Origin of the sequence: Mesorhizobium sp. M1163, from assembly GCF_040318415.1 — a bacterium.
Lineage (GTDB): Bacteria > Pseudomonadota > Alphaproteobacteria > Rhizobiales > Rhizobiaceae > Mesorhizobium.
Window position 1 is genome coordinate 112378 of the sequence record NZ_JAMYMF010000007.1, and the last position, 86859, is coordinate 199236.

The window sequence follows — 86859 nt, forward strand, 5'->3', positions numbered from 1 at the left end:
ATTGCCCGCAAGAAATAGGCGGGCTTCCTCCTGTGCCTCAGGAACGCGACCGGCAAGCGCAAGCGCGGGAACCAGGTGCTCCCTCGAACCCGTCCCGTACGTTTCCTCCCGGCTCAATGACGCAACGGCTTCTTCGTAGTGACCGGCGGAAATCTGCGCCATGCCCATGATCCAGAAATACCAACCGGGTGGACGAGGATTTATACGGAGCGCAGCGCCACAAGCTATCAGCGCCGCTTGCGGATCGCCTAAGTAGATTTGCAGCTCCCCCATCCACGCAACCGCATCTGCATTGTTGGGATTAAGCCGAACGGCAGCATCGAATTGGGATTTTGCTTCATACCAGTTGCGCTCATAAAGCTGAACGCAGCCCAGGATCCTGCGAGCGGGGAATCGTCGGGATCGATTTCAACGGCTCGTTGCGCGTGTATCAGAGCCTTTGCGCGGCTGGGCTCCTGTGGCTCTCCCCATATAATCCAGCCAAATAGCAGTGAGATGGCAAGATTGCTGTGCCCCTCGCAGTAGTTTGGATCGATCTGAACGGCACGTTCCAAGTCAGCACATGCCTCACGGTTGTCTGATCTAGAATTGTTGCACTTGCCTCGCGACCTAACACAAAGATCATAGGCTTCGAGATTTGACGGTCGGGAACGGGCAACAAGTTTCTTTTCACCAAGCTTGCCAGAAATCGCTTCAACAACACGTCGCGTGACCTCGTCCTGAACGTCGAAGATGTCGGCGATTTCGCGGTCGAAGCGCTCGGCCCACACGTGATTGCCGCCTTCTTCCGCATTGATAAGCTGCACATTGACGCGCAACCGCTTGTTGGACCGCCGGGCGCTGCCCTCGAGAACATATTTGACGCCAAGATCGCGAGCGATCTGACGGACGTCGGCGGGCTTGCCTTTATCGGCAAAGGTGGAGTTGCGGGCGATCACGAAGAAGCCGGACACATTCGACAGATCGGTGATGATGTCCTCCGTCAGCCCGTCGGTGAAAAATTCCTGTTCGGAATCGCCACTCATGTTGATGAAGGGCAGCACAGCAATTGAAGGCTTGTCGGGCGGTGCGAGCGGCTGCGAAAGCTTATCTAGAACAAGGGGCGCAGTTGGTGCCGCAGGCTTTGCCTTAGTTGGGACGCCGACCTGCAGCGAATAAACCCGGATCGGATAGGCAATGTTCCTGAGTTGCACCTCACCGCGATCGTTGATCGCGATATCGAGCCTTGACTTAACCTGCCAATAGGCTTGTTCGGAAAGACAGATATTGCCAGGTTCGCAGATTCCTTCCAGGCGCGCGGCGATATTGACCCCATCGCCCATAAGGTCGCCATCGCGTTCTTGCACGACGTCGCCCAGGTGAATGCCGATGCGGAACTCGATGCGGCGATCATCCGGCACCCCGGCATTGCGCTCAACCATGGCATTCTGCACTTCGATCGCGCAGCGCACTGCTTCTACCACGCTGCTGAACTCGACGAGGCTCCCGTCGCCTGTGCGCTTGACGACGCGACCACGATGAACAGCAATGGTGGGGTCGATGAGATCGCTGCGCAGAGCCCGCAGTCGTGCCAGGATGCGATCCTCGTCCGCGCCCGCTAGCCGACTGTAGCCGACTACATCCGAGACCAGGATCGCTGCTATTTTGCGGGTCTCACTCATGTCGTGCTCCCTCCGTCCAGTCTGGCACTACTGCGGAGCCAAAGGAAGATAGCTCCGAGCCATTGGTCGGATGGTCCGCGTAGGATCGACACCAGTCGTTCGAGATGGATGTCGGGCGCACAACTTGCCTGTGGCCTGCAAATTAGCGATGTCCGCTTTTGGTGGATGGACGGCGTCGTGGGAATGACTGGCATGGGCGCATTGCCGTCCGGCAGCCTGTGGGCCGGAAGCGGCCAATCGCTAAGTATAGAAATGACCCAACACCGGCCGCCCTTGGCGAGTGTGCTCCACCCATTGCCCTAGCGAATAGCGGCCTGACCGCCGCAGCCACGACCCGCGCAAGCCCTCCTGAACCCCAGCTGAACGCCGCCTTCAGCCTTAGTTCGAACGGCATCTCCTAAAAAGAAGCCGTTCAACCGCGGTCCCGTCCGCCAAAGGAGACGCTCTCATGATCCGCAATTCTTTCATCGCAACCGCGCTTGCCGCTGTTGTCGGTATCACTGCCGCCGCTCCGGCCATGGCCAATGACGTGCGCATCGAGCAATATGGCTGGTCGAACTCGGCCGGCGGCGCCCAGAACCGCTTCAACAACCGTATCCGGGTGTATCAGAACGGCCGCTTCAACAAGGTGATCGGCCAGCAGCGCGGCCGCCACAACCTTTCGGCTATCGGCCAGGACGGGGCCGGCAACTACGGCGCCACCTACCAGAACGGCAACCGCAACGTGGCCGGCGTCGGCCAGTTCGGCTCCAACCACACCACCATTCTGACCCAGGACGGTAACGGCAACATTGCTGCCGGCGTACAGGTGGGCCACGGCTGCGATGCCAATGTCAGCCAGGGCGGCAGCGGCAATGTCGCAGCTTTCGTCCAGGCCTGCCCATAAACACGGCAACGGCCAGGCGGCCGCCGAAAAATTCCGGGGCCGCCGCTAGCCAAGCCAAGGAGACGAACCATGCCCCGCATCGTCAAGCATTCCCGCCGCGTCATGGCGGCACTCGCCCTGGTCCTGGTCCCGGCCGGCGCGCTGGCGACCATGGCCACCGCCGACCAGTCCGTTGGGCCGGTGCGCTGCGAGATCCGCGCCACGCCGGAAGGGGGCATGGTCTCGCTTGAGGCGCTTGCCTATGCCGACAGAAACGTGAGTGGCACCTATTCCTTCCATGTCGAAAGCACCGGTCGCACCGGCGGCACCAGTATCGAGCAGGGCGGCGCCTTCAGCGCCGCGCCCGGCAAGCCAGCTACGCTCGGCGCTGTCACGCTCGACGCGAAGGGCGCCGTTTACGACGCCAAGCTCGAAGTTGCGGTCGATGGCAAGAGCATCGGCTGCGCCGCGCGGGTCGGCGGCGCGACCTGATTGCACCGGCCAGTTTACGAAAAAGGGCGTCGGCGTTCGGCGCCCTTTTCTATGTGTGCCGAGCAGGGAAAAATGACTGAACGACAGCTGAACGACGGGTTCCGGGATGGTTCAGCCGCAATATGGGAAGGTTGGCCATAGGCTGGAGGCAGCCGGAAATGAAGACCAAGATGACCCGCAATATGTTCATAACCCTTACTGCCGCTCTCGTTGCCGGCAGCATCGGCCAGGTGGCGCTGTCCGCACCGGCCTACGCAGGAGGCTGGGTGTCGGTGACATTTGCTCCTGCCAACGCCCGCGACGCCGGCGCCCTGGCGACCGGCCTGCGCGTCTATTCGAAGTATCGCGGCCTGCACGGCGCCAGAATCCGCCAGTCCGGACGCGGCAATCTGGGCATCATCCATCAGGAGGGCAACGGCCATTCCGCCATCCTGAGGCAGAACGGCAACGACAACGCCTACGGTATTTTCCAGTTCGGAAGGAACACCGAGGCCAATGTCGTGCAGAACGGCGACGGTGGTGGCGGCGCCATCTTCAGCTACGGCTGGTAACGGCCTATAATCGGGGCGCGAGCGGGACTCGATCCCCTTGCGCGCGACCCAATCATGCGGGCCGAACATCTCGGCAGAGCCGAAGATGTCGGCGCTGCGCAAGCCTACCTCGACGCCGCATATCGCGAGGCCAGCGCCTACCACTACGACGGGGCCCTGGAATTGATCGGGCAGGGACTGGCTGTGAAAAGCAACGCAGGAACGGAACCCGGTCTTTATTGTGCCAGCGGCGACATTCAGCACAATCCAGGTCTTATCGCCGACGCGCGTGCGGCCTATGAGGAGGCCTTGGCACTGGCCATTGAGGAGAAAGACCACTGCCGCGCCCGCATCGGTCTTGCCGCGGTCAACCGCGTCACGGACGACCTCGATGGCGCATTTGCCGATCCGAGAGCAGCGGAAGAGATTGCGGAGATCACGCGATCTGGCCTTCTTCGGGGATCTGGCCGGGCTTGCACACGCCGACACCTTCGCCGCCTGGCTCGCGCCCGCCACGCAAATCCGAATGGGTCGTCTACGCCAAGCCCCCATTCGGCGGTCCCGAGGCTGTGCTGGCCTATCTCAGCCGCTACACCCATCGCGTGGCGATCTCGAACAGCCGCCTGATCAGCGCGGATGCCGAGACTGTCACCTTCCGCTGGAAGGATTACCGGGTCAAGAACGGCGACCGCCAGAAGGTCATGCGGCTGGCCACGGGAGAGTTCATCCGTCGCTTCCTGATCCACGTGCTGCCTGATGGATTCCATCGTATCCGCCATTACGGCCTGCTGGCCAGCGCGGACCGCAAGGCCAATGTCGTGAAGATCAGGAAACTGCTCGGGGCGGAGGCCCCCTCACAGGATGAAGCGCCAAGCGTCGAGATCACCCCGCTCACTCTCAGGGAGCCATGCCCGGACTGCGGCGGCCCGATGCGCATCGTCGAGATATTCCGCCGCGGCCAGCAGCCCAGATCCCGTGCGCCACCGAGGCAGCAGCTCGCAGGACGAGATCCCCGTCACATTGCCCAAAGCTGAGCCCGATCTGCCCTGCATTCCGGGATAGTGTCGGTTTGCGCCAAGCTTTACCGAACACGGCAAAATCGCCGAGACACAACGGCAGGCGGCCTTAAGAACCAACCCTCATCACATCATCGGCAGCTTTTGGGCCAACCCGATTGCTGCTGTCGTGCCCGCCGGTCACCGCCAGCCCCGCGCTTTCCCCATAGGCCCACCCTGCACCCCGCGGCTTCCTCCTTGGGAGGGTTTTCAACGCGGGCCGATGTCGACCCAGCCCGCACCCTCGCGCTGCGGCCCACATCGAAAAACCTTCACCGATGCGGACCTTCTGCAGCGGCTTTTCCACGCTCGATAGCAGACGTTCGACGGAACGGGTGATCCCGCCCCCGCATACACCGATGATGTCCGATAAAGTGCGGCAGACAATGTCATGAGGAAGCGAGGCGACATTTCACGCTCCGCGACAGCCGGAAGTGATCGACAACCTTTCCAACGTTTTCCTTCGCGATGACCCATCCTGGTCAAACACCCCAAACCAGTGCGGCTGCATCACCGTTCCTCCGGCGGCTTGAGGTGCCGAAACTGCATCAGCAGCAGCAGATCGTAAGCGATCTTCAGTGCACCGCAGATGAGGAGGGGCCAAGCCCGGAACGAGGCAGCGAACAGAGCGCCCGCCAGCGCGGGACTGGCTGCGGCGGCCAGGCTGCGCGGGACCGATGTGAAGCTCGCGGCGGCTGCCCGCTCCACCTCGGTGACAACCGCCATCACGTAGGAAGAGCGCGTGGGCACATCCATCTGCGAAAGTGCGGCGCGAATCAGCAGCAAAGCGAGCGCGAGAGGGAGCGTCGGCGCAAGCGCCGCCAGCATCAGGGCCGGCTGGACGGAATATGTGTGAACACCATCGTGTTGATGAGTCCGATGTGCCGAGACAGCCAAGCTGCAACGGGGAATGAGAACGCCGAAAGTACGCCCGACCAGAAGAAGAAAAAGCCCGCTTCCGAGAGCGACAGGTCGAATTTTTCGAAAAGCCATAGGGCAAGCAGCGACTGGACGACAAAGCCGCCGGCGAAAGCATCAAGGCTAAAAAGTGCCGCAAGCTTGAAAACAATATTGCGCGAGGGGCCAAGCGCGGACGTGCTGCCGGAGTCCGACGTTGGACGGCGCTGCGGGATCTGCGCGTAAAGGAGACCGCCGAGCAGGCCCAGCAATGCATAGAGCACGAACATCGCCTTGATACCGGTGAGTTGGTCGAGGCCGGCTGGAGCCAGAAGATCAGGTGTCGCCGAAGCGAGCGCGCCAACCGCGCCTGCGAGCGCACCCACAAGGCTGTAACGCGCGAACATCTTGGTCCGCGCGGCGTCAGTGACTTCGCGTGTGAGCACGGCATGCTCCAAGGGCACGAAGACGCTGACGCTGCCGGCCGATGGGTTGATTGTGCCTGCGAAGGCGATCACCAAAAGCAGCGCGTAGTCGTGGACCACAGCAAAGGCCGCACCCGTGGCGACCATCAGACTTGCGGCGGCAAGCAGGAGTTGGCGGTGATCGTACCGGGCGCCAAGGAGTCCGACACCGATGGTCAAGAGCGCGGAACCGAGCAGCGATCCGGTCGCGATGACGCCGACCCGCAGAGGTGCAAAGCCTAATGCGAGGAGATAGACCGGCAACAGAACGGCCACGAAGCCGTCACCCATGTCGCGCAAGGCTCGAGCCGCAAAAAGGAAAGTCGCCGGGTGGATCCGCTGCACTGATCTAGCCTGCCCTCATCACCTGCGTCGGCACCACGGGCTTGGGGCAGCGTCGCTCGACAGGGCTGGGAGATCATGACGGAGTCGCGTTAGACATTCCAGCGAGACGAAGGCCATGAAGTTCGGGAAGTGGGTCAGAATTCCCCGTGGTCTTGCTTTGGTAATGTCCAGGAAGGGGCGCATTGCCGCCCGCCAGCCTTGGGGCCGGAAGCGGTCTGTCGGCTTTTGGCGTCTAAAGAAAGATGGCGGACGTTTAGCCCGGTGGGACCAAGGGCTGGAGCTGACCCCAAATCGGACGTTCTGGCTAGTTGCGGATAGACGCGAGTGCTACGCTCGCGGCAAACCGATGTGAACTCTTTGCCGTCCAGGAGGCATCGTGGCGCGCCCGGAACGAAAGCTCGTAGCGGTTTTGGCAGCGGACGTAGTCGGCTACTCGCGTCTTATGGGGGCCGACGAGGCTGGAACCCTTTTACATCTAAAGACGTTGCGCGCCGAAGTGATCGATCCCAAGATTACGCAATTCAAGGGCCGGCTGGTCGGCACGGCAGGCGACAGCCTGCTGATCGAGTTCCCGAGTGCCGTCGATGCGTTGCAGTGCGCAGTCGAGACCCAAGACCGCATAACGGCACGCGATACTAACCTCCCCGAAGGGCGGCGCATGGCCTTCAGAATGGGTCTCAACTCCGGTGAGGTTATCCTGGATGGAACGACGATCTACGGCGACTGCGTAAACGTGGCGGCCAGGCTCGAGAAGGTCAGCAAGCCCGGGGGCGTCGTGATTGGGCGCAGTGTCTATGATCAGGTAAAGGGAAAGGTTCCCTATACGTTCGTCGACTTGGGCGAGCATGCGATGAAGAACATTGCCGGGCCGGTGCATGCCTACCGGGTTCAAACAGAAGAGCGGGATTATCCAGAAATTGCTTCCGCAGAAGATTTACCGCTCCCTTTCAAGCCATCGGTGGCGGTGCTTCCCTTCACAAACATGTCGGTGGACCCGGAGCAGGATTATTTCTCGGATGGAATAGCCGAGGACCTCATCACCGAACTCAGTCGCAGTCAGAGTCTGTTCGTGATCGCACGCAATTCCTCGTTCGTTTTCAAGGGTCAAACCGTAAACATCACCGAGGTCGGAAGGAAGCTCGGTGTACGGTACCTCGTCGAGGGAAGCGTTCGAAAGGCGGGTGCGCGCGTCAGGATCACTGCACAGTTGATAGAAGCGGCAACTGGCAATCACGTCTGGGCCGAGCGCTACGATCGAGACCTCAAGGACCTTTTCGCGGTTCAAGACGAGGTGACCGAGAGGATCGCCTGGGCACTGGTCGGCAAGGTAGGCGCTGCTGAAATCGTTCGGACCAGGCAAACGCAAACGAGCCTCAGCGCATATGACGCGTTCTTGCGCGGCATCGATTCTATGCATCGATTCACCGAGAAGGACACCGTCTCTGGTGTCGAGTTCTTAAAGCTTGCGCTTGGCTTGGAGCCCGATTCGGCGCGGGCGCATGCATGGCTCGCGGACGCCTACGCGACCCTTTCGGTTTTCAGAGCGGACGGAGATATGAAGGTGTTGGCCATGCAGTCGGCCTTGCGGGCTATCGAACTCGGCGACGCCAGCGGACTGGCAGAGGCGGTCGTCGCCGCTCTGCATGGATGGAAAGGGGAGTTCGAGGCTGCCGAGACTCATTGGCAACGCGCGCTCGCGATGGGCCCGACAAACCCGATCGTACTCGTCTGGGTCGGGTTCATCTGCCTTTGGAGTGGTCAACTCACGAAGGCCCGCGAGATCGGCGAGCGGCTCAGACGGCTGAGTCCGCTCGAACACCGCGATGTCCACGAGCTACTCGCATTCGCTTACTATCTGCTCGGTGGTTATGAGGCTTCGCTGGATTCGTTCCGCCGATGGGACAACGACAACTATGATCGCGGGTTCGCCAATCTGGCTGCGTGTTTGGGACAGCTCGGACGCATCAACGAGGCAAAATTGGCTTGGGGCAGGTGCCTCGAGCGCAAGCCTGGTTTCACTCTAGGTGACTACAAGCGCGGCTCTCCATATCGCCGTCAGGAGGACGTGGAGCACTGGCTAGATGGCCTGCGGAAAGCAGGCATTGCGGATTGACGGATGACCGATCAACAATCAGGCGGTTCGTCGGAAGCGCAACTGCCGTCAATTACTGACCCGTGACGATTTTGGTCCAGGTGCGCGTCGCTACGCGCTGCGCCTTCGGGTCGTACGGAAGGACGGCGAAAAGCTTCTTTAGCGTGGTATCGTCAGATAGATCGACTGGTCGCCGAGAATGCTTCTTTCAACGAATTTTTGTGAGGCTTTTTGTTACCATTGGCAAAAAATACATAATTTGTGTTCTTGGCGGCGACTTCAGGCTTCATGAGGTAGTTGATGAAGGCATTCGCTTCGTCCAAATGCGGTGCATCTGCGGGGATTGCCAGTTGATCGAACCACATCACAGTGCCTTCCCGAGGGATCGAGTAGGCGATTGTGACGCCGTTACCGGCTTGAGCGGCACGGTCGCTGCCTTCAGGACGTCGCCCGACCAGCCGATCGCCAGGCAGATGTCGCCGTCCGCCAAGTGTTGATGTACTCGGATGACTCGATTTTGCGGACGTCGGGACGGATACGCATCAATGCCTCTTCGGCCTTGCCGAAGTCTTCCGGCGAGGTGCTCTCGGGGTTCAGTCCAAGATAATTCATCGTGATGGGCAGGATTTCGGTGGGCGAGTCGACCACGTAGACTCCGCAATTGGCATTGGCTACGCTTCGACGGTCTCGAAGACTTCATCGACCTCGCCGCGGGCCGGATAGTCATTTTTCACGACGTAGTCGATCGCACCCAGAATGTCGGCGAAATGCGGTCGCGCGAACGGCATGGTCTGGACGCTGCCGAAATAGAGGGTGCCGTCGGGGCGCACCAGGTAGATCGCGGGCTCGGAGAAGCGGCCGGGTTCCTCTACACCGGTGGATGTCTTTCCGCGGCTGCTCGAAATGTAAAGGCCCCTGGTAAACTGCCAGCGCCTCGGATTGCCGGATCTGACTTCCGCGATCGGATCAGCGACCGCGCAGCAGTTGAGATCTTCTCAGCTTTCCTCTGGCGCCCTGAGGTTTCGAATCACCCCGACTTCGGAGAGCGACAGATCGAATCGCTCAAACAGCCATAGACAGAGGTGCACCCTTTCGGTTGGCAGCGGCAAAGGCACGGCGCGGAGCTGATCATCATTGATCGTCGCGCCCAGTTAACCAGGGCCCTGAGCAAGGCGGCGTCATGCACGCCGTTTTGGTACAGCCGGATCGAGTCACCTGTGCAGAGCGCTTTGTCGACAGAGTGGCATCTTTTCCGGCGAGCCACATCGTTCCGGTTAAGATACAGGAAAAGAGGTCCTTCTACACTCCGACTATGGACGTCGGGGGGCGGGCTGAGGTTATCGGATCGGCATGACGGAGGACAATCTTCCACGCGCCCTCCTCCCGCCGGAATATGGTGGTGACCCGAAGTGCAATCGGCACCAGCTTGTCGCCACCCCCGACCTTGGATCGGAACCGCTCGACCTCGATAATGTAACCCAAGTCCGCGGTCGCGTACTCGGAGATGCGCTCAAAACCGGTGGCCTCGCCGTCCTGGTAGTTGGTGGCCGCCCGGTCCATGGTCGCGGCGACTTTTTCCCACCCCTTGGCCGCCGGCCCGAATGGATTAGCAATGACGACGTCATTCCGTCGCGAGTAGAGATCTTTCAACGGTTCAGGATCGCCCTTCACGAAGGCATCCGCAGCCAAATGATCCTGCTCGATAAATTTCTCTAGGTCAGAGGCTAACATCTTAGCGCCCCCCAGATAATCGGAAAGGGAACTATATCCGATAAGTCATCTCCCTGCACGCGCTATCTAGCTACTTGATACTTCTGCCAGCCGTCATCGTGGAGCAAGGCGGCGTCACCCAGGCCGGCGATTTCGACGGCTGGTTCCTTATCTTTTTTGCCGAGGTAACCTTGCACCGTAGTGACCGCTTTGGGTGGGGACAGCAGAAAATTCACTGCGAACGCCCGGGACGACCGCTTAGGGTCGACTCCAAGCCGAAGCGCGTGTCGCTTGGCACTTAACCGTAAGAATGCGGCCGTTACGATCGGCTTTGGCATTTAATGTGCGAATGCAATCGCTCTGATTCTCAAATTATCTGCAACTGCGCGGGCGGTCGCTGCCGGCTGGTTTGGGCCATTATCCTGTCGGCAAGATTGCTGAAGCGGGTTCTGTTCTCCCGACGGTATGGCTACGCAGCATCTGGAGCATTTCGGGTCCGGCGCGCTCGACGATGGCGACCCCGGCCAGCAGAGCTGGTCGCAGGTGAAGCGGCAGGCGGAACGGCTATCCCGACAAGCTGCCTACATCAGCATTCCCCGTAACCATCGTCCCATACAGAGTCGCGGCGCGGGAGTCGCTCCAAGCGCTTTCGCCAACAAATGCGGGCGCGCCATCATCCTGACCGCTCACTGTAAAAATTTTCCACATCGAAAGCGGCGATCTTCGACCGCGAAAGATGTTAATCGAGGCACTTCCGATATATCTAAATGGGATGGGAAGGAAAGTGAATCCTACTGAGAATGCCGATGATGAACTGCGATTGGGTATAACCCCCTCGCAATTCATGCGACAACTCCGACCGGAATATTACTCGGACACCAGCGACCGCTCGTCATATGTGCTTGATGGCCCGACGCTTAGCTTCCAACTCGACACGATCACAGATCGCAATCAGACTCAGGACTTTGAACTCTTCTGCCGCAAGCTATGCGAGCGTGTCATCTGTCCAAACCTGCGGCCACAGACAGGTCCAGAAGGTGGCGGAGACAGCAAGGTCGATAGCGAGACCTATCCGGTCAGTGACCAGATCAGTCAGACCTACATCGGTGATTTGAAGGCCGCGCGCGAGCGTTGGGCGTTTGCGTTCAGTGCCAAGAAGGCGTGGGCCGAAAAGGTGCGCAAAGATGTGCAGGGCATAATCGGCACTGGCCGAAAGTACGATCGCATCGTCTGTGTTACCAGCCGACCAGCTCGGTCGAAGGCGCGCGCGCAGCTGGAAGACGAATTTCTTGGATCACCAAGGAGATTATTGAGGGTGACCGAAAAAGACATCGCGTACAATTATCTTGGGGTCGGACAGGAAAACACAGACAGGCTGCGGCTAGGTCCGACGGACTACTCGAGAACTCAACAGCTCGCGGATGCCGAAGCCGCGCTTTCAGACCCCGAGGCTTTTGCTGGGCTGGAAATTCAGCGGGCATCGGAGGCACTGATCGCCGCGAAACTGTCACGCGGGCTGGAGCGACCGCGGACAGAGATAGACGGACAGTTTCTCCGTGCCATCCGGTTTGCAAAAGACGGGGGCACCTTCAGACAGCAGCTCGAAGCTCGGTATGAGTACCTTTGGACTGCTATCTGGTGGTTTGACGATCTCTCGCTTGCCAACGAGTCCTATGACGACTTTGCGGCCCTCGCGCTGAAATCTGACTCTGCAAAGAATCTCGAATTCCCCTGCAATCTAAATGCAAGCGTTCACGAGTGCCGTCATTCACGGCCACCTGAACGCGGGAAGAGGTCAAATTCGACGAGAGAACGAGCGCTCTCGTCGCAGCGCTTGAAGAAATGTCGGCAAATCGGGATCGTCCGAACAACCGCGTTGAAGCGCGCATCTCCGTTCTGATGCTCAAAATGAACATTGAGCTAATGAATCAAAATCCCTCCGCGCTCGCCGATATATGGAAGTCGTTTTCCGAGGTTCTCGTCGACGCGCGGGGATTGGGCGAGTTTGATGCCGAACGTTTCATCAAGCTAGTCGATGTCACAGGCATGGCTGCTGGCACTGACCCTTCGTACGGCCAGTTGGTTGAAGATCTCGCTGCATTCGTGTCCGAACGCAAGAGCGAGGGCGAAGGCGCTCTCATCCTCCTGTCTCGCGCCCGACGTCTGGATCCATCCAAACACTTTGAAATCATTCGGCTGGTCGGCAAGGCCGTAGTTCAACTTACCAAGCGAGAGTACGTCGACAGCTTGATCGAAGGTCTTCATCTCCTGACGATCGCCTATCGAAGTGCGGGCTTGCTGTGGGCAGCTCGCGCCAGTTGTATCTTCGTAGCTGCGTCGCTTGCGATAGAGGGCGAGGAAGAAAGCGAGCTTCCCATCACCTTCATTCCTACGATGAACGTGTTCGCATGGATCGCACTGGAACTCAGGTGCATTCCAGATTTTCTAAACGCCATTCTTCTGTTGAAGGGCGCGCTACGGGCGATGCCCCTTGCGGATGAATCAAAAGAGAAACTCTACAATGAAATCCGTGAACTGGAGTATGCGTTCGCCTGCCAAATTCTGAATTTGGACGATCGGCAATTGGCTAGACTCAACGTACTTCCGGACGCGTTGGAAGGATTGGGGCTTATGATGGCGAGGACAGCTTTGCTAGACTCGCTGGGACATCGCGACCTATTACGCACTGACGGCAGCCTTCCTCCCGAAGAGACCGACGAAGATGTCGACCGGATGTTGTCGATCTTGATGAGTCAGCCGGTTGCGCGATCAATCGCTGGCCCTCTGACCCTAAACGACGATTCATTAGAAGTCATATCGACCTCCATCATGGGCATGCGCATCGAAGTCGAGACTCTCGGCAGCGAAACGAGTTCGCTGATTGCCCAGACGCTTGTCGGGTCGCTGGAGGCATTCTTTGCAACTGCACTTGATGCTGACCTCGTACCACATACCGAGAGATTGGATATCTCCCTCCAGTTTGTTGAGAACGCAAACCTCCCTGCCTTTACGATCGACCCTTCGACGATGAAGGGCAAACTTCTGTGGCCGTATCAGTTTTCGCTGACAAGTTTCGATAGCCAGCGCGCGGTTCAGGACCTTCTTGTGGATGTCGCGTCACGAATTCTCGCTGTGGCGTTCTTAATCCGGAGGCCAAAGGAATTCGTCGAGCAGCTATTAGTTGGCGAAGCCGTGATTAACCGTGCAACGATGATAGCTGTAAGTCCGAATAGTTATCATCGTGCACTTAGTGAATACATCGGATCGCTAAAGAGCTGGGACAGAGAAGGGCATCAAACGTATCAGGCCCGCAAAAGACCTCAGCTTACACGTATTGAGTTTCCTGACTATGACGCGCCGGAGACGCTACATGAAAAGGAACATGGGGAAACTGGCGGAGCACCGCAGCGTCCGGAAATCAAAGATCACCGCAAGTTGGGGATCAAATCCATTATAGATGTACACTCCTGGGATGCCGCCGGGTGGAGAGGAGCGGCCTATGCGGAATTCGATCCGAGGGTTCCGCCTGCCATGGCATTGATGTTCGAAAACCGCGAGGCTGCCAGGAGCATTTTTGAACGCTGGATCGAACGTGTTGGTGACGAGGACAAAGATGAATTGGTGCGGATTTCGATCATCAGGAACCTGCCTGAGCAGCCGCCATCGCACTACACGGTTATGATTACGGCAAAATCCGAAAAGCAGGACTTCCAACTTCAGGACACCGTGATCCTAGCGGCCCGCATGATGACAATGCAGCCGAACAACGATGTGAACCTAGAGCGATTTCTGAAATCGTTCGGAAGGCTCAAAGCATACTTTCTAATGCCCGCTATCTTAGCCGGGCCCGGTCCGCCTGACATGCTGACGGATCTTCGCATTCTAAAGCGAGAGCTTGTTGTGAGGAACGCCGACGAAGTCGGCGAACATGACGTGGATCGAATGGCATTGAGAGCTCACCTCGCACCTCCGCGCAGAGATAAGGGCTAGAGCTTCAGGAACGGCGCTGGGCATTCGATTAGCCTCACTCTCGTTGTCGAGAATTGCGGGCGAATTGCGAGCCCCTCTTTGCCCCAAGGTGGCTGACCCCTCAACTTTGGGGATTCACCTTTTCCATAGTCCTCCAGGGCATCCATGCTGCGTACATGGCGGCTGCAGGCGTTCAGGCGGACTAGGATTAACAGCAGCTTTCAGGAATTTGCCGGGGCGGTCTGAACGACTGAAATTGGGCGCAAAGCGGACTATTTCGCCGAACCATGATTCCCTTCGCATAAGCCACCGAAATGGATGGCCAGGCTAGCAAGAGATACTTCTCCTAACCTATCAAGCAGCATTCTTTCCGCGCGTTCCATCGCCTCCGAGAGTGCCGCATTGACGGCCCGCTCTACTGCGCAGACCGGATTCGGATTGTCGATCCCGATCACAAATAGGTTCGGACCGCCGACCGCTTTTTGGATGTCGAGAAGAGTGGTCTTTTCGAGATCACAGGCGATGGTCCAGCCGCCGCCTGGCCCCGTGACCGACGTAACATATCCGGCATCGCGGAGGCCCGCCATGGTCCGGCGGACCACGACAGGGTTTGTCTTGAGCATCTCGCCGATCTGCTCGGACGTGAACGGCTTGGCCTGCCGGGCCATGTGAAGCAGGACATGCAGCATTCGTGAAAGACGGCTGTCGTTTCGCATGACTACGCGGCCCGCCGAGCAGCTATATGCTGCTCAAGCAAGTATAGCGTCACGACCGGACCGACATTCGTACCCGCAGCCGACGCGTGGGCGAGATGTGCCAACGGATCACTGGCGTTGCCGATGGCGAATACGCCCGGCCGACTGGTCCTGCCGTGTTTGTCGGTTTTCGCAAGCCCGATCTCGTCGACCTCGCAAAGTGATGCTGCCAAGTCAGATGCCGCCGTCATAGGTGCGGCGATCCATGCGGCATCGCATTCGACTTCTGCTCCGCTCGCCGTTTCAATGGCCACTAGCCTGTCCGCGCGATGGAGCAGCCCGGTCACCGTTCCGGGTACGACCTTGATGTCCAGAAGCCGGAGCCGTTCGCTGTCAGTTTCGTTGAACACGTGATCCGTGACCACTGTCACATCTTGGGACCACATCCAAACCCAGGAGGCCATTTGCGCGAGCCGTTCGGGCAACCCGAATACCATAAAGCGCTTCCCCCGCACTTCGTGCCCATCGAAACAGGGGCAAACGCGAACATCGCGGCCCCATACTTCCGGAAGTCCCGATAATGGCGGAAGGACATCTTTCAATCCCGTGGCCAGCACGACCGTTCTGGCGGTAATTGCCCCGTCCCCGTATTCAATGTCAAACACGCCGTCGGACCTCGGAACGACAGAACACACTGATGCCTGCCTGATTTCGACGCCGTACTGCAGGACCTCATCGCGCGCTCGCTTCAGGTATTCATCCGTCGACCGACCGTCGAATCCCAGATGCTCTCGAATTTCTTCCACCGCGTGGATGCGAGATTTGCCGCCGTCGAAGACAACGGTCGATCGTCCCGCCCGCCCCAGGAACAGAGCGGCACTGAGACCTGCGGCTCCCGCACCAACGACGACGGCGTCAATAATTGGTTCCATAAAGTCACCTGCCAATCGGGCCAGTGGCGGCCCGTCCCGCGGTGCAATATAGCGATCTTGATTTCTCGATACAACAAATGTTACGAATTATGTTGCGACGCAGGCTTAATCGCGGTGCCGTACTCAACCTTGCGGGCGGGAGAATATCTCACTTCCCAAGCCCCGAAACGATGCCCTTATGTCAGCGATCAAAAGCTCGGGCTGCTCCAAGGCTGCGAAATGCCCACCCTTCGGCATTTCAGTCCAACGGCGAACGTTGAAACTGCGCTCGACCCAGGACCGGGGCGGTGTCGGCAACTCCTTCGGGAATTGTGCGAAGCACATCGGTACGGATATCGACGTGACTTCAGGATATGCAAAAGGCTGGAGCCTGTTCTCCTTGTACATTCGTAGCGACGACGCAATCGTGTTGCCGAACCAATAAATCGACACGTTGGTCAGCAGGGTTTCCGCCGATATTACCTTTGTAAGATCGCCGCCGGAGTCCGACCGGCTCGCGAATTTCTCGGTCATCCATGCCAACAGACCGATCGGGCTGTCTGACAGTGCATAGGCCAGGGTTTGAGGCTTCGTGGACTGGAGAAGAGAGTAAGCCCCTTCTTCGGCCGCGAACTTCGCCGCTCTGTCGAGGAAAGCTTGCTCCTCGAGGCTGACGGCCGCGTAGTCGTTTCCAAGGGGAGGCCGGAAGCTGCCGGGAATATAGTTGAGGTGCATGCCGACGACGGACTCGGGATATTTGGCACCCAGCCATGAAGATACGCCTGCGCCGATATCGCCGCCTTGGGCGAGGTATCTGGGATAGCCCAGTCGGTGCATGAGCGTATTCCAGATATCTGCGGTACGTCGCGCACCAAACCCCTGTTCCTGCGGAGCCGACGAGAATCCGTAGCCGGGCAACGAAGGAATGACGACATCGAACGCGTCATCCGGATTGCCGCCATGAGCGCCTGGATCGGTCAGAAGCGGGATGGTTGATACGAACTCGAGGAACGAGCCAGGCCAACCATGGTCAACAGGAGTGGCCTGGAATTGGAACCGACACCCTTCTTGTGAATGTCGAGGCCATCGATGTTCGTCGTGAAGTGAGGCAGTTCATTCAGCAGCGCCTCCACCGCCCGCCAATCGAAATCGTTGCGCCAAATCCGTGCGAGCTCTTGGACCAGCGGCAAGCTCGTCCCGTCTTCATCATCGGGTTGAAATATTCCCTTCGGGCAAACGGGTGTTTCGAAGTCGCTGCGTCAGGTCCTCGATCTGCGCATCAGGGATGTCGATGGTGAACGATTGCATTCTGCGACCTCGGTTGATTGGAGAGGATCAGCGATGGGTACGAACATGATCAATCAACACTCTGAGCTTCAGAGGTTGGCGGTGCCGCTTCGGATAGTACAGGTAAAAGCCATCGAACGGTGGGCAGAAGTCTTCCAGCAACGGCACGAGCTTGCCATTTGTCAGGTATGGCTGGAACGTCTCGACCATGCCGAAGGTGATGCCCGCTCCCGCGCAGGCCGTCCGGATCATCAAACCCAGATCGTTGGTCGACAATGCGGGGTCGACCGCGACATCGAAGTCGCGGCCGTTCTCGGTGAATTCCCAGCGGTAAGGAGCGGCATCCGGTCTCGGCCGCCAACCAATGCAGACATGGCCTATTAAGTCCTGTGGATGCCGGGGAGCGGCTCGCGTGGCCAGATATTTTGGCGACGCGACCGCGCAATGCCGCTGGGCGAACGACACGGGCACCGCCAGCATGTCCTGTTCCAGGACTTCTCCAAGCCGGACCCCGGCATCGAAGCCGGCCTCGACGATATCGAACTCTACGTCCGTCATCGTGATGTCGAGATGCAGATCGGGATAGGCTTCCATGAAGCTCGCCAGCAGCGGGCCTGATATGAACCGTTCCGCGATCGCCGACACCGCGATCTTCAGTAGGCCAGACGGCCGGGTCTGCACCTCCCGAACGAGCTGGATCGCTTCCTGCACTTGCCTGGCCGAGCCGCTGACCATCTCGGCGGCCGAATGGCGGTATGCTGACCACTCAGCTCTATTTCCCCGATCATCCGCGTAACAGGAGCGATCGCCTGTTCGATCCCCGGCTCGTCCTGCATATGGGGAGCGATCGCGGCCTCCGTATCGGGCGCTTCGACTTCGTCGTATAGGGATGGACCGAACGGCGTCGCGCGGCGCAATGTCGCGCGTTCTTATTTGGCGGATACGGGACGGTAGTCGCATTCTCTGAGGTCGGCGAGAAGACTCGGACCGGTCGGCTGCCAGCCGAGATGCTCACATGTCCATGTGCTGGACGCCGGCATATCGAGCCCGGCGAACATCGCCAGCCAGCCGAAGTGGTCCGTCGCCGCCTCCTGCGGCAGCGACACGACCGGCCCACCGAGTCCTGCGCCGATAACTTCGGCAATTTCACGCATCGGCACACCTTCCTCGGCAACCGCGTGATAGCGCGCGCCAGCTTCGTGTTTCTCCAATGCCAGGCGATAGAGGCGGGCCACGTCACTGATGTGCGCTGCCGGCCAGCGGTTAGCGCCAACGCCATCGACGACATCCGCGGGGAACTGCGCGGCCGACCCTATGACCTGGTCGCGGTCGCCGGCGGTTTTCGGCATCTGACGCGGCCGGCCTATGCCGACGCCATCCGCACCGCTGTCGGCGCCAGCGAGCGCACGATAGACCTCTCGCAGTCGGAGGTGCTCGTCCTGATGACGATCGCTTACTTCCAGCCGATCACGCGGGCGGAGCTGTCCTCCTTCCTTGGCAAGGAAATCAGCCGCGACCTGATCGGCTACCTGCGCGGTGCCGGCGTGATCGCCTCCGGGCCGCGCAGCCCGACGCCAGGTGCGCCCTACACCTATGTCACCACCAAGGCGTTCCTGCTGCAGTTCGGGTTCGACACACTGCGCGATCTTCCCGACATCGAAGCGCTCGAGGACGCAGGTCTGCTCTCGAAAGAAAAGCTGCTGGCGGGCGACATCATGCCGGCCTTCTCCAGCGACGCGGAAGAGAATGTTGGCCAGACCAGTGATGAACAGGACGCCGCTGTCGAATTCACACCTGTCGTATAGCGACACAACCCGAGGCAGCTGCTCGGGCGCCTAGCAGGCTGTTGAAAAAGTGGCTCGCAGCGAGGTTGTGAGCGTGATTCAGTGTCTCCGGAGAGATTCGGAGAACGAGGCATGCGCGGCGGAGACGAACGGTCTGGCGAACTGTTCAGTTACGTTGATCTCGAGGCTCGGGTGCGGCGCGATCATCCATTGCGCCGCATTCGGGCGATTGTGAACGAGGCGCTGGCGGCGTTAGAGGGGGATTTGGCGGCGCTGTATTCGCCGATGGGGCGGCCTTCGATCCCCAACCGAAATCAGCCCTTGATGCTGGCCGTTACCTCGTCATAGGCCTTGCAGGCCTCGCCCAGTGTCGTGCCGAAGCCGAGCGTCCATAGCCGCCGATTGCGGCAAAACGCAACGCGAGAACTGCATAAAGCTTGTGTAACGCGGCTGCGACATCGCGGCGGCCGGATTTGAGGCCGCCGGCGTCAACTGCGGCAAAACTCAGCTGCGAGGCTGCAGCAGCGCCAGCACAGCCGTCGTGGCGGCAAGGACGGCGGTAAGCGTCAAGGGCGCCGTGGCCCCATATGTGTCCACGACATAGCCGCCGACAACCGCGCCGACAGTAATGGCCACCTGGAAAGAGACGACCATCAGGCTGCCCGCCGCTTCCAGCGCATCAGGTGCCGCACGGGACAGATTGGTCGGCAGCACCACCGGCCCCATGCCGAAGGCGAAGCCCCAAAGCGTAACGAACCCGAAGGCAACGCCAATGTGCGCCCCCCAAAGCACCAATGCCAGCGCCGCAAACGCCATCAGCGCGGCGGTGACCACGAGAGCCATGCGGATATTGGCATCGGCCATGCGGCCGCCGGCAATATTGCCGATCACAGCGGCGCTGCCAAATCCGAGCAACGCCAAGGCAATTGGCCCGGTGCCAAGGAGCGTCACCTGTTCGAGGAACGGGCGCACATAGACAGAGCCGGCAAAATGCCCCGTCATCAGCAAAACAATGGCAAGCATGCCGAGTTGAATGCCACGCCGCCGTGTCAGCCGAAACACGTCGGCAAGACTGTTGCTTGCTGCCGCAGGCAAGGTCGGCAGGCTAAGCAACTGCAGCAGCATGGCAATCACGGCCAGCCCCGCTGTCATGGCCATGGCGCTGCGCCATCCCAGCCAGTCGCTTATCAATGCACCCATCGACGGCGCGGCTATGGTGGCGAGTGAGACGCCGAGGGTGACGATAGCCATGCCCCGACCCGTCGCATTGGCGCCAACCAGCCTCGCTACGACGGCAACCGAAAGTGCCCAGAAAGCGCTAAGCGCGATCCCCAGCCCGGCCCGGCCCAACAACAACAGCCAGAAATTGGGCGCCAACGCCGCAAGAATATTGGACGCGACCGCCAAGGCCATGAGGCCAACCAGCACCGTCTTGCGGTTCAACCGGCCGATGAGAACATTGCTCAACATGGCCGTCACGGCGCCGACGGAAGCGGTGGCAGTGACGACCTGGCCGGCCGTTCCCTCGCTGATGCCGAGGTCGCGCGCCATCGGCGTCAACAGACCTGCCGGAAGGAATTCGGCTGACACCAGGGCAAAGCTGGTGGCCGCCAATGAAATGACCGCGAACCAGGTGGCCACGCTCCATGTGGCTGGCGCATCGGCATCAAGGCCAATCGCGGCATCTTCAAGCTGTAATGTTGTGTCAGTCACGGGAAGATCTCCAAAGTTTAGAGGTCTTCATAGACGAGTCCGCCCGGATGATATGTGTCTCAGAATCCGAAATTCATATCTATTCGTCCGGGAATTGTGCGGCGCACAACACCCGGCGAGACATTGGTGATGCGCTTGAATGCGCGCGCGAAGGATGCTTCCGAATCGTAGCCCAAACGGGTAGCGACTTCGGCAACCGACAAGCCGTTTTGGCCCAGCAACTCGCGGGCAAGCTGCATGCGCAGGCGGGCGAGATAATGTGCAGCACCCTCCCCCAGGACAGCGCTGAAGCGCTCGGCGAAAATCGATCGCGATTGGCCTGCCACGCTAGCGAGGCTTCCCAGCGTCCAGTTGTGGCCGGGATCTCGGTGCATGGCTGCCAGAGCCCGGCCAATATGGGGGTCGCGGATGGCTGCGAGCCAACCGGTGGTCGAGGCTCCGTTGCAATTGACCCAGCAGCGGATGAGCCTGGCTGTCAGCAAATCCGCCATACGCGACAAGATGGTGGCGCTGCCCATCTGCGGTTGCGCGGCCTCCACCGTCATAGCCGCCAGCAAAGGACCTACGACAGGGTCATTGCCAGCCACGTCGCAACCTTTGATGACAGACGGCATCAACGTGATCAATGGGTTGAGCGCACAAGAGCCCAAGGCCATGGAGCCGCAGAAAAGGGTGCTTGTGGCGCCCGTTCCTTCCCGCACCACTTCGCATACGTTGCCCCCCAACTTGATCACCTGGCAACCCTCGAGCGAGTCGCCTACCACGTCCGGCGCACTCGCCAGCCGGTGGCCGATGCCTTGCGGCAGCAGCACCAGATCGCCATCGCGCAACTCCTGCCAGCCTTGGCTTTCGGTATGAATCCAGCATGGACCCTGGCCGACAAAATGAAACCGAAGCAGCTTTTGTTGCGGAAATTCTATGCTCCATGGATGTCGGAGTTCGCAGCGGCCATAGTTGACACCACTCAAGCGAAAGTCTTGCAGAACTTCGCTGAGCGCATCCATCGGGATATTTGGCAGCGAAGACGGTCGAGACGAATGGTCAAGCATTTGGCAGATATAAATGCCGAACGTCCGGCAAGCAAGTGGGGACCGTCGTTTCACCAGAGGAATCGCTGCAACGGCACGTACCCTTCCTGGCAGGCTTCTCGCCCTTGCCTCCCGCTCCCAGTGCATGCAAGGAGTGCTGCAAGACACTGGGACAAGAGGCATGGCGGCGGAAGCATCGGGCAGCGATCTCGTTCAGGTGGTGGCGCTGCTTGCCGCAGGGGTCGTCGCCGTTCCGATCTTCAGAACGCATGGGGCTTGGCTCGATCCTGGGCTACCTCGTCGCCGGCGTCGTGATCGGCCCGTTCGGATTTCGTATTTTTTCCGAGTCGGAAGTAGTTAATAACGGTCCTCCGGTAATCTTGGTTTCATTATACGGCGTGCTGCACCAAACCAGTCCAGCGCCCATGGCGAGTAGCACAAGGGCGAGCGGTCCCTTCGAAGACGGCTTAGTTTGAGAAGCAACTAATTGCGACGGCACGCTAGGCCCTGGCTGTCGCTTCGACGAAACAACCTTTGAATAAGAAAGTCCGGTGCCCGGGATGCTCGCACTGAGGCGCTTTTTGCCTGTTGTGCTAACTGTATATCCAAGCCCTTTCGGTCCAACCCGCACGCTGGCACTTTTCGCGTTGAGATTTATCCGGACTCCCGGCGCAATCCTTACAGATTTTCGAAATCGGAATACCATCCCCCAAGCGCCCCCCGTGAACATGATGTGGCGAAAGCGAAAGCGAGTCGGGCCGCAAAGAGCCGCCCGGCGGGCAGGCTGGGCTCTGCCTCTGGCACTGGACGTGACCAACCGCGGTCAGATCACCGATGTCGTCGCAAAGGCGCACGCGCATTTCGGCCGTCTGGACATCGTCATGAACAACGCCGGGTATCGCCGGCAGCGGACTGATCACACTTCGGGAGCTGGGCAGGTGTAAAGCATGCATAGCGTCAGCGGTATACCATTCCGGCCCTCAAAATCGCGAACCCGCTTAGCGGGAAGCCGGACGTCCTCTGAGTCCGCAAGGGAGTAAGGTCGAACTTTCGGCAATGTCTGCTCTCGGCAATGTCGCAATGTCCGCAAGTGGCGCTTCTTGTCCTGCTGGTGCAAGCGCTTCCCCACCTCCGCACCGTACTGCAGTCGGATTCAGGCATCTTGCCGGAACTCACGATAATCGTCATCCTTGCCAGCCCGACGGCCAGCGTTCCGACCGGTCGTCACGGAGTGCCCGCCCTTGCAAGAAGACGACGCCGGAAACGCATTCCAAGAGGCGATCCTCGCTTCGGTGGTTCGCTCATCGCTCGACTGCGTGATCGTCACGGACGAAGCCGGATTGGTTGTGGAATTCAACCCGGCGGCCGAGGCGACCTTCGGCTATTCGCGCGCTGAAGCGGTCGGCAGACAGATCTCGGAGCTCATCGTCCCGCCGCATCTGCGCAAGGCGCACGCAGACGGGCTTGCGGCCTATCTTGCGGGTGGCGTCCCGCTGTTGCTCGGGCGTCGCACAGAGCAGACTGCCATGCGAGCGAACGGCACCGAGTTTCCGGTGGAACTCACGATCACCGAAGCCCGGAGCGGCAAACGTCGTTTCTTCACGGCGAGCTTGCGCGACCTGTCGCAGCGCCACGCTGCCGACGCCGCTCTGCGTGCCAGCGAAGCCCGGTTGGCGGCGTTTATGAAGCATGCTCCCGTAGGCATGTACCTGAAGGATACCGACGGGCGCTATCTGGTCGCCAATCCGGAAATGGGAAAGGTCTTCGGCCGGCCGGCCGAGAGCGCAATCGGATTAAGCGCGGCCGACATTTTCGGGCCCCAGGAAGCCGCGATGATCGCGGAAAACGATCGCCGCGTCCTGGAATCGGGACAGGCGATTGCAATCGAGGAATTCCTAAGCAACGCGGCCGACTATGCCTGGAGCCTTGTCGTCCGCTTTCCCGTTCTTGGGGCCGATCAGCAACAGGCGCGCATCGGCGGCTTCGATATCGACATTACCGAGCAGAAGCGCGCAGCCGAGCGCCTGCAGCAAAGCGAGCGGCGCTTCCGAGACCTCACTCACCATCATCCGGTTCCGGTCGTGTTCATAGACTCGCGAACGAGGCAGCTGATTAACGCCAATCCCGCCTTCCGCGAGATCATGGGTATAGGCCCGCGTGACGAGGACCGCTTCCGCCAGCACCGCTGGTTCGCCACACGGGAAGACTATCGGCGCCTCAAGGCCCTGTCACGTCAGCAGCCGCGCGCCGACGGCGTGGAGGCTCAACTTCGGCGTCTGGACGGCTCCGTGTTTCCCGTGTCGCTGAGTTGGCGCCACATCGAGATGGACGACCGACCGGTGATCGTCGGCAGCATTCTTGATCTCACCGCAACCAAGGCGGCTGAAGCCGAACTGGCGCGGTCGCGCGAGGCATTGGCGCAGAGCGAGCGGCTCAACGCACTTGGTTCGCTGCTTGCCGGCGTTTCGCACGAACTCAACAACCCCTTGGCGGTCGTCGTCGCGCAGGCCCAGTTGCTGGAAGAATTTCTAGCCGGAACTGCCCACGCACAGCGGGCCGGCAAGATCAGACTCGCCGCCGAGCGCTGCGCGCGTATCGTGAAGACCTTCCTGGCAATGGCGCGACAACGCCAGCCGGAGCGCCGCACTATCGACGTCAACGATCTGATCCGCGCAGTTCTCGACATCGCCGGCTACGGTTTGCGCACGGCAGGCGTCGAGGTGCAATGCCGGCTCGCCGAGGGCCTGCCGCCTCTGGAAGTCGACCCTGACCAGATGCATCAGGTGTTCTACAACCTGATCGTCAACGCGCAACACGCCCTGCAGGAGATACCGGCACCGCGGCGGATCGAGATCGAAACGTCGCTTGAAGGCAATGACCTCCAGATCGTGATCGCCGACAATGGCCCCGGTGTACCCGCCGAGATCCGGAATCGCATTTTCGATCCGTTTTTTACCACCAAGGCTCAGGGTGCGGGCACCGGGATCGGGCTCGCTTTCTCGCTCAGCGTGGTGCAGTCGCACAATGGGCGGCTGGCCTTGCTTGACCGTGCGGACGGCGCGCATTTCCGGTTGCTGTTGCCGGTGGAGGCCTGCACTTCGTCAGATTCAGTCGAAGGTGTTGCGGCGCACTCGGTCGCGGGCATCGGTTGTACCGCCCTTGTGGTCGATGACGAGCCGGAGGTTGGAGAAACGATGGCAGAATTACTAGAGGCTGAAGGTTTTGCCGTCAGGATCGTCGAGGACGGCGCCGACGCCAAGGCAGCGCTGATGAGTGCTGTTTTCGATGTGATCTTTTGCGATCTGCGGATGCCGAACATCGACGGTCCCGCCTTGTTCGACTGGGCCTGTCAGGCAACCCCGGGCATGGCGGAGCGATTCGTTTTCGTTACCGGCGACACGCTCGGCGGCGCTGCGGCGCGCTTCCTTGAACGGGCCGGTCGACCAGTTCTCGAGAAGCCGTTTTCGCGCGATTCCATCCGTCAGGCACTAAGCTCGTTGGCAGACGTTCCGCGCTAGCCAACGACCCTCTTTGCGCGCTGGCGCCAACACCGCACCTTCAGCGAACACGCATCGCAGTCCAGCTTGCTCAGGCGATACCGCATGAGGCCTTCATCATCGACACTGCGTTGGAATACGTGTGTTTCACGAAACTCGGCCCGCAATTTGATCAACCGGTTAGCGACCAGAAGCTTCCGTTCAGGGGAAGCGTGAAGGGCTGCTATCCCATCGGTAAGCTGCTGATCGCAGTCATCTCTCCAAAAGTCAGGTCATGGCGCGACTGCGCCCATTGCGTGGTCTACTTCATCGGACGCGGCGCAAGTCGTAACCTTTCGAACAGAATCCTCGGAGGCGGCTCCAGGTTAGACGTTACAATTTCGCAGGCCCGCATCGGGCGCTGCGGCTGTGGAGGGCGGCATGGGAGAAGGACCATGCCCAGTTGGAACAGGGGCCACATCGTCGGCCAGAAGCTTCCGCTCAAGCCACGAGAGGTCTGGAGCATCCGAACGCGACTGCAAGTATCAGGTGCGGAACGCGATCTTGCGCTGTTCAATCTCGCGATCGATAGCAAGTTGCGGGGTTGCGACCTCGTCACCATCACTGTTGGAGACGTTGCCCTTTCCGGCAGCGTGCGTGATCGGGCGGTGATCGTGCAGAAGAAAACAGGACGGCCAGTGCAGTTCGAGATCACGGAACAGACACGCGCGGCCGTCGGCGCATGGATAGCACGCCGCCGCCTCACCGAAAGGGATTTCCTTTTCCCGAGCCGGGTTCGCGCTAAGCCGCACATGTCTACGAGGCAGTATGGGAGGATCGTAGGTAGATGGGTGACCAGCATCGGCCTCGACCCGAAACGATACGGTACGCACTCAATGAGGCGAACAAAGGCGTCGCAGATCTGTAAGAAGACCGGCAATATCCGAGCTGTGCAACTGCTTCTCGGTCACAGGAAGCTGGAGAGCACCGTCCGCTACCTCGGCATCGAAGTCGATGACGCATTGGCAATCTCTGAACAGGTTGAACTCTGAAGCATGGGGAGCGGCGCTTTCGCAAAGCGTCGCTCCGTGACCCGAAGCTGACTTACGCACGGCGCGACGTGAGGGACCGCTTTGCGCCCAATCTCTGCCGTAGGGACCAGCTTTGCCGTTTCCTGAAAGCTGACGTCGCAGGCGACCCCGCTGGAGGTCGTGGTGGCGCCACCTGCTGACGTTTGCGCCGGACGCAGCAAATGTCACGAGTGGACGCTGAAGCGGTCTATAGATCACGGCGCTGGGAAACGGCAACTTGGAAGCCTTGTTGCGTCTCAGGTCCATAAAGCGTCAGAAGATGAAAGCGCGTGGAGCCTGCAACTTTCTGATACGTAGCGAACAAAGTTCCGTTCTATCCTTTGACCTCGACCGGCGATCGGCAAGAAGGTTCTGAACGGGTCGATCAGGTGGTCCTCTCCTTCCGCTAGTCTGCTCCGTCCTTTCTCGCCCGCTCGACGAATTTCTCCGCGACCGCCTTGCCGAGTGCGGCACCGGCCTTGTTGTCCATCTCGTAGTGGATGCCGGCCCAGATACGGGAATCTCCGGCCTCTTTGCCAACCTTGCGGATGAATTCCGCATGGCTGGGAAACAGGTACGCCAGGATCTCGCATCGGGCAGTTGAAAGAGTGGAATGGTTGGACGGATAGCTGGGAAACGGCGGCACCGCGAACAAGGGAGTGATGCTCGGGTCAAGCATGTTGGGGCGCGGGTACCAATATGCGAACTTACCGTCGTTGCTTGCAATGAACGCATCGAAATGGATCGTTGCGAGCATCGCGTATGCCCGCGCGGCGCGCGGCGCATTCGAATCTGTCTTGTCCTCAAACATCCACTTGCTGGCATAGTCATACCAGCTGGTGAACAGGCCGGCTGGACTTTGCCAATAGAACGCTTTGGAGCTGTTGGGAAATTTTCGCTCAAATTGTCGGACAGCATCCGTCTCAGCCTTCACGGCCGCGGACTGACAGTCGGGTGGGGCCGGCGGCCTGAATTCATCGGGTGATGCCAACACGATCGGTTTCCAGTTGGGCATGGTTGCATTGCCTGGTTTATCCCCGACCCACTTGCACGGCCCGATCGGGACCTTGCCGGCCCAGACAGCGTCGGAGCCATCGGCTTTTGCCCGCGCAATCACCTGCTCTGCCACTCGTCGGCCCAGTTCAAGCCCGGCGGAAGAGTCACTCGGAAACTGGACACCGGCAAGGACACGCGACTGCGCCGCTTCTTCGGCCATTGCTTGGAGCGACGACGCCTCGTCCGGAAAGAAATAAGAAAGAACCGTCGCGGCGACTCCTGCGGCTGCCGCGTGTTCAGATGGATAGGAGGGACTCCGAGGCGTAGGCAGCGCAGTCGGTAATGTCGCATCCGCCTCGCTTGGGCGGGGGCGATTGTAGAAGTACTTCGATTCCCATGCCGCAATGATGGCGTCGTAGATCGCAATCGTCAAATAGGTATATATGCGGTGCGCATTGGGCGGGACCTTTTCGCCTGCAAGAAGGCGATTGTTGACCAGGTCGATCCATCGGTAACCGGGCGAGCCGGCATCCCAGAACGTGATCTTCGCGGCGACCTGCGCATCGTTCTTTGCGATGATGTCTCGGAGCTGCTCCAGCTCGGCTGTGGAAGTATCCGGTGGGGGCGGGACTCGGAAGTCCTTGCCCGACGTGATCACCCACGTCTTCCACGTTCCAGCCTTTGGCTCTATCAGATCCGATTGGGCGAAAGCGCAGTTCACTGATAAAAGGATCACTGCGCAGGCCTTGCAAAAAGCGCTGAGCATGTGTGGCCTCCATGGTTGGTCCCCGGCCCAAAGACGGACGCTTTTCTGGCTTTACAGCTGCTCCGTCCTAATTTTAGCAATCGCTGATTATAGCGCCGGACACTGCCGGGCAAAAGGATCAATTATGCGAATAGCGCAGCGTTGCTGGTGTCGCATCCGAAGACCGCTGGTCTTCCTGACTTGCGGCCCGATTGCCGCTGTGACAGCGGCATGAAAATCCCCCGCAAAGTCGATGTTTGACAACCGGCTTCTTCCGCAGGGCAACGTCAGCTTCCCTGCCAATTGCTGCCTAGCGGCAAAGCGCCCAATGTCGGCCGTAGAAGTAGATCTTGCCATTGCCCGGAAGCAGACGTCGCCCGAAGCGGAGCGATCGTGGTTGCGCGACATCTCGACCATTTATCATGGAGCGTTACGGCGACCCAGCAGCAGGAGCGATGCCCAACGCCGGAAGCGTCGCCATCGCGACGGCGAAGAAGACGAATTGCAGCCCGGCCGATGCGGCGACCAAGCCGAGCGCCGGACTGCCGAAGCCGAGCGCCACGTCGAGGAAGACGGTGTAGAGTCCCATGGCCAGGCCGCGGCTGCGTGGCGGAAGATGGCTTACGGCCTCGGCACCGAAACCGGGATAGACCAGCGAGTAGCCGAGGCCAGTCAGGCCCGCTCCGATGGCGGCGAGAACGGGTCCGGGCGCAAGCCAGATCAGCATCAGCCCTGCCGCCTCGACCGCCACGAAGATCACGGCGACGCGCGCGCCCCCTAGCCTGTCAGGCAGGTGGCCGAAGCACAGCCTTGCCGCGATCAGCGACGCGGCATAAGCGGTGAAGGGAAGCCACACCGGCTGCCAGCCGCGTTCGGCAAAGAGCAGCGCGCCAAAGGACAGGATCGCGCCATAGCCAAGGCTGCTGAAAGCAGCTCCGACGCCTGGAAGCCAGACCGCTTGCGCCACGCTCGTCCATGACTGTCGCGCGGCGCTCGCGGCGAGACTGGTGCCACGCATAGGCAGGATGGCAAGCAGCGTCGCAAGCGGCAGGCCGACCGTCGCAAGTGCGATCGCGGCGAAGCCGCTCGTCCCGTAAAGCGCGGATCCGATCGGCGCGCCTAGCGCGAGCGCCGCGAACATCGCCGTGCCCACCCAGGCTATGACCTTTCCGGAGTTCTGTCCGCCCGCAAGGGAGAGGCCCCAGGCGACGCCGCCGGTGATGATGAAGCTCTCAGACGCGCCCAGTACCGCCCGGCCGGCGAAGAGCGCCGATGCGGACGCTACCGGCCGGTCGAGCAATGCCAGCGAGCCGAGGTAAATGAACCCCGCCAGGGCAGCGGCAATGAGGCCGACGATGACGGCCCGCTTGCCGCCGTGCCCATCGGCATAGTTTCCAGCCCCAATGCGCGACAGCATCGAGGCGACGAACTGGCTGCCGGTCACCAGCCCGACTGCGAAGGGGCCGAAGCCGAGCTGCTGGTGAAGATGCAGCGGCAGGACAGGTAGCGCCAAGCCGATCAGAAGGAAGCCGGCGAAGACAGCCGCCATGATTGGCACCAGTTCCGCCATCGCGCCATTTCGGTCTGAAGTCCGCGCCATTGTCGCCACCGATAACACTTTGACAGCCGGGCTGTTCAGATCAGTAACGTTCGTAGGTCACGCGCCAGCCTTCGGCCGGATTGTCCGGCGTGAGGACCAGTTTGTTGTCCGAGACTTCGAATTTGCGCTTCATGCTTTGCCCGACAAGGTTACGGACCAGGGAAGACTCGACGGTGATGACGAAGGTCTTGTCCTGGTCGTTGATGGCGACCGGCCCGTAATAGGCCTCGTAGCCATTCTTTGTGTAAGGCGTGTCCGGCGCCTTGGCGTCGGGGTTCTGGGCCTGCACCGAGAGAGTGCCGGCCTCGGTGAAAATGACCTGACCGGAATACGGTACGGGCTTGAGACTTCCGCCTGCGCTGACCTCGAGCGACGTCAAAGCAGGCAAACCCCACGGGAACGCTCCGCATCAATTCCTATGCCACTGCCGCGCGAGAAATCCTTTCACCCCTGCTCCTGGAGTTCATCAGGCGTTACCCGCAGGTCCATATCGATCTGGTCACCGAGGGACGGCTCTTGGACATCGTCGCGGAAGGCTTCGACCTGGGCGTGCGTCGCGCCACCCTCATGCCGAGTGACATGATTGCGATCTCGCTGGGTCGGCCGCAGAGAAATGTGGTCATAGGCTCGCCCGACTATTTCAAAAGCTATGGTACGCCTTCCACACCGACTGACCTCCTTCAACATCGGTGTATCCGTATCCAGCTGCCGAATGGCGCGCTCTTTCGCTGGCGCTTCGAGAAGGATGGGGAACCGCTATTGATCGATGTGAACGGACCGATGACTTTGGATGAGGCAAGCCTGTCCCGCGGCACAGTGCTCGAAGGCGTGGCGCTGGGCTACGTAATGGAGCGTGACGTGCGCCAGGATATTGAGGCAGGGCGGTTGATCAGCGTTCTGAAGGAATGGATGCGGCCTTCCGACGAACTCTGCATCTATTACCCGGGACGACGCAATCCATCCGCAGCGCACAGAGCATTCGTTGAGCTAGACTAGCACGGGAACTCGGCTCAAAAGGCCGAAACACGGCTGTATAGGCGCCGTTCCGCTTTGCGCCCAATGTCGGCTGTTGAGATCATGCACGAACCCGCTTCGCGGGAGTGTCGCCTGGTTCTGAGATGGCGCGGTATTCATAGGCCTTGAGCGGGTAGAGCCCGCGATCCGACCATGGAGTTCCCTTCAACGAGAGGAACTTGCCATGGCTACCTTGTCGACCGATGCTCCGACTACGCCGCTTCGCCAGCGCATGCAGCAAGATATGCTGATGCGGGGTCTGGGACCGCATACGCAGCAGGACTACGTTCGTCATGTCCGGCGCTTCGCCGCGTTCCTTGGTCGCCCCCGACACCGCGACGACCGAGGACATCCGACGCTTCCAGCTGCGCCAGCATGAGAACGGCCTGGCCCGGCGACGATCAACGGTGCGGTCTCGGCGTTGCGATTCCTGTTCACGGTGACGCTGAGGCGGCGCGATCTGGCGCGCGCGCTGGTGGTCACGCGATATGCGCGCAAGCTGCCCGATGTGCTGAGCGTTGAGGAAGCGGCGCGGCTGCTCGAAGCGGCGCCAGGCATCAAGTACAAGGCCGCGCTCGGTGTCGCCTATGGCGCGGGCCTGCGCGTATCCGAGGTCGCGCATCTGAAGGTCGACGACATCGATTCGACACGCATGCTGATCCGCGTCGAACAGGGCAAGGGACGCAGGGACCGCAACGCCATGCTCTCGCCGCAACTGCTGGAACTGCTGCGGCTGTGGTGGCGCGAAGGCAAGCGGCGCGGGGTGATGCTCCCCCATGGCTGGCTGTTCCCGGGGCGCGGCTGCACAGCGCCGATCTCGTCGCGGCAGCTGCATCGCGCGGTCCAGGAAGCAGCTGAAGTCGCCGGCATCCGCAAGCGCGTCAGCCCGCACACGCTGCGTCACAGCTTCGCCACCCACTTGCTTGAGCAGGATGTCGACATCCGCGTCATCCAGGTCCTGCTCGGGCACAGCAAGCTCGATACCACCGCGCTCCACACCAAGGTCTCGACCCGGACGATCCACGCGATCGCAGGGCCGCTCGACCGGCTGATGGCGCTGATGGAAGGCAAGACGCCTCCCGGCTGAACCGGTGCGCGCGGACCTGGAGGTCGCCGATATCTTCCGTGCTGCCGGCCCCGGATACCGGGTCGCCCACGCCGGGCATCTGAGCCTGCAGCAGCTCAAGGTCATGTCGGCGATCGAACACTGCCGCACCGCTGCATTGGGTGGTCATGTCGAAGCCTGCGCGGACTGCGGTCAATGGCGGATCGCTTATAACAGCTGCCGCAACCGGCACTGTCCCAGGTGCCAGGGCGCCGCCGCGCGTACATGGCTCGCCGAGCGCGAAGCCGACCTGCTGCCAGTCGGTTACTTCCACGTCGTGTTCACGCTGCCCGCCGAGGTCGCCGTCATCGCCTTCCACAACAAGGCGCTGGTCTATGACCTGCTGTTCAAGGCGGCATCGGAGACGATGCTGACGATCGCGGCGGATCCCAAGCACCTCGGCGCGCGCATCGGCATCACTGCCGTGCTCCACACATGGGGCTCGGCAATGACACACCATCCTCATGTCCACATGATCGTGCCGGGCGGCGGCATCGCGCCGGACGGGTCACGCTGGATATCGTCGCGGCCGGCCTTCCTTCTCCCAGTCAAAGTACTGGGCAAGCTGTTCCGCCGTCTGTTCCTGACCCGGCTGGTCGCGCTGCACGACGCCGGTCGGCTCGCCTTCTTCGGATCGGCGGCACACCTGGCCGACCGTCGCGCCTTCCTGCGTCATCTGAAGCCTGTTCGCAGCAAGCGCTGGGTGGTCTATGCCAAGCCGCCCTTCGCCGGCGCCCAAGCGGTGCTCGCCTACCTGTCGCGCTACACTCACCGGGTCGCCATCTCGAACCGCCGCCTGATCGCCTTCGACGAGGCTGGAGTCACCTTCCGCTACAAGGACTATCGCCGCGACGGTGCCGAGCGCCAGCGCGCCATGACGCTTGCCGCCGACGAGTTCATCCGCCGCGTCCTGCTCCATGTCCTGCCGTGTGGGTTCCACCGCATCCGTCACTATGGGCTGCTCGCCAGCTCCGCCCGCAAAGCCAGCCTCGCACTCGCGCGCGAACTGCTGAACGTCGCTCCGCCGCCCCAAGACGACACTCCGGAAGAACCGGCTGACGTCCGCCCGCCTTGCCCCTGCTGCGGCGGACGCATGGTCGTCATCGAGAGGTTCGAACGGTGGTGCCAGCCTCGTGCACCGCCTGCCTCAAGAGCGCCGAACCGGGAGAACGCCCCATGACCCGGCATGGCCAAGTTGCTCGTACGACCGCGCCACGCCGACGCCGGTCAACGGGATGTTATGTGCACGTTGCCGTGGCGCCGGTCGTCACGCACACCAATCCCGTCGGAATCAACAATACACGCTCTGCGACCTGGCCCAGAAGCCGCTTCCACGACATGCCCACCGCATCCTATGCGGAAGTTCGCCCCAGGCGCTGGCACACCCCGAAACACAAATCCCCATAGCTCACCGCGTGCGGCACGCGGGTTCCTGCATGAGAGACTTTCGTACGCCTGACGGCACCCGAAACCCTTCAGCATCTCGGTCATCACGCTGACCACCTCCGCATCCTGTAAGCGGCCATCGTTTACTACCGCCCTTGGAGGACATGGACCGGTGCGTCGGACACATTGCCCCAAGACCAAACCTTTCGCCATTTGCGGTGGAAGAATTCGGCTAACCGATCTGTGTCGAAGATCTGGTGCAGTCCATATCGCCGTGGACGCCGAGTGCTCCGCGGGACGAAGTTAGACCGCCGATGGATGTCGGCATTCAGTTCAGACAGACACTTTAGGAGTTTGCTGATCTCTCGCCAACCTAAGAAAACTGGTCTTTTCACCTCCCTGAACATCGGGCTCGCCGACAATGCGCGACACCGCACCCGTGGGCGCCTAAGTCATTCCGAAACTAGACGAACATCATGACGATGATCGCGCCGATGACGATCAGCACAAGGCCGCCGACCAGCATCGGCAACAGACTGCTGTCCGGCTCGATACCAGACTCAAACTGCTTTGTTATCGCCTTATCGTTCTTCTTTGGTTCAACCATGGCTCGTCTCCGTGCGAGAAAAAATTGGCATGCGTCCGGTAAAAGGGGCAACGCCTGCGTAGGTGACTGTGGCGGCTGTCTGCTCCGTCCTCCAATCGATCCGCGACGAGATGGTGCGGCTCTTGATCCTTCGCGGCGCAACATTTTGTCTCCGATCGTAAAGAGATGTCGACTTACTCGCCGCTTTGCGCCACGCCGGAAACTTGGAGTGGTGACGGCTTGCCGAGGAAATCCTGAGGCCTCAGCGTGACGTCGGCCAGCGTGTAGCGGTCAAGGGTGCTCTGGAAGGAGGCGATCGCTTCGCCAAACATGCTTGAAAGCTTGCAGGAGCCGGTGAGCACACATTGGTTTCCCGTGGCGAAGCACTCCACAACCGCGAAATCCGGCTCGGTCAGCCGTATGACATCGCCGATTCGGATCATCTCGGGCCGGAGCCCCAGAACAAGACCGCCGGAACGGCCGCGGACCGCCTTCAGGTAACCGCCGCGTGTCAGGGTATTGGCGACTTTGTTGAGGTGTGTCTTCGACACCTTGAAGGTGCGAGCAGTCTCCTCGATCGTGATCAGGCGATCGCCGGCGGAGGCCGCGTACATCAGCATCCTCAAAGCATAGTCCGAGAAGTTGGTCAGCCTCACCGGTGGTTCCTCTCTTGGGTTGACGAGCTGTTACGGGAACCACTAACAAACCAACTCGGCATCACAGGTCTTTCTCGGCAATAGGTTCGATGCCAATCGTAGTCTCGCCACGGCTGAAGGCGACCGCGAGACGGAAACTGTGAGCGATGCGCAACGCGCGCTCCATAAAGAGCGCTGCCACCTCGGGCGGGCAAATGCGGCGTACCGTTGCGCGAAATAACTTTAACCAGCGACGGAAATGCGCCTCGCCGAGACCGGCTATGGCCAGGTGTGGCGGTAGTGGCCGGCCTTCATATCGCGAAGTCCGAAGTAGCGTCGCAGACCAGAAGTCGCACATCTTCGCCAGATGCTGCGGCCACTTGTCGGGCTCAATCCGGTCGTGGAAAATGGGGCCGAGAATGTCATCACGACGAATTTCGTCATAAAAACCGTGGACCACGCCGCGGATCATTGTCTCGTCGAGCACGTCCGGCAAGAGGACGCCGTCGACGACGATAGTTCTCCTACTCCGACCTTTCTCACTCATCTGGACGCTCCGGTTTTTTCCCAATGCGAGCGGGCTCAAGCCTTGGGTTCGCTCCTTGATGGATGCGACATAAAAGATATATTGTCAATCTATGTTATGGCGCGACAAAGCACACGTGAAGTGGGAATCCGAAGCTGAAGCGGATCTGCCTGGCCCAATCCGCTGGTGACGAGCCTCTTAGTTGACCGTGGTTCGTGCCGCGCCACTGGATTCTAAGGCATTGCTGAACTGCTTAGGTATCACGATGCCAGGCCCGACGCGGCAAGTATGCGCCCGATGCGGCTCAGTTTCGAGAATCGCCAACGCCTCATCGGACGACTGTGCCTGTCGGAGTCGCTCCCGAACTTGAGATGTCCGAAGCACCCGGCATATTTGCGAAAGGGCAGGGAGGAAGGCGGAAGTGGCAGAGCGCGGCCAGAGTACAGTGTAAATGAGATCGACGGGGTCGTCGTCGGGGCCGTCGAAATCGATAGGCTGGGCCAAGCGTGTCAAAGAATGGGCGAAGAGATCATACCCAGTAGAACGTGGGGGATTGCGACGCCACGACCTATGCCCGTCGAGCCGAAATCCTCGCGGTCGAAGAGACCACGGAGAACCACCTGCTCGTCAAGCCCGGCTCTTCGCGCAATCCTGATCGCGATTTTTGATAAGGCTGATTGCTTTCCCTTTGTCGCAAGGTCAAGCGAAATGTCTTCCTCTGACAAGACGGGGGAGATCATCCGGGTCAACTCCAAGTCGATCCAAACGCGATCACAAATCAGCGTTCAGCCGCATTGGTTAAGCAGGGCAGATGAGGTGTGGAGATGCTGGCTGTCCCGGACGCGGAGCCAAGGCTTTCTCGCGTCCGGGCTAATGACCCGTTTTGAGGAGTCTCGGCTGCCGGAAATCGAGGTGGAAAATATTCATAGCCATTCAGAGGTAGTGAAAGATTTTCCTAAATCAAGCAAACAGGTGCGCACCTGCATAGCAGAAATAATGCACTGAAATGTCAGTTAATTTCGTTTGACGATCAGAACAGTCTCCTGCTTGCTGGCTTGAGGCGAACAGGCCGCGCCAGCAAGTGAAAATCGGATTCTTTGACCTCGTTCAGATCTTCGGCCATCGCGTTTTTTAGTTCAACAAGGAGATACCGTGATGAAAAAACTCGTCCTCGCAGTTGCCCTGACAGTAGGCAGTTCGCTTTGCGCCATGGCGGCGGATGAGGTCACCAAAGCTCCGCCAGCCGCTCCGTACGAACAGGTCAGCAAGCTTGTGAAGCTGCCGGACTTCCTGCCGGGCATGGGCCAACTTTTCGTTGATCCGACGACATTGCCTGCCGGACCATTCCTTGCCTATGACCACGATGGCAAGCTTGTCAGCACGATTTATATGCTGCCGACCAAGGACCTCAATCCAGACAAGCGTTTTGACGATCTCGCTTCACCCGGCGGCAATGTCGACCATGTCGATGTCTACTACAATGCCGGCCATCCGGGAGTCGAAGAGCCGCATGTCCATGTCGTTCTGTGGCATGTCTCGGCCGCTGACGAGGCCCAGGTCGCCAAATGACACTCACGCGTCGTGAGATACTAGACGCGGGCGGGGGCCTTGCCGCCGCCCTCTCGCTCTCTTCTGTGGCAGTATGGGCCGGCGAGGCGATCGAAATCCGGATGCAAGGGCGCGACGACGGTTCGCAAGTCTGGTTCGACCCGATCGGCATTCTGATCAAGCCAGGGCAGACGATCCGATGGACCAACCTCAATCCTGGCAATTCGCACACGACGACGGCGTACAATCCGGCAAACTTCGGGCGACCGCTTCGCATGCCCAAGACGGCGAAATCGTGGGATTCCGACTACCTCCTGCCCAAGGAAAGCTTTTTGGTTAGCTTCACCGAGCAGGGGGTCTACGACTATTACTGTATCCCGCATGAGCATGCTGGAATGGTCGGCCGTATTATCGTCGGCGAACAAGAGGCACATGGCTGGGCTGAAATGGTTGGAGCAAATGGCGACCTACCGGAGGCGGCCCTCAAGGCATTCCCGACTGTCGAAGACATCATGACGAAAAGGGTCGTCCGGCGCGCTTAGATCATGCGCATGAAAGGCACGGCCCTCGGCAACAAGTGGAACCTAATACGACGATACCAATGGGAGCGCGAGTTTTCTTGGGTGTCGTCAGTGACCTATAGGGGCGACTTTCATGACAGGCTGCGTGTTTGCGTGTGAAACTCAACCATCATCTCAGGCAGGACGCGACGCGCGCACCCAAGTGCCGGACGCACCTCTCGATGCCCGAACTGCTGCCGAGCAACGCGAGCGTGCAACGCACCGGCTTGCTGAGCTGGGCGAGATGACGGGCGGTATTGCCCATGACTTCAGAAACCTCCTGGCAGTAATAGAATCTGGGCTCGGGCTCGCTGAACGAAGAGCCGACGAGCCCGAAAGGGTTCGTGCCTACATCGCGGCCGCGCGGGAAGGAATCGATCGAGGGATCGAGCTGACGTCACTGCTATTGGCCTTCGCAAAGCATCAGGAAGTGGATATCCACGCTGGCAATTTGAATGAGTTCCTCACGTCTTTCGAGCCTTTCCTAAGGTATGGCGCAGGGCCCGATGTCCGGGTCAAGCTGGAACTTGGTCCCGATGTCCCGGACTGCTTGATCGATCCCGCGCTGTTCGACACCGCAGTGCTTAATCTCGTCATGAACTCACGAGATGCGATGCCAAGTGGCGGGGAGATCCGCATCATCACTGAACGACTGGTGCAGACGACCGCGAAACCTGACCCGCCCGGACCTGGAACCTACGCACGCGTTCGCGTCAACGACCACGGTTGCGGCATGGCTCCTGAAGTCTTGCGGAAGGTGTTCGATCCATTCTTCACGACGAAGGGTGAGAAGGGTACCGGGATAGGGATGCCACAAGTGCAGGCACTGACCCAGATGGTTGGTGGTCGGATCCGGATAAGCAGTGAACGAGGAATTGGAACAACGGTCGACCTTCTGTTCCCGTCAGTCCAGGCGGATATTTAGACGCTCCACTAGAACTCTCAGAATTTGATGTCGCCGCTTGCGACGGAATGCAATCCCATCAGCGCTGGACCAACTACACTCTCGTCCGCACTTGCGGATTGCACCGCATAGACCGGATAGGAGAACTGCGGCATTTCAGGCATAAGGTGCAGCCGGCCGGCCTCTAAGTGAGGTTGCACAGAACTCATCCTGAAATATCCGGAGCCGCCAGTCGCAAGAACATAGCTCAGTGCGAGCGGACCGAGATCGAAAGAAAGATCCGGCGCGGCACTCGGGAAATTCATCCCGTGGTGAAGTCCAAAATCCGGCCCCCAATCCATATAAACATAATCGGATTCGTCCAGCAGGCGCGCTCCGGAATTGGTAGTCACAAGGACGAGCTTTTCCTCCAAAAGCAGATCGATCTTCAAACCCGGTCTGTGCGGGGGCGCGTACATGATAGCTAGGTCGACCATCCCCGACGCGACCTGATTGATCAAATCCTGCGGCACATCGACGTGTACGCGGAGTGCAATATCCTGAAGCGAGCCGCGCATCCATCGGACCCAATCGAGCAGAAGAGGTTGCGCAAGGCTGACTTCGCTGCCGACCGTCAGAACAGCCCGGCGCCCCGGGGGCACGGCGACCTGGTGAAGGGTACGTTGCCATAGTTGGACGAACATCGGGGCGTGGCGCAGAAATTGCTCACCGGCCGGGGTGAGCGAAGCTCCGCCTTTGTGGCGAACAAAAAGCGCCCGGCCCAATTGCTGCTCGAGGTTGCGGATTCGTGCGCTTACGGTCGTCTGGGCGACATTCAGGCGCTCCGAGGCCCGAATGAAACTCCCTGTCGAAACGATCTCGATAAAGGTACGCGCAAGCTCAATGTCCATAAGACATATAGCATAAAAGTTGCGTTTAAATGTCAATCAATTTCGTTTGCTAGATACTTAGCTCCAGCACTAGGCTCGAAGAATTCCACCAAGCCTAGCGCTGGATGCTGCGCAGCGCCGGTTGGAGCGGGCGCAAGCTCTCTCCATCCTCACACATCGTTTTGCCTGCAGCGTCACAGGAGAAATCATGTCGACGAGAGAAAAGAGCCAAGGCGATGTGGGGCGTCGCGACTTTCTGAAGCTGTTCGGCGCGGCTGGCGCGGCCGCGAGTACACTACCGCTTGGAGGATCCGCATCGGCGGACGAAATGGTGGCCGCGACGGCCGGCAAACCGCTCCATCACGTAACCGACGCCACGAAATCCTATGCCGGGGACTCGGGCTACGAATTCTTCAATGTCAACGAATCCGCCTTCGTCGAGGCGGCGGTCGATACGCTCATTCCCAGCGATTCAACCGGCCCCGGCGCCAAGGAACTCGGCGTTGCGATCTACATCGATCGGCAAATGGCCGGCGGATACGGCAAGGGCGACCGGCTGTATCTGGAAGGGCCGTTCGGCGAGGGCACGCCAGAACAAGGCTATCAATTGCCGATGACGCCATCGGAATTGATCCGGGCCGGCATCGCCGACGTCAGTGCCTATGTGCAGAAGAACCACAAGAACACCTTCGACGGCCTATCGGAAAAAGATCGCGCCGCGATCATGACCGAACTCGACGGCAAGAAGGTGGAGCTTCCAACAGTGCCGACCGCAACCTTCTTCGGGCTTCTGCTGCAGCTCACGATCGAGGGTTATTTCGCCGACCCGATGTATGGCGGAAACAAGGACAGGGCAGCCTGGAAGATGATCGGGTTCCCCGGCGCCGACGCCATGTACATGGACAAGATCGAACCGTTTCGGAACAAGGCCTATACGGCTGATCCGAAGGGCATACAGGATCTCATTTAATCGACGGAAGAAGAAGGAGACTATAACATGGCCACCAAACTCAACGCGGTCGATGTCCTGATTGTCGGTCTTGGGTGGACAGGCGGCATCATTGCCAAGGAGCTTGCATCGACCAAGCTGAAAATCGTCGCCCTTGAGCGGGGAGGCCCGCGCGACACCAATCCGGACTTTATCGACCCGCAGATCCATGACGAACTGCGTTACGCCGCTCGCCACGACCTCATGCAGAACGTGCGGCGGGAAACCATCACATTCCGCAACAGTGAATCGCAAACGGCGCTGCCGATGCGTCAACTCGGCTCATTCCTGCCCGGCCAGGGCGTCGGCGGCGCCGGCGTGCACTGGAACGGTGTCACCTGGCGCTGGCTCGAATGGGATCATCAGGCGCGCACCCGGACGATCGACAAATACGGCGAAAAGATCGTCCCTTCGGATATGCACCTGCAGGATTGGCCGATCACCTATGACGATCTCGAGCCCTATTACGACAAGTTCGAAAAAACCTGCGGCACCTCCGGCAAGGCCGGCAATATTAACGGTCGGAAGATCGATGGTGGCAATATCTTCGAGGGATCGCGAAAGGACGAGTACCCCAATCCGCCGATGATTGCCGCGCAGAGCATGGTGATGTTCGAGAGGGCGGCCCGCAATCTCGGCTACCACCCTTTCCCCAACCCATCGTCAAACGCGTCGCGGGATTACATCAATCCGGATGGCGTGGCCTTCGGCCAGTGTCACTACTGTGGCTTCTGCGAACGTTTCGGCTGCGAGGCGAATGCCAAGGCAAGCCCCCATTTTACCGTCATCCCGCTGGCGGTGAAGAACCCGAATTTCGAGCTGCGCACCAACTCGATCGTGCTGAAGGTCAATCTCGATTCCACCCGCAAGAAGGCGGTCAGCGTCACCTATCTCGACGCACGCGGGCGCGAATTCGAACAGCCTGCCGACCTCATCATCCTGTCGGCTTATGCGCTCGGCAACGTCAACCTGCTGCTGCATTCGGGGATTGGCGTACCCTATGACCCGGCAACGGGGAAGGGTGTGGTCGGCCGCAACTATGCCTATCAGTGCGGTGGCGGAGCTACCGCCTTCTTCGACAAAAAGACCATCCTGAATCGCTTCATGGGGGCCGGCGCGCTCGGCACCTGCATGGATGATTTCAACGGCGACAACTACGATTTCGACAAGGCCGGCTACATCGGTGGCGGCGGCATCAGCTGCAGCAACTCGGGTGCCAGGCCGATCCAGTCGCATCCCACGCCGCGGGGCACGCCGCGCTGGGGCTCCGACTGGAAGGAGGCAGTGGTCGACAATTATGACCACGCGGCCAGCATTGGCAATCAAGGCGCGGTGATGGCCTACCGGCAGAACTATTTGAGCCTCGATCCGACCTACACCGACGTCTTTGGGCGTCCGCTGATGAGGATGACGTTCGACTTCCAGGACAACGAGGTAAAGCAGATGAACGGTCAGGCCGACATCTGCGTGACAATCGCCAAGGAGATGGGTGCGACCAAGGTCGATCGGAGCATTCCCCCCGTGCCTTATTCGATCGTGCCTTATCAGAGCACGCACAACACAGGCGGGGCAGTTTTCGGAGCTGACCCAAGCACCAGCGTTCTGAACAAATATCTTCAGGTCTGGGATGTTCCAAACGTGTTCGTCACCGGCGCCTGTGTGTTTCCTCAGAACGCCGGGAAGAACCCGACCGGGCCGGTAGGTGCTCTTGCCTACTGGGCGGTGGACGCGATCAAGAACCAATATCTGAAGAACCCCGGCCCACTGGTTTCCTCCTGAGGCAACGTCTGCCGGATCCGTATCCGCGGTTCGGATCCGGCAGACTGGGTTGTGTTTCGAATCCCGATATTGCCAGAGGCAGACTTGGCGGAAACCAAGCCGCCGCTCATTGAAGGCAGCAAACATGAAATCGACCATGCTTGGATTGGCGACCGCGATTCTCACTGCAGTCGGTTCGGCCCATGCGCAGGAATCATCCCCCGGCAACGCCGAAGCCGGTGCCGTCGTCTTCAGGAGGTGCATGGCCTGCCACAAGGTCGGCCCTGACGCACAAAACGGGGTAGGTCCGGTTTTGAACGGCGTCGTCGGCCGAGCGGCCGGTGAGTATCCCGATTACAGCTATTCCTCGGCGAACAAGAATTCGGGTCTGACCTGGGATGAACCGACGCTGACGACCTATCTGAGGGCGCCGCGCAAGCTGGTGCCGGGCACAAAGATGGCGTTTGCCGGTCTCAGCAAGGACCAGGAGATCGCCGACGTCATCGCCTATCTGAAACAGTTCAATGCTCAGGGCCAGAAGGTCGGCCCCTGAATCAGACGGGAACCTGTCCCTGGGCAAAGTGCAACCTTGATGAAATTTCTCCTGCACAAGGGTCTGGGAAATTCCACGATCCAACAGATCGGCAGCTACCTGCGTAGCCGCGGCGCCGGCCATCACTAGATCGAGCGATATCGCGGCGACATCTTCGTATTCGTGTCGGATGCGGTCGACGAAGAAATCCTGAGTAGCAAATTCGCCAGCCTTCTCGATGCTGTCAACGACATAGATACGGACGGGACTCGACCTCGATGAGCGAAAAAAATTTCGACGAGAGAATAAAATTGAAACGGGCATATGAGAGCCCTGCCGCCGACGATGGCAAGCGAGTGTTGGTTGACCGACTTTGGCCGCGCGGGGTCAAGAGGACCGAGGCCGCCATCGACCATTGGATGAAGGAACTCGCGCCTAGCACCGAGCTTCGGAAATGGTTCGGACACGATCCAGCACGCTGGGAGGAATTCCGCCAGCGATATGCGGCGGAAATCCATGAGCATCGCGATGTGCTCGACCGACTACGCGATCTGATACGGCAAGGCGCCGTCACACTCGTCTACGCGGCTCATGACGAGGCTCACAACGATGCCGTCGTCCTTAGAGAGGTTTTGCTGAGACATCGATGAAAACGGCGCGCCCCTCCTCCACTGCCAAAGACACTGGCTTGCGGTCTCGACAGCGACAACAAACCCGTTTCTCCGGAACCAAACCAAGGAAAATCCATCCAATCATCGATGGGCGCGTTCAGTTGAGGAGAAGAACAATGAAATTCTTTGTCGATACAGCCGACATTTCTGAAATTCGCGAGCTTGCCGCCGCTGGCATTCTCGACGGGGTGACCACAAACCCGTCCCTTATCGCAAAGACCGGCCTACCGATCAGGGATGTGATAAAAGAGATTTGCCAGACAATTGAGGGCCCAGTTTCGGCAGAGGTCACCGCGACCGGCTTCGACGGCATGATCGCCGAGGGAGAGCGTTTGGCCGGCATTGCCGGCAATGTGGCCGTCAAGGTGCCGTCGACCTGGGATGGATTCAGGGCTTGCCGGGCGCTCAGTCAGGTCGGGCACAAGGTCAATGTCACCCTGTGCTTTTCAGCCAACCAGGCACTGCTCGCAGCCAAGGCAGGCGCGACCTTCATTTCGCCGTTCGTCGGCAGGCTCGACGATCTCGGTCTGGACGGCATGGAAGTGATCCGAGAAATCCGCACGATATACGACAACGACAAATCCTTCACCACGGAAATCCTGGCGTCCTCGATTCGCACGCCTCTCCATGTCAAACAGGCGGCGATCGCAGGCGCCGATATCGCAACCGTACCACCAGCGGTACTCAGAAACCTCGCCAAACACCCACTCACCGACAAGGGCCTCGAGTCCTTTCTCGCCGACTGGGGTAAGACGGGGCAAGCGATTCTGTAATTGCCCGCAGTTGAATGGCTGAGGAAGCAACCATAAAAATTGCACTCATTTACCGATTAAATTCGTTTGCATGATACCGGAGACGGCGGGAAACTGCAGTGTGAAAACCACTCGGCCCATTGCGTCACGTGATCGGAACGTTTGGCGCAAGTGCGCTGAGAATCTGAAGGCGCACTAGCCAGGCAGAACGTATCCCAGTGGGGATTGTCGCTTCGCCGTACGAGCGATTTTCACATCAGATCGCCAAGGAGAAGACGATGGCTGAAGGCCATACCAAATTAAACGGGCCGGATCTGGTCCAGGGGATTGCGTTCTCGGATCTTCCCGATGGCGGAAAGCTCGTCGGCCGTTGCGGCGACGAACAGGTGCTACTGGTGCGCCGCGGGGCCGAGGTCTTCGCGATCGGGGCGACTTGCACGCATTACGGCGGGCCGCTTGGCGATGGTCTTGTGGTGGACGATACCGTCCGCTGTCCTTGGCATCACGCGTGCTTCGATTTGCGTACAGGCGAGGCCTTGCGAGCGCCTGCCTTCAATCCACTCGCGTGCTGGTCGGTGCAACAGCGAGATGGCCGGATATTTGTCGGCGAGAAACTCAAACGGACGGCACCGAAGCCGCGCGACGGAAGCGCTGGCCAGGCCCCCGAGAAAATCGTGATTGTCGGTGGCGGCGCGGCTGGTTTTGCTGCCGCCGAAACACTGCGGCGCGAGCAGTACCAGGGCAGCATCGTCGTGATCAGCGATGACCAGGCACCGCCCGTCGACCGGCCGAACCTCTCCAAGGACTACCTCGCCGGAAAGGCACCGGAGGATTGGATTCCACTCCGCGGGGGGAAGTTCTATTCAAAAAACAACATCGACCTGCGTCTCGATACGAAGGCCGTTCATATCGACCTGCATTCCCGCGAGGTTGTCCTCGCGGATGAAGGCAGGATTCCTTACGACAGGCTACTCCTTGCAACCGGAGCCGAACCGGTGCGCCTGACCATACCCGGCGCCGACCAGTCACACGTACACACGCTGCGCTCGTTCGCAGATTCCAAGGCAATTATCGAGCGAGCCACGACTGCGCGACGCGCCGTCGTCCTTGGCGCCAGTTTCATTGGCCTGGAAGTTGCCGCGGCCCTGCGCTCGCGCGATATCGACGTTCATGTCGTGGCGCCAGATAAGCGACCCATGGACCGGGTCCTGGGTCCGCAAATGGGCGACTTCATCCGCGCCCTCCATGAGGAGAACGACATTGTTTTCCATCTCGAGGACACCGCGAGCAGCATCGACGGGAGCAAGGTGAAACTCGGCAGTGGCGATACGTTGGCGGCGGATTTCGTCGTCGTCGGCATCGGCGTGCGGCCGCGGACAGGGCTTGCCGAAACGGCGGGGCTTATCCTTGACCGCGGGGTCGTCGTGAACGCCTTTTTGGAGACGAGCGCACCAGGGATATTCGCGGCCGGCGACATTGCGCGGTGGCCAGATCCTCGCAGTGGCGAGAACATTCGGGTCGAGCATTGGGTGGTTGCCGAGCGGCAGGGGCGAACCGCGGCGCTCAACATGCTCGGCCATCATGAGAAATTCGAGGCCGTGCCGTTCTTCTGGAGCCAGCATTACGATGTTCCCATCAACTATGTCGGCCATGCCGCGCAATGGGACGAGATCGTGGTGGATGGAGACATCATTGCCAAGGATTGCCTGCTCCGCTTCAAGCGCGAAGGGCGCACGCTGGCTGTCGCTTCGATCTTCCGCGACATCGAAAGTCTAGAGGCCGAGGTGGAAATGGAGCGCCAAATGGCAACCTAGCAAGCGCTCTCGGGCACCGCGATCCAGAGAGAGCTCAACCAGCATGGCGGAGCGGTGTGTCGTCGTGAACGAAAGGAGTTCGACTTATGTCCACAATGCAACAGGAACTTAACACCAACGGTTTGCGCACGGTTGCGCCCGCTCAGCATTATTCAAAGATCGTCGAGTTCGCAAAGGAAGTTGCCAGGGAAGCGTCCGATGAGACGCCGACCTCGGTTGAGATATTCTCGGACAGCGGCCACTGGTACTGCCGGGTCCGTCGTGGCGATGAAAAGACTCGGCCGATGGGTCCCTATACCAAACAACAGGCTGAGCGGATCCAGGAAGTTCGGAGAATGCTGATCGCCAAAAGAGGTACCGCTCGGATCATGTTCGAGTAGGGCGAGGACCTTGACGATCACGCCGGCCGGCGCACTTCTCACGACAACGATCGTTCGTAATCAGTTTTTTGAAAACTTTGCGAGGCAGACCTCCGGCTTTTGAGGGTTGCCGCATTGCGAAGCCGCGTTTCGCGGCAGGGCGTCTGTTGACGTTTCCCCTTTGCCGAGCCGGCATCATCTCCAATCCATGGAAGGAAAGCCCAATGGGCTACAAGTCAATCGTTCTCAATCTCGACATCGACGGCATGGCCGCTCCTGTTATCAAGCTCGGTGTCGATCTGGCCCACCGCTTCGATGCGCGCCTGATTGGTCTCTCGGCTGCCGACGTTCCGCCGCCTGTTGTACTGGAAGGAGGAGTGGCCTTCGAAGGAGAGAGCATGATGCGCCAGCGGAAGAACATCGAGCGACGAATTGAGGATCTCCGCGCCGAGTTCGAAGGCCTTGCTGGTGCAAAGGTTGATACGGAATGGCGTGGGGCTGTGGGCAATCCGACCCGCTTGCTGATCGACTCGGCGCGCCTGGCCGATCTCATCGTCACAGCGTCGCCCGAGGGCGCCTCGTCTAGCAACGTTCATCGGTCCACAGATCTCGGCAACCTGATCCTTCAGGCGGGTCGACCTGTACTGGTCACCTCGACCAACCAAAATTTCCGGATCAACAAGGTTCTTGTCGGGTGGAAGGACACGCGTGAAGCCAGGCGCGCGGTTACTGATGCCATGCCCTTTTTGCAAATGGCTCAGGAGGTTCGTGTAATCACGATCGACAATGACGCGACCGAAACCTGGAACAGCCTGAACGATGTTGTCGCCTTCCTTTCTTTTCACGGCGTAAAGGCGAAGGCGGAAGTGTTTCCGGAAAAATCCGATGGTGGAACAATCTCCGATCTGGCCGACGCGATGCATGCGGATTTGATCATATCCGGCGCCTACGGCCATAGCAGGTTCAGGGAATGGATCTTTGGCGGCGCTACCCGCTCGCTGCTTGAAAATGATCGACTGAACCGGGTCATGTCGAATTGATCGTGATACGCAACTTAGTGGATGCGCATTGTCAAAAGCTGACAAATCCGTGCAGGCTGCCGGGTTGACCGCCCGTCAATTGTGACTCGGCTGCCAGGCAGGCTTATCGGAAGAGCACATACTCGTTACTCGCCTTCCGTGGCGATCAACATCCAATTGCGCGTCGTTGACGGGGTTTCACAGGCGAACGTCCACGTATCGATCACCTCAATGACCTGCAGGGGATCGCCGGCGACGATCACATCGTTGGCCGAGCGTGTAACGCTGACCACGTCGGAAACGAAGCGAACGACAATCTCAGCGGTACCATTCTCCTCGATAGCGTCGATGACCTTTGCTTCGCTCGTGCCGATGAACGTCAACTGAAGCATCTCCTCTCGAAGCCGACGTTCGGCGAACGCTCGCTCGAAGGTATCGAGCACTTCCGGCCCGACAAGGCGCTTCAACATTTGGATCTCGCCGTCCGCATAAGCCCGCAGGATAAGTTCATAGGCTGTCTTGGCACCGGCCAGAAACGCGGCAAGGTCGAAATTCGGGTCGATCTCTCGCATCACATCAAAGGGCGTGCCCGCGGAGGAAGTGTTTTCGATCCTGCCGGTTCGTTGCTCTGCGGGCGCATCTTCCCGCTTGGCCTTGTCGTCGCCCGAGCGCGGCAGAAGTTGGCCCCAACTGCTCAGCAATGCCCAATAAAACGCGATGATCGCCACGAGCAGTATGTGGCTGTTTGGATCTGTGGTCTCGTTCATGACGTTCTCCCGACAAAATGTCGAATTGACTGCCGGCGCCGGTTTGGAACCGGAGACGAATTCTAGACAATGCGCGGCAGCCGTTCCCATTGATGGAAGGGCGGCGGGGACGGCAGCTGCCATTCGAGCGTGGTCGCTCCTTCGCCCCATGGATTGGGGCCGGCCTCGCGCTTTCGAGCGAATGCCTCGGCGACCGTAATGAGGAAGACGATAAATCCTGCGGCGGAAATGTAGGACCCGATCGACGAAATGAAGTTCCAGCCGGCGAAGGCGTCCGGATAGTCCGCGTAGCGGCGTGGCATGCCCGCCATGCCAAGGAAATGCTGTGGGAAGAAGACGAGGTTGACGCCGACGAACATCAGCCAGAAATGCAGCTTGCCCAGCGTCTCGCTGTACATGTAGCCGGTCATCTTCGGAAACCAGTAGTAGAAGCCGGCGAAGATGGCAAAGGCCGCACCCAAAGACAGCACATAATGGAAGTGCGCCACAACGTAGTAGGTGTCGTGCAGCACGCGATCGAGGCCGGGGCTGGCGACCACGATGCCGGTCACGCCGCCAATGGTGAAGAGCAGGACGAAGCCGAGAGCCCAGAGCATCGGCGTCTTGAACTCCATCGATCCTCCCCACATGGTCGCCAGCCACGAAAACACCTTCACGCCGGTAGGTACGGCGATGACCATCGAGGCGAAGGCGAAGTAACGCTGGGTGTCCGCGGACAGACCGGTCGTATACATATGATGCACCCAGACGACGAAACCGATCGCGCTGATTGCCACCATCGCATAGGCCATGCCGAGATAGCCGAAGATCGGTTTCTTGGCGAAGGTCGAGATGACATGGCTGATGATGCCGAAGCCGGGAAGGATCATGATGTAGACTTCTGGATGGCCGAAGAACCAGAACAGATGCTGGTAGAGGATCGGATCGCCGCCGCCGGACGGCGCGAAAAAGGTCGTCCCGAAGTTGCGGTCGGTCAAAAGCATGGTGACCGCGCCGGCGAGCACCGGCAGCGACATGAGAAGCATGAAGGCGGTGACCAGCATCGACCAGGCGAACAGAGGCATCTTATGCATCGTCATGCCGGGTGCGCGCATGTTGAAGATGGTGGTGATGAAGTTGATGGCGCCGAGGATCGAGGAGGCGCCCGAAAGGTGGATCGACAGTATGACGAGGTCAACCGCGGGCCCCGGCTGGCCGTCCGTCGAATAGGGCGGGTAGAGTGTCCACCCGCCGCCATGGCCGAGCGCACCTGGTGCTCCCGGAACAAACATCGAGGTGATAAAGAGGACAAACGACATCACCAGCAACCAGAACGAAATGTTGTTCATGCGCGGAAAGGCCATATCGGGCGCGCCGATCATGATCGGCACCATCCAATTGCCGAAGCCGCCGATCAGCGCCGGCATGATGACGAAGAAGATCATGACCAGCCCGTGCGCGCTGACGACGACGTTGTAGACACCCGGATCGCCAAATATCTGCAAACCTGGTTCCTGCAACTCCATGCGGATCAACACGGAGAGCGCGGTGGCGAGAATCCCTGCCGTGATCGAGAACAGCAGATAGAGCGTCCCGATGTCCTTGTGGTTGGTCGAAAAAAACCACCTGACCAGAAACCGAGGCTTGTGATCGTCCAAGACTGTGGCTGGATTAGACATGATGTGCTTCCTGCTCTTCACTGCTGCAGGTCGAGCGGGCTCAACGATGGAAGGCATTTGCAAATCCGCCGTCACAAGGGGATCAGGGCCTCGCCTGCTTTCATTCATTCGTCGGTGACGATCACATCCATCGGAATGTCGTGCGGCTGCGGATAGATGGTCTGGATCCTGCTGCCGGCGTAGCCGACGCCGACGACGAGAGGCCGCTTCGGCGCGGCGGCCAGGGTCCGGTCGAAGAAGCCGCCGCCGTAACCCAAGCGGTAGTTGGCCTGGTCGAAACCGACAACTGGCGCGATGACCACATCCGGTTGGACGGATGGCCCGTGTGACGGGACGAGAATATTCCAGATGCCGCGTTCCAGCGGGTCTCCCGGTCCCCATATACGAAACTCCAGCGGCCAGCCCTTTTTGATGACGACCGGCAACGCGATCCGCCCGCCGCGCTCGATCACCCGTATCGCCCAGTTGCGAAGGTCCGGCTCGCCTCGAAAGGGCCAGTAGCCGCTGACGATGCGGCCGCTCACCCGGCCGACAGCCAGGTCGAGAGCGGAGCCGATGCGGGAAGACCTCGCAGCGCGTTCCGCGGCGTCGACCGCGAGACGCTCGTCGATCAGGCGCTTGCGCTCCGCCTTGCGCCATCGACAGACATCCGTCCAAGCGTCTTGCACAACCGAGTCGGTGCCATATCCTGGAACAAGTTCGTGCAGGAAGCACGGCGGCGAGGCGTACTCTCGCGTTTCCAAGGGAATATCCTCCTGGTCAGACATTGTGCGCTCTATCAACTCTTGCGGCGGAAACCACCTCGACCTTCTGGACGTTGCGCTGCGTAAAACAGGAAGGCAAACGGAATTAAATGCTGTATTGATGCAAAATTATTGCACTGAACGGGAAGCCAGAATGGATATTGATCGCGCTCGCACGTTTTTGGAAATCGTCCATTCCGGAAGCTTTCTGAAAGCCGCCGACCGGCTCCACGTCACCCAGACGACGGTGAGCGCGCGCATACGCACGCTTGAGGAAGAGCTCGGACGTCAGCTCTTTATCCGCAACCGCAATGGCGCGCAGCTGACACCGGCGGGCCGGGAGTTCGAGCGGTTCGCCCAGTCATTCGTGCAAATCTGGGAAAGGGCAAGACACCAGCTCGCCATTCCATCGGGACGGACAAGCGTCGTTGCCTTGGGCGGGGAGCTCAGTCTGTGGAACCCGCTGCTGCTCGACTGGCTGGTCTGGATGAAGAACGCCAGGCCTGAAATCGCCATCCAAGCCCAAGTCGGCGTGCCGGACCAGCTCCTCGAGCAGCTGAGGACCGGCGTTCTGGACATTGCCGTGCTCTATGCGCCGAAGCTGCTACCGGGTTTCAGGGGTAGAGCTTCTCGTCGAGGAGCAGCTCGTCCTGGTTCGGACCACGGACAGAGACGGGGAACAAGTCGGCTCCAAAGACTATGTCTATGTTGATTGGGGGCCGCTGTTTGCGGCCCAGCATGGTGCCAGCTCCTCAGCTTTCGGCGAGCCAGGATTGATGGTCGGCCTTGGTCCGCTCGGGCTGAGCTATATCCTGCGCGCCGGCGGAATGGGCTATTTCCGCAGGGGGGCCGCAGCTCCTCATATCGAGGCGGGGCAGCTCGAGATCGTGGAAGGCGCACCGGAATTCACCTATCCGGCCTATGCAGTCTATCCGGAAGCAAGCGACGCGCGTGCCGACGTGCAGGAGGCGTTACGTGGTCTGACGCAGGTGGTGAAATGACAGCGTTATTTCAGTTCCAAATCATCGGTCATGAAGCCGGAAAGAAATCCGTTGCCATGGATTGATCGTACATGCCTTATCCATTCCACACCATCGGTCACTCGACCCGGTCGATCGCCGAATTTGTCGCCCTGCTGCGGGTCGCAGAGATCACCCTGGTGATCGACATAAGGACTGTCAGACGATCGCGGGCGAACCCGCAGTTCAACAGCGAGGTGCTTCCCGAAGAGCTGGCAGCGTTCGGGATCGGATATGAATACATTGCCGAGCTTGGCGGCCTGCGCGGCAAGGCGCACGATATTCAACCTGCGCTCAACGCATTCTGGATCAACCAGAGTTTTCACAATTACGCCGACTACGCGCTGTCGGCCGAGTTTCTTGACGGCCTGAATCGGCTTCTGTCCCTCGGCAGGCAGCGGCGAAGCGCCATCATGTGCTCGGAAACGCTCTGGTGGCGCTGTCACAGAAGGATTGTCGCGGACTACCTGATCAGCCGCGGCGAGTCCGTTTTTCATCTGATGGGCCATGACAAGGTTGAGCCGGCGAAACTCACCGACGGCGTGAAGGCACGGGACGACGGAACGCTTGTCTACCCGCCTGCACAGCCTTCGGAATAATCGAGCTCTCAGGCGGCCGACGGACCAGGGTCGTCGAAACCGGTGTCGAAAGCCGCCACGACTTTGTTCTCCGCTTTGTCCTGCAGTTCCTCCGAGCGATGGACGACGCGGAGAACCGGTCCGTCCGGTCGCGACGAGCCCGACTCTACACCCCCCGCCAGCTTCAATCTTTCGCGCCTTGCGGCTTCCGGCTGATAAACCACTTCTTGGACCGTCAGGGTTTCAAGGCCGCCGTCTGCAGTCGGAATGGACATGGACTGACCTTCGGCCAGACCGAGCAGCGCAAGGCCGCGCGGATTGGTGATCGGCAAAAGCATGCCAACCAGACCGCGCATCTCGTCATGTGCGACGATGCGGATTTCGGCAGGGCGGTCGTTTACCCGATAAGCGACGCGGCTGCTGAGCGTCACGACGGTTGCTGGGATGTCTTCCCGAAACACCACAACTGCGCTCGAAATCTTCCGTTGAAGGATACCCGAGAAGGTTTCGCTGCGGGAAGGATGGCGCTCCCGCATCACCTCAAGAATTGTGTAGTCCTTGGTCGTCAGTTGACTGCTGTCGATATTGAGCATGGTGCGTCTCCGGCCGGCCCACGCAAGGGGATCCAGCCATAGGAAATTGATCGGGAGTGAGAAATTGCCCCTGTGCCGGACCCAGATGGGCCGGCGCAGGGGTCAGACTCCTGCGATCAGGCTGCCTGCATGATTGAGGAGACGGACGGAGACGCCCATATCTAGACGCTCGCCGCAATCGTCGGAGACGCAGGTGCGAGCCGATCGGCTCCATCGCCTTCCGGGGCGGGCTGGTTCACGGCAAGCACCAACAATTCGTGCCGGCGCCCGTCTCGGGCGGTCCACATGATCGACTGTCCAGCCGGGAGGCCGATCAGGGCCGTGCCAATCGGCGTGAGGATTGAAACCTTGCCTGCGGAGATATCCGCATCGCCAGGAAAAACCAGCGTGACTGTTTTCGCGTCGCCCGTATCGGGCTTGAACGTCACCGACGAACCCATCTGGACGGTGTCAGCGGAGACCGAACCATCGGAGACGATACGCGCCCGCTCGAGTTCGGCGAGCAGTTCATCGGAAGCCTCCGGATTTCGTACAGCCACAGTGCTCGCAAGCGCCGATAGACGCGCATGATCCGACTGCGAGATGCGGATGTTCGGCTTGCGCCGGGTTTTCGTGTTGTCTTGCATTTGAATACTCGTGCTTCTGCCCGGACCAGCCGCCCACCAAGGGTGCCGGAACTGAGTCAATTCGTGGAAAAACTTGCTGAAAACGCCGATGCCCCAGAGGCTCGCGGCCCTGCGGATCATCCCATGTGGGTTAACGCACCGCCCCTCGGCTCAGGGCATATGGCAACTGAGCCGGGGGCTACATTCCCGCTATGGGACAAACCCGGAAAAGAATATCGCGATGAATTTTGACTGCGGCGTTCATAAGACCATAGTTGGTGAAGCAATCCGGGAAGTCAAGCCAGCCACCTCGGTGCACCTTGGCGGGCATCAACCCTAAGTTAGTCAGGGCGAGCACCAAGCAGAGTAGTTATCACCAGCTCTCTTCCGGCCCTGTTTATCCCGGTTCCGCTCGGTCTTTCTTCCGCCAATCCGAGGAAGACAAGGCGTTCGGCCAAGGCTTTTGATAGAGATGGGTAAGGCCCGCGGTTCATTCGCTTGAATGCCGTTTGCTCCTCCTCAGTTAGAGCGTCCCAGATAACCGTCATGACGGCCACCTCCCATGTTTGCATTGTCCAGCCAATGCGAATTCTGATTGTCGAGCCACGGGCTGTTGCCGTGAATTCATCGAGCCCGAAAACCTTGAGTCTATGGAACGGCGTCTGTCCCGACGATGCCGCCCTCATTCTCCAGAACGCCGATCCGCCTGACTTCCGAGCGGTTGAGTTTCAGACGAACGCCGATACCGCCGCCGTTTTCGGCAATGAAAACGGCGCCGGCGTTTTCAAGCGCGGTTTGCAACGTGTCGCAAACATCCTGGTCGGGAAGGCTGATCCGACGCTCGAATTCCTCGATGACCAACGCATCCACGCCTGAACTGCCGGAGAGCTTGTCACGGGTCCATTCGACCAGCGCGCGAGCGGCACGGCATTGAGCACCAGTGATCATCGTAAAATCTCCTGCTACCGCTTTCGGGGCCGAAATCACGGCTTGCTGCAAGCCAGGACACTCCGGGGTGCGATCGCTTGACCGAACCAAAAGTGCATATCGAATTCAAAAAGGGAAGGGCTGCGTCACGCGCCGCAATCGAAATTCTAATGCAAAATAATTGTGCTAAAGCGGCAATAAATTTCGTTTGTCTTGCAGACAAGGATGACTGAAGCTCACACATAGCGAAATTGACAGATTGGGTGCCAGCCAGCAGGTCTCAACGCCAGGGGAGTTCTTGGCGATATCGCGAAGGGCACCTTGGGCTCGGCGATGATGATAATGGACAGGCTTGAACACGATTTCGGCAGAATACTTTCCGGCAGGGTTCAGCGTCATGTGGTCGGGCGAATGGTATCTGCCAGCCGCCTCGACGTAGATGACCGCGGTCCAATCACTCCTTCGGATGACAATGCCCTCAAGACACGGCTGCGCGAGGAACTGCTCCTGCAAGCACAGACCCGGCTGCCGATCACCTATGCAACACTGGCCGAGAGCATGGTTGGTTCCGATGCAACAGGCGTGATCCGTGATGCACTCGAACAACCGATGGACGACGATGCGCAAGATAAGCTTGGACGTGTCGGTGAGTTGGAGGACATCATCGGGGCGGGCGTTTTCTTAGCCAGCGACCCCGCGGCGATGATTACCGGAACGAGTTTATTGATCGATGGCGGTTGGCAGCTCTCTGCCTAGTTCGTTCCAGAACCTGACCGTCTGCTTCCGGCCCCACTGCGGTCATTCGATGCCTTGCCCCTAAGGGGCCGCTCATGGCGCGTCCCGCTGGTTCAAACGGGGCGTATACCTCATCGCCAACAGCCGCCAGCCGTCCCGCTATATCCGGGAACTTTGCGAGATAGCCGGGGACGAGATGCGCTACGCGACGATCGAAGGCGCTGCCTTGCGTCAATGCCCCGTTTGTCTGGTGGGCCAAATGGTCGAGAAGCGCAACAGGAACGGGACGGTGTTTCACGGATGCAATCAGTTCCCTGATTGCAGGCACAGCGAAGGTGTTCCGGCGCAATCGACGGCGCACCTGGATAGACGCGCCTAACGCCAGGAGCACCGCTTGCGCAGTTGCAGCGGCATCCGGGCGATGCTGCCGCGCGGACGCCGTTTGATACGCAGCCGCGCCGCGCGGAATCCCAACCCGGACTCTTTTGTCCCGATCAATCCAGATCAGCGCTCGACGCGCCGTTGTCCATTTACGCGAGAAAGGTCGCAACATTCCCGACGTTCTATACCGTCAGTCTGGCCCGCATGACGACGCTTTATCTCAATTGGCGCGGAAGACGGTGAATCCCACAAAGCCGAATAATACGCATCCGCCGAAATGGATCGAGCCTCAGCTGACGCGCCTGGTCGACGAAGCGCCCGACGGCCCGACTGGCTTCAGGAAATCAAGTACGACGGATGCCGCATGCACGCGCGGATCGACGGCAGCGACATCCGCTTGCTCCGCACCGGCCTCGATTGGTCGCATCGCTATCACGCGACGATAGCGGCCCTCCGCGCGCTCCCGGTGAAAGAGGCATATGTCGACGGGGAACTGTGCGCCGTTCGGGCAGACGGCGTCACCTCCTTCAGCCGCCTGCAGGCCGCTATGGACGAGGGCCGCACGGACGATCTTGTCTTCTTTGCTTTCGATCTTCAGTTCCTGAACGGGGAGAGCATTGCGAAGCTTCCGCTCGTCGATCGCAAAGCGCGCTGGAGTCTGGCGCCGGCGACACGGGACTGGCCTTAGGGTTATGCCATTCTGACGATCGAGGCGAACGACGACGTGGCGCCCTTCCACGACCGACAGATGGCAGTGCTGCGGCGCGATCAGCGGATGGCTCGGTTCGACGGGACCTGCTTGGAAGAAGAGCTGCTTCGGCCGTTGCCTGCCGGCACGTTCGTGGTTTCGCAGCCGCGCGAAGCATCTGCACAGGCGGTGCTCGCATTTTGAACCAAAAAGAACTTTTTGATCTCGCCGGCCATCCGCCGCTCCCACTGTGATCGAGGCTACGTTTGGACCTCAGTCGCTGCGTAGAATTTTCGCTTCTAACGCCGCTGCAACGAAGGCTCGTCTCGCTACCGGCGTCTGGGCTTCGCCACGCAGAACCTGAAGACATGCATCCATGGCCAGTTTTCGCTTCTCCGTCTGATGAGGGATTCGCAGCAGGATCGTGCCTGCGTCATTCACATCGAATATGACGCGCTCACGGTCATGCCCGCCAATTTGCACCACCACCGGCCGGACGAACCTGCTCGACATGCATTACTCTTTCAGTTCCGACCTCGATACGGTCTTCACCTATCATGACGTTGGGTCAATTTATACATGTATCAGCTAGGCCCGAAGAGAACTTGCAGTTGCTCAATCTCAAGACAAGTTGCCTGTCCAATTCCACCAAGCAGACGCGAAGCGGGCGTCGCACCGTGCCAACGCGTCCGCGATTGGAATGCCGTCGAGGATCGCGAGGCGGCTGACCGAGTCCGGGTGGTCCATTGCGGTTCGAAAGGCCGTATAAGATCCTCTGTCGTGCCCGACGAGGCCGAAGCGGCCGAAGCCGAGCTGGCGCATGAGTGCAACGCAATCTCTTGCCTTGCCTCGCCTCGACGACCCAGCGTGATCCGGTGTGTCGGCAGGCTTGGAGGACTGGCCGAAGCCAGGCAGGTCCGGGCAGACAACGGTGTATTGCTCGGCGAGTATCGGCGCTACTCGGTGCCAGGTTGCATGTGTGCGAGGATGACCACAACAGCAGTAGCGGCTCTCCCCTTGCCACCAATTCGGAACCGGAGCGTGGCCTCGGGAAGCTTGATCCGTTCCAGTTCGAATCCATCGAACATACGTGCTTTCCCTATCCGCTACATTTTCGGAACGCTCTGGTGGGAGACCAGTTTCAACGTCAGCTATCGAGATCTGCAGATTAGGTTCCCTACGTCCGAGTGGGTGAAGGTTGTCCAACGCGGGGCCGACGCCGGCCCCGCATGCACCCTCGCGCCGCGACCCGCATCGGAAAACCTTCACCAATGCTGCCGAGTACAATGCGCCTCTAAGCCGACATTCGCAGCAAATGCGGCATGCGCTAGCAGTCAAGAGTCCCGGTATCAGTCGGGGAGCTTTGTCATCTCGACTTCTTATAGCCAACCGCCCGAAAAACCGGCTCGGTGCAGTCCCGCGATGATGGCCGGCACGCGGCGCATCAGGCGCCACAGGAAGCCCGAGCGGTAGTTCTCTATCATTAGAGTGATCGGCCCCTGATTGATGCCGACATGGTCCGGCGATACCCAACCGCATGGCCGGCCGTCGGCGGCTGCTATTGTCGGATTGAAGCTTGCGGTGAAGCCGTAAGGGTTGCCCTCTTGCAGGTCGATCTCGTGGAAATAGCGCAGTGCCGGCAGAACGATCTCTGGCGCAAAGGGCAATGAGGTAATCGCTGCCCACGGCGACAACGTCCCATCATCAGGGCCGAATGGCGCACCGCGCGCCAGATAGCCGAAGAAGCGGCGGCCACCGACCGTGATTTGGCGTTTTGTCGGGCTTGGGCCGTCGCTGGCGGTGATGCCCCAGCAATTCTCGCCATAACCGCTGAAGCCCTTCGGATTGCGAATGGCGTAGTCGCGTTGCAGGTAGGTTGACTCTCGGCTGTTCTCGAAATAGTCGCAGTCGTGGTTGCGCATGGAAGCATCGCGGATGCCGCGAAAATCGATCCAGATATGCGAGAGCTGGTGGATGAAAAGTGGACCGGCGTAAACCAATTCCCGGCCATAGATCTTTTTCCACTTGTAGGTGGATAGCCAGGCCGCATAGCTCTCGAGCGGCAACGGATGCGTTGGCGAGCCGAGACCCAACACATAAAGGATCACCGCTTCGTCGTAGCCTTGCCAGCGATAGCGCAGGAAGCCTTTTCCAGGCCGCCAGCCATGGGTGACGGTAGCGCCGCCGTTCTGCGCCCATCGCCAGTCGGCGCGCCGGTAGAGCGCATCGGCAAGCCGCCGGATTTCCAGTTCGGATTCATCGTCCTCGCCAAAATAGGCGCCGGCGGCCAGCGCACCGGCAAGCAGAAGCGCCGTATCGACCGTGGACAGCTCACACTTCCAGACGCGGCGGCCGGACGCCATGTCGAGGAAATGGTAGTAGAAGCCCTTGTGGCCCGTTGCGTCGGCTTCGGGCCCTTGCGGCGCGTTCCAGAAGAAGCGAAGCGTGGCGAGCGTCCGTTCAGCGGCGGCGGCGCGCGTCATGAAACCGCGCTCGACACCGACGGGATAGGCCGACAGGGCGAGCCCGACGGCTGCGATGCTGGCCGGTGACCCCGAGGTGTTGCGGTCGGCGATCAGGCCATTCGCCGGGTTGGCTTCTTTGAGAAAATAGTCGAAGGACAGGCGCTGGATGTCCGAGAGAAGCTCGTCGTTCTGCGGGTGGTCGCTCGATGCATCCATGGCTGTCGATATAGAGGGGTTTCGCTGCGCTTCCCACCTTTTTGGTCGTCTTGTCGCCTTTGGGTCATGTCACGACGATGCTCGCGCTTGCCCAGGTGTCTCTATAACTAAGTTCGAACACCAGAAGCTGACATTCCGCTAATGGCGGCAACAAGTCATGTGGAAATTCATCTCCACAACTACTTGGATGAATGAAAGCCAAAGTTCGGTGCGCCCACCGACGGCTAAACTCCCCACGTCGGTTCATGCTAATATTGGCCGATTGCGCCCCGAGGCGCCGGTGTTGACAACATCGGCTTGCCGCCAATTCCCGAAACGGGGCCTTCAATTTTTCGACGATCTCGGCCCACCGGAAACGAGCCGCCAGAGCGGTCAGCGGTCTAACGCATCCTTCACCGCCTTCGCCGGCGCGAAGGTGAGCTTTCTCGAGGCGGCGATTTTGATCGTGGCGCCGGTCGACGGGTTGCGCCCTCACGCGCCGGCGTGTCCTTGACCTTGAACTTGCCGAAGCCCGGTATGCTGGTTTCCGCCCCCGATCGGGCGGCGTCCGAGATCTCCTTAAACACGCTTTCCACGATTGTTTTGGCCTGCGCCTTGCTCAGGCTCTGCTCCGCGGCAATCTTGTCGGCGATTTCGGTGTCGTCGTCATGATCTGCATATCCTCTGTTGCATCATCCTCGCCTACGTGTGGCAATCACAACATGCCACTGGAACTCACGGAGCGGGGGGTTTCGTCGGCAATCCACTGGAAACTTATCCTGTTGCCGGGCGAGCGCGAGGATGTCGGTGGGCGTCGTGACCGCCACGATCTCCAGATTGTCCGGTTTGTTGCCGAAGCGGTCGAGCAGCATGGACCAGCGGTCGACATCCTTGCGCTCGTCGGCGTCAATGACAAAAACACTGTGGCCTTGGTGTGCAGCGACACTGGCCAGGGCACGTACGAGACCTAATTGGCCCGAAGCTGCGATTTTGGCCAAGTTGTGGAACGTTGAGAGAACGGATTGACCGCCCAGGTGCGCGATCCTCAGGGCACCGGTTAGATGTCGACATCCGGCATTGCACGGCTCGATAAGGTGTCTTTGAGGATAGTGCCTGAGCTCAAACGTTGTCGTTCAACGCCTTTTGCCGCGATTGCTGGTGAAATTGCTGCCGCGAGGCCCGGTTTGAACTGGCGTGTTGTTTCGATTTTCGTCGGAGAGTTTGCGCCAGCGAGCAAGACGCTCAGGATCCAGCGTACCAGCGGCCAAAGCTCCTTGTACCGCACAGCCCGGTTCATGAGCATGGGTGCAGTCGCGGAACCTGCAAAGCGGGGCAAGCTCGGTAATTTCGGCGAACAGTGTGTCGATGCCGTAAGCCACATCGCTAACCTGCAGCGTTCGCATTCCTGGCGTATCGATCACCCACCCGCCACCTGCAATGGGGTGCAGAGATCGCGAGGTGGTGGTGTGGCGTCCTTTGGCATCTTGTTCGCGAATGTCTCCGGTCTGTTGAGGCAATTGCTGCGCTGATCCGGCCAGCGTGTTCACCAGCGTCGATTTGCCCACGCCGGAGGAACCGACCAGTGCAACTGTTTGTCCTGCGCCGCACCAGGCGGCTAAGGCGATTGCCGCATCAGCCGTGCGGGGGTTCAACGTCACTACAATCAGCCCCCGCTGCAGAGCGGCAGATTGCTTTTCGTACTCCCGGGCGTCAGCCACCGTATCGGCCTTGGTCAGCAGGATCACCGGAGTTGTTCCGGCCTCGTTCGCTAGCGCCAGATAGCGCTCGAGCCGAGCGGGGTTGAAATCAGCATTGCATGAGCTGACGATAAACAAGGTGTCGACGTTGGCTGCGGCAAGCTGCGGCATCTTGGTGCCCTGAGTGCGGCGTTCCAGCACTGTCTTGCGGGTCAGGCGGCGGTGCAGCAGGTGGGCATGGGGATCGACAAGGACCCAGTCGCCAACGGCGTAGTCGCCGGTGTTCGTTTGCGTCGGCAGTGTCAGATCCATTTGCCCTGTTTGAGATATGCCGATCAGGCGGTCACGGTGCACCGTGGCAATACGCGTTGGGACGAGGTTTACCTCATGCGGACCAACTTGATCTCCGAAAAAATCCGTCCATCCCAGGCTTGCGAGGGACATCGATCGAGTGGCGGTGGAGCGATCCGTCACGGCTTTGACCAAAAGGTAGGGCGTCACAGACATCGGACAGTATCCTTGGCAAAATGAGGTGAGGCGCGGAAAGCAGCCACTCGTTATGGGCACGATTGTTCGAGCCGTTGTATGGGCGGCATGGCGGGGATTTGGCAATGCTCGTCATCCGCTCTTGCCCTTGGCGTGCTCGGAGCTTAGGGCATGTGGAACGATGTCCTTATCGCAGTGTTAAATGGCGAAAGGAGGGAGGCAGTACGGTGGCTGATCTCAAAGAAACGGCATTGATCGCGCGGCTGGCGGCGCGGCACGGGTTGTCAAGGGACGCGGTAGAAACCGTGCTGCGTGCCCTGCGCTCGGGCGGCGGTTCAATGGCGCAGTTCAGCCATGCCGAATTCGGCGGCATGTCGCAGTGGTCATCAGGCATGACAATGGTCGGCGACATGTTCAACGATGCGCTGAGGGCGAAGCTGAACGCGGTGGCCACGGAACTAGTAGCTCATCTGCGGGAGAATCCCGAGGCTGCCCATAATGAACCGGCCGAAGTGAGCTATAGATCACAGCAGCAGGTACGTGAAAGTTGGCCGGGCGGTCTCGGCACACCCTCATCGACCGGATCGCAGAACCATTTGCGCTACGCGATATATCCCGACTCGCGGCGACTGGTCATCGAGGATGCCAGGCAGCGTACGATCTACGACACCGGCGATCACGTTATTTCGGGGATCGCCCAGGCGCAAAGTACGGATGCTACATTGACATTCCGCAGCCAGAACGGCCTTGTGCGGCTCTCGGAGCTCAAGAAGGTCGATGCTTGAGGCGTGGCCCTATTCCATTTTGTTTTTATAAGCGTCCATATTCTTAGCCACGTCCTCTCCCTTCTTGCCTTTTCCAGTCGCGGACAGGGCGACGAATTCGAAGTCGAAGCTTGGCAACCGACGAACGGTTCGGCGTAGATCCCAATAAGGATACCGATCGTCGATGGCTGCCTTTATGATCACCGTCATCTTGATGTCGTTGTTCGAAGGCGGCCTTTTGCAGTCGCATCTTCGTGTCGTAGTCCAGCGGGCAATTGATGTAGTGCTTGGCTTCCCGCGCGTGTGGCCTTCGTGGTCAGTTGACGGTAACGGGCTTGGCGCGTCTCCAGCCGGTCCCGGGACGGAATCCGGCGTTAAACAATTGATCGGGTGGGAAAACTTCCCCCTGTGCCGGACCATAATAGGCCGGCACAGGGGTCAGACTCCCGCGATCAGGCTGCCCGCGTGATTGAGGAGACGCACGGAAAAGCCCATGTCTAGACGCTCGCCTCGATAGTCGAAGGCGCTGGCGGGCGCTGGCGGTTGCGCCTTCCGGAGCCGGTTGGTTCACGGCTATCACCGAGAGTTCGTGCCGCCGCCCGTCTCGCGCAGTCCACATGATCGACTGTCCGGCCGAGAGGCCGATCAGGGCCGTGCCGATCGGCGTGAGGATTGAAACCTTGCCTTCGGTGATATCCGCATCGCCAGGAAAAACCAGCGTGACCGTTTTCGCGTCGCCGGTGTCGGGCTTGAACGTCACTGTCGAGCCCATCTGGACGGTGCCTGTGGGGATCCAACCATCGGCGACGATACGAGCCCGTTCCAGTTCGGCGAGCAGTTCATCGGAAGCCTCCGGATTTCGTGCGGCGACGGCGCCCGCAAGCGCCGACAGACGCGCGTGGTCGGACTGCGAGATGCGGATGTTCGGCTTACGCCGGGTCTTCTTGTCTTTCATTTGAATACTCGTCTGAGTTGGGACGCCGCCGCGAAAGATGATGCGAGCGGCCAATTCAAGAATGTCCTGCTCACAGCCGAGCCGAGCCGATCGGCGGCCTGCGGACTTCCATGTCGATATGTTGCCCCTCGGCTCGGGGGCGCATGCCAGCCGAGCCGGGGGTTACGATCCCGCGATGGGGCAAACCCGGAAAAGAAAGTCGTGACGGATTTTAACGGCGGCATTCATATCATGATAGTTGGTGAAGAGATCCAGGAAGTCAAGGAAGCCGCCTCGGCGGGGATTAAAGTCGCGAGCTAGTCAGCGCGGGCGCCAAGCAAGGTGTTTATTATCAGCTCTCTTCGGGCCCTGTTTCTGCCTGTCCCGCTCGGTCTCTCTTCGGCAAGGCCGAGGAAATAAGGCGTTCGGCCAATACTTTCGACAGCGCCTGGCAGGGTCCAGCCCATCCCGCGCAGCGGATGGTTCTCCGGCCCCCGTGCCGCAGGCAAGATCGGTGAAGACGAAGCGTCCCGGCCCCTCGGCCATCGGACCCCCGGATACTTCACCAGTCCGAAATCACATGACACGCCGCCGCTGTCTCTGCCTGATCTTTGGAGTTAAACAAATCAGTAGAAAATAACCGTAACCATCTTTCATCTTGCCGCGTATGGTCCGATCATCTGGCCGGTGCAAGTTTGAGGACATGCAATGAAGATGGTCGCTGCTCTCCTGGTACTTTCCCTCGTTACCATGCTGCCCGCCATGGCAGCCGCGCAGTCCTACATGCCGGAGCTTGGGCCATCGCCGCCGCAGGATGCCATGCAGCTGTATCCCGGCGGTGTCGAGAAGGCCGTGGCCGCGCTGCCGGACATTGTCACGAAAGTCAAGGAAGCATCCAACGTTCCTGGGTTCGCCGTGGCGGTGGTGCATGGCGGCAAAATGATCTTTGACGAAGGCTATGGCCTTCGCGACAACCGGGACGACACCTCTAGGGTCAGCAGCACTACCATTTTCCAGGTCGCCTCGGTGTCGAAATCGATCTCGGCCACGGTGGCCGCCATCGCCATGACGAAGGACCACAGCTTCGACTGGGATACCCCGGTCGGCAAGGTCTGGGACGGCTTCCGCCTCAATCTCGACTATGTCTCGGGCAATGCCACCATCGGCGATTTCTTCGCCCATCGCTCGGGCCTGCCGATGGCGGCGGGCGACGAGCTCGAGGATCTCGGCTTCCAGCGCAAGCAGATCGTCGGCGGCCTGTGGATGGTGCCGCTCGATCCCTTCCGCATCTCCTATCACTACGCCAATTTCGGCACGACGATCGGCGCCGAGGCAGTGGCCCACGCCGAGAAACAGCCTTGGGAGCCGCTGGCCAAGAGCCTGTTGTTCGATCCGCTCGGCATGCGCTCGAGCAGCTATCGGCACGAGGACTTCATTGCCGCCGGCAAGAACCGCGCCCTGCTGCATGCCCGCGTGGCCGACAATGTCTTCGAGCCGCTCTATGACCGCGACCCCGACCAGCAGGCGCCGGCGGGCGGCGTCTCCTCCAGCGTCCAGGATCTTGCCAAGTGGATGATCCTGCTACTTGCCGACGGCACCTATAACGGCCAGCCCGTGATCGACCCGAAGATCCTGCAGCCCGCCATCACACCACAGATCGTGACCTACCGCGGCGAGACCCCCGATACGCGGGCCAGCTCCTATGGCTATGGCTTCAATGTGGGGGTGAACGCCAATGGGCGCACCACTATGGGCCATTCCGGCGCCTTCCTGCTCGGCGCCGGCACCACCTTCCAGATCTTGCCCTCGGCCGATCTCGGCATCGTCGTGCTCACCAACGGCTCCCCCGTCGGCGCCGCCGAGGCGGTCGCCGCCAGCTTCATGGACATCGTGCAATATGGCCAGGTCACCCGCGACTGGTATCCCTACATCAAGCCGCGGTTCATGGGCTACTACAAGCCGGTGGGCGACCTCGCCGGCAAGGACAAGCCGACGAACCCCGCCAAGGCGCGCAGTCCATCCTTCTACGAGGGCCAATATACGAGCAATTATTTCGACACCGCCACCGTGCGGGCCGATGGCGAAAAGCTGATGCTCGAACTCGGTCCCAAGCCCATGCAGTTCACGCTCGAACACTGGGACGGCGACACCTACGCCCTCGCCCCGCGCGGCGAGAACGCGCCGATCGGCTCGCTCTCATCGGTGAAGTTCGCCGGTTCCCCCGGCGGCATTCACGCGCGGGTGATGACGGTGGACTATCTCAATGAGAACGGGTTGGGGTATTTTCAGAGGTAGGGGTGGGGGCGTCGGGTGCTCCATGCACCCGATGCCGTCGAAAAGGCGAACCGGCCGTCTGCAAAGTGATGCCTGAGATGGCGGATTTGTGACGATTCGCTTCCGGGCGTAGAAATCAGGAAGCCGGCATTTGCTCGGGAGCTTCCGACAAGCTATGTCGGCTTTGGCCAGCCGCTGATCCGAAGCAGACCGACGGCTCCCGGCCAGATATTCGTGACCGGCGTCATAAGAAGCGCCCATCACCGACGGGCCTCCACTGAGGGAAGCTGACCTTCCCCAGCCTTTCGCCAGGCACGGATTCTTTGCTTGCGCATTTGAAGCCTATGCTTCCGCATCGGCCGCCAAAGCTTTCGGATGCAGCCGACCGTAAGAGGGTACGTGCTCTTGCCCGTCAGGGAGCGAGCCATGCCCCAATCCGTTCTTCGCAACCATGTATTGAGAGCGCTCTCCCCAGAGGATTTCGCGCGTTTACAGCCGTCACTGCATCGCGTCGAACTCGACATCAAAGACCAGTTGGAGGTCGCATATCAGCCGATCGAGCGTGTGTATTTTCCAGAGATGGGCATCGTGTCGGTGGTCGCCACCATGAGCGGTGGGCGCCAAAGTGAAGCCGGCATCGTCGGCCGCGACGGGATGACAGGCGTTGCCGTTATTCTCGGTCAAGACAGGTCTCCCAATGAAACCTATATCCAGGTCGCAAGGTAATGGCTGGATCCTTCCGGTTGAAATCCTTCGCTCTGCGATTGTAGACAGCCAATCCCTTCGCGAGTCGCTGCTTCGCTATGCCCACGCGTTCCTCATCCAGTCGTCCCGGACCGCGCTGGTCAACGGCCATTCGAAAATCGAGGAGCGGTTGGCCCGCTGGCTACTGATGGTCCAAGACCGCGCCGATGGAAACAATATCTACCTGACGCATGAATTTCTGGCGACCATGCTTGGTGCCCGGCGCCCTGGCGTTACCACCGCCCTCCAAATGCTTGAATATCGGGGGCTCGTTCACGCCAAGCGCGGAGAAATCACGATTGTCGATCGCGTTGGAATGATAAAACTCACACACGGTGCTTACGGCGAGGAGGAGCAAAGTCACTTCGGCCTGCCTCCGCCTAACTGTTCGGAATCTGACAAACCCTTGCAGGCTGCCGAATTGGTGCCATAAATCGTGTTGGTTTGGGTTTCAGGGAGGAACTCACATGATCAACACTTTTCACACCGTCACGGTTGAAAGAGCCGCCGAAGCCTATGTGCTCTCTAGAGGCAAGGCCCGCTTCCTCTCCATCGCACAGGCAATCCGTGCCATCCGAACGCTCATGCCGGCATGCAAGGCTACCGACCGCGAACTGGAGGAGTTAGTGGCGGCAGCATCCATTATTCACGGTGTGCCCGTCGCGTTCGACTTTAAAACAGCCGTGGCCGCAGGACCACTGCTCCATTCATAGGGCAACAACGTCGAGCGGGCCGCCGAGCAACTGTTGCACAGGACCAAGCAGCGTGGCCCCAAATGGCTCAGCGCAATGCAGCCCTGCCATGCATGCCTTGATCGATCAGGTGAAACGCGAAGTGGTCCGCGGGGCGTTTCTCGAAGCGGCCAGGAATAGGGAAACCTAACTGCCTCCTTAGCATCTGCGAGTGAAAGCCCTACTCTCGGCCGGGCACGAACCTAACAAAGAGCATCGTCGGCTCTGCAGCGAGGCGGCGGTCATAGAACTGGCAAGCGAGGACCATTGGCTTGTCCGACTATCGTTGCGCCTTCAGGAGACGCTCGAGCGTTGAAAAGTCACTCATGTCGCGGTAGGGCGTCAGGTCAAGATCCTTGGGGATCTTCTTGAGCTTCTCTTCGGAGATCGGTTTTTCGTTCTTTTTGTTGACGGCCTGGTAAGCGGACCACCCAACACCCGCCGCCTTCACGGCATCGCGCTCGGCTCGAAGGGCGATTTGATGCGCGTGCAGATAATGAAGCCCGAGTTCGTCTAGGAGCGCCTTTTCAACGATCTCGTGCGTTAGCAGAAATGGGGCAAGCCGGACCTTGGCCGATTTCCAATCCATAGTGCGAGGCATATGGCGATCGATATAAATCGTCCTGCCATCTTTGCTGTAGCCAGCAATGTAGGGGATATCGAAATCATGAACGATCTTCACCCGACGATGCAGCGCCCGCACAGCGTCACTCAGTACATCGTCGTCCAAGTCTTCGGAAACGTGGCGGACTTCATCTTCAAGCTTCATTTTTTCCACACTGACACCAGCGGCGCTTTGCTCCCATAGACCGGATCCTTCCGTGGACGGCCAACTTGGGAATCGTTCGTAATGCCCGCTCATGTTCCTGGGCTGTCGTGCATTCGTCATATGCGTCGGATGCGGGATAAGCGCCGACCACCAGGAAACCAGCAGACTCGGAGAGACATGGGTGACCGGTGCCCACCGGAAGAAGTGCCATGTCGCCGGCCTTCAAGGACAATGTACGGCCCCTGTTGCCCCCGAACCGAACCTTGCCGGTTCCGCGCGCAACCCCAAGCACTTCATTTTTGCGGGAATGGTAATGGACGTAGTGGTAGATGCCGTCCCGCCAGCCGCTACTCCAGCCATTGGCCTCGAAAAGCTCTTCCAGCACGGCTGCGGAATCAAATTGTTCCACCGACCTTACGGCGCCACGATAGACGACAAACGGCCAGAACGGGTGGTTCGGCACGAGGCCGTTATCCTTGAACCGAAATTCGAGTGGCTTCTTCGCCTTCACAAATTCGGCGAGTTCTTGCTTTTTCGGTCGCGCGATACCCGTCGCCTGCTCGGTAGCTTTCTTCAGGCTCTCGAGAATGCCCACGGCGAATCCTTGCGCTGGATGAGACGTCAGACAGAGCAGCGGGGAAAGCCTCCGCTCTGGTCTCAACAAATCTCAACCAGCGACACCGCACTTTGTTCCTTTTGCCGCCACTATTAAGCTGCGGCCCGCGAGGAGGACTGAAAGTCAGAGAAGCGCCCGCATGTCGGCCGCTCAGCTTGTGCCTGCCGGAGTTGAACGAGAATTGTCTTGGCGGTGCTGCGCCAGAAGGCATTCTGCGTCCTCCAAGTTTTTGGATTCTAGGACCCGGGCGATACCTTCGACCAATTTCCGCCGCCGATTCAGCGGAAACGCGCTTATTTTGAATCATCGATCACCTCACCCGGATCGCCCAGGCGCAAAGTACGGATGCGACAGTGACATTCCGCAGCCAGAACGGCCTTGTGCGGCTCTCGGAGCTTAAGACGGTCGATGCTTAAGGCGTGCCCCTATGAATGCCTCGCGGTGATGCTCCCGCCCGGCGCCACTCATCGCAGCGCGAGGCGCCTAAAGACGTCCTTCTTCTCCCTTTTGCGGTTCCGCCGCCGCTCCGTCCGCAGCACGCTCCAGGGCGACCATTTTCTTGACCAGGGCCAGCAGATCGCGCTTGGTGCCGTGCGGCAGAGGCACGACCTGTTGTGCGAGTTCCATGCTGTCGCGCGCTTCCTCCGGCGTGCGGCCCCATAGATGCGGGGCAGCGCTGAACAGCATTTCCATCGGCATGAACCCGAGGATTTCGCACACGCAAGGCGCTTGGCAGCGCCATCTTAACGAGGCCGGACGATGGGCGGCCGAACGGTGATGAAAGCCATCACCGCCGAGGGCGCCGCGTGAGCGGCGCCCCATGATCGAAGCGAAGTCGGAGCAATCACCATGACCACGGACCACGGACCACGGCCAGAACGGCGATCCGTTCGTTGGTGGCGATGGCGAGGGGAAATAATCGATCGAAACGCCTCGCGAGATGCGATCGCCGCGGTCGCCCTAGCCATGCCCCACCTGCAACGCGTCCAACGGTACCATTCATCCTGACATGAATGCGCTGACAGTCGTGCTAGCGTGAGAGCGCGGCCGGCCGGTGTTACGACACCGATCTGGCAGCCTGCCATGAAGTGAAGAGGAGAGTTCACCATGTCCAGGATCAATCGCCGCGCCTTGCTTCTCAACGCCGGCAGCGCCGTTATCGCCTCGACGGTTGCGGCAACAGCTCTCGCCACAGAGCCGCGACGCCGCCGGGACCGGGAACCGTCCAGCGATCTGCGGGCGCTGATCAAGGCGCACAAGGCAATGTACGCGGCGTTCGGCAAGGCGATCCACGAAATGGACGGCAGTAACGGCGACCACGACAGAGCCAGCCGGGCTGAGGAAAGGGCGCTGCTGGCTGTATGCGCCTATCCTGCGGTCAGGGAAGGTGATCGCCGGGCCAAGGCACGATATCTTTTGAAGATCGAGGCGCGCGGTGAGCTCGACCTGGCAGAGCACATGCAGGCCCTTCTCCGCTCGACGATGTGGAAAGGATAGTACCGGCTTCCCCGTCGTGTAGGACGTCCGCGTCCTTAATGCGCCAAAGACCGGATCGCGTCCATGTTTGAGAGGTTCGCGTTGAAACAGCGCTAACGGAGAACAACCGCTGATTTGGTGGCGATCATTATGATCGCTGCCTGCGTCACTCGCAGTCAACTCTGCCGGCTGTGGAATGAGCAAGGAGCGCCAATTGCCGACCTTTCCGGCGCTTCTCCGAAGCTGACGTTCGCGGTGCGGCCGGAATGCCACCGAACCTGCCGTCACTCATAGCCACGCCTCGAGTAGAGGCTTCGTCTCGAGCACCTCGGCACGGTTCCGTTCGCGCGAGAGAAGCAGCGGTTGGCGATTGAGCAGCATGGAATCGCCGAATTCATGCGCGCGGTATCGATACGCGGTGAAGGCTGCGGAGGCCTTGGCGAGCAGAGCATCGTCGGCAAAGGCGCGCAGGAGCTCGAAGTGGCTTTCGCCGGGCTGGTGGACGCCTGTGAGAATCGCATCGACCACGCGAAGCCGCGTGCCCCGCGCGATGCGCCCTGTCGCAATGCCATTTCCGGCACGCACATTGCCGCCGGGATTGGCGGCTGCCTCAAGTGCGCGCACTACGCTCGTGCCGATTGCGATAATGCGGCTGCCGCGCAGCTTCGCCCGCGCGACCTGCGCCGCGGTGCGCCCAGGGATGCGGTATGGCTCGTCGAAGGGAAGGCGCGAGTCGAGCGCGGGATCGCCGGTAGAAGAGACGCCCGCAGCATGCGTGAGTGTTGCAAAGCCAACGTCATGCCGACGCCAGGCTTGGAGCGTGCGCCAGTCGAGCGCGAAGCCTGCCGATGGCGCCTCGAACGCGACCGGCCCGGCGGCAATCTTCGTCCAAACATCCCACAGTGCCAACGGCTCGGGAACATGCGCGTATTGGATCGGCCGGCCGTGCTGCGCCAGTCCTGCAAGCACCGCTGCGCGATTGCCTGGGAAGTGCAACTCCAGAAGGCGTGGATGGTCGAGAAGGCGCTCGACGACGGCGTCAAGCGAGCCGAGCCCGAGGCGATCGCCTGGTGACAGCGGACGTGGAGGCAGCCGGTCTTCCGTGCGCATGCGGTGATCGCCCGCGCCGAAGGCAATCGCTACGAAGCGCGTTGGATCGGGAAGTGACAGCCAGCCCGCCAGGCGGATCTCGATGGCCTCACCGCTTGGGACATGCGTGCCGTGCAAGCTGGCAGGCAAGGTCGCGGCGTCATTGGCGACGACCAGGTCGCCGGGATCGAACAGTGTCGCAAGTCCAGCTCGCGGCAGGTCGCGCATCGTGCCGTTAGCCTCGACGACCAACAGCCTGGCGGAGCGCCGATCGGGACGGTCGGCGACAATCATGCGCATGCCCCGGCGAGAAGCTCAGCGCGGACCGGCAACGCATCGAGCATCTTTTCGATGATCTCGGCAGCAGCGAGCTCGGGAGACTTCAATGTCGACGGATCGGCGTCAGGAAGCGCCAGCGCGTGCAGCGGGGTGTCCATGTCGCCGGGGTCGAGCGCGAGGTGCCGGATGCCGTCGGCCTTCGCCTCCTCGTCCCAAATCGCCGTCAGGTGAGCAAGAGCGGCCTTGCTCGCACCATACGCGCCCCAGCCGGGATAAGCGTTCACCGCCGCGTCGCTGGAGATGTTGATCACCAGCGCGCCACGGTCCTCGCGCGCGGACGCGGCAAGTGCACCGAACAGGGCTTTCGTCAGCCGGAACGCCCCGACGAGGTTGACCGCGAGCGCTTTTTCCAGCTCCTCGTACTCGGTATCGGCGAGCAGCGCCAGTGGAACGGGCCCGAGGCTCGACGCATTGTTGATCAGAACGTCGAGCCCGCCGAGGCTCGCGGTGACCTGCAACGCGATCGGGTAGATGTCGTCTTTTTTGCCGACGTCGCCGACAATGCCGTGCGCGCCCGTCTCGTCAGCGATGCGTTCGACATTCGCGGCGGTGCGAGCGACGAAGGCCACGCACGCACCCTCCGCGGTCAGCTGCCGCACAAGCGCCATTCCGAGCCCGGAGGTGCCGCCCGTAACCGCCACGCGAAGTCCCTGAAGATCAATATTCGACTGCATTGCCGGTGCTCCTTCAAGCTTTATGGCCCTTGCTACAAGTTCAAGTTAACTTGAAGTCAAGCGGGAATCGTGCTTTCGTTCATGCATGGATTCCATGCTGACCATCACCGACGTGTCACGGCGCAGCGGCGTCGCCTCATCGGCCCTGCGTTTCTACGAGGAGCGCGGGCTGATCGCGTCCGAGCGGGCCGGCTCGGGACACAGACGCTACCCGCGATCCGTGCTGCGCCGGATCGCCTTCATCGTCTTCGCGCAGCGAATTGGGCTGACGCTCGAGGAGATCGGCGCCGAACTCGCCAAGTTGCCAGCCGATCGCGTGCCGTCGCGTCGGGATTGGTCGCGGTTGTCGGGCCAGTGGACCAAGCGCATCGACCAGCGCATCGCCGAGTTGCAGCGCCTGAGGTCGGGGCTTACCGAGTGCATCGGTTGCGGCTGCCTGTCGATCGACCGGTGTAGCCTTGCAAACCCTGCCGATATGGCAGGGCGCAAGGGGCCGGGGCCGAGGTATTGGCTGGGGTGAGTTGGCGGTGTGCCTGTCACTTATCGCAGAGCTTAGCAGCGCAATACTTCGCCCAGTGCGAGACGCTGCGGCCCCGGTAACGGTTCAGCGGTGGTATTGTTCGTCGCTGACTTTCTCCATCCAGTCGACGGCCTGGCAATCGAGTGATTCCTGAATAGCAATATGCGACATTGCCGTAGTTGGGGTCGCGCCATGCCAATACATCATGATGATCCAGGAGCAGGCAGGGCGCATCGAAGAAGCTCGTCGGACGGGGCGGCGCAGCTTGTCGCGGCGCGACCAACCCTCATCATCACCTCCTGTTAGAACGCAGTTCCGTAGTGATGCGAGCGGATGGCCGCAGACATGACCTCGCACCGCGCGGCCGGCGTCTCGGAACATTAGATGCGCGTCACCCGATCCGGGCTTTGGGATTTTGCGACTGAACGACAGCAACAGGGTCATTGTTACGCGCTCGCCAAGCGGAAGAACGCGCCAGAAGCGGGCGCTCTGCATCCCGAAACTAACGTCTCAACAGGGGCCGGCAGCAGACTGTCAGCTTTTGTCTCCGTGGCAAGACAGCTGACGTTCAACTTCCGGGGACCGAGGTCGCGAACTGACCCTGAGCCGTCTGGCGGCAGCAGATGCCGTTGAAGCGCACGCGCTGGCCGTGGATCTCGACCGTGTCGCCATCAATCACGGACGCGATGCCAGGCAATTTGTCCCGCTTGGGATTGCATTGAGGGGCGGCTTGTGCGCCGCCCCTCACCGTGGGTTACACCAGAGCGCCGAAGAGGAAGTCCGCCTGTGTGATATGCGCCGCCGCTGACGCGCTTACCGACACGTTGAGGTCGAGAGTGCCGGCGTCGTCGCTAAAACTGATGAGGTCGACGGCGGAACCGTCGACAACCTTTACTACGGTACTGTCGACAGAGAGATTGTGCGCGTGGAGATAATCGAGGGCCGACTGTGCCGAGTTGAAGTCGACATCTTGCAGAAATGTGGTGTCGTTGGTGTCCCTTAAGTCGATTTTGTCCTCGCCGTGCTTGAAATCCGTGATGATGTCATGTTGCCCGTCGACGAGCGCCGGATAGTTGCCACCGTGGAAGGGTTCCGAGTGGAAGACAAAGGTGTCGTTGCCGGCACCTCCCGTCATGGTGTCGCTCCCGGAATTTGCGTAGATGGTCGCTTTACCACCGTCGATAATGTCGTTGCCGGACCCGCCCTCGATGGTGTCGTCACCAAGGAAACCGATGATGGTGTCGTTGCCGCCGTCGCCGTAGAGAAAATTAGCTCTGCCGGATGGGAGAAACATTGCGTCGCCTTGGATGTAGTCGTCCCCTTGGCCCCCGTGAATAGTGTCGCTGCTGTTCCTATTCATGCTATTGCTGTCTCCGAATAGAATATCGTTACCGGCACCGCCGTTGATAATGTCCTGGCCCTCGCTGCCTGTGATGGTGTCGTTGCCGGCGTCGCCGTTGAATATGCCGCCATCGCGGCCGGCCCTGATAGAATCGTTGCCGTCACCGCCGTTGACTATGTCGAAACCCGGGGAGTAGTGGGCTTGGTTATCGTCACTGGCAATGATGGAGTCATCACCGGCCCCACCGTTCAAGATATCATTACCGTCACTGCCTCTGATAAAGTCGTTACCGGCACCGCCGTTGATGGTGTCGTTACCGAAACCGCCGTATAGGGAATCGTCGCCGGTACCACCGTCGAGAGAATCGTCACCGGCACCGCCGTCCAGCCAATCGTTGCCGCCGCCGCCGTGCAGGAAATCGTTACCGCCGCCGCCCTCAAGATGGTTGAGAAGATCATCGCCGATCATTCTGTCCGAGAATTCCGAACCGGTGTAAACACGGAGATAATCCCCGGTGGGGTTTGTAAAATCGGTGGTGTATGCGACCCCGTTACTACCGGCGAAGTAACTGGCCTCCTTGGAGACTGTCGCGCTCGGAGGGTTCTCTTCGAGCTGGACTGTGTGCGTGCGAAGATTCAAGTCGACGCTTGCGTCTGACAGTGAGAAATCTGGACCGATTGATACTAACACTGGATTCTTTGCCATGATAGTCTCCTCCTTGCGCACACAATTGTGCGTGTTATAACTCTATAGTGTTTGGTATATACATGCGTCTTTGATCCGTGTCCTCCGTTGTTGTGATTATTTCTCGCGCAATGAGCGACGGATGTTTTGCGTGAGCGGTTCGGCGAGATAAGCCAGGACCGTGCGGATGCCGGTCTTAATCATGGCCTCGCTCGCCATACCAGGCAGCAACTTGCGACCGTCGAGCTTGGCTAGTTCGCTCTTGTTGATTACCAATGTCGCGGAGAAGTAAGGAGCGTTGGTGCGCTCATCCACCAATCGGTCGGCCGACACCGTTTCCACAACTCCGTCGAGCTGTGGCAGGTTGTATTTGGCGAAGGCCGGGAAGCTGACGTATGCGGTCTGGCCGGGGGCGATCGTCTCGACGTCTTCGGGCTTGACCATAGTCTCGATTACCAGCTTCTCGCCGAGCGGCACGACTGTCATCAGCGTGTCACCGGGTTTCACCACACCGCCCGCCGTGTGAACTTTCACGTCCATCACGATTCCGTCGACGGGAGCGGTGATGTCGGTGCGCTTGAGGATATCCCCGGCCGCGCGCGCTTGCTGTCGGAAGTCGAACAGCTCCGCCTCGACCTTGCTCAATTCGTCAACTGACTCGTTCAATTGTTGAGTTGTTAGGTTTAGAATTTGCATGTCGATTTCGGCGATAGAGCTGCGGGCGCGGGCGATCGACGCGACATTCGTGGCGCGTTCTCCCTCGGTCTGTCGTTGTTGCTGGGTGAGCGTCAAGTTTCGTTCGCGTGTGGTGAGCCCCTTTTTAAGTAATACTTCGAGGTCTTTGTTCTCGTTCTCGAATGCCGCAATCTGCTTGTCCTCAGTGGCGATAAGCTGTTGCAGTCCGGTAATTTGCTCGGCTGTCTGTTGACGGCGTTCGTCGAGGATTCCCTTCTCGTCTTTCAGGTTACGGTGCTTCGCATTGAAGACGTCACGTTGGGTGGCTACCGCGTCCTTGACGGCCGGGTCCGGGTTGTCGAGCAATGCTTGGTCGAACTCGGTTGTGTCCTTGCCGTCGCGTTCGGCCCGGAGACGGGCGACGAGTGCCTCGCGTGTGGCGATTTTGTTTTGGATCGAGTCAAGTAGAGCCTTGGCTTGCGTGTTGTCGAGGCGGATGAGTACTTTACCCCTCTTGACGATATCTCCGTTGACGGCGTTCAGTTCGGCGATAATGCCGCCCTCGAGGTGCTGGATGAGTTTGCGGTCACCGTCAACCTTGACCACCCCGGTCGTCACTGCGGCGCTGTCGAGCGGTGCCAAGGACGCCCACCCGCCGGCCACGCCGAAGAACAGGAACATGATCGAGAAACCGGTGTACGTGACGGCTCTGAGACGGAGCGGTTGCAATGTCGGTGTGGGTGGTACTGGCGCGGGGAGAGAGACGATGTTCATATCTTTGCTTCCCGAGTTTGTGCGGGTCATGACGTGACTGCCGTGACGTAATTGGTGTTGGGCAGCTGGGCCACTCTCTTGGCGCGGGCGGTGAGTTCGTTGAAGACTGTGTCACGCGCCCCGAATAATTCTTGTTGACCCCGGTTGAGGACCAGTACCTTGTCGACTTTGTCCATGATGCTCGGTCGGTGTGCGATCAGAATAATTGTGGTGCCCGTCGCCTTGACTGCGCCGATGACGGCCATCAGTGCGTCTTCGCCCTCGCGGTCGAGGTTGGAGTTCGGTTCGTCCAAGATGATGAGTGTCGGGTCGCCGTAGAGTGCCCGCGCCAATCCGATTCGTTGGCGCTGTCCGCCTGACAACGATGCGCCTGACTCACCGACTTGAGTTTCGTACCCTTTCGGCAGGCCCTTGATCAATTCGTGAACGCCCGCCAGTTGCGCGGCCTTGACTACGTTGTTGAAGACTGCGGGGCTGAGCTTCGTGAAGCGAGCGATGTTCTCGGAGATTGTGCCGGCGAACAACTCGATGTCCTGCGGCAAATACCCGACGTGCCGACCACGGTCCTCGGCGGCCCATTCGGCGACGTCCATACCGTCGAGCAAAGCGCGGCCGGCTGATGGGCGCCAAGCACCGGCGAGCACACGTGCCAGACTTGTCTTACCGGATGCGCTCGGCCCGATTAGTGCCATCACTTCACCGGGCTTGAGTTGGAAACTCACACCTTTCAAAACATGCTCGCCGCCACCGTGCCGGGCGAGGATGATACTCTCTGCCTCAAACTTTCCTTGTGGGCGTGGCAACGACAACCCTGCTTTTGCCTCGGGTCGCTGGCCGACGAACGCAGTGAGACGCTTGTAAGCGGCACGTGCCCCGAGTGTCGCTTTCCACGTGCCGATTGCTTGCTCCACCGGGGCCAACGCGCGACCCATCAAGATTGAGGATGCGATCATGACGCCGGGAGAGGCCTCGTTTTGCAACACTAGATAAGAGCCGAGGCCGAGGACTGCCATTTGCAAGGCCATCCTCCAGAAACGGGCGACTGACGCGATGGCGCTGGCGCGGTTGCCGGCGGTGGCTTGTCCGGTGCTCGCTTCATCTTGCTGCTCTTGCCAACTATCGAGCAATGGCCGCAGCATACCCATGGCCTGGACGACCTCGGCGTTGCGGACTGCCGACTCAGCTTGGGTGAAAGCTCGTGCCTGTGCGTTACTGGCCTCTGTCAGCGGTTTGCGGGTGGCAAGTTCGTTGAGCAATGCAAGCGCAAACAACACAGACCCGCCGGCCAGCGCCAACCAACCGAGCCACGGGTGCATGAAGAAGATGGCGATGAAGAAGATAGGTGCCCACGGTGCGTCGAGGATCGGGTAGATGCTTGGGCTGGTGAAGAAACTCCGCACTTGATCAAGATCGCGGAGAGATCGCGCGCTACCTTGACCCGGTGCGGCGGCCGCCTGCTCCACTGACGCGGTCAACAGGACTGGCGCCAGCCTCGCGTTCATCCACGCGCCGACGGTTGACAGCAGGCGGGCGCGTACTACTTCGAGCCCGGCCATTGTCAGGATAGCCGCGCCGGCCATTAACGACAACGCTACCAACGTTTCCACGCTGTGGCTGGACAGCACGCGGTGGTAGACTTGAAGCATGTAGAACGAGCTGGTGAGCATCAGTATGTTGATGCCGGCGCTGAACCAGATAAGCGGTTTGATGGCGCGTTTGGCCTCTTTCATCACCGCTCGCAGAGCGGGAGTCTGTTGGTCGCTTGTTTTCATGATGGCAATGGCGCCCGTTTTCCCGCGGGCTCCCGCGGGCGCACACGCTAATCTCGCTGTTGCTCTCTGAAATCCTTCAAAGGGATGATGCGCCGATAACGAGAGCGGCCCGCCTTTCGCGAGGCACAGCAGCAAGCTGAGGTCGAGCTATTTCGGGAGAGGGTGCAAAAGCGCCGCCTGCAGGCCACAGCGAGCCGCCAGGAGACGCATTGCCCTCACACGAAATGATGCGCGATCTCATTCAACCGATGGATGATCGCAGCACAGCGATCGCCGCAAATGCTTGCTCTACAACCTCAAGCGCCCGTCCTTCTACACACCGCAAAACAGGAGCTTTCATAATGCACGACTTGCTGGTCAGTGGTGCGATCCTGCTAGTAACGGTAATTCACCTCACCCTAACCATCGAAGCAATTGTCACGCGGCCGGTAGCGGGCAAGCCGATCGCGCGCTGGTGAGATCTCCTGCCGGCGCCTAAGCCACCATTCGGCTTAGTTCGCGCTTGCGGATGGCTGGAAGAGTTGGGGCCTCGTAGTCGCTGCCAACGTCCCCTTCTAGGAAATGACTCAGTTGGTCTCAGCGTCTGAAATGCGGCGCGATCCAGTCCGACCACTCCAAGGATTCAAACGGGGCGTTTACTGACTGACGGGTTTCGGGCGGCTTGCCCATAGCTACCGAAGCTTCAAGGCACGCTTCGCGCCTACCTTCGTGCCCGCGTTCCAAGCCTTTCGATGCTGCTCCGCAGGGTCATACTGTGAAAGCCCCATCTCTTCGAAGCTGTTATTATATCCAGAGATTGCTATAGTATATCTACTCATCCGGACCCAAGAAAAACGCCTATAAGGACGAGCGCCAGGTCCCACGACTTTTACTCCAAAGTCGCGAAGCCCGCGCGATATGGGGTACAGCGCGGCCCAGCTCTTAGCGAGGATAGCAGACCTTCCCAGCGGCAGCCCCATCCTGTTGATCGCTGGCAGGAACTCTTCGGTGATGGCGTCGAATGTCCGGTCGGTTGTGATGAGATGAGCCGGCTCGGTGCAGACCTTGTTTTTCCCCTCACTGGTCATCGCCGGGGCCCGGGGAAAGAGACGCTCGGCTTGCTCAACAACTGGGGCACTGGATCGGAAATTCCACGACAGCGATAGATCGCGCTTGGCACCGATCTCGTCCGCAAAGGAATCGATCAACTCCGGACGTGCCCCCGCGAACCCAAAAATGGATTGCGCCGGATCACCGACCAGAAAGAACGTGGACCGTAAGTTCACGTAAGTCACCGGGTTCGCCAACGCATCCGAGTAGCTGCGAAGAATCCGGCTGGGCTGACCACCACTTGCCCTTTGTCTTGGTTGCAAAGACAGCCAATTGGGCACTCGTTCCCTAGCGATTGTGCACGAGACGATCTCGCTGGTGAAAGTGGTAGGCGGAAAAACAGGTTCCGAAACGCTAACGACTTGCGGTCGCATTAGTATGGCTTGGTCATGGAACGCAAAAGGCTGACCCGATTTCGTCCCGCGATGCGGTACAGTTAGAGATCAAGCAAAACGTCGCCATGTGGGCGGCTGCAGCACGCCAGGATGTAGCCTGCCGATTGATCCTCCAAGGTCAGCCCGCCCAGGTCGTCCATGACGACTTCGCCGGACAGCTTGGCGATCCGGCAGGTACCGCAAACTCCCTGCTGGCAGGCGGTGGGGATGTGGACGCCACATTGGCGCGCCGCTTCCAGCAGGGTCTCTCCGGGCGCACAGTGATGCGCAATGCCGGAGCGGGCGAAGCGGACCGAAGACGACACCTTTGAAGCCGTTACCGAAGGCGAACTGTTGCCGCCTCCGAAACTCTCCTCATGATACTGTGAAGGGGTGAGGCCGATTGCGTCCAGGCAGGCGCGTGCCGCCTTCATATACGACTCCGGCCCACAGGCAAAAACCGTGCGGCTGAGTAGATCGGGAACCAAGGTCAGGAGCATCTCACGATTAATTCGCCCGGTTGGACCCGTCCATGCCGGGTCATCCTGACTGCAAATGCTAGTCACTTGAACATTGGGAAAGCGAGCGGCAAGTGCGTCCAGTTCGAGCCGAAAGATGATGTCGTCCGGCGTTCTCGCACTGTGAATGAAGCGGATATCCTGGTCGGCTGCCCGGTCGGTAAGTGTGCGCAGCATTGACATGACGGGAGTTATCCCGCTGCCACCCGAAAGGAAGAGGGACTTTGCATGCGGCAGATCGTCGAGATTGAACGAGCCGAGCGGCCCTTCGATCTCGATCCCATCACCCGGCTTCAAATTATCATGGAGCCAATTCGAAACGAGCCCGCCCGGCGTCCGTTTCACGGTGATCTGCAGGTCGAGCGGTCGCGTCGGAGGTGACGAAACGGAGTAGGAGCGCGTCACCGCGGCACCGTTGATCCTCAGGTGCACAAGAACATACTGGCCAGCGCTGAAGCAGAACATCCGATCTGAGGCGGGTGTGAGAACGAACGTTTTCACATCGTGCGTTTCGTCGATCACGCGCCGGCAGAGCGCAAGTTGTGGTGTGGTCTGTGCCCACTGTCGGTGACGCTTCGTCGGGACGAAGCCGGAGGTTCCAAAGGCCGCGTGTGCATTCATCATTCAACTCGGGTTTGAAGTCGAGCCAAGATGCCACTTCAACACCCGCTGAACAGCCGCGCAATCCTGCCTTTATGATCGGCAATTTCGATTAAACTTCCAGAGACATTACAGCGACCTGGAGAGCTCGGATGCCTTTGCGAATGATGGGTTCGTGTTTGCGGCGCGCGAGTATGGCGGTGTGGACTGGCTGGTACAGCGTCGGCGCTCCCTCGACCAGGAACGATGGGAGTTCAGCAGTGAACCTGCGCGCATCGTCGCTGCGCATATAGCAGGTGCCACCCGTGCGTCGGAGCATGATCTCCGCCAGAGTTTCCGATCCCGTCGAAAGCCGGCAGATCGCCAACTCGGCCAGCAACTCTGCGTGCGTCTTTTCCAGCACGGCCGTGTAGCCCGGGCGAATGTAGGTTTCGGGGTCGACGTCGGACAGCGTTCTGGCAGCCGTCGAAACCATCACATATTCCTCGACCATCAGATGTTCGTAGGCGATCTCAGGCAGGTAACGAGGCGCATAAAGCACGGCGATATCCAGATTTCCCATGCTTAGGTCGCTTACCATCTGGTTCGAATAGTCCGACTCGACATGGATCGAGGATTTGGGAAGCGCCTGGCACAGTGTCTCGACCCATCCCGGCAGGACCGAGCGGGTCATGCCTACCTGTGCGGCGATGCGCAAGGTGCCCTCGAAACGGTTGAACGCTCGCACGTCGTGTCGAGCTTGCGACCAGGTCGACAGCAGGGATCTGGCGTAGGCCTCGAACCGCCGCCCTGCGGCTGTCGGCTCAGCACCGGCACGCCCGCGCTGAAAGAGCTCCGACCCGATCGCACTCTCCAGATTCTTGATGCGGGTGCTGATCGTCGACTGGGTCAATCCCAACCGATCGGCGGTACGGTTGAAGTTTCGTGACTCGATGATGTCGAGAAAGGTTTCGATGTGATCTAGCTGCACGTGACCTCCGATCGAAAAAACCGATCATATTGCCCAGGATCATAAGCTTGATCAAACAATACTCAAGGCGGAAGCTGCACTCAGTGAAAATCGGCCGGCAGATCGACCAGGCTGAAGCTACGGAGCTGAGCAACGTGTTCATAGTCGACTGCGATTGTCACAATTACTGGTCAAGCGCGACCGTATTGGAGCCTTACCTTTCCGGCCTATGGAAGGACATGTTCGTTGAAGGCGAGAAGACAGGTCCCGTTGGCGCCTTCCCGCATGGCCATCGTCCCTGGTTTCATCCGCAGGACTTCTCCCGCAAGGACGTCCGTCCGAAAACAGAAGCCGACAACTATCTCATCATGAAGGAAAAGCACCTCGACAAGTACAAGGTCGACGTGGCGATCCTGACCGGCGATGAGCCGATCGAGGCTTCCACCCTCGCCAATCCCTATTATGCCAGCGCCCTCGTCAGCGCCTACAATGACTACCAGATCGACCAGTGGCTGCCGAAGGACGATCGCTTCATGGGCTCGATCATCATCGCGCCACAGGATCCGAAGCTCGCGGCCGCCGAGATACGCCGTCTGGGCAATCATCCGCGCATGGTTCAGGTTCTTGCCTCGCAAGGCTCCGTCAAGCCCTATGGCGATCCGTTTTACCATCCGATCTTTGAGGCTTGCGCCGAAGTAGGGCTGCCCTTTGCCATCCATCTGGGCGGCCATGGCGGCGTGAATTCGACCGCGATTGCTCCGGCCCCGACGACATTCTTCTGGGAGACCCATGCCATCCTGCACATGTCGGCGATTTCGCATGTCGCAAGTATGATTGCGCATGGCGTCTTCGAAAAATGGCCGGACCTCTACTTCGTCGTCATCGAATGCGGCGTCGCCTGGGTGCCGTCGGTATTGTGGCGCCTGGACGCGGATTACAAAGCGCTGCGCAAAGAGACGCCATGGCTGAAGATGCTGCCGTCCGAATATTGCCGGCGCAACATCCGCTTTTCCACGCAGCCGCTGGAGCAACCCGCAAACATTCAGCATCTCTGGTCCACTCTCGAAGCGATGGACGGCGAAAATACGCTGATGTTTGCCTCCGACTATCCGCATTGGGATTACGACGATGCCAACACGCTGCAAATCCCTCCTGCCTGGAAGAGCAAGATCATGGGGCTGAATGCGCTGGAGGTTTACAAACGCATCCCCCGCGCGCAAGCGGCGAATGCCGCCTGAGGAAGCAGACGATGCCCGAGAAGACATATATTTGCCGTGTCGACGAGATCGAAACCGGATCTGCCTTCATCGCCAAGATCCGCAGCCTTTCGGTTGGCGTTTTCCGCATCGGAGATTCATTCCACGCGCTGCTGAATGTTTGTCCGCACCGCGGCGCTCCGCTTTGCGAGGGGCCGCAATGCGGAACAACTGCACCGGTCGAAGAGGCGCAATTCATCTATCACCGCGAAAACGAGATCGTGCGCTGCGCCTGGCATGGCTGGGAATTCGACATCAAATCAGGCGCGGCCCTGGTCGATCCGTCCGTTCGCGCGCGCACATTTCCAGTAACCGTCGAGGCGGGCAGCATCTATGTGACGGCCTGATTGAGGTACGGATTCGAAGAGTAGAAGAAAGGTGATCGAAACTAACTTCACAGGTGCTTGACGAACAATAACGCGGAAAATCCGTAATGGGAGAGTCAAATGTCAGAATCTGAATACAAGCTTGGTATCGCTCAAAGCCTGATTGGTCACGGCAAGATTTCCCGCCGTGACTTCATTCATCTTGGGCTGGCCGCTGGGCTGACGGTCACCGCTGCGGACAAGCTCTTTGTCAGCACGGCCCGGGCCGAACCGCTGCAGGGCGGCTTCGCCAAGCTCGGCATGGCACATGGCGCAACGACGGATTCGATCGATCCGGCCGGCTACCCGGACACATTCACACAGACGGCATTCTCCGGCTCGATGTCCAACAGCCTCACCGAGGTCGACGCGAAAGGCAACGTCCAACCGGATCTTGCCGAGAGCTTTGAATCATCCGATGGCGCCAAAACCTGGGTCTTCAAGCTGCGCAAGGGCGCAACCTTCCACAATGGCAAGAATGTGACGGCGGACGATGTCGTGACTTCGCTGCGCTATCATATGGGCGACGAAACCAAATCGGCGGCGAAGCCGCTGCTTGAGCCCGTGGCCAGCATCAAGGCTGATGGCCCGGAGACGGTTGTCTTCACGCTGAAGAGCGGCAACGCCGATTTCCCCTACATCATGAGTGACTACCATCTGGTCATCATGCCGGCCAAGGACGGCAAGGCGGATTGGGGATCGGGCGTTCGCACCGGTGCTTTCGTGCTTGAGAATTTCCAGCCCGGAGTTTCGGCAAAACTCAAGCGCAATCCGAACTACTTCAAGAACGGCAAACCCTATCTCGACGAGGTGGAGTTCATCGCCATCACCGATCTCGCCGCTCGCATGGCCGCGCTATCGACAGGGGAGGTGGACTATATTGGCCGCGCCGACCTCAAGACCCTCGGCATGTTGAAACGCAATCCCAAGGTGGAGATCGTCGAGGTCACCGGCTATGGCCACTATACCTTGCCGATGAATGTCACGGTTGCGCCGTTCGACAATCCAGACGTCCGAATGGCTTTGAAATGGGCGATTAACCGTCAGGAGATCGTCGACAAGATCTTTCTCGGCCACGCCACGGTGGCCAACGACAACCCGATCGCGCCGGCGATCAAATTCGCTACGAATCCGCAGCCCCAACACAGTTTTGATCCCGAAAAAGCCAAGCACTATCTGAAAAAGGCCGGAATGGAAAAGCTGAAGGTGGACCTCTCGGTCGCCGATGCCGCCTTTGCCGGCGCTGTGGACGCGGCTGCCCTCATCCGCGAGACGGCAGCCCAGTGCGGCATCGACGTAAACGTCGTGCGTGAGGCCGAGGACGCCTATTGGGACAATGTCTGGCTCAAGAAACCTTGGTGCGCTTCCTATTGGAGCGGTCGCGCGACGGCCGACTGGATGTTCACGCAAGCCTTCGCCGCAGACTCCAGCTGGAACGAGTCGTTCTGGAAAAATCCCCGCTTCAACGAGTTGCTTGTCCAGGCGCGCGCCGAGACGGACGAGGCCAAGCGGGCGGCAATGTATGCCGAGATGCAGCAACTGACCCATGATGATGGCGGCAGCATCGTGCTGGTGTTCAACAATTTCGTCAGCGCCAAATCCAATAAGCTCGCACATGGCGAGGTGGCGCCGAACTGGGAGAATGATGGATTGAAGATGGCCGAACGCTGGTGGATCGCCACTGCGTGAGAGTGCGGGCCGGACCCGCGATGGCTATTAGGCTCCGGCTTGCAACCGCGTGCCCTGACTGGTGTGGCAGGGCGGCGGCAGCAACGGGAAACGCGTACCCATGAACCCCGTCGCAAGAACGGTTCTGCAGCGCCTCGGCCTCGGCCTGGTCACGCTGTTCATCGTGTCCATCATCATCTTCTCTGCGATTGCAATGCTGCCGGGCGACTTCGCCAAGGCGATGCTCGGGCAATCGGCGACACCCGAAACGGTCGTCGCCTTCCAGCGAGAAATCGGCATCGACCGTCCGCCTGTCGAGCGCTACTTCGTCTGGGTCGGGCAGATGCTCCACGGTGATTTCGGCTCTTCATTCGCGAGCCGCACCGGGTACCGGCGCACCGTGGCCGAGATCATCGCGCCACGCCTCTACAACACGATGTTCCTAGCAGCGATGACCGCGCTGATAGCAGTTCCGCTGGCCCTGGGACTGGGCATCCTCGCTGCGCTCTACCGCAATGGCTGGTTCGACCGGCTGGTGAACGCAGTGACGCTGACAACCATTTCGTTCCCGGAGTTTTTCGTCGCTTATATGCTTGCCTATCTCGTCATCTCGCGCGACACGTTCATCGGATCCGAGTTCGCACAGTCCCTGCCGCACTGGCTTGCGGTCTTACTGAACTGGATACTCAATGCAGTTCCCAAGTTCCCGACATTGTCGAATGTGAACGATCAGACGCCCTTCTGGGAGCATGTCTGGAGAGTAGCCTTGCCTGCGATTACGCTTACGCTCGTAATCGTTGCCCACATGATGCGAATGACACGAGCGGCGATCATCAACATGCTGGCAAGCCCATATATCGACATGGCGCGTCTCAAGGGAATGTCGCCCATGGCCATCGTACTCAGGCATGCCTTGCCCAACGCATGGGCTCCGATCGTCACGGTGGTGGCGTTCAATCTTGCTTATCTCGTCGTCGGAGTGGTCGTGGTCGAAGTGGTATTCGTCTATCCCGGCATCGGTCAGCTGATGGTTGACGCGGTCAAATCAAGGGATGTTCCGGTTGTCCAGGCCTGCGCCCTGATTTTCGCCGCGACCTACATCCTGCTCAATCTGACCGCCGATATTATTTCCATCGCCACCAATCCAAGACTCTTGCATCCACGATGACCAGCTACGAACCCATCGCTCAGGTTCACAGGCTGAGGCGCTCGCGCGCCATCCGTGCGAAAACGGCGCTGAAGAAGGCACCCTTCAGTGCATGGTTCGGCATCCTCGTGATCCTCGGTTATGTCATCGTTGCGGTGTTCGCGCATTGGATAGCCCCATTCGGCGAAACGCAGGTCTTCAGCGAAGCCTTTGCACCGTGGAGCCAGCAGTTCAAATTGGGAACCGACCAGCTCGGCCGGGACATGCTCACGCGCCTGATTTACGGTGCGCGCAACACCATCGGTATCGCCGTCGCGACCACATTGCTGTCCTTCGCGGTCGGCGTCTCGCTCGGCCTTCTTGCCGCATTGTATAGGGGATGGCTCGACCAGATACTGTCGCGTGCGGTGGACGTGTTGATGTCGATCCCAAGCCTGATCTTCGCCCTGGTGCTGCTCTCGATCTTCGGCTCGTCGATCACCAGCCTGATAATCATCATTGCGCTGCTCGATTCCACCCGCGTCTTTCGGCTCGCACGCGCCGTCGGGCTTAACGTGGCAGTGATGGAATATGTCGAGGTGGCGCGATTGCGCGGCGAAGGCCCGAAATGGATCATCGCCAAGGAAATCCTTCCCAATGTGATGCCGCCGCTGGTCGCGGAGTTCGGTTTGCGATTTTGCTTCGTATTCCTCACGATCGCGGCACTGTCCTTCCTGGGCGTCGGTATTCAGCCGCCGACCGCTGATTGGGGGTCGATGGTGCGCGAGAATGCGACCCTGATCACCTACGGTGATGTCACGCCGCTGCTGCCGGCCGGCGCGATTGCCCTCCTTACAGTCTCCGTGAATTTCGTCGTCGACTGGTTCCTGCACGCAACCAGCGGGTTGCGCGATGAAAGGTAGCGGTCCGGGCTCGCGCGAAAAAGGCAAGGATCTGCTGCAGATCCGCAACCTACATGTCGAGGGTTTCTCGGACGAGCGGTGGCATCCCATTGTCCGTGGGGTCGATCTGGCGCTGAAGCGGGGGGAGGTTCTTGGCCTGATCGGCGAGTCAGGCGCCGGCAAATCCACCATTGGCCTCGCCGCGATGGGTTACGCCAAGCCGGGCTGCCGTATCACACAGGGCTCGATCCTGTTCGACGGGACTGATCTTCTGGCCCTCAGCGAAACAGGGCGCAGCCGCCTCAGAGGCTCCCGTATCGCCTATGTCGCGCAAAGCGCAGCGGCCTCTTTCAATCCGGCCCACCGACTCCTCGATCAGACTGTCGAAACAGTCGTGGCGCATGGGATTGCCAGCCGAGAGAAAGCGAACCGGAGTGCCGTCGATCTCTATCGCCGTCTTCAGCTTCCAGATCCGGAGACCATCGGCTTTCGCTATCCTCATCAGGTTTCCGGCGGACAGTTGCAACGGGCAATGACCGCCATGGCGATGGCTTGCCGTCCGGACCTCATCGTCTTTGACGAGCCAACGACGGCGCTCGATGTGACGACGCAGGTCGAAGTTCTCGCCTCCATTCGCAACATCGTGGAGGAATTCAACACCGCTGCAATCTATGTGACGCATGATCTGGCGGTGGTGGCGCAAATGGCGGACCGGATCATGGTTTTGCGCCATGGACTTACCGTGGAGGAGGCAGAAACGCGCCAGATGCTCGCCTCGCCCAGCCAGGAATATACTAAGACGCTCTGGGCCGTGCGCAAGCTCGCCAAGCCCGAAGTTCCGGCCGATGACTATCTGCTTACGATAGACAACGTCACGGCGGCCTACGGCCGGGCGGTTAAGGTGCTCCAGGATGTCTCCATCAAAGTTCCACGTGGAAGAACGGTGGCTGTGGTCGGCGAATCCGGTTCCGGGAAATCGACGCTCGCTCGCGTTGTTACCGGCCTGCTGCCGCCGCTTTCGGGATCGATTTCCTTTGCTGGCCAGGCCCTTTCCAAGACCCTGAAGGCGCGCCCAAAAGAGATCTTGCGCCGCATACAGATGATTTATCAAATGCCCGACAACGCCCTAAATCCGCGCCAGACGGTCGAAGAAGTCATAGCTCGTCCGCTTGAATTCTACATCGGCCTCAAGGGTGCACAGCGGGATAGGCGGATCGGCGAACTCATGCACATGGTCGAGATGAGCGAAACTTACCTGGATCGTCTGCCGGCCGAACTGTCGGGGGGTCAGAAGCAGCGCGTTTGCATCGCCCGAGCGTTGGCTGCCGATCCGGAACTCATCATCTGCGACGAAATCACGTCCGCGCTCGACCAGATTGTGCAGGAGGAAATCCTGAAGCTCTTAATGCGGCTTCAGCGCGAGCTCGGCATGAGCTACATTTTCATCACCCATGACATTGCCACCGTGCGAGCGATCGCCGACGAGATTGTGGTCATGCACCAGGGGAAAATCGTCGAGCAGGGATTAAAGAGCGAAGTTCTCACGCCGCCGCATGCCCCCTATACCGAACGGCTTTTGTCCTCCGTGCCGGAAATGGATCCCGATTGGCTCACAAGGCTGCTCGCCAGCCGGAGGATGTGATCGTCGGGCAGAGCGTCGCGTGTCTTCCATATCGCCACCATTTTACAGCTTGGCGGTCGGCCGTACGGAACAATGCGGGAAAATTGGCGGTTCTCGCCGCACCAACTGCAGAGCCTGCTTCTCGGCAAAGCGGTCGGGTTGGTTGGGGCCAAGGGAACAAACCCCCCCCCAATTAAGACGGTTTTTTTTAACCCCCCCATGTAGGGGGTTGGGAATTAAAAAAAATATGGGGGGGGGGGCAGGCG

85 protein-coding genes and 14 pseudogenes (1 of these 99 only partly in view) are annotated in these 86859 nt (G+C 59.8%); 49 read left to right on the plus strand and 50 right to left on the minus strand.

Features of this window, described 5'->3' with window-relative positions; all coding sequences use genetic code 11:
• Both NKH43_RS09235 and NKH43_RS09240 read right to left on the minus strand, forming a co-directional pair.
• Window positions 1–162, minus strand: the 5' portion of a protein-coding gene (locus tag NKH43_RS09235; protein ID WP_352857676.1) for a hypothetical protein. It extends 105 nt beyond the left edge of the window; the window shows 162 of its 267 coding nt (coding positions 1–162); the start codon lies at window positions 160–162; the stop codon falls past the left edge of the window.
• Window positions 163–248: 86 nt separating this feature from the next.
• The gene (locus NKH43_RS09240) at window positions 249–1661 is read right to left on the minus strand and encodes an adenylate/guanylate cyclase domain-containing protein (RefSeq protein ID WP_352857678.1); all 1413 of its coding nucleotides are present in this window, start codon (window positions 1659–1661) and stop codon (window positions 249–251) included.
• A gap of 448 nt (window positions 1662–2109) precedes the next feature.
• Here NKH43_RS09240 and NKH43_RS09245 point away from each other — a divergent pair, with 448 nt between their 5' ends.
• The 4 genes and pseudogenes from NKH43_RS09245 to NKH43_RS09260 form a co-directional block, all read left to right on the plus strand.
• Entirely contained in the window at window positions 2110–2547 is a 438-nt protein-coding gene (locus tag NKH43_RS09245; RefSeq protein WP_352857680.1) for a curlin, read from the plus strand.
• 69 nt (window positions 2548–2616) lie between these two features.
• Window positions 2617–3018 carry a curli-like amyloid fiber formation chaperone CsgH gene (csgH, locus tag NKH43_RS09250; RefSeq protein ID WP_352857681.1) on the plus strand — a complete coding sequence of 134 codons (402 nt, stop codon included), beginning with the start codon at window positions 2617–2619 and terminating at the stop codon, window positions 3016–3018.
• 170 nt (window positions 3019–3188) lie between these two features.
• Complete coding sequence (locus tag NKH43_RS09255; RefSeq protein ID WP_352857819.1) at window positions 3189–3569, plus strand: curlin; 381 nt, start codon at window positions 3189–3191, stop codon at window positions 3567–3569.
• 415 nt (window positions 3570–3984) lie between these two features.
• Window positions 3985–4582: pseudogene (locus NKH43_RS09260) on the plus strand (IS91 family transposase); the annotation flags it as partial.
• 531 nt (window positions 4583–5113) lie between these two features.
• Here the strand turns inward: NKH43_RS09260 and NKH43_RS09265 are convergent.
• Window positions 5114–6255: pseudogene (locus tag NKH43_RS09265) on the minus strand (MFS transporter).
• Between the two features lie 430 nt (window positions 6256–6685).
• Here NKH43_RS09265 and NKH43_RS09270 point away from each other — a divergent pair.
• Complete coding sequence (locus tag NKH43_RS09270) at window positions 6686–8422, plus strand: adenylate/guanylate cyclase domain-containing protein (protein WP_352857683.1); 1737 nt, start codon at window positions 6686–6688, stop codon at window positions 8420–8422.
• A gap of 52 nt (window positions 8423–8474) precedes the next feature.
• Here NKH43_RS09270 and NKH43_RS09275 read toward each other — a convergent pair.
• The 4 genes and pseudogenes from NKH43_RS09275 to NKH43_RS09290 form a co-directional block, all read right to left on the minus strand.
• Window positions 8475–9064: pseudogene (locus NKH43_RS09275) on the minus strand (extracellular solute-binding protein); the annotation flags it as partial.
• Between the two features lie 8 nt (window positions 9065–9072).
• A pseudogene (locus NKH43_RS09280) lies at window positions 9073–9336 on the minus strand (hypothetical protein); the annotation flags it as partial.
• Window positions 9337–9700: 364 nt separating this feature from the next.
• The gene (locus NKH43_RS09285) at window positions 9701–10132 is read right to left on the minus strand and encodes a YybH family protein (protein WP_352857685.1); all 432 of its coding nucleotides are present in this window, start codon (window positions 10130–10132) and stop codon (window positions 9701–9703) included.
• 62 nt (window positions 10133–10194) lie between these two features.
• The gene (locus tag NKH43_RS09290) at window positions 10195–10347 is read right to left on the minus strand and encodes a hypothetical protein (protein ID WP_352857687.1); all 153 of its coding nucleotides are present in this window, start codon (window positions 10345–10347) and stop codon (window positions 10195–10197) included.
• A gap of 548 nt (window positions 10348–10895) precedes the next feature.
• Between NKH43_RS09290 and NKH43_RS09295 the strand changes: the two genes are divergently transcribed.
• Window positions 10896–12011: a hypothetical protein gene (locus tag NKH43_RS09295; protein WP_352857689.1), complete on the plus strand. Its 1116-nt coding sequence runs from the start codon at window positions 10896–10898 to the stop codon at window positions 12009–12011.
• A gap of 8 nt (window positions 12012–12019) precedes the next feature.
• Entirely contained in the window at window positions 12020–14101 is a 2082-nt protein-coding gene (locus NKH43_RS09300; RefSeq protein ID WP_352857690.1) for a hypothetical protein, read from the plus strand.
• A gap of 251 nt (window positions 14102–14352) precedes the next feature.
• Here the strand turns inward: NKH43_RS09300 and NKH43_RS09305 are convergent, their stop codons facing one another.
• The 5 genes and pseudogenes from NKH43_RS09305 to NKH43_RS09325 form a co-directional block, all read right to left on the minus strand.
• Complete coding sequence (locus NKH43_RS09305) at window positions 14353–14796, minus strand: Rrf2 family transcriptional regulator (protein ID WP_031195276.1); 444 nt, start codon at window positions 14794–14796, stop codon at window positions 14353–14355.
• Between the two features lie 2 nt (window positions 14797–14798).
• On the minus strand, window positions 14799–15707 hold the full coding sequence (locus tag NKH43_RS09310) for an NAD(P)/FAD-dependent oxidoreductase (protein ID WP_352857692.1): 909 nt from the start codon (window positions 15705–15707) through the stop codon (window positions 14799–14801).
• A 123-nt stretch (window positions 15708–15830) separates the two neighbouring features.
• Window positions 15831–16703, minus strand: a pseudogene (locus NKH43_RS09315) (alpha/beta hydrolase); the annotation flags it as partial.
• Entirely contained in the window at window positions 16664–16876 is a 213-nt protein-coding gene (locus NKH43_RS09320) for an epoxide hydrolase N-terminal domain-containing protein (RefSeq protein ID WP_352857694.1), read from the minus strand. The gene NKH43_RS09320 and the pseudogene NKH43_RS09315, both read right to left, overlap by 40 nt.
• Before the next feature lie 145 nt (window positions 16877–17021).
• Window positions 17022–17699, minus strand: a pseudogene (locus NKH43_RS09325) (LysR substrate-binding domain-containing protein); the annotation flags it as partial.
• Between the two features lie 29 nt (window positions 17700–17728).
• Between NKH43_RS09325 and NKH43_RS09330 the strand changes: the two are divergent.
• The gene (locus tag NKH43_RS09330; protein WP_352643403.1) at window positions 17729–17860 is read left to right on the plus strand and encodes a hypothetical protein; all 132 of its coding nucleotides are present in this window, start codon (window positions 17729–17731) and stop codon (window positions 17858–17860) included.
• Window positions 17861–17902: 42 nt separating this feature from the next.
• Here NKH43_RS09330 and NKH43_RS09335 read toward each other — a convergent pair.
• Window positions 17903–18250 (minus strand): annotated as a pseudogene (locus NKH43_RS09335) (Rossmann-fold NAD(P)-binding domain-containing protein); the annotation flags it as partial.
• Here NKH43_RS09335 and scpB point away from each other — a divergent pair.
• A complete protein-coding gene (gene scpB, locus NKH43_RS09340; protein WP_352857821.1) occupies window positions 18194–18778 on the plus strand; it encodes an SMC-Scp complex subunit ScpB in 585 nt (194 codons plus the stop codon). The pseudogene NKH43_RS09335 and the gene scpB overlap by 57 nt on opposite strands.
• A gap of 111 nt (window positions 18779–18889) precedes the next feature.
• A pseudogene (locus tag NKH43_RS09345) lies at window positions 18890–19063 on the plus strand (transposase); the annotation flags it as partial.
• Between the two features lie 198 nt (window positions 19064–19261).
• Here NKH43_RS09345 and NKH43_RS09350 read toward each other — a convergent pair.
• Window positions 19262–20470: an MFS transporter gene (locus NKH43_RS09350; protein WP_352857696.1), complete on the minus strand. Its 1209-nt coding sequence runs from the start codon at window positions 20468–20470 to the stop codon at window positions 19262–19264.
• A gap of 59 nt (window positions 20471–20529) precedes the next feature.
• Window positions 20530–21519 (minus strand): AraC family transcriptional regulator, encoded by a 990-nt coding sequence (locus NKH43_RS09355; protein WP_352857698.1) that lies wholly within the window; start codon window positions 21517–21519, stop codon window positions 20530–20532.
• Window positions 21520–21679: 160 nt separating this feature from the next.
• Between NKH43_RS09355 and NKH43_RS35290 the strand changes: the two are divergent.
• Window positions 21680–21857 (plus strand): annotated as a pseudogene (locus tag NKH43_RS35290) (monovalent cation:proton antiporter-2 (CPA2) family protein); the annotation flags it as partial.
• Here NKH43_RS35290 and NKH43_RS09360 read toward each other — a convergent pair.
• On the minus strand, window positions 21791–22228 hold the full coding sequence (locus tag NKH43_RS09360; protein ID WP_352857700.1) for a DUF4236 domain-containing protein: 438 nt from the start codon (window positions 22226–22228) through the stop codon (window positions 21791–21793). The pseudogene NKH43_RS35290 and the gene NKH43_RS09360 overlap by 67 nt on opposite strands.
• Before the next feature lies 1 nt (window position 22229).
• Here NKH43_RS09360 and NKH43_RS09365 point away from each other — a divergent pair, with 1 nt between their 5' ends.
• The 3 genes from NKH43_RS09365 (at window position 22230) to NKH43_RS09375 (ending at window position 26026) form a co-directional block, all read left to right on the plus strand.
• On the plus strand, window positions 22230–22442 hold the full coding sequence (locus NKH43_RS09365; protein ID WP_352857702.1) for an SDR family oxidoreductase: 213 nt from the start codon (window positions 22230–22232) through the stop codon (window positions 22440–22442).
• 297 nt (window positions 22443–22739) lie between these two features.
• Complete coding sequence (locus NKH43_RS09370; RefSeq protein WP_352857704.1) at window positions 22740–25016, plus strand: hybrid sensor histidine kinase/response regulator; 2277 nt, start codon at window positions 22740–22742, stop codon at window positions 25014–25016.
• A 413-nt stretch (window positions 25017–25429) separates the two neighbouring features.
• Window positions 25430–26026: a tyrosine-type recombinase/integrase gene (locus NKH43_RS09375; RefSeq protein ID WP_352857706.1), complete on the plus strand. Its 597-nt coding sequence runs from the start codon at window positions 25430–25432 to the stop codon at window positions 26024–26026.
• A 424-nt stretch (window positions 26027–26450) separates the two neighbouring features.
• Here NKH43_RS09375 and NKH43_RS09380 read toward each other — a convergent pair whose 3' ends face one another.
• The 3 genes from NKH43_RS09380 to NKH43_RS09390 form a co-directional block, all read right to left on the minus strand.
• On the minus strand, window positions 26451–27806 hold the full coding sequence (locus tag NKH43_RS09380) for a vanadium-dependent haloperoxidase (protein ID WP_352857708.1): 1356 nt from the start codon (window positions 27804–27806) through the stop codon (window positions 26451–26453).
• Between the two features lie 409 nt (window positions 27807–28215).
• Window positions 28216–29385, minus strand: coding sequence for an arabinose transporter (locus NKH43_RS09385; protein WP_352857710.1), 1170 nt, complete (start codon window positions 29383–29385; stop codon window positions 28216–28218).
• A gap of 40 nt (window positions 29386–29425) precedes the next feature.
• Window positions 29426–29773, minus strand: coding sequence for a lipocalin-like domain-containing protein (locus NKH43_RS09390; protein WP_352857712.1), 348 nt, complete (start codon window positions 29771–29773; stop codon window positions 29426–29428).
• 2 nt (window positions 29774–29775) lie between these two features.
• On the opposite strand from NKH43_RS09390, the pseudogene NKH43_RS09395 reads away from it, so the two are divergent.
• From NKH43_RS09395 to NKH43_RS09410, 3 genes and pseudogenes are all read left to right on the plus strand, one after another.
• A pseudogene (locus NKH43_RS09395) lies at window positions 29776–30381 on the plus strand (LysR substrate-binding domain-containing protein); the annotation flags it as partial.
• Window positions 30382–30583: 202 nt separating this feature from the next.
• A pseudogene (locus NKH43_RS09405) lies at window positions 30584–31486 on the plus strand (tyrosine-type recombinase/integrase).
• Between the two features lie 4 nt (window positions 31487–31490).
• A complete protein-coding gene (locus NKH43_RS09410) occupies window positions 31491–32684 on the plus strand; it encodes an IS91 family transposase (protein ID WP_502906467.1) in 1194 nt (397 codons plus the stop codon).
• 669 nt (window positions 32685–33353) lie between these two features.
• Here NKH43_RS09410 and NKH43_RS09415 read toward each other — a convergent pair.
• From NKH43_RS09415 to NKH43_RS09435, 5 genes are all read right to left on the minus strand, one after another.
• Window positions 33354–33497 (minus strand): hypothetical protein, encoded by a 144-nt coding sequence (locus NKH43_RS09415; RefSeq protein ID WP_352857718.1) that lies wholly within the window; start codon window positions 33495–33497, stop codon window positions 33354–33356.
• Window positions 33498–33670: 173 nt separating this feature from the next.
• Entirely contained in the window at window positions 33671–34132 is a 462-nt protein-coding gene (locus NKH43_RS09420) for an RrF2 family transcriptional regulator (RefSeq protein ID WP_352642779.1), read from the minus strand.
• A 61-nt stretch (window positions 34133–34193) separates the two neighbouring features.
• Window positions 34194–34658, minus strand: a complete 465-nt coding sequence (locus NKH43_RS09425; protein WP_352857720.1) for a group III truncated hemoglobin — start codon at window positions 34656–34658, stop codon at window positions 34194–34196.
• A gap of 177 nt (window positions 34659–34835) precedes the next feature.
• On the minus strand, window positions 34836–35150 hold the full coding sequence (locus tag NKH43_RS09430; protein WP_352857722.1) for a PTS sugar transporter subunit IIA: 315 nt from the start codon (window positions 35148–35150) through the stop codon (window positions 34836–34838).
• Entirely contained in the window at window positions 35147–35377 is a 231-nt protein-coding gene (locus NKH43_RS09435) for a PTS sugar transporter subunit IIA (RefSeq protein ID WP_352857724.1), read from the minus strand. Before NKH43_RS09435 ends, NKH43_RS09430 begins: the two co-directional genes overlap by 4 nt.
• A 415-nt stretch (window positions 35378–35792) precedes the next feature.
• Here NKH43_RS09435 and NKH43_RS09440 point away from each other — a divergent pair, with 415 nt between their 5' ends.
• The 3 genes from NKH43_RS09440 (at window position 35793) to NKH43_RS09450 (ending at window position 37670) form a co-directional block, all read left to right on the plus strand.
• Window positions 35793–36206, plus strand: coding sequence for a DUF5602 domain-containing protein (locus NKH43_RS09440; protein WP_352857725.1), 414 nt, complete (start codon window positions 35793–35795; stop codon window positions 36204–36206).
• Window positions 36203–36727 (plus strand): plastocyanin/azurin family copper-binding protein, encoded by a 525-nt coding sequence (locus tag NKH43_RS09445; RefSeq protein ID WP_352857727.1) that lies wholly within the window; start codon window positions 36203–36205, stop codon window positions 36725–36727. Before NKH43_RS09440 ends, NKH43_RS09445 begins: the two co-directional genes overlap by 4 nt.
• Before the next feature lie 112 nt (window positions 36728–36839).
• On the plus strand, window positions 36840–37670 hold the full coding sequence (locus tag NKH43_RS09450) for an ATP-binding protein (RefSeq protein ID WP_352857729.1): 831 nt from the start codon (window positions 36840–36842) through the stop codon (window positions 37668–37670).
• A 17-nt stretch (window positions 37671–37687) separates the two neighbouring features.
• Here the strand turns inward: NKH43_RS09450 and NKH43_RS09455 are convergent, their stop codons facing one another.
• Window positions 37688–38539 carry a LysR family transcriptional regulator gene (locus tag NKH43_RS09455; protein ID WP_352857730.1) on the minus strand — a complete coding sequence of 284 codons (852 nt, stop codon included), beginning with the start codon at window positions 38537–38539 and terminating at the stop codon, window positions 37688–37690.
• Window positions 38540–38726: 187 nt separating this feature from the next.
• Here NKH43_RS09455 and NKH43_RS09460 point away from each other — a divergent pair, with 187 nt between their 5' ends.
• The 8 genes from NKH43_RS09460 (at window position 38727) to NKH43_RS09495 (ending at window position 46432) form a co-directional block, all read left to right on the plus strand.
• A complete protein-coding gene (locus tag NKH43_RS09460; protein ID WP_352857732.1) occupies window positions 38727–39488 on the plus strand; it encodes a gluconate 2-dehydrogenase subunit 3 family protein in 762 nt (253 codons plus the stop codon).
• Window positions 39489–39515: 27 nt separating this feature from the next.
• Window positions 39516–41285: a GMC family oxidoreductase gene (locus NKH43_RS09465; RefSeq protein WP_352857734.1), complete on the plus strand. Its 1770-nt coding sequence runs from the start codon at window positions 39516–39518 to the stop codon at window positions 41283–41285.
• Between the two features lie 124 nt (window positions 41286–41409).
• Entirely contained in the window at window positions 41410–41817 is a 408-nt protein-coding gene (locus tag NKH43_RS09470; protein ID WP_352857736.1) for a c-type cytochrome, read from the plus strand.
• Window positions 41818–42074: 257 nt separating this feature from the next.
• The gene (locus tag NKH43_RS09475) at window positions 42075–42446 is read left to right on the plus strand and encodes a DUF488 domain-containing protein (RefSeq protein WP_352857737.1); all 372 of its coding nucleotides are present in this window, start codon (window positions 42075–42077) and stop codon (window positions 42444–42446) included.
• A gap of 137 nt (window positions 42447–42583) precedes the next feature.
• Window positions 42584–43240: a fructose-6-phosphate aldolase gene (gene fsa / locus NKH43_RS09480; protein ID WP_352857825.1), complete on the plus strand. Its 657-nt coding sequence runs from the start codon at window positions 42584–42586 to the stop codon at window positions 43238–43240.
• Window positions 43241–43497: 257 nt separating this feature from the next.
• The gene (locus tag NKH43_RS09485) at window positions 43498–45033 is read left to right on the plus strand and encodes an FAD-dependent oxidoreductase (RefSeq protein WP_352857739.1); all 1536 of its coding nucleotides are present in this window, start codon (window positions 43498–43500) and stop codon (window positions 45031–45033) included.
• Window positions 45034–45119: 86 nt separating this feature from the next.
• Window positions 45120–45413 carry a hypothetical protein gene (locus NKH43_RS09490; protein WP_352857741.1) on the plus strand — a complete coding sequence of 98 codons (294 nt, stop codon included), beginning with the start codon at window positions 45120–45122 and terminating at the stop codon, window positions 45411–45413.
• A 203-nt stretch (window positions 45414–45616) separates the two neighbouring features.
• Complete coding sequence (locus NKH43_RS09495) at window positions 45617–46432, plus strand: universal stress protein (RefSeq protein ID WP_352857743.1); 816 nt, start codon at window positions 45617–45619, stop codon at window positions 46430–46432.
• Window positions 46433–46557: 125 nt separating this feature from the next.
• On the opposite strand, the gene NKH43_RS09500 is transcribed toward NKH43_RS09495, so the two are convergent.
• The 3 genes from NKH43_RS09500 to NKH43_RS09510 all read right to left on the minus strand — a co-directional run bounded on the left by NKH43_RS09500 (window position 46558) and on the right by NKH43_RS09510 (window position 49603).
• On the minus strand, window positions 46558–47301 hold the full coding sequence (locus NKH43_RS09500) for a Tim44/TimA family putative adaptor protein (protein ID WP_352857745.1): 744 nt from the start codon (window positions 47299–47301) through the stop codon (window positions 46558–46560).
• A complete protein-coding gene (gene ctaD / locus NKH43_RS09505; RefSeq protein WP_352642807.1) occupies window positions 47241–48836 on the minus strand; it encodes a cytochrome c oxidase subunit I in 1596 nt (531 codons plus the stop codon). The genes NKH43_RS09500 and ctaD overlap by 61 nt, the downstream gene beginning before the upstream one ends.
• 104 nt (window positions 48837–48940) lie before the next feature.
• The gene (locus tag NKH43_RS09510; RefSeq protein WP_352857747.1) at window positions 48941–49603 is read right to left on the minus strand and encodes a 5-formyltetrahydrofolate cyclo-ligase; all 663 of its coding nucleotides are present in this window, start codon (window positions 49601–49603) and stop codon (window positions 48941–48943) included.
• 1 nt (window position 49604) lies between these two features.
• Between NKH43_RS09510 and NKH43_RS09515 the strand changes: the two genes are divergently transcribed.
• The 3 genes from NKH43_RS09515 to NKH43_RS09525 all read left to right on the plus strand — a co-directional run bounded on the left by NKH43_RS09515 (window position 49605) and on the right by NKH43_RS09525 (window position 51197).
• Entirely contained in the window at window positions 49605–50291 is a 687-nt protein-coding gene (locus NKH43_RS09515) for a LysR family transcriptional regulator (protein ID WP_352857749.1), read from the plus strand.
• A gap of 64 nt (window positions 50292–50355) precedes the next feature.
• On the plus strand, window positions 50356–50580 hold the full coding sequence (locus NKH43_RS09520) for a hypothetical protein (RefSeq protein ID WP_352857751.1): 225 nt from the start codon (window positions 50356–50358) through the stop codon (window positions 50578–50580).
• 71 nt (window positions 50581–50651) lie between these two features.
• Window positions 50652–51197 carry a DUF488 domain-containing protein gene (locus NKH43_RS09525; RefSeq protein ID WP_352857753.1) on the plus strand — a complete coding sequence of 182 codons (546 nt, stop codon included), beginning with the start codon at window positions 50652–50654 and terminating at the stop codon, window positions 51195–51197.
• 8 nt (window positions 51198–51205) lie between these two features.
• On the opposite strand, the gene NKH43_RS09530 is transcribed toward NKH43_RS09525, so the two are convergent.
• The 3 genes from NKH43_RS09530 to NKH43_RS09540 form a co-directional block, all read right to left on the minus strand.
• On the minus strand, window positions 51206–51769 hold the full coding sequence (locus NKH43_RS09530; protein ID WP_352857755.1) for a GreA/GreB family elongation factor: 564 nt from the start codon (window positions 51767–51769) through the stop codon (window positions 51206–51208).
• 161 nt (window positions 51770–51930) lie between these two features.
• Window positions 51931–52515 carry a nucleoside diphosphate kinase regulator gene (gene rnk, locus NKH43_RS09535; protein ID WP_352857757.1) on the minus strand — a complete coding sequence of 195 codons (585 nt, stop codon included), beginning with the start codon at window positions 52513–52515 and terminating at the stop codon, window positions 51931–51933.
• 507 nt (window positions 52516–53022) lie between these two features.
• The gene (locus NKH43_RS09540) at window positions 53023–53322 is read right to left on the minus strand and encodes an XRE family transcriptional regulator (RefSeq protein ID WP_352642816.1); all 300 of its coding nucleotides are present in this window, start codon (window positions 53320–53322) and stop codon (window positions 53023–53025) included.
• 321 nt (window positions 53323–53643) lie between these two features.
• Here NKH43_RS09540 and NKH43_RS09545 point away from each other — a divergent pair, with 321 nt between their 5' ends.
• The 4 genes and pseudogenes from NKH43_RS09545 to NKH43_RS09560 form a co-directional block, all read left to right on the plus strand.
• The gene (locus NKH43_RS09545) at window positions 53644–54057 is read left to right on the plus strand and encodes an SDR family oxidoreductase (RefSeq protein WP_352857759.1); all 414 of its coding nucleotides are present in this window, start codon (window positions 53644–53646) and stop codon (window positions 54055–54057) included.
• A 175-nt stretch (window positions 54058–54232) separates the two neighbouring features.
• Window positions 54233–54415 carry a topoisomerase DNA-binding C4 zinc finger domain-containing protein gene (locus NKH43_RS09550; RefSeq protein WP_352857761.1) on the plus strand — a complete coding sequence of 61 codons (183 nt, stop codon included), beginning with the start codon at window positions 54233–54235 and terminating at the stop codon, window positions 54413–54415.
• Between the two features lie 366 nt (window positions 54416–54781).
• Window positions 54782–55006 (plus strand): annotated as a pseudogene (locus tag NKH43_RS35295) (hypothetical protein); the annotation flags it as partial.
• A 31-nt stretch (window positions 55007–55037) separates the two neighbouring features.
• Window positions 55038–55309 (plus strand): annotated as a pseudogene (locus NKH43_RS09560) (SOS response-associated peptidase family protein); the annotation flags it as partial.
• A 69-nt stretch (window positions 55310–55378) separates the two neighbouring features.
• Here NKH43_RS09560 and NKH43_RS09565 read toward each other — a convergent pair.
• The 4 genes and pseudogenes from NKH43_RS09565 to NKH43_RS09580 form a co-directional block, all read right to left on the minus strand.
• The gene (locus NKH43_RS09565) at window positions 55379–55618 is read right to left on the minus strand and encodes a DUF982 domain-containing protein (protein WP_352857763.1); all 240 of its coding nucleotides are present in this window, start codon (window positions 55616–55618) and stop codon (window positions 55379–55381) included.
• A 108-nt stretch (window positions 55619–55726) separates the two neighbouring features.
• Window positions 55727–56560 (minus strand): alpha/beta fold hydrolase, encoded by an 834-nt coding sequence (locus NKH43_RS09570; RefSeq protein ID WP_352857765.1) that lies wholly within the window; start codon window positions 56558–56560, stop codon window positions 55727–55729.
• On the minus strand, window positions 56485–57786 hold the full coding sequence (locus NKH43_RS09575) for a glucoamylase family protein (protein ID WP_352857767.1): 1302 nt from the start codon (window positions 57784–57786) through the stop codon (window positions 56485–56487). Before NKH43_RS09575 ends, NKH43_RS09570 begins: the two co-directional genes overlap by 76 nt.
• A gap of 372 nt (window positions 57787–58158) precedes the next feature.
• Window positions 58159–58435, minus strand: a pseudogene (locus NKH43_RS09580) (HU family DNA-binding protein).
• A 52-nt stretch (window positions 58436–58487) separates the two neighbouring features.
• On the opposite strand from NKH43_RS09580, the gene NKH43_RS09585 reads away from it, so the two are divergent.
• Window positions 58488–58736 carry a hypothetical protein gene (locus tag NKH43_RS09585; protein ID WP_352857769.1) on the plus strand — a complete coding sequence of 83 codons (249 nt, stop codon included), beginning with the start codon at window positions 58488–58490 and terminating at the stop codon, window positions 58734–58736.
• Between the two features lie 162 nt (window positions 58737–58898).
• Here NKH43_RS09585 and rsgA read toward each other — a convergent pair whose 3' ends face one another.
• Window positions 58899–59906 carry a ribosome small subunit-dependent GTPase A gene (gene rsgA / locus NKH43_RS09590; RefSeq protein WP_352857827.1) on the minus strand — a complete coding sequence of 336 codons (1008 nt, stop codon included), beginning with the start codon at window positions 59904–59906 and terminating at the stop codon, window positions 58899–58901.
• A 269-nt stretch (window positions 59907–60175) separates the two neighbouring features.
• On the opposite strand from rsgA, the gene NKH43_RS09595 reads away from it, so the two are divergent.
• Window positions 60176–60733 carry a hypothetical protein gene (locus NKH43_RS09595; protein WP_352857771.1) on the plus strand — a complete coding sequence of 186 codons (558 nt, stop codon included), beginning with the start codon at window positions 60176–60178 and terminating at the stop codon, window positions 60731–60733.
• A 9-nt stretch (window positions 60734–60742) separates the two neighbouring features.
• Here the strand turns inward: NKH43_RS09595 and NKH43_RS09600 are convergent, their stop codons facing one another.
• Both NKH43_RS09600 and rnk (NKH43_RS09605) read right to left on the minus strand, forming a co-directional pair.
• The gene (locus NKH43_RS09600) at window positions 60743–60922 is read right to left on the minus strand and encodes a hypothetical protein (RefSeq protein WP_352857836.1); all 180 of its coding nucleotides are present in this window, start codon (window positions 60920–60922) and stop codon (window positions 60743–60745) included.
• Window positions 60923–61028: 106 nt separating this feature from the next.
• Window positions 61029–61667, minus strand: a complete 639-nt coding sequence (rnk, locus tag NKH43_RS09605; RefSeq protein WP_352857773.1) for a nucleoside diphosphate kinase regulator — start codon at window positions 61665–61667, stop codon at window positions 61029–61031.
• 687 nt (window positions 61668–62354) lie between these two features.
• Here rnk (NKH43_RS09605) and NKH43_RS09610 point away from each other — a divergent pair.
• From NKH43_RS09610 to NKH43_RS09625, 4 genes are all read left to right on the plus strand, one after another.
• The gene (locus NKH43_RS09610; protein ID WP_352857775.1) at window positions 62355–63941 is read left to right on the plus strand and encodes a serine hydrolase; all 1587 of its coding nucleotides are present in this window, start codon (window positions 62355–62357) and stop codon (window positions 63939–63941) included.
• A 405-nt stretch (window positions 63942–64346) separates the two neighbouring features.
• Window positions 64347–64646 carry a cyclic nucleotide-binding domain-containing protein gene (locus NKH43_RS09615; protein WP_352857777.1) on the plus strand — a complete coding sequence of 100 codons (300 nt, stop codon included), beginning with the start codon at window positions 64347–64349 and terminating at the stop codon, window positions 64644–64646.
• Complete coding sequence (locus NKH43_RS09620; RefSeq protein ID WP_352857779.1) at window positions 64618–65097, plus strand: Crp/Fnr family transcriptional regulator; 480 nt, start codon at window positions 64618–64620, stop codon at window positions 65095–65097. Before NKH43_RS09615 ends, NKH43_RS09620 begins: the two co-directional genes overlap by 29 nt.
• A gap of 34 nt (window positions 65098–65131) precedes the next feature.
• The gene (locus tag NKH43_RS09625; protein ID WP_352857781.1) at window positions 65132–65377 is read left to right on the plus strand and encodes a hypothetical protein; all 246 of its coding nucleotides are present in this window, start codon (window positions 65132–65134) and stop codon (window positions 65375–65377) included.
• A 298-nt stretch (window positions 65378–65675) separates the two neighbouring features.
• Here NKH43_RS09625 and NKH43_RS09630 read toward each other — a convergent pair whose 3' ends face one another.
• From NKH43_RS09630 to NKH43_RS09640, 3 genes are all read right to left on the minus strand, one after another.
• Window positions 65676–66164 carry a hypothetical protein gene (locus tag NKH43_RS09630; protein WP_352789525.1) on the minus strand — a complete coding sequence of 163 codons (489 nt, stop codon included), beginning with the start codon at window positions 66162–66164 and terminating at the stop codon, window positions 65676–65678.
• Window positions 66154–66759: a cupin gene (locus NKH43_RS09635; protein ID WP_352857783.1), complete on the minus strand. Its 606-nt coding sequence runs from the start codon at window positions 66757–66759 to the stop codon at window positions 66154–66156. Before NKH43_RS09635 ends, NKH43_RS09630 begins: the two co-directional genes overlap by 11 nt.
• A gap of 504 nt (window positions 66760–67263) precedes the next feature.
• Window positions 67264–67473 carry a hypothetical protein gene (locus tag NKH43_RS09640; protein WP_352857785.1) on the minus strand — a complete coding sequence of 70 codons (210 nt, stop codon included), beginning with the start codon at window positions 67471–67473 and terminating at the stop codon, window positions 67264–67266.
• Between the two features lie 414 nt (window positions 67474–67887).
• Here NKH43_RS09640 and NKH43_RS09645 point away from each other — a divergent pair, with 414 nt between their 5' ends.
• A complete protein-coding gene (locus NKH43_RS09645) occupies window positions 67888–68277 on the plus strand; it encodes a hypothetical protein (RefSeq protein WP_352857787.1) in 390 nt (129 codons plus the stop codon).
• Between the two features lie 267 nt (window positions 68278–68544).
• Here the strand turns inward: NKH43_RS09645 and NKH43_RS09650 are convergent, their stop codons facing one another.
• On the minus strand, window positions 68545–69639 hold the full coding sequence (locus NKH43_RS09650) for an S-adenosylmethionine:tRNA ribosyltransferase-isomerase (protein WP_352857789.1): 1095 nt from the start codon (window positions 69637–69639) through the stop codon (window positions 68545–68547).
• Window positions 69636–70358, minus strand: coding sequence for an SDR family NAD(P)-dependent oxidoreductase (locus NKH43_RS09655; RefSeq protein ID WP_352857791.1), 723 nt, complete (start codon window positions 70356–70358; stop codon window positions 69636–69638). The genes NKH43_RS09650 and NKH43_RS09655 overlap by 4 nt, the downstream gene beginning before the upstream one ends.
• An 85-nt stretch (window positions 70359–70443) precedes the next feature.
• On the opposite strand from NKH43_RS09655, the gene soxR reads away from it, so the two are divergent.
• Complete coding sequence (soxR, locus tag NKH43_RS09660) at window positions 70444–70878, plus strand: redox-sensitive transcriptional activator SoxR (protein ID WP_127862987.1); 435 nt, start codon at window positions 70444–70446, stop codon at window positions 70876–70878.
• A gap of 84 nt (window positions 70879–70962) precedes the next feature.
• Here soxR and NKH43_RS09665 read toward each other — a convergent pair whose 3' ends face one another.
• The 7 genes from NKH43_RS09665 to NKH43_RS09695 all read right to left on the minus strand — a co-directional run bounded on the left by NKH43_RS09665 (window position 70963) and on the right by NKH43_RS09695 (window position 79676).
• On the minus strand, window positions 70963–71322 hold the full coding sequence (locus tag NKH43_RS09665) for a cupin domain-containing protein (protein ID WP_352857793.1): 360 nt from the start codon (window positions 71320–71322) through the stop codon (window positions 70963–70965).
• A 310-nt stretch (window positions 71323–71632) separates the two neighbouring features.
• Complete coding sequence (locus NKH43_RS09670; protein WP_352857795.1) at window positions 71633–72925, minus strand: calcium-binding protein; 1293 nt, start codon at window positions 72923–72925, stop codon at window positions 71633–71635.
• A gap of 96 nt (window positions 72926–73021) precedes the next feature.
• Window positions 73022–74353 carry an HlyD family type I secretion periplasmic adaptor subunit gene (locus tag NKH43_RS09675; RefSeq protein WP_352857797.1) on the minus strand — a complete coding sequence of 444 codons (1332 nt, stop codon included), beginning with the start codon at window positions 74351–74353 and terminating at the stop codon, window positions 73022–73024.
• A gap of 26 nt (window positions 74354–74379) precedes the next feature.
• Window positions 74380–76125, minus strand: a complete 1746-nt coding sequence (locus tag NKH43_RS09680) for a type I secretion system permease/ATPase (RefSeq protein ID WP_352857799.1) — start codon at window positions 76123–76125, stop codon at window positions 74380–74382.
• A 671-nt stretch (window positions 76126–76796) separates the two neighbouring features.
• A complete protein-coding gene (locus tag NKH43_RS09685; protein WP_352857801.1) occupies window positions 76797–77399 on the minus strand; it encodes a UvrD-helicase domain-containing protein in 603 nt (200 codons plus the stop codon).
• Between the two features lie 251 nt (window positions 77400–77650).
• Window positions 77651–78727: an FAD-binding oxidoreductase gene (locus NKH43_RS09690; protein ID WP_198030546.1), complete on the minus strand. Its 1077-nt coding sequence runs from the start codon at window positions 78725–78727 to the stop codon at window positions 77651–77653.
• 91 nt (window positions 78728–78818) lie between these two features.
• The gene (locus NKH43_RS09695) at window positions 78819–79676 is read right to left on the minus strand and encodes a LysR family transcriptional regulator (RefSeq protein ID WP_023721722.1); all 858 of its coding nucleotides are present in this window, start codon (window positions 79674–79676) and stop codon (window positions 78819–78821) included.
• Between the two features lie 134 nt (window positions 79677–79810).
• On the opposite strand from NKH43_RS09695, the gene NKH43_RS09700 reads away from it, so the two are divergent.
• From NKH43_RS09700 to NKH43_RS09725, 6 genes are all read left to right on the plus strand, one after another.
• The gene (locus NKH43_RS09700; protein ID WP_352643930.1) at window positions 79811–80893 is read left to right on the plus strand and encodes an amidohydrolase family protein; all 1083 of its coding nucleotides are present in this window, start codon (window positions 79811–79813) and stop codon (window positions 80891–80893) included.
• A gap of 11 nt (window positions 80894–80904) precedes the next feature.
• Complete coding sequence (locus NKH43_RS09705) at window positions 80905–81258, plus strand: Rieske (2Fe-2S) protein (RefSeq protein ID WP_023721725.1); 354 nt, start codon at window positions 80905–80907, stop codon at window positions 81256–81258.
• 99 nt (window positions 81259–81357) lie between these two features.
• A complete protein-coding gene (locus NKH43_RS09710; protein WP_352643931.1) occupies window positions 81358–82965 on the plus strand; it encodes an ABC transporter substrate-binding protein in 1608 nt (535 codons plus the stop codon).
• Window positions 82966–83065: 100 nt separating this feature from the next.
• Window positions 83066–84112: an ABC transporter permease gene (locus NKH43_RS09715; protein WP_352857830.1), complete on the plus strand. Its 1047-nt coding sequence runs from the start codon at window positions 83066–83068 to the stop codon at window positions 84110–84112.
• Entirely contained in the window at window positions 84109–84993 is an 885-nt protein-coding gene (locus NKH43_RS09720; protein ID WP_352857804.1) for an ABC transporter permease, read from the plus strand. Before NKH43_RS09715 ends, NKH43_RS09720 begins: the two co-directional genes overlap by 4 nt.
• Complete coding sequence (locus NKH43_RS09725) at window positions 84983–86614, plus strand: ABC transporter ATP-binding protein (RefSeq protein ID WP_352857806.1); 1632 nt, start codon at window positions 84983–84985, stop codon at window positions 86612–86614. The genes NKH43_RS09720 and NKH43_RS09725 overlap by 11 nt, the downstream gene beginning before the upstream one ends.
• The last annotated feature ends 245 nt before the right edge of the window (window positions 86615–86859 follow it).

Excerpts from the sequence above, each read along its gene's own strand:
- NKH43_RS09240 (WP_352857678.1), bottom strand. The coding sequence starts at position 1,661 with ATGAGTGAGACCCGCAAAATAGCAGCGATCCTGGTCTCGGATGTAGTC.
- NKH43_RS09245 (WP_352857680.1), top strand. The coding sequence starts at position 2,110 with ATGATCCGCAATTCTTTCATCGCAACCGCGCTTGCCGCTGTTGTCGGT.
- csgH (WP_352857681.1), top strand. The coding sequence starts at position 2,617 with ATGCCCCGCATCGTCAAGCATTCCCGCCGCGTCATGGCGGCACTCGCC.
- NKH43_RS09255 (WP_352857819.1), top strand. The coding sequence starts at position 3,189 with ATGACCCGCAATATGTTCATAACCCTTACTGCCGCTCTCGTTGCCGGC.
- NKH43_RS09285 (WP_352857685.1), bottom strand. The coding sequence starts at position 10,132 with ATGTTAGCCTCTGACCTAGAGAAATTTATCGAGCAGGATCATTTGGCT.
- NKH43_RS09300 (WP_352857690.1), top strand. The coding sequence starts at position 12,020 with ATGAACATTGAGCTAATGAATCAAAATCCCTCCGCGCTCGCCGATATA.
- NKH43_RS09305 (WP_031195276.1), bottom strand. The coding sequence starts at position 14,796 with ATGCGAAACGACAGCCGTCTTTCACGAATGCTGCATGTCCTGCTTCAC.
- NKH43_RS09310 (WP_352857692.1), bottom strand. The coding sequence starts at position 15,707 with ATGGAACCAATTATTGACGCCGTCGTCGTTGGTGCGGGAGCCGCAGGT.
- NKH43_RS09330 (WP_352643403.1), top strand. The coding sequence starts at position 17,729 with ATGCTGACCACTCAGCTCTATTTCCCCGATCATCCGCGTAACAGGAGC.
- NKH43_RS09355 (WP_352857698.1), bottom strand. The coding sequence starts at position 21,519 with ATGCTTGACCATTCGTCTCGACCGTCTTCGCTGCCAAATATCCCGATG.
- NKH43_RS09360 (WP_352857700.1), bottom strand. The coding sequence starts at position 22,228 with ATGTTCACGGGGGGCGCTTGGGGGATGGTATTCCGATTTCGAAAATCT.
- NKH43_RS09365 (WP_352857702.1), top strand. The coding sequence starts at position 22,230 with ATGTGGCGAAAGCGAAAGCGAGTCGGGCCGCAAAGAGCCGCCCGGCGG.
- NKH43_RS09375 (WP_352857706.1), top strand. The coding sequence starts at position 25,430 with ATGCCCAGTTGGAACAGGGGCCACATCGTCGGCCAGAAGCTTCCGCTC.
- NKH43_RS09380 (WP_352857708.1), bottom strand. The coding sequence starts at position 27,806 with ATGCTCAGCGCTTTTTGCAAGGCCTGCGCAGTGATCCTTTTATCAGTG.
- NKH43_RS09385 (WP_352857710.1), bottom strand. The coding sequence starts at position 29,385 with ATGGCGCGGACTTCAGACCGAAATGGCGCGATGGCGGAACTGGTGCCA.
- NKH43_RS09415 (WP_352857718.1), bottom strand. The coding sequence starts at position 33,497 with ATGGTTGAACCAAAGAAGAACGATAAGGCGATAACAAAGCAGTTTGAG.
- NKH43_RS09425 (WP_352857720.1), bottom strand. The coding sequence starts at position 34,658 with ATGAGTGAGAAAGGTCGGAGTAGGAGAACTATCGTCGTCGACGGCGTC.
- NKH43_RS09435 (WP_352857724.1), bottom strand. The coding sequence starts at position 35,377 with ATGATCTCCCCCGTCTTGTCAGAGGAAGACATTTCGCTTGACCTTGCG.
- NKH43_RS09440 (WP_352857725.1), top strand. The coding sequence starts at position 35,793 with ATGAAAAAACTCGTCCTCGCAGTTGCCCTGACAGTAGGCAGTTCGCTT.
- NKH43_RS09445 (WP_352857727.1), top strand. The coding sequence starts at position 36,203 with ATGACACTCACGCGTCGTGAGATACTAGACGCGGGCGGGGGCCTTGCC.
- NKH43_RS09450 (WP_352857729.1), top strand. The coding sequence starts at position 36,840 with ATGACAGGCTGCGTGTTTGCGTGTGAAACTCAACCATCATCTCAGGCA.
- NKH43_RS09455 (WP_352857730.1), bottom strand. The coding sequence starts at position 38,539 with ATGGACATTGAGCTTGCGCGTACCTTTATCGAGATCGTTTCGACAGGG.
- NKH43_RS09460 (WP_352857732.1), top strand. The coding sequence starts at position 38,727 with ATGTCGACGAGAGAAAAGAGCCAAGGCGATGTGGGGCGTCGCGACTTT.
- NKH43_RS09465 (WP_352857734.1), top strand. The coding sequence starts at position 39,516 with ATGGCCACCAAACTCAACGCGGTCGATGTCCTGATTGTCGGTCTTGGG.
- NKH43_RS09470 (WP_352857736.1), top strand. The coding sequence starts at position 41,410 with ATGAAATCGACCATGCTTGGATTGGCGACCGCGATTCTCACTGCAGTC.
- NKH43_RS09475 (WP_352857737.1), top strand. The coding sequence starts at position 42,075 with ATGAGCGAAAAAAATTTCGACGAGAGAATAAAATTGAAACGGGCATAT.
- fsa (WP_352857825.1), top strand. The coding sequence starts at position 42,584 with ATGAAATTCTTTGTCGATACAGCCGACATTTCTGAAATTCGCGAGCTT.
- NKH43_RS09485 (WP_352857739.1), top strand. The coding sequence starts at position 43,498 with ATGGCTGAAGGCCATACCAAATTAAACGGGCCGGATCTGGTCCAGGGG.
- NKH43_RS09490 (WP_352857741.1), top strand. The coding sequence starts at position 45,120 with ATGTCCACAATGCAACAGGAACTTAACACCAACGGTTTGCGCACGGTT.
- NKH43_RS09495 (WP_352857743.1), top strand. The coding sequence starts at position 45,617 with ATGGGCTACAAGTCAATCGTTCTCAATCTCGACATCGACGGCATGGCC.
- NKH43_RS09500 (WP_352857745.1), bottom strand. The coding sequence starts at position 47,301 with ATGGCAGCTGCCGTCCCCGCCGCCCTTCCATCAATGGGAACGGCTGCC.
- ctaD (WP_352642807.1), bottom strand. The coding sequence starts at position 48,836 with ATGTCTAATCCAGCCACAGTCTTGGACGATCACAAGCCTCGGTTTCTG.
- NKH43_RS09510 (WP_352857747.1), bottom strand. The coding sequence starts at position 49,603 with ATGTCTGACCAGGAGGATATTCCCTTGGAAACGCGAGAGTACGCCTCG.
- NKH43_RS09520 (WP_352857751.1), top strand. The coding sequence starts at position 50,356 with ATGGTCGGCCTTGGTCCGCTCGGGCTGAGCTATATCCTGCGCGCCGGC.
- NKH43_RS09525 (WP_352857753.1), top strand. The coding sequence starts at position 50,652 with ATGCCTTATCCATTCCACACCATCGGTCACTCGACCCGGTCGATCGCC.
- NKH43_RS09530 (WP_352857755.1), bottom strand. The coding sequence starts at position 51,769 with ATGCTCAATATCGACAGCAGTCAACTGACGACCAAGGACTACACAATT.
- rnk (WP_352857757.1), bottom strand. The coding sequence starts at position 52,515 with ATGATCCGCAGGGCCGCGAGCCTCTGGGGCATCGGCGTTTTCAGCAAG.
- NKH43_RS09540 (WP_352642816.1), bottom strand. The coding sequence starts at position 53,322 with ATGATCACTGGTGCTCAATGCCGTGCCGCTCGCGCGCTGGTCGAATGG.
- NKH43_RS09545 (WP_352857759.1), top strand. The coding sequence starts at position 53,644 with ATGGACAGGCTTGAACACGATTTCGGCAGAATACTTTCCGGCAGGGTT.
- NKH43_RS09550 (WP_352857761.1), top strand. The coding sequence starts at position 54,233 with ATGCGCTACGCGACGATCGAAGGCGCTGCCTTGCGTCAATGCCCCGTT.
- NKH43_RS09565 (WP_352857763.1), bottom strand. The coding sequence starts at position 55,618 with ATGTCGAGCAGGTTCGTCCGGCCGGTGGTGGTGCAAATTGGCGGGCAT.
- NKH43_RS09575 (WP_352857767.1), bottom strand. The coding sequence starts at position 57,786 with ATGGATGCATCGAGCGACCACCCGCAGAACGACGAGCTTCTCTCGGAC.
- NKH43_RS09585 (WP_352857769.1), top strand. The coding sequence starts at position 58,488 with ATGCCACTGGAACTCACGGAGCGGGGGGTTTCGTCGGCAATCCACTGG.
- rsgA (WP_352857827.1), bottom strand. The coding sequence starts at position 59,906 with ATGTCCCTCGCAAGCCTGGGATGGACGGATTTTTTCGGAGATCAAGTT.
- NKH43_RS09600 (WP_352857836.1), bottom strand. The coding sequence starts at position 60,922 with ATGACGGTGATCATAAAGGCAGCCATCGACGATCGGTATCCTTATTGG.
- rnk (WP_352857773.1), bottom strand. The coding sequence starts at position 61,667 with ATGAAAGACAAGAAGACCCGGCGTAAGCCGAACATCCGCATCTCGCAG.
- NKH43_RS09610 (WP_352857775.1), top strand. The coding sequence starts at position 62,355 with ATGAAGATGGTCGCTGCTCTCCTGGTACTTTCCCTCGTTACCATGCTG.
- NKH43_RS09615 (WP_352857777.1), top strand. The coding sequence starts at position 64,347 with ATGCCCCAATCCGTTCTTCGCAACCATGTATTGAGAGCGCTCTCCCCA.
- NKH43_RS09620 (WP_352857779.1), top strand. The coding sequence starts at position 64,618 with ATGAAACCTATATCCAGGTCGCAAGGTAATGGCTGGATCCTTCCGGTT.
- NKH43_RS09625 (WP_352857781.1), top strand. The coding sequence starts at position 65,132 with ATGATCAACACTTTTCACACCGTCACGGTTGAAAGAGCCGCCGAAGCC.
- NKH43_RS09630 (WP_352789525.1), bottom strand. The coding sequence starts at position 66,164 with ATGAAGCTTGAAGATGAAGTCCGCCACGTTTCCGAAGACTTGGACGAC.
- NKH43_RS09640 (WP_352857785.1), bottom strand. The coding sequence starts at position 67,473 with ATGGAAATGCTGTTCAGCGCTGCCCCGCATCTATGGGGCCGCACGCCG.
- NKH43_RS09645 (WP_352857787.1), top strand. The coding sequence starts at position 67,888 with ATGTCCAGGATCAATCGCCGCGCCTTGCTTCTCAACGCCGGCAGCGCC.
- NKH43_RS09650 (WP_352857789.1), bottom strand. The coding sequence starts at position 69,639 with ATGATTGTCGCCGACCGTCCCGATCGGCGCTCCGCCAGGCTGTTGGTC.
- NKH43_RS09655 (WP_352857791.1), bottom strand. The coding sequence starts at position 70,358 with ATGCAGTCGAATATTGATCTTCAGGGACTTCGCGTGGCGGTTACGGGC.
- soxR (WP_127862987.1), top strand. The coding sequence starts at position 70,444 with ATGGATTCCATGCTGACCATCACCGACGTGTCACGGCGCAGCGGCGTC.
- NKH43_RS09665 (WP_352857793.1), bottom strand. The coding sequence starts at position 71,322 with ATGACCCTGTTGCTGTCGTTCAGTCGCAAAATCCCAAAGCCCGGATCG.
- NKH43_RS09670 (WP_352857795.1), bottom strand. The coding sequence starts at position 72,925 with ATGGCAAAGAATCCAGTGTTAGTATCAATCGGTCCAGATTTCTCACTG.
- NKH43_RS09675 (WP_352857797.1), bottom strand. The coding sequence starts at position 74,353 with ATGAACATCGTCTCTCTCCCCGCGCCAGTACCACCCACACCGACATTG.
- NKH43_RS09680 (WP_352857799.1), bottom strand. The coding sequence starts at position 76,125 with ATGAAAACAAGCGACCAACAGACTCCCGCTCTGCGAGCGGTGATGAAA.
- NKH43_RS09690 (WP_198030546.1), bottom strand. The coding sequence starts at position 78,727 with ATGAATGCACACGCGGCCTTTGGAACCTCCGGCTTCGTCCCGACGAAG.
- NKH43_RS09705 (WP_023721725.1), top strand. The coding sequence starts at position 80,905 with ATGCCCGAGAAGACATATATTTGCCGTGTCGACGAGATCGAAACCGGA.
- NKH43_RS09710 (WP_352643931.1), top strand. The coding sequence starts at position 81,358 with ATGTCAGAATCTGAATACAAGCTTGGTATCGCTCAAAGCCTGATTGGT.
- NKH43_RS09715 (WP_352857830.1), top strand. The coding sequence starts at position 83,066 with ATGAACCCCGTCGCAAGAACGGTTCTGCAGCGCCTCGGCCTCGGCCTG.
- NKH43_RS09720 (WP_352857804.1), top strand. The coding sequence starts at position 84,109 with ATGACCAGCTACGAACCCATCGCTCAGGTTCACAGGCTGAGGCGCTCG.
- NKH43_RS09725 (WP_352857806.1), top strand. The coding sequence starts at position 84,983 with ATGAAAGGTAGCGGTCCGGGCTCGCGCGAAAAAGGCAAGGATCTGCTG.